Origin of the sequence: Alicyclobacillus sp. SO9 (assembly GCF_016406125.1) — a bacterium.
Taxonomy (GTDB): Bacteria; Bacillota; Bacilli; order Alicyclobacillales; family Alicyclobacillaceae; genus SO9.
In genome coordinates, this window is record NZ_CP066339.1 from 3402611 (window position 1) to 3517953 (window position 115343).

At 49.7% G+C, this 115343-nt stretch carries 104 protein-coding genes, 1 pseudogene, 1 riboswitch and 2 other annotated features (2 of these 108 running past the window's edge); of the genes and pseudogenes, 30 read left to right on the top strand and 75 right to left on the bottom strand.

Features of this window, described 5'->3' with window-relative positions:
• The 7 genes from GI364_RS15980 to tyrS form a co-directional block, all read right to left on the bottom strand.
• Positions 1–28, bottom strand: the beginning of a protein-coding gene (locus GI364_RS15980) for a YebC/PmpR family DNA-binding transcriptional regulator (RefSeq protein ID WP_198850239.1). The gene continues 707 nt to the left of window position 1, outside the view; the window shows 28 of its 735 coding nt (coding positions 1–28); its start codon is at positions 26–28; its stop codon lies beyond the left edge, outside the window.
• 106 nt (positions 29–134) lie between these two features.
• A complete protein-coding gene (locus tag GI364_RS15985) occupies positions 135–986 on the bottom strand; it encodes an NAD+ synthase (RefSeq protein ID WP_198854065.1) in 852 nt (283 codons plus the stop codon).
• Complete coding sequence (locus GI364_RS15990) at positions 983–1852, bottom strand: nitrilase-related carbon-nitrogen hydrolase (protein WP_233095829.1); 870 nt, start codon at positions 1850–1852, stop codon at positions 983–985. The genes GI364_RS15985 and GI364_RS15990 overlap by 4 nt, the downstream gene beginning before the upstream one ends.
• 144 nt (positions 1853–1996) lie before the next feature.
• On the bottom strand, positions 1997–3010 hold the full coding sequence (locus tag GI364_RS15995; protein ID WP_198850241.1) for a phosphotransferase: 1014 nt from the start codon (positions 3008–3010) through the stop codon (positions 1997–1999).
• Positions 2961–3992, bottom strand: coding sequence for a LysM peptidoglycan-binding domain-containing protein (locus tag GI364_RS16000; protein ID WP_198850242.1), 1032 nt, complete (start codon positions 3990–3992; stop codon positions 2961–2963). The genes GI364_RS15995 and GI364_RS16000 overlap by 50 nt, the downstream gene beginning before the upstream one ends.
• Before the next feature lie 120 nt (positions 3993–4112).
• Complete coding sequence (locus GI364_RS16005; protein ID WP_198850243.1) at positions 4113–4772, bottom strand: sporulation protein YunB; 660 nt, start codon at positions 4770–4772, stop codon at positions 4113–4115.
• Positions 4773–4841: 69 nt separating this feature from the next.
• On the bottom strand, positions 4842–6086 hold the full coding sequence (gene tyrS / locus GI364_RS16010; RefSeq protein WP_198850244.1) for a tyrosine--tRNA ligase: 1245 nt from the start codon (positions 6084–6086) through the stop codon (positions 4842–4844).
• Positions 6087–6173: 87 nt separating this feature from the next.
• Positions 6174–6468 (bottom strand) — a binding site (T-box leader).
• Positions 6469–6636: 168 nt separating this feature from the next.
• Between tyrS and GI364_RS16015 the strand changes: the two genes are divergently transcribed.
• Positions 6637–9522 (top strand): penicillin-binding protein 1A, encoded by a 2886-nt coding sequence (locus GI364_RS16015; RefSeq protein ID WP_198850245.1) that lies wholly within the window; start codon positions 6637–6639, stop codon positions 9520–9522.
• Positions 9523–9640: 118 nt separating this feature from the next.
• Here the strand turns inward: GI364_RS16015 and GI364_RS16020 are convergent, their stop codons facing one another.
• Positions 9641–12001, bottom strand: a complete 2361-nt coding sequence (locus GI364_RS16020; protein WP_198854066.1) for an endonuclease MutS2 — start codon at positions 11999–12001, stop codon at positions 9641–9643.
• 170 nt (positions 12002–12171) lie between these two features.
• On the opposite strand from GI364_RS16020, the gene GI364_RS16025 reads away from it, so the two are divergent.
• Entirely contained in the window at positions 12172–12525 is a 354-nt protein-coding gene (locus GI364_RS16025) for a phage holin family protein (protein ID WP_370541789.1), read from the top strand.
• A 148-nt stretch (positions 12526–12673) separates the two neighbouring features.
• On the opposite strand, the gene GI364_RS16030 is transcribed toward GI364_RS16025, so the two are convergent.
• The 6 genes from GI364_RS16030 to GI364_RS16055 all read right to left on the bottom strand — a co-directional run bounded on the left by GI364_RS16030 (position 12674) and on the right by GI364_RS16055 (position 20698).
• Positions 12674–13222 (bottom strand): CvpA family protein, encoded by a 549-nt coding sequence (locus tag GI364_RS16030; RefSeq protein WP_198850246.1) that lies wholly within the window; start codon positions 13220–13222, stop codon positions 12674–12676.
• A 34-nt stretch (positions 13223–13256) separates the two neighbouring features.
• Positions 13257–13529, bottom strand: a complete 273-nt coding sequence (locus GI364_RS16035) for a cell division protein ZapA (protein WP_198850247.1) — start codon at positions 13527–13529, stop codon at positions 13257–13259.
• A 243-nt stretch (positions 13530–13772) separates the two neighbouring features.
• Positions 13773–16223 (bottom strand): phenylalanine--tRNA ligase subunit beta, encoded by a 2451-nt coding sequence (pheT, locus tag GI364_RS16040; protein ID WP_198850248.1) that lies wholly within the window; start codon positions 16221–16223, stop codon positions 13773–13775.
• Between the two features lie 30 nt (positions 16224–16253).
• Positions 16254–17231: a phenylalanine--tRNA ligase subunit alpha gene (pheS, locus tag GI364_RS16045; RefSeq protein WP_233096180.1), complete on the bottom strand. Its 978-nt coding sequence runs from the start codon at positions 17229–17231 to the stop codon at positions 16254–16256.
• 177 nt (positions 17232–17408) lie between these two features.
• Positions 17409–17690: a binding site (T-box leader), on the bottom strand.
• Between the two features lie 176 nt (positions 17691–17866).
• Positions 17867–18847, bottom strand: a complete 981-nt coding sequence (locus tag GI364_RS16050; RefSeq protein WP_198850250.1) for an aldo/keto reductase — start codon at positions 18845–18847, stop codon at positions 17867–17869.
• 939 nt (positions 18848–19786) lie between these two features.
• Positions 19787–20698, bottom strand: a complete 912-nt coding sequence (locus tag GI364_RS16055; RefSeq protein WP_198850251.1) for a DMT family transporter — start codon at positions 20696–20698, stop codon at positions 19787–19789.
• 227 nt (positions 20699–20925) lie between these two features.
• Between GI364_RS16055 and GI364_RS16060 the strand changes: the two genes are divergently transcribed.
• On the top strand, positions 20926–22275 hold the full coding sequence (locus GI364_RS16060; protein ID WP_198850252.1) for an MFS transporter: 1350 nt from the start codon (positions 20926–20928) through the stop codon (positions 22273–22275).
• 114 nt (positions 22276–22389) lie between these two features.
• A complete protein-coding gene (locus GI364_RS16065) occupies positions 22390–23142 on the top strand; it encodes a PIG-L deacetylase family protein (protein ID WP_198850253.1) in 753 nt (250 codons plus the stop codon).
• Between the two features lie 33 nt (positions 23143–23175).
• On the opposite strand, the gene GI364_RS16070 is transcribed toward GI364_RS16065, so the two are convergent.
• The 10 genes and pseudogenes from GI364_RS16070 to GI364_RS16115 form a co-directional block, all read right to left on the bottom strand.
• Positions 23176–24498: a GH1 family beta-glucosidase gene (locus tag GI364_RS16070; RefSeq protein ID WP_198850254.1), complete on the bottom strand. Its 1323-nt coding sequence runs from the start codon at positions 24496–24498 to the stop codon at positions 23176–23178.
• A 48-nt stretch (positions 24499–24546) separates the two neighbouring features.
• The gene (locus tag GI364_RS16075) at positions 24547–25887 is read right to left on the bottom strand and encodes a 6-phospho-beta-glucosidase (protein WP_304503163.1); all 1341 of its coding nucleotides are present in this window, start codon (positions 25885–25887) and stop codon (positions 24547–24549) included.
• Positions 25888–25949: 62 nt separating this feature from the next.
• The gene (locus GI364_RS16080; protein ID WP_198850255.1) at positions 25950–26927 is read right to left on the bottom strand and encodes an N-acetylglucosamine kinase; all 978 of its coding nucleotides are present in this window, start codon (positions 26925–26927) and stop codon (positions 25950–25952) included.
• A 200-nt stretch (positions 26928–27127) separates the two neighbouring features.
• The gene (locus tag GI364_RS16085) at positions 27128–27517 is read right to left on the bottom strand and encodes a hypothetical protein (RefSeq protein WP_198850256.1); all 390 of its coding nucleotides are present in this window, start codon (positions 27515–27517) and stop codon (positions 27128–27130) included.
• A 335-nt stretch (positions 27518–27852) separates the two neighbouring features.
• On the bottom strand, positions 27853–28137 hold the full coding sequence (locus GI364_RS16090) for a ferredoxin family protein (RefSeq protein WP_233095830.1): 285 nt from the start codon (positions 28135–28137) through the stop codon (positions 27853–27855).
• Positions 28134–29435 carry an FAD-dependent oxidoreductase gene (locus tag GI364_RS16095; protein ID WP_198850258.1) on the bottom strand — a complete coding sequence of 434 codons (1302 nt, stop codon included), beginning with the start codon at positions 29433–29435 and terminating at the stop codon, positions 28134–28136. Before GI364_RS16095 ends, GI364_RS16090 begins: the two co-directional genes overlap by 4 nt.
• 30 nt (positions 29436–29465) lie before the next feature.
• Positions 29466–30542: an electron transfer flavoprotein subunit alpha/FixB family protein gene (locus GI364_RS16100; RefSeq protein WP_370541790.1), complete on the bottom strand. Its 1077-nt coding sequence runs from the start codon at positions 30540–30542 to the stop codon at positions 29466–29468.
• 3 nt (positions 30543–30545) lie between these two features.
• Complete coding sequence (locus GI364_RS16105) at positions 30546–31385, bottom strand: electron transfer flavoprotein subunit beta/FixA family protein (RefSeq protein ID WP_198850259.1); 840 nt, start codon at positions 31383–31385, stop codon at positions 30546–30548.
• 434 nt (positions 31386–31819) lie between these two features.
• Positions 31820–31984: pseudogene (locus GI364_RS25460) on the bottom strand (helix-turn-helix domain-containing protein); the annotation flags it as partial.
• Between the two features lie 217 nt (positions 31985–32201).
• Positions 32202–32435: a hypothetical protein gene (locus GI364_RS16115; RefSeq protein ID WP_198850261.1), complete on the bottom strand. Its 234-nt coding sequence runs from the start codon at positions 32433–32435 to the stop codon at positions 32202–32204.
• A gap of 399 nt (positions 32436–32834) precedes the next feature.
• Here GI364_RS16115 and GI364_RS16120 point away from each other — a divergent pair, with 399 nt between their 5' ends.
• Positions 32835–33899 carry a hypothetical protein gene (locus tag GI364_RS16120; RefSeq protein ID WP_198850262.1) on the top strand — a complete coding sequence of 355 codons (1065 nt, stop codon included), beginning with the start codon at positions 32835–32837 and terminating at the stop codon, positions 33897–33899.
• On the opposite strand, the gene GI364_RS16125 is transcribed toward GI364_RS16120, so the two are convergent.
• The 10 genes from GI364_RS16125 to GI364_RS16170 all read right to left on the bottom strand — a co-directional run bounded on the left by GI364_RS16125 (position 33859) and on the right by GI364_RS16170 (position 42686).
• On the bottom strand, positions 33859–34197 hold the full coding sequence (locus tag GI364_RS16125) for a hypothetical protein (RefSeq protein ID WP_198850263.1): 339 nt from the start codon (positions 34195–34197) through the stop codon (positions 33859–33861). The two genes, GI364_RS16120 and GI364_RS16125, sit on opposite strands and share 41 nt — an antisense overlap.
• 51 nt (positions 34198–34248) lie before the next feature.
• On the bottom strand, positions 34249–35226 hold the full coding sequence (locus GI364_RS16130) for a COX15/CtaA family protein (RefSeq protein WP_198850264.1): 978 nt from the start codon (positions 35224–35226) through the stop codon (positions 34249–34251).
• A 76-nt stretch (positions 35227–35302) separates the two neighbouring features.
• Positions 35303–36229 carry a heme o synthase gene (locus tag GI364_RS16135; protein ID WP_198850265.1) on the bottom strand — a complete coding sequence of 309 codons (927 nt, stop codon included), beginning with the start codon at positions 36227–36229 and terminating at the stop codon, positions 35303–35305.
• Between the two features lie 327 nt (positions 36230–36556).
• Positions 36557–36769 (bottom strand): hypothetical protein, encoded by a 213-nt coding sequence (locus GI364_RS16140; protein WP_198850266.1) that lies wholly within the window; start codon positions 36767–36769, stop codon positions 36557–36559.
• Between the two features lie 78 nt (positions 36770–36847).
• Positions 36848–37429 (bottom strand): cytochrome c oxidase subunit 3 family protein, encoded by a 582-nt coding sequence (locus tag GI364_RS16145; protein WP_198850267.1) that lies wholly within the window; start codon positions 37427–37429, stop codon positions 36848–36850.
• A 4-nt stretch (positions 37430–37433) separates the two neighbouring features.
• A complete protein-coding gene (locus GI364_RS16150) occupies positions 37434–39278 on the bottom strand; it encodes a cytochrome c oxidase subunit I (protein WP_198850268.1) in 1845 nt (614 codons plus the stop codon).
• A 55-nt stretch (positions 39279–39333) separates the two neighbouring features.
• Positions 39334–40140, bottom strand: a complete 807-nt coding sequence (locus GI364_RS16155; protein WP_198850269.1) for a cytochrome c oxidase subunit II — start codon at positions 40138–40140, stop codon at positions 39334–39336.
• 65 nt (positions 40141–40205) lie between these two features.
• Positions 40206–40856, bottom strand: a complete 651-nt coding sequence (locus GI364_RS16160) for a cupredoxin domain-containing protein (RefSeq protein WP_198850270.1) — start codon at positions 40854–40856, stop codon at positions 40206–40208.
• 17 nt (positions 40857–40873) lie between these two features.
• Positions 40874–41410: a sulfocyanin-like copper-binding protein gene (locus GI364_RS16165; protein WP_198850271.1), complete on the bottom strand. Its 537-nt coding sequence runs from the start codon at positions 41408–41410 to the stop codon at positions 40874–40876.
• A 649-nt stretch (positions 41411–42059) separates the two neighbouring features.
• Positions 42060–42686 carry a hypothetical protein gene (locus tag GI364_RS16170; protein WP_198850272.1) on the bottom strand — a complete coding sequence of 209 codons (627 nt, stop codon included), beginning with the start codon at positions 42684–42686 and terminating at the stop codon, positions 42060–42062.
• Between the two features lie 230 nt (positions 42687–42916).
• Between GI364_RS16170 and GI364_RS16175 the strand changes: the two genes are divergently transcribed.
• On the top strand, positions 42917–43069 hold the full coding sequence (locus GI364_RS16175) for a hypothetical protein (protein WP_198850273.1): 153 nt from the start codon (positions 42917–42919) through the stop codon (positions 43067–43069).
• Positions 43070–43148: 79 nt separating this feature from the next.
• Here the strand turns inward: GI364_RS16175 and GI364_RS16180 are convergent, their stop codons facing one another.
• Genes GI364_RS16180 through GI364_RS16195 form a run of 4 tightly spaced genes read right to left on the bottom strand, consistent with a single transcriptional unit; the run spans position 43149 to position 49327 of the window.
• Positions 43149–43523 carry a hypothetical protein gene (locus tag GI364_RS16180; protein WP_198850274.1) on the bottom strand — a complete coding sequence of 125 codons (375 nt, stop codon included), beginning with the start codon at positions 43521–43523 and terminating at the stop codon, positions 43149–43151.
• Between the two features lie 13 nt (positions 43524–43536).
• Positions 43537–46128 (bottom strand): penicillin acylase family protein, encoded by a 2592-nt coding sequence (locus tag GI364_RS16185; RefSeq protein ID WP_198850275.1) that lies wholly within the window; start codon positions 46126–46128, stop codon positions 43537–43539.
• A 3-nt stretch (positions 46129–46131) separates the two neighbouring features.
• The gene (locus GI364_RS16190) at positions 46132–46878 is read right to left on the bottom strand and encodes an NAD-dependent protein deacylase (protein WP_198850276.1); all 747 of its coding nucleotides are present in this window, start codon (positions 46876–46878) and stop codon (positions 46132–46134) included.
• Positions 46879–46891: 13 nt separating this feature from the next.
• Positions 46892–49327 carry a GNAT family N-acetyltransferase gene (locus GI364_RS16195; protein WP_198850277.1) on the bottom strand — a complete coding sequence of 812 codons (2436 nt, stop codon included), beginning with the start codon at positions 49325–49327 and terminating at the stop codon, positions 46892–46894.
• A gap of 103 nt (positions 49328–49430) precedes the next feature.
• Here GI364_RS16195 and GI364_RS16200 point away from each other — a divergent pair, with 103 nt between their 5' ends.
• Genes GI364_RS16200 through GI364_RS16215 form a run of 4 tightly spaced genes read left to right on the top strand, consistent with a single transcriptional unit; the run spans position 49431 to position 52501 of the window.
• On the top strand, positions 49431–49799 hold the full coding sequence (locus tag GI364_RS16200; protein ID WP_198850278.1) for a DUF2512 family protein: 369 nt from the start codon (positions 49431–49433) through the stop codon (positions 49797–49799).
• Positions 49800–49849: 50 nt separating this feature from the next.
• Complete coding sequence (locus tag GI364_RS16205; RefSeq protein WP_198850279.1) at positions 49850–50287, top strand: PDDEXK family nuclease; 438 nt, start codon at positions 49850–49852, stop codon at positions 50285–50287.
• Positions 50288–50323: 36 nt separating this feature from the next.
• On the top strand, positions 50324–51070 hold the full coding sequence (hemQ, locus tag GI364_RS16210; RefSeq protein ID WP_198850280.1) for a hydrogen peroxide-dependent heme synthase: 747 nt from the start codon (positions 50324–50326) through the stop codon (positions 51068–51070).
• 60 nt (positions 51071–51130) lie between these two features.
• Positions 51131–52501 carry an FAD-binding oxidoreductase gene (locus GI364_RS16215; protein ID WP_198850281.1) on the top strand — a complete coding sequence of 457 codons (1371 nt, stop codon included), beginning with the start codon at positions 51131–51133 and terminating at the stop codon, positions 52499–52501.
• A 14-nt stretch (positions 52502–52515) separates the two neighbouring features.
• Here the strand turns inward: GI364_RS16215 and GI364_RS16220 are convergent, their stop codons facing one another.
• From GI364_RS16220 to GI364_RS16280, 13 genes are all read right to left on the bottom strand, one after another.
• Positions 52516–53301 carry a carbon-nitrogen family hydrolase gene (locus tag GI364_RS16220; protein ID WP_198850282.1) on the bottom strand — a complete coding sequence of 262 codons (786 nt, stop codon included), beginning with the start codon at positions 53299–53301 and terminating at the stop codon, positions 52516–52518.
• Between the two features lie 110 nt (positions 53302–53411).
• Complete coding sequence (locus GI364_RS16225; protein WP_233095831.1) at positions 53412–54431, bottom strand: aminotransferase class I/II-fold pyridoxal phosphate-dependent enzyme; 1020 nt, start codon at positions 54429–54431, stop codon at positions 53412–53414.
• 211 nt (positions 54432–54642) lie between these two features.
• Positions 54643–55299 (bottom strand): protein disulfide oxidoreductase, encoded by a 657-nt coding sequence (locus tag GI364_RS16230; RefSeq protein ID WP_233095832.1) that lies wholly within the window; start codon positions 55297–55299, stop codon positions 54643–54645.
• Between the two features lie 42 nt (positions 55300–55341).
• A complete protein-coding gene (locus GI364_RS16235; RefSeq protein WP_198850283.1) occupies positions 55342–55725 on the bottom strand; it encodes a rhodanese-like domain-containing protein in 384 nt (127 codons plus the stop codon).
• Positions 55726–55947: 222 nt separating this feature from the next.
• Positions 55948–56121, bottom strand: a complete 174-nt coding sequence (locus tag GI364_RS16240; RefSeq protein WP_198850284.1) for a hypothetical protein — start codon at positions 56119–56121, stop codon at positions 55948–55950.
• A 197-nt stretch (positions 56122–56318) separates the two neighbouring features.
• On the bottom strand, positions 56319–59567 hold the full coding sequence (locus GI364_RS16245; protein WP_198850285.1) for an ATP-binding protein: 3249 nt from the start codon (positions 59565–59567) through the stop codon (positions 56319–56321).
• A gap of 71 nt (positions 59568–59638) precedes the next feature.
• Positions 59639–60424, bottom strand: coding sequence for a 3-hydroxybutyrate dehydrogenase (locus GI364_RS16250; RefSeq protein ID WP_198850286.1), 786 nt, complete (start codon positions 60422–60424; stop codon positions 59639–59641).
• A 25-nt stretch (positions 60425–60449) separates the two neighbouring features.
• Positions 60450–61667: an alpha/beta hydrolase gene (locus tag GI364_RS16255; RefSeq protein WP_198850287.1), complete on the bottom strand. Its 1218-nt coding sequence runs from the start codon at positions 61665–61667 to the stop codon at positions 60450–60452.
• Positions 61628–62626, bottom strand: coding sequence for a branched-chain amino acid ABC transporter permease (locus GI364_RS16260; RefSeq protein ID WP_198850288.1), 999 nt, complete (start codon positions 62624–62626; stop codon positions 61628–61630). The genes GI364_RS16255 and GI364_RS16260 overlap by 40 nt, the downstream gene beginning before the upstream one ends.
• Entirely contained in the window at positions 62623–63492 is an 870-nt protein-coding gene (locus GI364_RS16265) for a branched-chain amino acid ABC transporter permease (RefSeq protein WP_198850289.1), read from the bottom strand. Before GI364_RS16265 ends, GI364_RS16260 begins: the two co-directional genes overlap by 4 nt.
• A gap of 1 nt (position 63493) precedes the next feature.
• The gene (locus GI364_RS16270) at positions 63494–64216 is read right to left on the bottom strand and encodes an ABC transporter ATP-binding protein (RefSeq protein WP_198850290.1); all 723 of its coding nucleotides are present in this window, start codon (positions 64214–64216) and stop codon (positions 63494–63496) included.
• A complete protein-coding gene (locus GI364_RS16275; protein ID WP_198850291.1) occupies positions 64200–64961 on the bottom strand; it encodes an ABC transporter ATP-binding protein in 762 nt (253 codons plus the stop codon). Before GI364_RS16275 ends, GI364_RS16270 begins: the two co-directional genes overlap by 17 nt.
• Before the next feature lie 48 nt (positions 64962–65009).
• The gene (locus GI364_RS16280) at positions 65010–66218 is read right to left on the bottom strand and encodes a substrate-binding domain-containing protein (protein ID WP_198850292.1); all 1209 of its coding nucleotides are present in this window, start codon (positions 66216–66218) and stop codon (positions 65010–65012) included.
• Positions 66219–66448: 230 nt separating this feature from the next.
• Between GI364_RS16280 and moaA the strand changes: the two genes are divergently transcribed.
• Entirely contained in the window at positions 66449–67459 is a 1011-nt protein-coding gene (gene moaA, locus GI364_RS16285; protein WP_198850293.1) for a GTP 3',8-cyclase MoaA, read from the top strand.
• 185 nt (positions 67460–67644) lie between these two features.
• Here the strand turns inward: moaA and GI364_RS16290 are convergent, their stop codons facing one another.
• From GI364_RS16290 to GI364_RS16305, 4 genes are all read right to left on the bottom strand, one after another.
• Complete coding sequence (locus GI364_RS16290) at positions 67645–69399, bottom strand: MFS transporter (protein ID WP_198850294.1); 1755 nt, start codon at positions 69397–69399, stop codon at positions 67645–67647.
• Positions 69400–69421: 22 nt separating this feature from the next.
• Positions 69422–69862 (bottom strand): MerR family transcriptional regulator, encoded by a 441-nt coding sequence (locus GI364_RS16295; protein ID WP_198850295.1) that lies wholly within the window; start codon positions 69860–69862, stop codon positions 69422–69424.
• 196 nt (positions 69863–70058) lie between these two features.
• Positions 70059–70640 carry a hydrolase gene (locus GI364_RS16300; RefSeq protein ID WP_198850296.1) on the bottom strand — a complete coding sequence of 194 codons (582 nt, stop codon included), beginning with the start codon at positions 70638–70640 and terminating at the stop codon, positions 70059–70061.
• 109 nt (positions 70641–70749) lie between these two features.
• Positions 70750–73020 carry a Tex family protein gene (locus GI364_RS16305; protein ID WP_233095833.1) on the bottom strand — a complete coding sequence of 757 codons (2271 nt, stop codon included), beginning with the start codon at positions 73018–73020 and terminating at the stop codon, positions 70750–70752.
• A gap of 108 nt (positions 73021–73128) precedes the next feature.
• Between GI364_RS16305 and GI364_RS16310 the strand changes: the two genes are divergently transcribed.
• The 3 genes from GI364_RS16310 to GI364_RS16320 all read left to right on the top strand — a co-directional run bounded on the left by GI364_RS16310 (position 73129) and on the right by GI364_RS16320 (position 75331).
• Positions 73129–73359, top strand: a complete 231-nt coding sequence (locus tag GI364_RS16310; protein WP_198850297.1) for a hypothetical protein — start codon at positions 73129–73131, stop codon at positions 73357–73359.
• 57 nt (positions 73360–73416) lie between these two features.
• A complete protein-coding gene (locus GI364_RS16315; protein ID WP_233096182.1) occupies positions 73417–73839 on the top strand; it encodes a spore coat protein in 423 nt (140 codons plus the stop codon).
• A 241-nt stretch (positions 73840–74080) separates the two neighbouring features.
• On the top strand, positions 74081–75331 hold the full coding sequence (locus tag GI364_RS16320; protein ID WP_198850299.1) for an MFS transporter: 1251 nt from the start codon (positions 74081–74083) through the stop codon (positions 75329–75331).
• Between the two features lie 127 nt (positions 75332–75458).
• Here the strand turns inward: GI364_RS16320 and GI364_RS16325 are convergent, their stop codons facing one another.
• Positions 75459–77129: a phospholipase C gene (locus GI364_RS16325; protein ID WP_198850300.1), complete on the bottom strand. Its 1671-nt coding sequence runs from the start codon at positions 77127–77129 to the stop codon at positions 75459–75461.
• A gap of 379 nt (positions 77130–77508) precedes the next feature.
• Between GI364_RS16325 and GI364_RS16330 the strand changes: the two genes are divergently transcribed.
• Complete coding sequence (locus GI364_RS16330; RefSeq protein ID WP_198850301.1) at positions 77509–78996, top strand: amino acid permease; 1488 nt, start codon at positions 77509–77511, stop codon at positions 78994–78996.
• 91 nt (positions 78997–79087) lie between these two features.
• On the opposite strand, the gene sdaAB is transcribed toward GI364_RS16330, so the two are convergent.
• From sdaAB to GI364_RS16350, 4 genes are all read right to left on the bottom strand, one after another.
• Positions 79088–79777: an L-serine ammonia-lyase, iron-sulfur-dependent subunit beta gene (gene sdaAB, locus GI364_RS16335; protein ID WP_198850302.1), complete on the bottom strand. Its 690-nt coding sequence runs from the start codon at positions 79775–79777 to the stop codon at positions 79088–79090.
• A complete protein-coding gene (sdaAA, locus tag GI364_RS16340) occupies positions 79774–80685 on the bottom strand; it encodes an L-serine ammonia-lyase, iron-sulfur-dependent, subunit alpha (protein ID WP_198850303.1) in 912 nt (303 codons plus the stop codon). Before sdaAA ends, sdaAB begins: the two co-directional genes overlap by 4 nt.
• Before the next feature lie 289 nt (positions 80686–80974).
• Positions 80975–81079: riboswitch (glycine riboswitch) on the bottom strand.
• A gap of 158 nt (positions 81080–81237) precedes the next feature.
• Positions 81238–82596 (bottom strand): D-serine ammonia-lyase, encoded by a 1359-nt coding sequence (locus GI364_RS16345; RefSeq protein ID WP_304503164.1) that lies wholly within the window; start codon positions 82594–82596, stop codon positions 81238–81240.
• Between the two features lie 59 nt (positions 82597–82655).
• Positions 82656–82829, bottom strand: a complete 174-nt coding sequence (locus GI364_RS16350; protein ID WP_198850304.1) for a hypothetical protein — start codon at positions 82827–82829, stop codon at positions 82656–82658.
• Positions 82830–83231: 402 nt separating this feature from the next.
• Between GI364_RS16350 and GI364_RS16355 the strand changes: the two genes are divergently transcribed.
• A complete protein-coding gene (locus GI364_RS16355) occupies positions 83232–84002 on the top strand; it encodes a threonine/serine exporter family protein (protein ID WP_198854074.1) in 771 nt (256 codons plus the stop codon).
• Positions 84003–84034: 32 nt separating this feature from the next.
• Positions 84035–84463 (top strand): threonine/serine exporter family protein, encoded by a 429-nt coding sequence (locus tag GI364_RS16360; RefSeq protein WP_198850305.1) that lies wholly within the window; start codon positions 84035–84037, stop codon positions 84461–84463.
• Positions 84464–84475: 12 nt separating this feature from the next.
• Here the strand turns inward: GI364_RS16360 and GI364_RS16365 are convergent, their stop codons facing one another.
• From GI364_RS16365 to GI364_RS25465, 9 genes are all read right to left on the bottom strand, one after another.
• Complete coding sequence (locus GI364_RS16365; RefSeq protein ID WP_198850306.1) at positions 84476–85657, bottom strand: cytochrome P450; 1182 nt, start codon at positions 85655–85657, stop codon at positions 84476–84478.
• A 92-nt stretch (positions 85658–85749) separates the two neighbouring features.
• Positions 85750–88182, bottom strand: a complete 2433-nt coding sequence (locus tag GI364_RS16370; RefSeq protein WP_198850307.1) for an FtsX-like permease family protein — start codon at positions 88180–88182, stop codon at positions 85750–85752.
• 13 nt (positions 88183–88195) lie between these two features.
• The gene (locus GI364_RS16375) at positions 88196–88897 is read right to left on the bottom strand and encodes an ABC transporter ATP-binding protein (protein ID WP_198850308.1); all 702 of its coding nucleotides are present in this window, start codon (positions 88895–88897) and stop codon (positions 88196–88198) included.
• Positions 88894–90198, bottom strand: a complete 1305-nt coding sequence (locus tag GI364_RS16380; protein WP_198850309.1) for an ArsA family ATPase — start codon at positions 90196–90198, stop codon at positions 88894–88896. Before GI364_RS16380 ends, GI364_RS16375 begins: the two co-directional genes overlap by 4 nt.
• On the bottom strand, positions 90195–90746 hold the full coding sequence (locus GI364_RS16385) for a GbsR/MarR family transcriptional regulator (RefSeq protein ID WP_198850310.1): 552 nt from the start codon (positions 90744–90746) through the stop codon (positions 90195–90197). Before GI364_RS16385 ends, GI364_RS16380 begins: the two co-directional genes overlap by 4 nt.
• A gap of 299 nt (positions 90747–91045) precedes the next feature.
• Positions 91046–92755: a SagB family peptide dehydrogenase gene (locus GI364_RS16390; RefSeq protein WP_198850311.1), complete on the bottom strand. Its 1710-nt coding sequence runs from the start codon at positions 92753–92755 to the stop codon at positions 91046–91048.
• A 94-nt stretch (positions 92756–92849) separates the two neighbouring features.
• A complete protein-coding gene (locus GI364_RS16395) occupies positions 92850–94805 on the bottom strand; it encodes a TOMM precursor leader peptide-binding protein (RefSeq protein WP_198850312.1) in 1956 nt (651 codons plus the stop codon).
• Positions 94802–96919, bottom strand: coding sequence for a hypothetical protein (locus GI364_RS16400; protein ID WP_198850313.1), 2118 nt, complete (start codon positions 96917–96919; stop codon positions 94802–94804). The genes GI364_RS16395 and GI364_RS16400 overlap by 4 nt, the downstream gene beginning before the upstream one ends.
• A 231-nt stretch (positions 96920–97150) precedes the next feature.
• The gene (locus GI364_RS25465; protein ID WP_198850314.1) at positions 97151–97438 is read right to left on the bottom strand and encodes a heterocycloanthracin/sonorensin family bacteriocin; all 288 of its coding nucleotides are present in this window, start codon (positions 97436–97438) and stop codon (positions 97151–97153) included.
• 344 nt (positions 97439–97782) lie between these two features.
• Between GI364_RS25465 and GI364_RS16410 the strand changes: the two genes are divergently transcribed.
• The 10 genes from GI364_RS16410 (at position 97783) to GI364_RS16455 (ending at position 107350) form a co-directional block, all read left to right on the top strand.
• Complete coding sequence (locus GI364_RS16410) at positions 97783–99435, top strand: GspE/PulE family protein (RefSeq protein WP_198850315.1); 1653 nt, start codon at positions 97783–97785, stop codon at positions 99433–99435.
• A gap of 64 nt (positions 99436–99499) precedes the next feature.
• Positions 99500–100744 (top strand): type II secretion system F family protein, encoded by a 1245-nt coding sequence (locus GI364_RS16415; RefSeq protein ID WP_198850316.1) that lies wholly within the window; start codon positions 99500–99502, stop codon positions 100742–100744.
• Positions 100745–100826: 82 nt separating this feature from the next.
• Complete coding sequence (locus tag GI364_RS16420) at positions 100827–101402, top strand: type II secretion system protein GspG (protein ID WP_198850317.1); 576 nt, start codon at positions 100827–100829, stop codon at positions 101400–101402.
• Between the two features lie 33 nt (positions 101403–101435).
• Positions 101436–102395, top strand: coding sequence for a type IV pilus biogenesis protein PilM (pilM, locus tag GI364_RS16425; protein ID WP_198850318.1), 960 nt, complete (start codon positions 101436–101438; stop codon positions 102393–102395).
• Complete coding sequence (locus GI364_RS16430; RefSeq protein ID WP_198850319.1) at positions 102395–102904, top strand: hypothetical protein; 510 nt, start codon at positions 102395–102397, stop codon at positions 102902–102904. The genes pilM and GI364_RS16430 overlap by 1 nt, the downstream gene beginning before the upstream one ends.
• The gene (locus GI364_RS16435) at positions 102901–103404 is read left to right on the top strand and encodes a hypothetical protein (RefSeq protein ID WP_198850320.1); all 504 of its coding nucleotides are present in this window, start codon (positions 102901–102903) and stop codon (positions 103402–103404) included. Before GI364_RS16430 ends, GI364_RS16435 begins: the two co-directional genes overlap by 4 nt.
• A 4-nt stretch (positions 103405–103408) precedes the next feature.
• The gene (locus GI364_RS16440) at positions 103409–103843 is read left to right on the top strand and encodes a type IV pilus modification PilV family protein (RefSeq protein ID WP_198850321.1); all 435 of its coding nucleotides are present in this window, start codon (positions 103409–103411) and stop codon (positions 103841–103843) included.
• Complete coding sequence (locus GI364_RS16445; RefSeq protein ID WP_198850322.1) at positions 103774–104379, top strand: pilus assembly FimT family protein; 606 nt, start codon at positions 103774–103776, stop codon at positions 104377–104379. The genes GI364_RS16440 and GI364_RS16445 overlap by 70 nt, the downstream gene beginning before the upstream one ends.
• Positions 104379–106055, top strand: coding sequence for a hypothetical protein (locus GI364_RS16450; protein WP_198850323.1), 1677 nt, complete (start codon positions 104379–104381; stop codon positions 106053–106055). Before GI364_RS16445 ends, GI364_RS16450 begins: the two co-directional genes overlap by 1 nt.
• A 191-nt stretch (positions 106056–106246) precedes the next feature.
• Positions 106247–107350, top strand: coding sequence for a pyridoxal-phosphate-dependent aminotransferase family protein (locus GI364_RS16455; protein WP_198850324.1), 1104 nt, complete (start codon positions 106247–106249; stop codon positions 107348–107350).
• 242 nt (positions 107351–107592) lie between these two features.
• On the opposite strand, the gene GI364_RS16460 is transcribed toward GI364_RS16455, so the two are convergent.
• The 4 genes from GI364_RS16460 to GI364_RS16475 all read right to left on the bottom strand — a co-directional run bounded on the left by GI364_RS16460 (position 107593) and on the right by GI364_RS16475 (position 111411).
• Complete coding sequence (locus GI364_RS16460; RefSeq protein WP_198850325.1) at positions 107593–108561, bottom strand: sugar phosphate isomerase/epimerase family protein; 969 nt, start codon at positions 108559–108561, stop codon at positions 107593–107595.
• Positions 108562–108666: 105 nt separating this feature from the next.
• Positions 108667–109749, bottom strand: coding sequence for a Gfo/Idh/MocA family protein (locus tag GI364_RS16465; protein ID WP_198850326.1), 1083 nt, complete (start codon positions 109747–109749; stop codon positions 108667–108669).
• Positions 109739–110488, bottom strand: coding sequence for a ThuA domain-containing protein (locus GI364_RS16470; protein WP_198850327.1), 750 nt, complete (start codon positions 110486–110488; stop codon positions 109739–109741). Before GI364_RS16470 ends, GI364_RS16465 begins: the two co-directional genes overlap by 11 nt.
• A gap of 137 nt (positions 110489–110625) precedes the next feature.
• On the bottom strand, positions 110626–111411 hold the full coding sequence (locus GI364_RS16475) for an enoyl-CoA hydratase/isomerase family protein (protein ID WP_198850328.1): 786 nt from the start codon (positions 111409–111411) through the stop codon (positions 110626–110628).
• Positions 111412–111843: 432 nt separating this feature from the next.
• Here GI364_RS16475 and GI364_RS16480 point away from each other — a divergent pair, with 432 nt between their 5' ends.
• Positions 111844–112017, top strand: a complete 174-nt coding sequence (locus GI364_RS16480; RefSeq protein WP_198850329.1) for a hypothetical protein — start codon at positions 111844–111846, stop codon at positions 112015–112017.
• A gap of 133 nt (positions 112018–112150) precedes the next feature.
• Positions 112151–112648 carry a recombinase family protein gene (locus GI364_RS16485; RefSeq protein WP_198850330.1) on the top strand — a complete coding sequence of 166 codons (498 nt, stop codon included), beginning with the start codon at positions 112151–112153 and terminating at the stop codon, positions 112646–112648.
• A 110-nt stretch (positions 112649–112758) separates the two neighbouring features.
• On the opposite strand, the gene GI364_RS16490 is transcribed toward GI364_RS16485, so the two are convergent.
• Both GI364_RS16490 and GI364_RS16495 read right to left on the bottom strand, forming a co-directional pair.
• Complete coding sequence (locus GI364_RS16490) at positions 112759–113502, bottom strand: SDR family NAD(P)-dependent oxidoreductase (RefSeq protein ID WP_198850331.1); 744 nt, start codon at positions 113500–113502, stop codon at positions 112759–112761.
• A 78-nt stretch (positions 113503–113580) separates the two neighbouring features.
• Positions 113581–114462, bottom strand: a complete 882-nt coding sequence (locus GI364_RS16495; protein WP_198850332.1) for a SurA N-terminal domain-containing protein — start codon at positions 114460–114462, stop codon at positions 113581–113583.
• A gap of 392 nt (positions 114463–114854) precedes the next feature.
• On the opposite strand from GI364_RS16495, the gene GI364_RS16500 reads away from it, so the two are divergent.
• A protein-coding gene (locus tag GI364_RS16500; protein ID WP_198850333.1) for an FMN-binding protein crosses the window boundary here: on the top strand, positions 114855–115343 show its 5' portion. The gene runs 156 nt beyond the window's last position; 489 of the gene's 645 nt are visible here — the first part of the coding sequence; it begins with the start codon at positions 114855–114857; its stop codon lies beyond the right edge, outside the window.

A 115343-nucleotide genomic window follows, 5' to 3' on the forward strand; every position in this document is an offset into this window, starting at 1 on the left:
TATTATGCCACTTTGAATGCCCTGACAAAAGTCATCCTCCTCTCACAGAGTACTACCGTATGCTACCATACTTTTGTTTTGCATTACATGTACACAGACCCATCTCAAGACAGACGGTTCAGACCTAAGACGTCCTAGAGACCCCAGTCTCGAAGATAGCGGAAATCAATTCCGACCGTACGCGTTGAAACCTTTGCAATGACAGGAGGTTGACGCTTATATTGGTTCCGTCTGATGCGCGTGGTCAAGAGTTCCACAAGAGCAGCGTCGTAGCCTTCATCGACAAGCTTCCTGGCATCTTTTCTTAGGTCCACCAATTGAACGAGAATTTCGTCTGCTTCATCGTACCCAAACCCAAGCTCTCCTTCGTCGGTCTGACTCTCCCACAAATCAGCAGAAGGAGCCTTCTTTAAAATGCTGTCTGGAACACCCACGAACTCAGAAATCTGGCGAACCTGATGCTTGTATAAGTCTCCAATCGGATTTAAGGCGCTGGCCATATCTCCGAACTGTGTTCCGTAACCAAGAAGCAATTCCGTTTTGTTGCTTGTCCCAAGCACAAGCGCCCCGTAATAGGCGGATAAATCAAACAATGTGCTCATGCGCTCACGCGCCATGCGGTTCCCTCTGCGCAGCGGAACCGCTTCTTCCCCCAGAAGCCTGTCCAGTGTCTCAAAGTATGCGTCAACGGGCGTCGTGATGGGGACCACCAGATGATGGACAGCGAGATCGTCGACGACCGCTTGTGCATCCGCCAGACTTGACGGCGAACTGGTTTTGTACGGCAGCAGCACAGCGTGGACATTGTCCTTGCCCAGAGCTCTCACCGCCAAATACGCAACTAAAGCCGAATCAATCCCACCCGACAGGCCAAGAATCACTTTTCGAAAACCTGCCTTCTCCACTTCATCTCTGATAAACGCGGTTAGAACCCTCGTTGTGAGTTCGGGATTGACCTTCAGCTGTTTCGCGAATTCCTGTTTCATCTCCAAAACTCACCCTTCTCTATCGTTTGCAGCCGTCGAAGCTCCTTTTGAACCAAGTCCGGCCGCTCGTCTCGCAACAAAGGCACCGTATACCTTGCCCGACGCACATCATCCAAGTCGATGTCGGCAAACACCAGGCTTTCTTCCAATACGGGGGCTTCAGTAATGAGAACGCCGTCCGGGCCAACTACGGCAGAACCGCCGAAGAAGTTTAGTCCATCTTCGAAGCCCGTTCGATTCACAAATGCAATATGGACACCAAACATCTGCGCGTAGACCTCGAGCAGCCGTTTCCAAAACAGATGTGACCCGAAACTCTCCGAGTCCGATGCACTCCGCGACGGACTCGAAGCCATCAGCACCAGGAGTTGAGCGCCGCCGAGAGACAGCAAATAGGGACTGGTCACATGCCATGCATCCTCACATATCAGAATTCCTCCTGACCCTGCTTGTCCCGAAAACGTATTAAATTCGCTTCCTTTGGCGAAGTACCTGGATTCATCAAACAAGGTATAGGTAGCTAAGTAAACCTTGCGGTGAATTGATTTGATTTCTCCTTTAGAGGCATACACCGCACTTATGTAAAAGGAATGAGACGGCGTCTCTTCCACAAAACTGAATGCTATGTCAATGTCTTGGCTCTCGGCAACCAACGCGGAAATATCAGGATGCGAAAGAGAGCGGGCTACGTCAAGAACCAGGTCTTGCACATGATACCCGGTTAAACCCAACTCAGGAAAAAACACTACATCCGCGTTCTGTTTTCGTGCTTCTAAAATGTACTGCATGTGTTGATTCAAGTTTGCTTCAACGTCACCCAGTTTGGGTTTAATCTGGGCAAGCGCAAGCCTGCGTTTCTGTTTCAAAGTCCGTCCACTCCTCTGTATGCATCCATTACCAGTTGCACCCGATGGCTGCTGCCTCAAAGCAGCCACAAACAGCAATACAACATGATTTCGTCGAACGAATCCCATTCAGTATAAATTTGCTCTGTCACTGGGGCAAGTATCCTAACCGGAGACAACATTCTCTTCGGCCAGCAGCCTTAGCCGCAGCCTCTCTTTCGTTGCTGCCGTCCAAACTCTGTCTCGCCCTTGTTCAGGACACCCATACGCCACCCATTCTACAGTAGTTCGAATCAGCAAGTCAGGGAACCACAACAGTTCACTCATCCATACCCTCTGCTCTGGACCCATTGGAGCATTCCGGTTGTAGACAGCAAGGCTTTCGCGAAAGTCACCAGGTCGCAAATCACTAAAATGAAGCGAGTGATTGCACAGCTGCAAGAGGTCTAAAAAAGGCAGATCATACCCGGCTTGGTCCAAATCAATCAGGGAAATGTGCGGCTGTCCGTCGCCGCTGAACAGCAGATTATGAGGCGCTAAGTCACGATGACAAAAGGTTGACTTCCCTGTAAGGGGTTGCCGTGAGAGTCCTTCCAAGACGCGGCTCATACTGCGAAACACATGGATTTCCATCGCTCGCAGTTCCGGCAGCTTGTGAATTGCGACGTTCCATGCTTCGGTCATGGCCCTGTATTTTCTCACCAGACGACTTTCCAAACTTGCCGTGGCGAGCACAGACCGGATGTCTGAACTCACATATTGTCCCAGTTGATGCATTACTCCAACGGTGGCAAAGGCGGCAAGACGCTCCTGCCGGTTTTCCAATTGAACGTGGTGTCCTGCCAACCAAGGCTGTAAGTAACCTTTTTTCTCCCCGTTTTCAATGGTGGACAGATAGAGTCCTGTCCCGTTGGAGACAGGAGCGGCACAGGAAATGCCGCTCTCTCCAAGCAGTGCCTGAATTTTGTTCATCGCATGAAATCTCTGCTCTGTATCTCTGGCCCTTGCTTCCTTCCATATCCAGCGGCTGTCGTCGTCACAGACGATTCCGCTGACGGTCTTCATCGGAATGACCTTGACTGCAGTTAATCCGTAATGGCTTTCTAGCAACCGGAGCAGGGACTCTGTTTCAGTCATTGTCAGACTGGGGATGAGACTTCTTTGTCGACGAAAGGTCATAGTTTTTAACTTCCACGTCGGTGAAGTCAGTCATTCCCCATTCCGGAAAGCTCTCGCCGTCTCCATAAGGGTGGTATGCATCTGTGCCTGAAGCGTAACCGCGGTACCCCGGTTCGGCTGTGTAGCCGAATCCGTAGCCGGGTTGAGCATTGCCGTCGAGGTACGGGTTGTAGAAATGGTATCCATAATACGGATACTCAGCGCCCGGTTGCTGCGGTGTTCTCCACCAATACTCATCACCTCGCGGCGGCATATGTGTGTGCGGTCCGTAAGACCCAGGTTCCATACCATATTCGGAAGGCTGCGGCATACCTGGATAGCCGTCTGCTGTTTGAGGCGGATACACGCCGGGATACTGAGCACCAGGATATGCGTAAGGCGATGGATAACCTGTGACTCCTTGTTCCACAGTTGCACCATAGGGCCACGGACTGGGTGCAGGGTAACCGTGCGCGTGACCAGGCGCACCCGTACCGCCTTGGTGCTCCTGTGGATGCATGCCGGGATAGGGTATTGCCGGATGCGATCCCGCTTCATCAAATCCAAACGCCGGCACATACACAATGTCGCCGTCATCCAGAGTGCCGGGACTTTCCTTGGGGTTCAAGTGCTGTAACTGACTTGATGAAATACCGTATTTGTCTGCAATCTCTGTCCACGTTTCACCCGCTTTTACCACATGGGGCCACACAAACCCAAAATACGGAGGAACAGGTGAATCTGCCTGTCCGGTTCCTTTCTGAACATGGTGGTGACTTTGACCAGCCTTCGGTACGGGCATTTTTTGTACCGATTCCGGTTGTACCGGATTGTTGCTTGCATTCGATTTTGTCAGCTCCGGAATCATAATGACTGACCCAGGCTGTAGTTGATTCGGATCCCGTATTTGAGGATTCGCCGCAACCAGCAGATTGAGGCGAATTCCTGTCTTTTTGCTGATTGACCACATGGTGTCGCCGTCTTTTACAATGTACTTCTTCATGCGCCGACCTCCTATTCATCCAACTCGGCAGCATCCTTTTCAGACGCATCTGAAACAGTATATGCGCCTATGAAAAAAGTGCCTATCGGGTTGCGAGAAATGGGCGCACGGTGAACAGTGTCAGTGTGACGAAGACATTGTGAAGTAAGTGACTGGCGCGGTCAGATGAATGGTTACGGGTTTTCCTTGAAAGGGTTGTTGAACCTGCACCCGGGCCGTCAATTTTAAATAAACCACGTGAGTCGCTGCGTCCGGAGGAACAGGTCGGGTCACAACGTCCAAGGTAGAATGTACCCGGCCCGAGAGAGAGAGGCGGACAGGAACTTCTGCAGTAAAAGGGGACAGCCAGGAGGCACCCAGCAACTGCGCCAGCGGTACCTTCACTGTCTGCCGGGCAAGGTTTTTCAAGCGTGCATTGGCATTATCCTCGACCCTGTGTTGAAAATCCATCAGCTCTGTAAAGTCAAGTTGGGAGACACGGACATTTCCCTGTGCCCTGCCGGAGTCAATCAACTCACGGGCATCCGGCATGGTTGGCAATTGCTGTTCGACGGACTCGCTTAAGACCATTGTACCGACGTCACGGGCCGTACCGTCGGCCGCTTCCTTGACAACCGGTGACAACCGAACTTCCATAATCCACATCCAGGCCGCCGCGAGAGCCAATGTCATAAGGAAGATGCCAATCCAGCGCCACATACCGCGTTTTCTCGGTGCGACGGCAGTGTCCGACCGATTTCGTTTGCGCCCGGGACGCGCCTGAAAACCTCGCTGTACCATAAACAAGCCCCCCGAACATGTATACGCGTCGGGAGGCATCTGTTTGCATACTTTGTACTGCTTTTGTCTCTATCTTTTGATTCGGACAAATTTTCGTTTACCGACCTGAAGCACTGCATCTATGGGAAACTCAAGTTCAGCATTGGGGTCTGTCACTTTCTCTCCATTCATTTTCACTGCCCCCTGCACCACCATGCGTCTGGCCTCGCTTCGACTTGGCACAAGTTTGGCATCAACCAGTACACCTACAATCCACTGCGGCCCTTCTGCAACGGAAAGTTCCGGCATATCATCAGGCACAGCGCCTTGCTGAAACACAGTCTGCCAGCGCTCAACCGCTTCCGTTGCAGCAGACGCGTTATGAAAGCGAGTGACCAATTCCTGAGCTAGTTGCATTTTCAAGTCTCTGGGATGAATTGTACCCGCATCCAGTCCGGTCTTGATGACTTCCAGGTCCGGCAAAGCAATGTCGGAAACCAATTCGAAGTATTTCACCATAAGTTCATCCGGCATCGACATAACCTTCCCAAACATGGAATGAGGGTCTTCATCGACACCGATATAATTGCCAAGGCTCTTGGACATCTTCTGGACACCGTCCAGACCTTCCAGCAGGGGCATCATAATTGTCACCTGTTGGTCTTGACCGTACTCGCGCTGAAGTGTCCGTCCCATGAGCAAATTGAATTTCTGATCCGTTCCCCCCAGTTCGATGTCGCTCTTCAATGCCACAGAGTCATAGGCCTGCATTAATGGATAGAAAAACTCGTGAATGTGAATCGGTCTGTTCTCACGAAACCGTTTCGTGAAGTCTTCGCGTTCGAGCATCCGTGCTACAGTAAGAGTCGAAGCCAGTTTAATGACATCTTCAAAGTTCAGCGGTGCAAGCCACTCTGAATTAAACACAACTTTCGTCTGCTCAGGAAGCAGGACCTTAAAAATCTGCTTTACGTAGGTCTCTGCATTGGTCTTTACTTGCTCTGCAGTCAACTGCTTTCTCGTCTCCGCCTTATCGGTCGGATCGCCAATCCTCCCTGTAAAATCCCCAATTACAATATGCGCTACGTGGCCCAACTCCTGCATTTGGCGAATCTTGTGCAAAACCACCGTGTGCCCTAGGTGGATGTCGGGAGCCGTTGGGTCGAGGCCCAATTTGATGCGAAGCGGCTGTCCTGTCGTCACTGACTTGGTGAGCTTTTGTTCCAAATCTGTTTCAGGAACAATCTCAGCTGTTCCCCTGCGAATCGTTTCAAGTTGTCGCACAACTTGTGCCTTCACGGTCTCTGGGTCAACGTGTACAGTTTTCTGTTCCATCCCTCTACCTCCGGTTTCATACGTCACCTTAGATGCGAGATGCGCGTTTGAGACGCGCGTTTGCTCGTTAAAAAAACCCCATCCCTACAGAGGGACGAGGCATTATCTCGCGGTACCACCCAATTTGCCAAAGTCTTCTGCCAGCCTCTCAAACCCGTTTTTGCAAAGGCCACTTTTCACAATGCACCCATGGGACCGGGACCTGCAACACTGGTTCAGAATCATTTGACCGCTTTTACAGCTGATAACGGAGCTACCGGTGACGACTGATGCCGCCACACCTCCCAAGGCGTACTTTCAACAGCAGACCTGACCGGTTTGCACCACCACCGGCTCTCTGAACAGGTACTCTCCTGTCTAAAACCTTGCTCTTTGGCTATACGGTGTATATTTAACACACAAATTTGCGATATTGTAGCAATTAGGACAACGTGTTGTCAAACGGTCACTGGAAGACTCATCCTATTGACTCTATTTCTCCTATATAATCTTAACTTTGACCCGTATTTATACAACTACTATAATCAGGCTATTGGGAGGAGGAAGAAATATGGAGAAAAACCCGAAGCAACCGTCTCAAGACAAAAGTTCGGGTAAGCAAAAAAAGCAGCGTGCAAAAGCTGCCAAACGCGAACGAAGTCGCTGGAGATGGCTGTGGTTCGGTGTAAAGACTGCTGTCATTATTATCGGTGGAGGAATGGTTCTTGGCCTTGGCGCCGGTACCGGATATGCGGCAGCACTCCTCAAAGGATTACCTAAGATTTCTGCCAAGACCTTTGGGAATCTCAGTCAGCCGTCGATTGTGTATGATAGCAGCGGCCAAGTAATCGGTAAATTCGCAAAAGACGGAAATCGAGCTCCGCTGAAAAATTTAACTCAGGTGTCGCCGCATCTCGTGAATGCCTTCATTGCCGCAGAAGACCGCACTTTTTGGACAAATAAGGGTATTAATCCACAGGCAATGGCAAGAGCTTTTTTCCAAGACATCACGACGCACCATATTAAAAGCGGAGCCAGTACCATTACACAACAGGCTGTTAAACTGGCCGTATTTCCAAAGCAACAGCGCACCATCAAGAGAAAGGTGCAGGAAATTGCACTTGCCCTGAAGCTCAACAACATTCTGACAAAAAAAGAGATTATGACTGACTATATGAACTGGGTGTATATGGGACAACTCGGTCCGAACCCAGTTTACGGTGTACAGGCAGCATCTCAAATTCTGTTTCACAAAGACGTCAAGAACCTGAATCTGCCGGAAGCTACGATTATTGCAGCCATCCCTAACAACGCATCCTATTTTTCCCCATATATTTATACAAACAGTAAGGGATGGCAAATCGACCTGACACATGTGAAGCAGCGTCAGAAGTATATTCTAAATCAAATGCTGACACACAATCTGATTACAAAAAGCCAGTACGACAGTGCGCTGAGCTTTAACTTGAAGAAAGACATTCATTTGCCGCAAGCGCCTGTAAACCAGCAGTATCAGTATTTGATGCAGGACGAAATTCCGTACCTTGCAGCCAAAGACCTCGGTTATCCGAATACGAAGCAAGGTCTTACCGATACAAAAAATGCCTTGGCAACAGGCGGTTATCGCATTTACACGACCATTGATAAAAGTATCCAAGACCACGTCAAGAAAGTGCTTAGCGAGTCAAAGTGGTACACAGGCACTCTTAGATACTATACCTTCAAAAACAGTAAAGGGAAGACCATCAAGATTCCTAACCAATATCAGACGGGTGCCACAGTGATTGATAATAAGACGGGTGCCATCCTCGCCATCGGAGGGGGCAATCCTCACGAGAGTAAGAAACTTACAGATGATGTCGATCACTCTGACATAGCGAGGAGACCCGGTTCATCTATTAAGCCATTACTGGATTACGGCCCCGCCATCGACATGCACATCTTAACCGCTGCAAGTCCCATTAATGACGCGCCGTACCGCTATCCCAATCCCCCTTACACTCAGGTTCACGACGCTGAAAGTTTTTGGCACGGCATTGTGTCAGCGCGTACTGCCCTTGTTCAGTCTTACAATGTTCCTGCCATCAAAGTCCTCACTAAAGTAGGGGTGGCAAACGGAGACAAGTACTTAGCTAAAATGGGTATAGATGGTAAATCAAAAACCGTTGACGGCAATCCAACTTTCATCTCAAAGGCAGACAACAGCAAGTACAATGACCAGGTCTTGCCGTCTGCTATTGGCGGACTAACATACGGCCTCACAACGCAGCAAATGGCCAGTGCCTACACGGTCTTTACCAACCAGGGCGTGTGGAAACAGAGGTATATGATTGCCAAGATAACGGACAGTTCAGGGCACACCGTCTACAAGAACAAGCAAACGGTCAGACAGGTGTTTTCACCGCAAACAGCTTATATTTTGGACACCATCATGCGGGACGTGGTGCTTCATGGAACTGCAAAGTTGGTGGGTAACCACTTTGGCAGCACACCAGTCTATGGCAAGACCGGAACAACCAACAAACAACGAGACGGCTGGTTCGTTGGATTCACCCAAGACTATACTACAGCCTTGTGGACAGGTTATGACTATATCAGACCGATTCCAGGTAATGTATACAATCGCAAGTTCTACATCTGGAATGCCTTAATGGATCCGCTTGTGAAAAAAGAGCATCCAAAGACCATTCAGAACCCTGGCGGCATTGTTTCTGCAAACGTCTGCGAGTATTCCGGTAAACTGCCAAGTGCCGTGTGCAAAAAATTGCCTCACGCTGTCCACAGTGAGATTTTTATTAAGGGGACGCAACCGACAAAACCAGGCAACGTCGTGCAGCAAGTTGAATATACGGTCTACAAAGGGAAAAAGTACCTGGCTACTACCAATACACCGCCAGCTCAGGTGCAGACCGGTATTTTCATCAAACCCTGGTTCAAACCTGGCAGTACGCCAACCAAGACAAGTTATTTGTACATCCCGACCAAGCCGGACCCGAGAGGCGGAACCGTGCTGCAGCCGTTACCGTCAAACAAGCTTGTGAATCCGCCGGCGGCCCCGCAGAATCTGCAAAGCAATGTACAGCAAGGTCAAATTCAGATTCAGTGGAGTCCTGTAAAAGGAGCAGACAGCTACAGCGTCTACCGGGCGACTTCGGCCAACGGACCGTATTCGAAGGTCACGAGTTCACCCATTACGTCCACAACTTTCATCGACACATCGGTGCAACCTGGAACTCCGACAGTCTACTACGAAGTGTTTGCTATCCAGAACCGCCTGCGCTCCAAGCCTTCAGCACCGCTACAGGTCAATCTGCCTGGAAGCGGCGGACAAGGCGGCAACGGGGCAGGAGGCACACCCGGCAACAGCACGACTGGAGGGGGCGGAGGCGGAAGCAACCCGGGAACTCCGTCCGGGGGCGCATCGGGATCGCCGAAGAAGCCCGCAACCTCCGGTTAACGCCGCGGGCTTGACATGAAATGACATGAAGTAACGCAGGACAAGCAAAAGGAGTGCGATTGGCAGTTCTGTTCGCACTCCTTTTTTGCTGCACATTGTTTCCAACCAAAGTCACAGGCTACAGCGCCACATCAATGACTGTGGCACCGTCTCCGCCTTCGCCGGGTCCGCCCGAACTCCACGACGAAACCTGCTTTTGAGAAGACAGATGCTTACGAACACCGTCTCTCAGCACACCTGTGCCTTTTCCGTGAATAATCGTAACTCTGCCCATATGAGACACAACTGCATCATCCAGGTACTTATCAACTACGGGTATGGCTTCTTCTACTGACATTCCCCTGACGTCCAGTTGAAGGGGAATTGACCTTGCGAAAGTCCCTCGTGACACGCTGACTTTCGGTTGCGTTGATTTGGGTCTCTCAAGGACCTCAAGGTCGCTTGTCTTGACCTTCGTTTTTAGAGCACCTAATTGCACGACGACGTCCCTGCGGTTCGGAGAAATTTCCAAGACCTCCCCTTTCTGACCCACACTCAGGACACGAACGATTGCACCCGGTTCCAGCGCTCCTGTCTGTCCTGCTTGTCCTGTACGAGCCTTTGCACGGGGCAAGTCAGGCATAGCCTCTTCGAGCGCCTTGCGCATCTCTACCAACTGATGGTCTTTCAACTGCCCGTTCCGGTGTTCCTTTCTGAGCTCTGTAATGATGCGGTTCGCCTCAGTCTTGGCTCGGCTCAGTATCTCCTGTGCCTCTGTTGCAGCGTCTTGCAGTAAGACCCGTTCCTTGTCCTGTAGTTCCTGCCACCGATCCTGTGACTCCCTTAGCAGTTTGTCGGCTGTGGCTCTGTCCGCCTCAGCCTCCATTCTCGCTGTATCCGCCTCGCGATAAGCTGCCTCCATTTTCCTAATCAGGTCCTCTACGTGCACATCTCTTGTATTTAATTGGCCTCGTGCATCGTCAATAACAGACTCGGGAAGTCCCAATCGATGGGCTATAGCCAATGCATTAGAGCGCCCTGGTACACCCACGAGCAGCCGATAGGTCGGTCGAAGGGTCTCCACATCAAACTCGACACTTGCATTAACAGCGTGATTCGTCTGAAACGCATACGCCTTTAGTTCCGCATAATGTGTTGTAGCCATGACTGAACAGCCTCGTACGTGCAAGTCGTTTAAGATGGCAATCGCAAGGGCGGCTCCTTCAGCGGGATCGGTCCCCGCACCAAGTTCATCAAGGAGAACGAGACTGGTGTCAGAAACACGTTCAAGCATCGAAACAATGTTGCGCATATGCGAGGAAAAGGTCGACAGACTTTGCTCAATGCTTTGCTCATCGCCAATGTCTGCATAAACGGTGTCACACCAACCAATCAGACTTCCATTGGCAGCAGGTACGAAGCAACCGGCCATGGCCAAAAGCGTCAACAGTCCGATGGTCTTCAACGCAACCGTCTTTCCGCCTGTGTTGGGGCCTGTTACAACAACCATGCTGTAGCTCTCACCGATGGTAAGGTCGAGGGGCACTGCTTCGTCGCGATTGATTAACGGGTGCCTTGCACTTCGCAGTTTCCAAACTCGGTTTGTTGTTAAAACCGGCTTTTCACAGTGTTCCGCCTTAGCATATTGAGCTTTCGCAAACCATAAATCAAGCCGGGCCAACACTTCTGCGTTCGTTTCCAACTGGTCAGAAACGCCAGCGACCAGCGCGGATAACTGTTGCAGGATACGCTCGACTTCGCGCTCTTCCTCCAACAAAATTTCTTGTACGCGGTGGCTGATTTCAACGGCTGCCGCAGGCTCAATAAAGACGGTGGCACCGCTGGCAGAGTAATCGTGGATAATTCCGCGAATTTGATTCTTATGCTCTACTCGAACGGGCAAGCACAGACTGTTGCCGCGAACCGTAATGACAGGCTCTTGCAGCATTTTTTGGTGGCTTCTCAGCATTTGCTCCAGAGTTTGCCGTACCTTGGCCTCCGCTTGTCTTCGTTGACTACGAAGCTGGCGAAGTGTCGGACTGGCACCGTCGTGAACGGTGGCTTCATCGGAAATGGCTTTTCGAAGTTCTTGTTCCACTTGACGCGCATCATAAATCAAATCGGCCTGTTCCCGGAGAATCGGATACTCGATGGTCTCATCAACACTCAAGACTGCTTGTCGAACACGACGTCCTCCATATAAAAAGTTGGCTAACGCAAGAAGCGCTTGTGGGCTGAGAACACCGCCAATAGCCGCCTTGCGCAAAGAGGGCCGCACGTCCGAAATCCCCCCAAATGGAAGGGGACCCATGCGAAAAGTCTCTCGCAATGCCTCGTCTACCGCATCAAGCTCGCGTCTAGCATCAGAGAGTGCAGATAACGGTGCAATATCGGCTACCAGTTCCTTCCCCAAACTGGAAGCTGCATAGCGGCTGATTTGCGCTCTCACTTTGTTCAGTTCAAGTATTTTTATGGCGTGTGCGTGCCGGTCTTCCGCCATCACTCTACCACCTTCGTCTGCTGTGCTGTCGGCTTCTGCGTGTAATGCGTGTAATGCGTGTAAAAAGTTCGTTTCAGCAGCCGAGTTCAAAATCCCACTCATTGTAACACATTTGAATTCTCCGACCTGTACATAATAAGGGCAGCACATGCAGAAAGGAGGCCCTCATTATGTTCTTAGGTACCATTGTGAGATTTATTGTATCTGCCCTGGTTCTCATGTTCACCGGTTTTCTGGTTCCTGGGTTTACACTGCTCGGGTTTTGGAACGCACTGGTCGCTGCTGTGGTCATCGCACTGCTGGGCTGGGCCATTGAAGCCTTGTTTGGACGACACATGTCTCCCTACGGACGCGGTCTTATCGGATTCGTGTCAGGTGCTGTGGTGCTATATCTGAGCCAACTGTTCGTACCGGGAATGCGTGTCACGTTGGTAGGAGCCTTGCTTGCATCACTTGTCATCGGGATAATTGACTTGTTTGTTCCCACTGAATTTAGAAAGAGGGCGGAGCGAAGGGTTCACTAAGGCAGTTTTTCAGTTTCTTCTAGTTGGAACGGCTGTCGTGCTGTCATTACAAACAGAGCAGCCCTCTAGAAGGGCTTCTCTGTTTGTATATAGGTGACTTCTGCAGCCCTAGTGTGACTTTCGTGCAGGCCAAAGTGTCAATACACGGTTAACCTGAACTTGAACTTGAACTTGAACTCGAACTCGAACCTGAATGCGTTGTTTGATGCAAAATTTGATTGACCGTCTTGCCCTTCAGCCACTGTATGACAGCCGAATTGTGCACTTGGTATTGGACACTAGGCTGCTGAATGTAGCTGGCCAAAAGGGCCCCCACGTAGACGAATACAATGGCAAAGATAAGCCCCGCGACCAGACCCGCCAGTCGGTTCACGGTTGACAATACAGGGAGCTGAAACAAAGTATCAATTAGCCCTACACCGTAACGCAACAGTATAAAGGAAATAACGAATACCACTGCAAAAGCCGCTGCATTGTCGAAACTACCCAAAAACTGATTTAAAAACGCGTTGTTCTGCTTTGGAAAGAGATGCATCGTCTTGATTGCAGGTGCAATATACGGCTGCAGCCAGCGAGCAAGAAAATAAGCAAGAACAGCGCCAAACAGTCGCGTTATTTGACGGATCAAGCCGATACGATAGCCGTTCCAGCCTCCTAAGGCAACAATGATGACGATAATGAGATCAAGCAGATCCACACTCTTCACGCTCCCAATGTCCGTGAGCCGTACACTATTTGTTTGAATCAGTTTGCTCATCTAACAGCTGTAGAAGACTGTCGTATTGGATTTGCAGCCGGTACAATTCATCAGCAATGTTTACAGCAGTCAAAACTGCGGCACGTTTCTCATCCAATTGTGGATTGGCCTGCGCAATCTCAGTCATGAGTTCGTCCACCTTATTTGCTACAGTGCGCATTTGCTCGACAGATGCATCGCCTCTAAGGGTGTACTCTGTGCCCGCAATGGTGACACGGAGGCGATTGACGTCATCACGGCTAGCCATCACACAATTCTCCCTTCATGCCGCTCTCTTTGCGTAGAAACCTTCACATTTCTTCGGAAGCTTCACGTTCCGTCAAAAGCTTCCACTGCAGAGAGACTCACGCTTTGCATAATTCGTCTTTCTATACGAAACTCCTGCATAAAATCCTACAAACACGTGCATCGATTCTTCTATCGCAGTTCATGGGGTCCCGCAAAGCGGACACAGAGAAACTCGACACACTAACCTTTCATCTGTCTTCGCTTATGTTCTCAGATGTGCATGATACTCCCTGTTCCACACCTCGAGAACACTCTGCACGGCTTCATCCACTTCTTCGTCAGTCAATGTCCGGTCTTTGGCCCGAAAGACAAAGGCCATTGCAACGCTCTTCATGCCGTCAGGAACATGTTCACCCATGTAGACATCGAATACACGGTACGTCTCAAGTGTGTCTGGTAGAACTGCTTCCACGGCAGCACTGGCTGCAGAGAGGAGTTCACCGGCTTCCACCTCTTGTGCGACTACGACCGCTAGGTCTCGTCGTGAGGATGGAAACTTCGGCAACGGAGTAACATTCCAGTCCAGTGACACTTTCTCAACAACCACATCCAGTTGAAACTCTGCATAGAGCGCTGTTCCTAAATCAAAGGCACCAGCGGTCTCTGGATGGAGTTCCCCAAAACTGCCTACTACCATACCTTCGACCACAACCTCTGCGTTTCTGCCAGGATGAAACCAAGGCGACTGACCCCGCTGAAACGCTGCCACAGACAACAATCCCAGGTCTTCCAACCAAGCCTCTACAATCCCTTTGACGTCGAAGAAGTCATAGTGTTCCACCTTACCCTTACTGCTGTTTGCACCCTCTTTCTGACCAAACCATAAACCAGCCCATTGCATGGTTTCCGTCGGCTGCTCTCTCAACGGGAGCCTAAGAGGTCTATACACGCGCCCAATTTCAAAAATCCTGCCGCCCAGAACGTGGCGAGCCACATTATAGGCTGCAACCTCTGCCAATCCAGGAAGCATGTGTGTGCGCAGTACCGTACGTTCCTCGGAAATAGGACGGAGCAGCGGTATCATTCGTCGCAAATCAGAGTGTTCATCCAGCCGCAGTGCATCCATCTTGTCAGGGTGTGAGAAGGTGTATGTCAGTACCTCACTCATACCGCTGCCGGAGAGAAGCCGTTGCACACGTCTTCTCACTTGCTGCGCTTTGTTCCTCACACCCACGGTCGTCGCTCCTTGCACTAACGTTGAGACGATTTCATCGAGACCGTAAATGCGCCCAATTTCTTCAATTAAATCTGCTTCAATCCCAATGTCTTTGCGTCGGCTGGGAATGCTCACATGCCAACTTGTCGGTGTCGATCTTTGAACCTCAAAGCGAAGACGACGAAAAATCGATTCCATATCATCCGCAGAGATGGCTGTTCCCAAGAGTTGATTACAGCGGTCCACAGAGAACCCAACACTCACAGAGGCATTCTCACGGTCTGTATTCAGCTCACTCACAACCGATCCGACGGCTGCAGCTGTACCAAATTGCTCCAGCAGTTGCTGAGTCCTCAGCAATGCGCCCCGAACGGCCGCCGAATCGATTCCTTTTTCAAAACGCTGCTGTGCTTCCGAGTGAAGTCCGAGTCGTTGACCTGCCCGACGGACACTGGGAGCATTGAAGGCTGCAGATTCAATCACAATTTCTGTCGTACCATCAGTAATCTCCGAATTTTCGCCACCCATGACCCCTGCAACACCTATGGCTCTATCGGGATCGGAAATCACAATGGTGTCAGCCGTAAGTTCTCTGGTCATACCGTCCAGCGTCACAATCTGTTCATTTTCACGGGCTTGCCGGACAACGATGGTCTGATTGTGCACTTCATCGAGATCGAACGCATGAAGAGGTTGACCCCATTCCAACATGACGTAGTTGGTGACGTCAACAACGGTGCTGATAGGCCGAACACCCATTGCCAAGAGGCGCATTTGCATCCACAGCGGAGAAGACTTAGACGTATCCTCCAGGTGCATCGCCAACGCGTCGTAGCGACTGCAAAGAGCTGTAGTCAGTTCTACTGTCACAGGAGCAGGACCTGGTTTCTGCTCGACCTCCACATCTTCCTTAAACATGACACGACGTTCAAGAATGGCTGAGACTTCATAAGCGAGTCCGCGCAAAGACATACAGTCAGCACGATTTGGAGTCAAATCCAGTTCGAGAATCGTGTCATCGAGGCACAGCAGTTTCACAGCATCTGCTCCGATTTCAGCATCCTCGGGTAAAATGTAGAGCCCGGTGGTCTGTTCCTTTGGCAGCCATTTTATCTCAAGTCCAATTTCCTCGGCCGAACAAAGCATCCCCTCAGATGCAATACCGCGCAGCTTCGCCTTCTTGATTTTGCCCCCCGGGAGTTTCGCACCCACAAGAGCCGTCGGGACTCTTTGCCCCGCTGCCACATTCGGTGCACCGCACACGATGGTCAGCAGTTCTTCTTGGCCGACATCAACGCGGCACACATTCAACCGGTCCGCGTCCGGATGAGGGGCGCAGTCAACGACGAGGCCCACAACCAATCCCTTTATTTCGCTAACGCGCGGCTCTACGGCGTCCACCGCTATACCTGCATTCGTCAGTTTTTCGGCTAGTTCTTCAGGGGAGACCCCTTCCAGGTCTACGACCTCTTCCAGCCACTGGTAAGACAGACGCATTCTATATCCTCCTCACAGCCTGGTGTATTCTCATATTCTCGAAAATTGCCGCAGTAACCGCAAATCGTTCTGGTACAACTGGCGAATGTCTTCAATGCCGTACTTCAGCATTGCAATTCGTTCTGGTCCCATTCCAAACGCAAAGCCGCTGAAAATCTTGCTGTCATAACCGGCGCCGTCCAGGACGTTCGGATGCACCATTCCCGCCCCCAGGATTTCCAGCCAGCCGGTATGTTTACAGACACGACAGCCGCTGCCTCCGCAGTTGGTGCACCGGACATCTACCTCTGCACTGGGCTCCGTGAAAGGAAAATAGCTCGGACGCAGTCGCACCTGTTGGTCTTTCCCAAACACTGCTCTCGCAAATTGTTCAAGTGTACCTTTCAAATCGCTCATGCGGATGTTCTTATCCACGACCAGTCCCTCAATTTGGTTGAATACATGAGAATGTGTCGCGTCGTCTTCGTCACGACGGTACACACGCCCTGGCACAATCACTTTGATGGGAGCATTCGGCTGCATGCTTTCCATGGTCCGTACTTGCATTGGTGAAGTCTGGGTCCGAAGCAGCAGTTCCTCTGTCAAGTAAAACGTATCTTGCATGTCCCGCGCAGGGTGGTCCTTGGGAACATTCAGCATTTCAAAATTGTACGTGTCTGTCTCTATTTCAGGTCCTTCGGCAATGGTAAAACCCATTCCCAAAAACACATCTTCAATCTCTTGGACAATCCGCGTAAGGGGATGGAGGCTCCCGTGAAACGGTTTCTTCCCGGGCAGGCTGATATCAACGCGCTCCGCGTCGAGCCGCCTTTGCAAGGCGACTTGCTCCAACTCATTTTGTACTTGCTCAAGAGCTGTTTCCAATTCTGACTTGACTTGATTGACGCTTTGGCCGAGTACGGGCCGATCTTCCTTTGCTAATTTGCCCATCTGTTTTGAAATTTGACTCAACTGACCCTTTTTCCCTAAATACTGTACGCGCCAGTCATCCAGAGTCCTTAAATCCATTTTGCCCCTTACGGCTTGCTCTCGAATTTCATGTAATGCCTGAAGGGCTCCATCTTGAAGTGAGTGTAACTCACCTTGTAACGCCGCTACGTCCACAATTGATCCTCCTTCTGTTCTGTCAGGTGATGAGCGAGAAGCCATTGAATCTCAGCCATCCAAAATAAAAAGCAATTCGTCAAAAGGGACGAATTGCTCGCGGTACCACCCTCATTGGTTCAGACGCGACTTTGAATTTTAGTGCGGTCTGAACCCACTCAGCTCCAAGATAACGGCTTGGCATCCGGTCGAACCTACTCGCGTAAGACCATAGTGAGAACACTTCCGTTGTTCTCCTACATTGCTTTCAGTACGACAGCTCCAGGGTGAACTTCCCAAACTCGCTCCATAGTCAGCTTTCAGTCAAGGCTGACCTCTCTGTCATGGACGCTGCTTTGGTACTCTCCCTTTCTTCGCCATTCACTTTACACCGATTCCGTTACAAACCTGCTCCGTTACAACGTAATCCGTTGCAACCTGCTCCGTTGTTCCGTTGCTCCGTCGCATTCTATGCGAAAGTATACAGAATGCAGCGTCCATCTGCAAGCAGCGGCAGGCAGTGCCACTGACTGGCTCCTGATTTTGCGGCCAAACCGACCCTAGTATGGGCCGCGAATCTCGTCTTTGACCTTCTCGTTGTAAAAATCGTTAAGCTTTGCCTTCTCCGATTCAGAGAAGGAAACAACCTTGGTTGCGCCCAAATTATCCTCTACTTGCTGTAAATTCTTAAACCCCGGAATTGCACAAGTGACTTCCGGCACGTCAAGAATCCAACGCAGTGCGGCACGCGTCATTGTGTCGCGATTTGAGGAGATCCAATCCAGTTCCTGTGCCAGTTGCACTCCCGTTTCAAAGGGAAGGCCCGCAAACGTTTCGCCGACATTAAACGCTTGTCCATCCCGGTTAAAGTTGCGGTGGTCATCTTCTTCAAATTGGTGTTTCGCAGTAAATTTTCCGGTCAGAAGACCGCTGGCAAGAGGAACCCGTGCCAAGATACCTACTCTGCGCGCTGCAGCTTTGGGAAACAGTTCTTGCATGGGCTTTTGCCGGAAGATGTTGAATATCACCTGTAACGCCTGTACTCCCGGGTAACGCAACGCTGCCAGACCTTCATCAACTGTCTCAACACTGACGCCGTAAGCCCGGATTTTTCCTTCCTGCTGAAGAGCGTCCAAAACTTCAAATACTTCGCCTCTCTCAATCACCCACTTCGGAGGGCAGTGAATCTGGTACAAATCAATTTGCTCGCGCTGCAATCGCTGCAGACTTCCATCGCAGAATTTCCGCACTGCGTCTTTCGAGTATGTATCTTCGCTCTCAATATCTGCGCCACGGCAGAACTTGCTGGCAATATAGATGTCATCCCGTCCTCGTGTCGCCTGTGCAAGCAGTTCCTCAGCGTGCCCGTCACCATAGACATCCGCTGTATCGAAAAAGTTGACGCCTTCATCCATAGCGGCCGCTAATGCCCTTAACGACTCCTTGTCATTGACTGAGCCCCAGGCGCCGCCAATCGCCCATGTTCCAAAGCTGAGCTCACTGACCTTAATTCCAGTCCGGCCAAGGCTGCGATATTCCATATCTGTACACTCCTTTATCTCGTCGTATAGCTGCTTATAGTGTAACAGGTCAATTATCGGCTTACCATTAACTTAACACCATCTTAGCACTATCTTAGCGCCATACCGCCAAGCCCGACCCGCGGATGGGCCGGGAGATCAGCGGGATGGAAGGAAGAAACCAGCGGTAATTCCTAATAACCAACTGAGATTGAAGTTACACCCTAATGATGGAATGAATTTGTCAGACGCTACCACGGACAGAGTGGGTGCAGAGGCGGTGCAGGCGCCTGCGCCGTCGGTTAGTGATCCTTTTGCTCCCTATTACAACACCCGCCACATGATAGTGATCGATTCGATCACTATCACCAACAGGCCGTCTACAATAGAGATCCCGTTGCTCCCTAACACCCACCCTCCATTGTGCCTCCCCCCACATTAGTGCCCTTTTATGACACTAATGCCTCGGCCAAGGGGGCATTAGGGATCCTTGCGATCCCTATCGCACCCCCTCTCCGACAATAGGGATCTTTCGAGGCACTAATTGCCAGCCCAGCCACCGCAGGCAATGCGTTCGAACGAAAAAATGAGTGGTAAACTGCCATTAGTCAACTGAAATTGAAGTTACACCCTAATGATGGAATGAATTTGGCAGCCGCTGTGACGGACAAAGTGGGTGCAGAGTCGGTGCAGGCGCCTGCGCCGTCGGTTAGTGATCCTTTTGCTCCCTATTACAACACCCGCCACATGATAGTGATCGATTCGATCACTATCACCAACAGGCCGTCTACAATAGGGATCCCGTTGCTCCCTAACACCCACGCTCCATTGTGCCTCCCCCACATTAGTGTCCATTTATGACACTAATGCCTCGGCCAAGGGGGCATTAGGGATCCTTGCGATCCCTATCGCACCGCCTCTCCGCCAATAGGGATCTTTCGAGGCACTAACCACCCTAACCTAGGCCGAAATGTTCGGTTGTTGAGGGGGGGCCTTGTCGCGTGCCTGCTGGCGTCCGAGAAAAATTGCCAAGAGTATTAGAACGGCGCCGATATAAAAACTGAAACTCGGCCGAGTGCCGACCATTACGACTGACAAGACCACACCAAAGACGGGTTGCAGATACAAAAACAGCGCCGCCACAGAGACTTGAATCCGCTGAAGAACCAACATCCACAACAGATAGGCGGCACCTGTGGATATGATGGCTAGATAAAGCAGACTCATCCAGTCAGCACTTGTCATTTGCTGGGGGATTTTTGCGCCAGTGAAGAACCAGGCCGGGACGCTGACCAAAAAACCTGTTAGTAGCGTACCCGCTGCCCCGGCCGAAGCGGGTACGCGTTCAATCAGCCGTCGAGAAAAAGCGTTATAAAATCCATAAAATGACACAGCCATCAACAGCAGTAAATCTCCTGTAAGATACCCTGTTTTACCCGGACGCGGAAAATCAGCGATTGCCCAAGCGCCAAGAAAGGCAATGAAGAGAGCCAGTCGCCGTCTCCACGGCACTCTCTCATGCAACATCACCGCTGCAACAATCGCAGTAAACAACGGTTCCATTGAAATCGATATCGCTGCAAGAGCCGGTGTTGAAAGAGCCAGTCCTTTCGTTTCCAAGTATACGGGAACTGTAAAGCCCAGCCCCCCTAACAAAAATGCTAGACCCACTGAAGTCTTATCCCAGCGGTTGTCCTTTGGCAGACGAAGAAACGGAACTAGAATCAGAGCGCCTGTCCCCAGTCGAACCATGGTTAAAAACATTGGCGGAATGTGTTTCGTGGCAATCGCTGTTGCGGGAAAACTTCCTGACCAAATCAGATTCGCAATCAATACGGCAATGATTCCAAACGCTTGCGTCGAACGGATCATGTAATCCTCCTGCTGGCTGTTAGCTGCTGGCTGCGTGCTGAAGCTCTTTCCAAAGCACATTGACATTTATCTGAACTGAAAGGAATTTATCTGCATTGGCGCGAATATACGCCATTATATAAAAACTCACAGCATCGGATTTGCTCGTACCATCTAAGTCACATACATCTAAGTCACATACACCTCAAGTCACATAGATGTTACGAACACACCAAAGGAGACCGAGTATGAAAGAAACTGGAAAGATTATTTCTTACACCAGCGGTTCCATCCCTGCTAACCTGGTCAGTCTCGCGTTTGCTACATATGTGCAGTTCTATTATACAGATTACCTGCAAGGAAGCCCGGAATGGATTGGTGTTGCGGCAACCATACAGGCCATCTACGCAACACTGCTGTATCCGTTTTTAGGCTACTTGTCAGACCGCACAACTTCTCGTTGGGGCCGGCGTGTCCCCTTCATTGTGTATGGCGCGGTCCCTCTGGGAATTGCGTTTATGCTTGTTTGGCTGGCGCCCTTTAAACCAACACACGTTCTGCTATTCACAGGTTATTTCTTCGTTACTTCCATCCTGTACGATACACTGTTTAATTTGACGATGGTGAATTGGTCCGCGCTGTTTCCCGAACTCTTCAAGTCCTCCCAAAGACGTGCTTATGCATCCGCTTGGAAGCAGATGTTTGGTATTCTGGGTTTAATTGCAGGTCTGGCATTGCCTCGAATGATTTCATCTGCTATCGGCTGGCCCTTGATGGGGGTAGTCTTTGGAATCCTCAGCATCGCAACGCTTCTTACCACGTTTCCGAGCATGGAGTTAAAGCGGAGAAGAGAAGAACAGCGAAACGCGACGCAGGTCCAGCCTGCGGAAATCGCGCTGCCCGTAATGAAGGCGCTTAAATACACTCTGGTGAATCGCTCGTTCATTACTTTTGTCGGTATGCGGTTTTTCGTACAATTCGCGTTTACCATGCTGACGGCAGACCTTTCCTACTACGCCAAATACAACTTGCACTTGTCCGGTACACAGCAGTCGCTGATTTTACTGGGAACCTTAGCCGTCGCATTGCCCCTAGTCTACGTTTGGGGCTTCATTGTACCTCGCTTAGGGGCATTTACCACAACAATTATAGCTGTTTGTCTGTTTGCTCTGGCCCTCATACCGTTTATTTTTGCAACCACATTTTTAGGAGCTGTGTTAAGCGGACTTCTGCTCGGTGTCGGTCTGTCCGGAATTCTCATGCTGACGGACGTACTCATATCTGACGTTATTGATGAAGATGAATTGCACACAGGACGGCGAAGGGAGGGCATGTTTTACAGCATTCACGGCGTTATCGTCGGCTTGGGAACACCCTTGCAGGCTGCTGTGACGGCGTTTGTTCTGGTCATGACGGGATACAAGGCTGACAGTGTCCAATCTGCGTCAGCACTGTGGGGATTTCGACTGATGATTACCGCCATCCCGTTTGTGGCAATCGTCATGGGAATTGCCTTTTTTATTGGCTACCCGTTGCGAAAACAGCGCGTAAAGGCGGTGCAGGAAGAACTTAGCCAGTCCCAATCACTGCCAAGTTAGCTTGTTGCGACTCTTTTCAGACCAGCAGACCAGCGTTGCAAGAGACGTCACAGTGCTAAAATAATCAATGGTATTTAAACCACGTCTGATTCGACTAGAAAGGAAGTAGAAAAGATGAACCTGGATTCCTTGTCAGCGTTAATGCCAATTCCAAATTTGCTTGACGCTAAAAAAGTGCTGTGTATTCAACCTCACCCTGACGATATAGACGTTGCCTCGGGCGGAACCGTCGCTCGACTCGCTCTTCAGGGAGCGGACATTACCTACCTTACCGTAACAGATGGAAGTGCCGGCTCCACCACAGCAACGGACGAGAAGAAACTAGCTGCAACTCGGCGTGCAGAGCAGACTAGAGCAGGGGATATCCTCGGTGTGAAAAACTACATCTGGCTTGACTATCCGGACAAGGACTATATCCATCTAGACGCCTTGCAGTCCGACTTGATTTCCGCCATTCGCAGCCTGCAACCAGACACAGTCATCACCGTTGACCCGTGGTTGCCCTACGAGGCGCACCCTGCACATCGAAACGTCGGACTCGCCGCAGCAGCGGCTGTCCTGTTCAGCGGAATGGGGAACATTGACGCGCAGGCTCAAGCAGAACCTTATTCTGTTCAGGCCATTGCATTCGGATTTACCTCCAAGCCCAATACCATCATTGATGTGGCTGACGTCTGGGACAAAAAGGTAGCCGCTGTTCAAGCCCATTACAGTCAATTTCCGGAGACTATCTGGCCTTTTTATTCGCAGTACCTCTCGGCAAAAGCAAAACAGTACGGCAGTTCCGTTCAAACCAGTGAGGGAGAGGCATTAAAAGTGTTTACGCCCATGCACCTGCACTGTAACGTCGATGCGGCAGACATGTAAGCAGAGGTAAGGACACCGACCCGTCATCTCAAGTCATTTGAGATGACGGGTAGTAATAACATCCCTGTACCAGTTGGCACTGGCCTTAGGAAAACGTTCTTGTGTTTCGTAATCAACGTAGTAGAGTCCAAACCTCTTCGAATACCCTTTCGCCCACTCAAAATTATCCATCAGTGACCACACGAAATATCCACGGACATCTACTCCGTCTGCCCTTGCATGCAGAACCTCGGCCAAGTGGCTGCGAATATACGCAATGCGCTTTGGGTCGTCGATAACCCCGGCATTCAGATGATCCTCAAACGCGGCTCCGTTTTCCGTGATGTAAATTGGCAGCGGACCATAATCAGCTGCAACTCTGGTTATCACTTCATACAGACCTTTTGCATCAACTCCCCACCCCATGTCTGTGCGCTCATCGCCTGATTCAAACATCGCAAATCCGGTCAGGGGATTGTCAGGGTCATTCCGAACGAAAACAGAGTGGTAGTAATTAACACCAAGGAAGTCTATGGGAAGAGAAATGATGTCCGTGTCACCTTGACGGGTAACCTGATGGATGCCAAGTTGGTGAAGCAGGTCTGGATAATTGCCTCTTAAGACCGGATTCAAAAACCATCGGTTTAGAAGCACGTCTGCCTTCACAGCGGCACTCGTGTCATCCGCTGTCTGTGACGCGGGTCGAACTTGCGTCAGCACATTTGTCAAGCCGATTTTGGCGTTGTCCAGACCAGACTCGCGAAATGCCTGGACAGCCGTACCGTGCGCGAGCAGAAGATGATGGGAGGCTGCCAGCGCTGAACTGTAGTCCTGAACACCTGGAGCATGTTCTCCTGTAACGTGTCCGAGGACACTGCTGCACCAGGGTTCGTTCAGCGTAATGAACAGTTGCACACTCTCGCCGAGACGATGAAATACAGCATCAGCGTATTCCGCAAATCGGAAAGCAGTATCCCGGTTCATCCAGCCTCCATTATCCTGCAACTTCTGCGGCAGGTCCCAATGATACAACGTCACAACAGGACGAATACTGGCCTCCTGCAAACCTTCCAGAATACGCCTGTAGAAATCTACACCGTCCGTGTTAATGCGGCCTGATCCATTTGGAAATAAGCGGGGCCACGAAATTGAGAAACGGTATGCATCAAGGCCCAAGTCTTTCATCAAAGCGATGTCTGATTCATATCGGTGATAATGGTCACAGGCGACATCACCTGTATCCCCACGGTCTGTTGTGCCGGGCTGGTGACTAAAAACATCCCAAATCGAAGTGCCGCGCCCGCCCTCTTTGGCACCCCCTTCAATTTGATATGCCGCCGTAGCTGCCCCAAGCCAAAAGTCTGCTGGAATCTCCATCAACAACTTCCTCCCTCTCAGAAAACTGTTACAGTGAGTGGTTGCCTGTCATTGGAACTGTTGAAGCCATTGTCCGTGAGCGTCAAGAAGTGCCTGTAGCAGCTTCTTCGCGACAGCAAAGGACGGTACTAGCGGATGAATTGTAAGGGCGTTCAAAGCAGATGTCGTATCACCCGTTACTGCTGCTTGCACTGTCAAATCCTCATACGCCTTTACGACTTGTAACAGCCCGCGGATTGCCGGAGACACAGGTTGACTGAGCTGCACCGGATGCGCTCCACCCGAATCAATGACACAGTTTACCTCGACCGTCGAGTCGTCAGGTAAGAACGGAATGACCCCATTGTTTTGGACATTGACTGTCTGGATGTCACGCCGATTCTGGTGAATAGATGTCATCAAATTCACGGCCACCAATGAGTAGTAAGCCCCGCCCCGTTGTTCAAGCTCCTTGGGCTTCTCCGTCAAGTTTTCGTCTTGGTAACGCTCAAACAACTCTCGTTCAATTTTTTGGACCACTTGACCTCTTGTACCCGTACTCTCATAGTCTTTCTGCAATTCGACCAAAACTTCGTCTGCCATGTAGTAGTAACGCAAATAGCTGCAGGGTATTGCACCCAGGCTTTGAAGCAACTCTTGGTCCCATGCTAAATCAGGAATGTTCGCAACGTCACCGTCTGTTCCGGTAGAGAGCAGATTAAGTATGTCTTGTGTTCTGTCAACACCTTGCACCAACACTTTTGTGATCCAGTGCAAGTGATTAATTCCAATTGTTTCTGTATTTACTTCCTCTGGCTTTACATTCAGCATTTTTGCAATCTGCATCTGTGTATTAATGGGGAGATTACATAGTCCAATGCACTTCACATTCGTGTACTGTTGCACAGCCTGAGTAACAATGCCTGCCGGGTTGGTAAAGTTGAGTAAGAAGGCCTCCGGTGCAAGTTCTTCAATGTCTGCGCAGACATCGAGGATGACGGGGATCGTGCGAAGAGCATTGGAAAATCCTCCAGCTCCCGTTGTCTCCTGCCCAATGCAGCCATACCGGAGAGGAATTTGCTCGTCTATCACACGCGCTTGCAATTGGCCCACGCGCAGTTGTGTTGTAACAAAGTCTGCACCAAGGATGGCTTCTCGACGATTCAGAGTCGAAGAGATTTGAATTGGAACTCCCGCTGTTGCAACCATCCTTTGAGCAAGAGCCGTAACCGTCTCCAATTTTGATTTGCCTTCATCTACATCCACCAGTACAACTTCTTTAACAGGAAACTCGGAGTAGTTTTGAATCAAGCCGTCAATGAACTCGGGAGTGTAGGATGAACCGCCGCCGATTACTGCAACCTTGATTGATTGTCGAGACACGTCTTCACTCCTCTTCTTCATCTCCATAGTCACTCTTCTCCATCTCCATGGCCACTCTTGTCCTTGCGTGGTCTCCTTTAGTCCCAAGCCTAATGCTTATTGAGAATATCCGAAACCCTGTCCCAAGCTGGCGACAAGCCGTTCAAACCAACGCTGTCGCAGGCTGTCATTAGTGCCCCCATTACAGGAGAGAAAGTCGGAATGCGGAGGTCAGCGTTTGGAATGCTTTGTGTGACCACACTCTCCAATTTTGCCAACAAGTCTTTGTTCCGTCCGCTCTGCACTATCGATCCCGTTAGCACAACAGGCACGACCACCCCCGCCGGCCACCCGCCCAGCTTTCGAAAAACGGCGACGGCCGCGTTCCCCAACTCGAGACCCATATTTTGAAGAAGTGAGATGGACACAACGTCTCCCTGGTCAGCTGCGCTATGCACAATTTCCGCTAGACTGGCGGGAACCGTTTCCCACCCTTCATCAAGAGCCAATTGAATCAAGTCCATCATGTTGTCTTTCCCAAAGCTGAGTGGTAACAGTTCCGTAAGAAGGGATTTCTCCTCTCTGCCTTCAAAGGACCGAACAGCCGTATGAAACGCGCATCGGGCCAATGCTTCGCCGCCGGCACGGTCACCAAGGAGATAGCCGAATCCGCCGACTTGAATCTCGTTGCCAAATGCATTTCGACCCACAGCATTCGTTCCTGTACCGCACACAATGCCGATTCCATTGCCTTGGTCTGTACCCAAACGCAGACTGCTCCAAGCGTCGCTTGTCAGCCCCCAACGGGCGAATCCCAGATTCTGCAATGGATCTCTCAACAGGTCCATATCTTCCGGTCTGTCTGCGCCAGCCAGACTGTAGTGCACATATGTGACATCTCTCTCACTTTTACCGAGTTTCGCGAGAGCAGTCTGCAAAGCCAAGCCAACGTTAGTTACAGACTGTTGCACGCCGCAAACCTGATGATTGCCGCATCCAGCCGTTGCTTCCGACAAAATCGTGCAGCTGTCGTCACCAATTACAGCTTTGGTCTTGGTGCCCCCTCCATCTACCGCTCCGACTAACATGAAGTTGGCCTCCCCCGAATCCTTCCAAGCTTAAATCCTTCCAATCACCCTTCAATTTGCTTCCAGTATATCACGAGGCATGAAGAGGATTACACCAGGTTGAATATGTGTTTGAATACCTAAAAATTACAAAACGCCGAGTTGCTCACACACACTCGGCGTTTACCCGTTACTCCTATACCCTGTTTTCCTGCGTACCGCTACACAATCTCGACAAAACGTCCGCTCCGTACCTCAAACCCCTTTTCAGAGAACCATTTTTTAAGTTCTTCTATACGCCGGTTCCCCTTTTCAAGAACTTGTGTGTCGGTAATGTGAGGCTCAGTGTTCGTAGAGGTGTCTACCTCCTCTGTGTATTCATAAATCGTGTGTTCAAAATCACTCTGAGCAGTGACAAACAAGGTTAGGGTGACATAGTACACAAATGACAATTCCGTCGCTTGAACCGAATCAAATACATCTATCCGTACCGACGAAATTTCGGATCGCAACATGTCATCCAGAAAATACTCTAAGCAAGAGAATTCAACCTTGTTCCTTGTTCGCACCGCTCTCACATAGCGTTCCTTGTTAGAATGAATTTCCATCATGGCGACCCCTCCTGGTCCGCTTCGGTGCATGACACTTTGAATCTCAGCCCCATTATCAGACGGCCCATGAGGGAGCTGTGGTTCACCGAAAGAGTCAACGCGAAATTTCTGAGCTCGCTTCCGTGCTCGCTTCCGTGCTCGCTTCCGTGCTCGTACGGTCCGTTCCGAACTTCCTTACCCCAATTTACTTTTTTACTCTAGTTCATTTACTCTAGTTCAACTCTAGTCACTTACTCCAGTTCATTTACACTGTCTTGATTGCGAAAGCTTGATTGCGAAAGCTTGACTGCGAAAGCTCGACTGCGAAAGCTCGACTGCGAAAGCTCGACTGACGCTTACCCGAACTTGTAGGTAATCCCGTAGCCGCCTTTTGGATACACCCACTCAATGTTACCTGCAGAACAACCAATACGGCATGTTCCGCATTCAATGCAGTTTTCAAATGCCACACTTGTCATACTCTCGTCGTCATGCCACAAGTAGACATCTGCAGGGCAGAAATAGTTGCAGTCCTTCGTTTCACAGTTTGCACAGACATCCTGGTTGCGTATCACCAAATGGGATTTTTCATCCGCCTTGTAACGAATCGCGAATAAACGTTCTTCAATTGACTGGCTCATCCGTTCATCGCCCTCCATCCTTTCATGGCCAAGCGCATGAGTTCCATGTTTCCTCCTGTGGCTTGACGCACTTGCTTAAACACTGCCTTTTGCTTTTCTTTCTTAGGTACTCCATCCGACAGGAAGAAATCATACAGTGCGTTGTTGATAGATTGCGGAAGTTCGCCAAACATCATATCTGCCTTGTCGTCGCTCAGCAGTCCATGTACACCCTTGTATTTCTTCAAGTCCTTGTGAATGATGGACTCACGAACAGCCCTGGTGTATTCAGACAGAGTGTGCAGAGTGAAGTCTCCGCGTTGGTGCGCAAGAACCGCGGTGTCACCCGCCATCTTTCCGGATGTCATTGCCAAGTTGGTACCCTCGCGGTGTACCGCATTGACCATCTGACCGGCGTCGCCGACAATCATCCAACCGTCTCCTGCCACTTTGGGCATCGAGTTAAAGCCGCCTTCTGGAATTAAGTGGCCCGAGTATTCCTTTGCTTCTCCACCTTGAATAAGACGGCGAATCATAGGATGCTGTTTGATACCATCAAGTACTTCATAAGGCTTAATATGTTTCTTTTTCAAATCATTAACCATAACGCCGACACCCAAGGACAGCGTTTCATTGTTGGTGTACAAAAATCCAAGTCCGGCCATACCGTGGGTTTCACCGATTAACTCAATGGTTACACCCTCGCCTTTTTCCAAGTTGAACCTGTCTTCGATAGTCTGCCGAGGCAGAGCAATGACCTCTTTCACGGCAAGAGACACCTCGTCAGGCTGCCATTCTCTATGTGCGAGCAGGGATTTTGCCAACAAAGAATTGACCCCGTCTGCCAAAACAACAATGTTCGCGTACAAATCCCCGTCATCCCTGTCTGTGCGAACACCGACAACCTTGCCTTCTTCCCTCAACAATTCAGTTACAACAGTCTCATAGACCGGGACTGCTCCAGCCTTCACTGCCTTTCCAGCCAACCACGCATCGAATTTAACCCGCAGTCCGGTCCAACAGTTGGGTTCTTTGTACTGTTCATTGCGGTAGCCCATCTTGGCTACACTGTCTTTGCCCAAAAGCCACATATTCTGTTCAATAACGGCTCGCTCCAAAGGTGCTTCCTTCCAAAACTCAGGGATAATCTCATCCAGCGGTTTGCGGTACAACACACCGCCAAAAATGTTCTTGGCGCCAGGGAATTCTCCCCGTTCTATTAATGCCACCTTCAACCCCTGAGTGGCCATGGTATAGGCTGCGATGCTTCCAGCCGGACCTGCGCCAACAATTACTGCGTCAAATCTTTCCTCTGCCATTGTCAACCCACCTCTTTTGGCCTTGCATGTTTAGACCGGATTTGCTACCTGTTTTTGCTTGCGTTCCATCCAAGCAGCCTTTAAGGCAGGTATAACATCCATCCAATCGCCTACAATTCCATAGTTTGCGATTTTGAAAATGGGTGCCTCCGGGTCCTTATTAATAGCAATGATATAGTCTGAGTTCTGCATCCCGACCACATGCTGCACCGCTCCCGATATTCCTACCGCAATATAGAGTTTGGGACGCACCGTCGATCCCGTTTGCCCCACCTGATAAGCGTGATCGATCCAACCGGCATCCGTCGCTGCTCGCGTTGCTGCCACAGTACCGCCCAATTCCTTTGCCATGTCTGAAAGCACGTCAAAACCCTGCGGCCCGCCAATACCTCTGCCGCCAGCAACAATCACCTGAGCGTCTTCCAAATCAACTCTGTCTGTCGCTTCAATGAACTCAAGAACTTCTGTGTCAATGGACTCAGGTTTCAAGACTGGCTGAACCGGAATAATCTCGCCCTTGTGGTCTTTATCAAACGGCAGAGCTTCAAAGGTACCGGATCGAACTGTTGCCATCTGCGGCTTGAATTGCTTGCACAGAATGGTGGCCATCATCTTTTCCGAGAACGCTGGCCGGCTTGCGTGCAACAACCGCTCCTCGTCGACGTCAAGCATCGTTGAGTCAGCCGTCAGCCCTGTGGGCAGGTGAGTGGCAATCGCCCCTGCCAGGTCGCGACCCGTGTACGTTGCACCGTAGAGTACAATCTCCGGTTTGTATTCACGAATGACATTCAGACAAATACGACTGTACGGTCTTGTGCGATAGTTTTTTAATTCCGGCGAATCACACAGATACGCGATGTCCGCACCATAGCCAATGGCTTCTTCGGCAATGTGTCTCACATTGTGACCGATGACCAGAGCCATCAACGGGGCATCGAGTTTCTCTGCCATGCGTTTGGACTCTCCCAGCAATTGCCACGAAACACTCTTAGCTGTTCCGTCTCTCTGCTCCACCACAACCATAATGCCGCGGTATTTTGACCAGTCGATGTCGCCTTCCGGCTGTAATCCAATCATTTTTTTCTTACGCTTTTTGGTTTCTGCCACTTTCTACACTTCCAATCCCCAACCGAGTTTTGTCGGCAGTTCTGTCTCATACAGACGGTCCAGCAGTGTTTCGACAGCTGCCTGGGAAGTTTCTGCCTCAATCATTTCCGTCTCCACCTGTTTCGTCTCAGGAACCCACGTTTTTCCAACGATGGTAGGAGAACCGCTCAGTCCAATTTTTGTACGGTCGAGATCTTCGAAGTCATTTGTCGTCCAGACAATTGGAGAGTAGCGAACACCTTTTAAAATTCCAGGAAGACTTGACCGACGCGGTTTGTTCAACTCAGCTAAAGCCGTGATGAGAACTGGCATTTTAGCCTTGACACGTTCTACCCCGTCTTCCAAGTGTCGATGAACGACAATCTCCTTGGTTTTCGGATCTGCACTCTCCACTTTTTGCACATAGGTCAGTTGGTCCCAATCAAGACGGCAGGCGATTCCAGGCCCAACTTGACCGGTATCTCCATCAAGCGTCTGCTTTCCGGCAAAAATTAAATCTACAGGGCCCCACTCGTCTTCGGCTTTCTGTATTGCCATGGCAAGCACATACGACGTTGCCAGCGTATCCGCGCCAGCAAATGCTCTGTCACTGACCAGAACACCTTCGTCTGCCCCCATCGAAACACACTGCTGAAGTGCCTTGTCCGCGGAAGGCGGGCCCATGCTTATGACAGTAACGCGTGCTCCCAATTCTTCCTTCAGTCGCAGAGCTTCCTCCAAGCCATGCAAATCATAGTAATTTACAATTGCTGGGACTCCTTGCCGTATCAGGGTATTTGTATTGGGATCAATTCGTATTTCGCGGCTGTCAGGAACCTGCTTAATACAAACGACAATATGCACTCGGTCTCACCCCTTCAGTTCAATAGTGAAATGTAAAAATTCTATGACTCGTTACAGACTCACTGTACATCCCTTGCTAACCTATCGGCAGAGCATGACATACTGTATTTTTTTATAATTCGAACTAGTCCGTATGTACTATCTCTGTACAGTTTGAGCTAGTCCAATTTTTCCCTGCGTGCAAAAAATATAAGGTCCTCCACTCCCTTCCGGCACTCTGATTGGTGAACAGAATTTAGGTGTTTCAGCTTTCCTTGCCCACTTCAACCAAAACAGATGCTGATAATAGGATTGAACGGGGGAATGGTGCGGCAGACGGAGTGGAACACTGGAGTGGGGCACTAATGAGGTATGTTGAAGCTAAAGGGAAATGGACCCGCCGAAACCAGCGGGTCCTACAGGCTTCGGAGAAACGTGTTAATGCGTCTGCGACGCCTGCTCCGACGCCGTTCTTTTAAACCTTCGAGTCCATACTTTTCATAACGGTGCTTATAGTCGTAAAACTGTCTTCGTGAAATGCCGTGTTCACGGCACGCTTCGCTTACATTGCCCAAAATTTCTGCCAATTCGAGAATGGAAAGCCGTTCATAGGCTACCAATTCTTCTCGGGTTACGTCATCTCGACTTCTTCGACAAGCCACAATAGGTACCTTTCGGTCCATGTCGAGTACCTCAAGAAACTTGCAGTAGAAGCAAAACTCCATATCCACATACCCGCGTACGGGGCACTCAACATGCCCCTTATACGCACGATGAACCTGCAAGGGATGCTTACGCCGTTTTTCCCGCAGCGGTTCGCGCAAGTCTTCATCAGTATCAGACAATGCCATCACCTGCATCGTTTTCACCTACCGTCGTGCTCACCATGGCATCCACATCGAATTCACCAATGTCTGGTCCCTGCTTTGCGTGCGCGATAAACTCCCTGCGGAGCTTGTCGACGTTGCCTGAGCGCAAGCGAACCATTGGACAGTGTGGCATGGAGCAAATAATGGTGTTTTCGTACCTTCTTCCCCAGACGCAATCAAGACCCTCTTGGCATAAGCTCATGGTGATCACCTCGGCATAGTTTGACTCTAGTGACGTCGCGCCACCGAATACGCTCGCCGCGCCGTCTGAGAGTTACAAAAATTCCTCAATCTTGTACAACCCGCGTACCTGCGCGGATTCGTGTAGGTAAGCTGTTTTCGTTTTCACGAATAGCGTAACTTTTGGCGACGGGAAAGTGCAGACCCAAAATTATCAATCAAGTTTAGTCCATTTGAACTAGTGAAATATACAAATAAGACCGCCTGAATCTGTGGAGTGTACGAATAGAGAAACCAGACGCTTGCTTTACAGTCACATTTTTGACACACTTTAGACAGAGGTTAAAACGGTGCCGCGAAAACACTTCGTCCTGCGGCATTTTGAAAGTAACTTGTTACCGGCGCATAAGGGGGGGTTCCATTGACTTCGAGTCAAACGCAAGCCGTTCTGCACAACTACTACGGAACGCTCTTAGATATTGTATTAATTGTCGCATTTCTCGTCGCATTAAAGCTTGCGATGGTATATTTTATGGCCATTATGTCCAGATGGGTTGACGAAAATGCAGCCAGCAGTGCAGCGCAGGCCAAGGCAGCAAAAGCGGCCCGTGTCAAAGAGCCTTTGAGTCGCACAATTCTCTGGTATGGTCTTGGAGTTGCTTGGCTCGTCAACGGCATCTTGCAGATGCGAGCAAATATCGTCATCGCATCCAAGTCATCACTGTTACATCAGCCTGCGTTTTATGCTCAGCCGCCCTGGGTCCATCACTTACTCCAGATGACTATCGATGCGTTTGCGGCACACCCCATTCGCAACAACATTTGGTCAGTGTTTATCCAGTTAATCATTGGGTCTGCAATCCTCGTCGGAAAAGATAAAATCTGGGGAAAGGGCGGTCTCTGGCTGTCGATATTGTGGTCCGTCTTTATTTGGGCCTTTGGCGAGGGCTTCGGCAGATTGTTTTCCGGCTCTCCGTCATACTTACACGGAAGTCCCGGCGCTGCTGTGTTCTTTGTCTTCGCAGCCGTGATTTTGCTCTTTTCCCCTGATGGTTGGGAAGGACGACTTCCGGCCGTCAATCGAAGAATGATCCTCGCCTACTGGTTCATCGGCGGACTGTGGCAACTGGTTCCCGTGGCCGGGCACTGGACAAAGCCTGCCATTGCAGGTCTGCTTCAATACTCGCTTCACGGACCGCGCACACACGCTCTGGATCCTTCCACACTGTTCTGGTCTCAGCAACTTGCCGGGTCAGGCGTCATTTGGAATGCAGTGTTTGCGTTCGTTCCGATACTTTTGGCGGTAATTGGATGGAAACGGAGGACAACTTGGCTGGGTGTAGTACTCACACTGTGGACATTATTCGTCTGGTGGATTGGACAGTCGTTGTCAGCACCAGAACAAACCGGCATTGATCTCAACGCCGGCATCGCTCTGGCTTTGGTTACGGTTTCGTCGTGGCTGTGGACTGCTTCTCGTCGCTGATGCGGCGAGTTGCAATCAATCCCAGGATTCCTGAAACAAACAGGAAACTACCGGAAAGCTCCCATAGAATTAAAGCAAAGACCGCTCCGACCACAGCCGCTAAAAAAACAATCCACACGCCGATGCGCAGCGACAGGGAAATCAGCAGAACCCCGATGAGAGCCAATACAGCTGTGCCAAGGGTTCCGAGAGCCGACCCATAAATTTTTGTTCCATGAAATCCCGTGTGTTGGATCCAGGCCGTTACCGCTGCGAAGCCAACACCGATAAGCCCCACAATAATTGAAGCTACCCTCACCCCAATTCCTCCTTTAGCTGTTCATGTTAGACACGTAGAAAATACGGATTGCTAGTAACTCATCGCCTGTTGCTTCGCTCGTGCCCTTGCTTGCCTTGGCAACAGCTGCAAGCCCATGTACGCAAGCGACGTGAACAGGAACGTCATGATGGACACGTGTATTAAAAACCCGCTTAACTGCAATGGACTGGATAAACTGTAGTGTGTATATACGACGAATGCACCCGAGAAGATTTGCAGAACTGTAAACGTAAGCAAATAGACCGACCCTTTGTACAAATCAGGACGTTGTCCCTTTAGACGGTAGGCTTTCACCACCACCGTCAATACGAATACGAACAAGCCAAAGGCCACGGTTCGATGTGCGTAATCCAAGAAAAGCGTGAGTCCGCCGGCAGTTTCGGTAGGGAACGGCCAACCTCGAAATGAGGCTCCAACTCCCTGACTTGAGACAAAGGCACCGAGATAAATCGCGCAGTACAGGTATACGAACAAAAACAGTACCCAGCTTCTCATTGACTTTTCAGCTCGGTCTTGAACACCTTCCAGGTCGAGCAGATGCTCGCTCTTCGTCGGATTACTGTACTTCCAAATGGAGACCGTTAACAGAAATACCCCGGAGAACGCCAGCAGTGAGAAGCCAAAGTGAAACGCGATGACCCACGGGGGATTCACGAAAAAGACTGCCATGGCGCCTAGAGCGGCTTGTACAACCACAAAACCAGCCGAAATCCACACGAGCAGCCTCGCTTTCATTTCCTGCCGATATTTCATCAGCACCCACACCACCAAGAACACAAGCAGGACTGTAACGATGCCTACAATGGCCCGGTGACCAAATTCAATCAGAGTGTGAATACCCCATTTGTGCGGAATCAAATCGCCGTTGCATAACGGCCAGTCATTCCCACAACCAAAGGTCGATCCCGTTTCCGTGTCGATAAATCCAACGATGTTGACAATAAAAAGCCCGACCGTTGTGATAACGGCCAAGGCCTTTAATCCTGCAGAACTTGTTGCTCTTGACATATCCAGTGCCTCCAAATCCGGGTCCTTTCAGGACAGCAATGAAATTGAACCCAGACTTAAGATGTCATTTCTCTCGTCAGTGATGCAGGTTCAATACCATTAGTACAAAGAGGGTCGGCAAGTACGCCAGGGAATATAAAAAAGTGCGTCTAGCCCAGCGCGTGTCCCCATTACTCTCCCGCAAGGACTTCCAAGTAAAGACCAGAAAAGCACCACCCAGTAATACTGCCACGGTAAAGTACACCCAGCCGACTGTTCCCGTCATAAATAACAGCAGAGAGGAAGCAAGCAGCAGGATTGTGTACACAAAGCTCTGCCGTTTTGTCGAGACGGGACCATTTACCACGGGCATCATTGGAATGTGAGCTCTCTCATAATCCTCACATTTGTAGAGTGCCAAGGCCCAAAAATGAGGAGGTGTCCATAAGAAGATAATGAGAAACATAAGTACTGCGGCAAAACTGACATGACCTGTGATTGCAGTCCAACCGACGATTGGCGGGAATGCTCCAGCTCCTCCGCCAATCACGATATTTTGGGGAGTTGAGCGCTTTAACCACATAGTATAAATCACAACGTAGTAGATAAAGCCTGCAAACGTGAGTGCTGCCGTCAACCAATTAACAAACAGGCCTAACAGTAATGTCGCTGCTACCTGTAAGCCAATCCCGAACCAAAAGGCTCCTGTACTCGATACCCTGCCAGAGGGAATGGGTCTTCCTTGTGTCCGTTTCATGACCACGTCGATGTCTCTATCGTACCACATATTCAGCGCGGCTGCTCCACCAGTAGAAAGAGCTAATCCCAAAACCGCAAGCAGTGTGACTCGAAAACCCGGTATCCTTCCCTGGGCCACAACCATCGCACAGTACTCTGTAAACAACAGCAAAACCATGATGCGGGGCTTTGTTAGTTCGAAGTAACTCTTGACTGTCACTTCAGCTCGCTGAAGGAACGATAGTTCCTGGCTCACTGCGCCCTCGTTCATGCCGGCCAACGACATGGAAACACCCCTTTCATTCAATGCTTAGTATAGTGAAGCCATCACATTCTATTACAAACCGCTTAGGTTTACAGTCTGCCTAAGTTATGACTCAAAAGGTCAATAGGATCATACCATATTTCTCAGGGAATAAACCTTCTATCACAAACGCATTTAACAACCAATTTCAGGAATCTGAACTTCTGTCGAGGCGGAAAACATCTCCGGAAGAGGAACAGGCTCCAACGCTTCTGTCCTCTCCCGAATATGTCTGTTCATTTCGGTGCAACTACCTGTTCTGTATCTATTTTCTTTGAAGTCAACCAATTCGTGTCTGTTGCTGTCCGGCTACTGATTCAAAGTCGTAGGATTTGAACTGGACGTATTCCCCTGTATCTGTTCGTTTTTCATTTTATCCATCTTTGTTGCCCAACGGGTTAAGACCACAACAAGTGTTACCATCATGACGGTCTGCCAGATCCACCAGAAGATATACCACCACATCGGCGTACCCTCTGTACTCGGAATGAGATAGGGCAACGTTGGCCAAAAGGGCTCCATTAGTCAAACCTCCTCTCGCAGCGTGTACACACAACCTACTAGGGTTGACAGGTTTGTGTTGCACGTCAACTCCTGTACTTAAATCAGATACATGAGGATATACATCGCAATCCAGGCAATCACTATAAAACGCCAGATTGCTGCAGTCGACTGAATTGCCCAGCGATGATTAATGGTCAGGCCCAAACGCTTGACGCGCATCACTACAGAAATGAGGGCAATCAGGGCAACAAACATGTAGAAATCGCTGATGCCGACGACCGCAAGATACGTTTCACCAAAGTGACTTACCGGATTCATCGAGTGATTGAACAACTGCCAGCCTGACAAGACGAGTCCAACCCACCCAAACAACATCGTGTATCCTTCGTGGCGTGCTACAGCCTGCAGGTCGCCGCGCTTGCCTGCCGACGTCGCTCCACCGATCCATAATCCACTGATAATCAGGGCGATTGTGGCAAGCGCACCCAGAACTTGATTTGCATCAGGGGACACGAAGAATCCAACCATGATGTACCTTAAGTCCACAAGCATCACAAAAGGGACAGCCATACTGAGCATCCAAAGGGATAGGCCGCCGTACAGCTTTTTGGCTTCAAGCGGCTCAAAGTCTTGCTCCACAGTAGCCCTTCCGTCCGGCACTCCTTGATATCCGTTCACAGTATCACCCCTCCTCACCATAGTCATAGAAGCCTGAAGTGACTACCGGGATTTCCTTGAAGTTTTCGCCGACTGCAGGTTGAGGCGTAGTCCATTCCAAGGTCTTCGATTTCCACGGATTGTTTTCGGCAATGGGGCCTTTAATCCAAACCCAGATAATATAGCCGATGTTGTAAAGGAACCCGAAGCCTAGCAAGAACGCAAAGATGGAAACCTCAAAGTTCATGGGCTGCAAATAGTGGGGATATACCGGAACCCATCTGTTCATTCCTCTTAGTCCAAGCAAGAAAAATTGAGAGAATGTGGCGTTAAAAGCAAGGAATATCCAGAAAGCACCGAACAGCCCCCACTTATCGTTGTACATACGGCCAGAGAATTTCGGCAAATAGTAGTACAGAGCCGCGAATGTGGAGAAAATCATGCCGCCAATAATGGTGTAATGGAAGTGTCCGACAACGAAGAACGTGTCATGAACCTGCATATTAACCATCGGGTCGGCGAGAAACACTCCGGTCAGTCCGCCAATCAGGAAGTTAAACATGCTCATTAACACCAACACAGCAGGCGTGTTGAGTTTCAAACGAGACTTCCACAGTGTTCCAATCACAACCATGTAGGCAAATCCAGTTGGAATTGAAATCATCTCAGTGAAGAAGGATATAGGCAGAATCGACGCATTCTGCATCGTTGGAAACAGATGGTGAGCCCATACGAAGCCGCTAAGCAGCATGACGAACACCAGTCCAATAATTCCCCATTGCCGAGCAAAAAGTGATTTACCAGAAAGCACCGGCATGATTTCCTGCCAAATGGCCAGCGCAGGCAGTACAACAATGTACACTTCCGGATGACCAAACAGCCAGAACATTTGCAAATAGGTCATCGGACTTCCGATTGATGTAAAGAATGGCAAGGGGCCAATCTTATTTAGTAGACCGAGTATAAACGTCAGCATAATCTCAGGAACCCACAAGAGGTTGAGCAAGCTGACGGCTAGCATACCCCAAGCAAACATCGGCAGACGATTCCACGTTAGTCCGGGGGCACGTTTGAAGATAATTGTCGCGGTCAAGTTTAGCGCAACAATGATTGTCGAGCACAACAGGATAAACACACCGAGATAATAGAAAATAATCCCGTTCCCAGTAGATGCTGCAAGCGGTTCATATCCCCGCCAACCTGTTGACCACTCGCCGAGAATTGGGCTGAGGGCGACAGTCATGATACCGGCTGTAACAAACCACACACTCATTCCCGAAAGTCTTGGAAAGGCACTTTTGTTTGTACCTACCATCATTGGAACCAAGTAGTTGCCCAGACCTCCGACCATAGCTACGGTTCCAACGGAAAACATCATGACGGTTCCATGAACACCAACGGTAGATAAGTACTGTTGGGGATACTGAAACAGCCACATGTGATCGCTCATCAACTGCAACCGCATTAACATGGCAGCTGTACCTGCAATCAGAAAGCCTATACCCGAGGATACAAGGTACTGAATGCCGACCACTTTGTGATCAAGGCTGAACTCAAAATACTTGCGCCACCCAATTGCCTTGGGATAAGGCACTGGATAACCGAAGGACGGTTTAAGTAAACCTTCCCAGGTACCAGTCCCGAGCGTCCATCCCGCAATAGCCGCGGCCCACGCGAACACGACGGATACGTCGGTGACAAACTCAAACGGTTTGTTTTTATTAGGGTGCAAAATGACTACAAGTGTGTTCACTACGATAAACCCGATGGTTGCCCACAACGCGCCCCGGATGACTGGCGGCATTCTTCGATGACGACCCAGTTGGGTCTGGACTTGCGTTTGCGGGTCAACGACAGGAGTTGTACTCATCACATTTCCTCCTTTGACTGTAGACTGTACTTCACTCACGCTTTAGAGCAGTGAATCAGGAGCCCTGCAGCTTCTTCTCCTGTTGTACCCAAGCACTAAAGTTGGACGGAGAAACGACCTTGACGCTGCTTTCCATAAACGGATGGCCAGGCCCGCAAACTTCGGCGCACTGAACTCGGAGCATCGGGTTGTTTGCCGTAGAGTTAATTTTCGTGGGAGTGATGTACTCGTAACGTGTTTCCCCTGGAATCACGTCGGTTTTCATACCGAACGCTGGAATCCAAAAGCTATGAATGACGTCAACTTGATAATCATAGCTGTGGTTAAAGTCAAAGGAGCGAAGAACAAATTTTACCGGACGGTTTTTGGGAAGCACCAGAATGTCTTCACCATTCTTGTCCACTGCTTGACTAATTCCGTATTGGGGGTAACTAAACTTCCATTCCCATTGCCGCGCTGTAACGTCAATCACGAGCGCCTTGGGATTCTTATTGGTATGAACCGCATCGTTGAAATAGGTTTGCGCTGCCGATGCGGTCGGGTGAATAAACAGCATTAGGTTGATAATCAAGGACAACGTGATCCACGTCGTGACATAAGCCTTGTTGAATTTAAAACGTCCAGTCTGGTTTGGCTGGCCTTTGCGGTACCTAAACGGTATTATCGCGTAAAACAGCATTAGCACGACAAACACAAAGATAGGTGCCACTGTCAGGAAAATAAACTCCGCAGCACGCTGACCGTCCGCTGCTTGGCTCGATGCCACGTAGTAATAAAAGTGAGAACCCAACACGTAGGCCGCCCATTCAGCAAGGGCGCTCAGAACTACCCACCAAAGAAAAAAACTTATGCGGTGTCGCATCTCGTGTCTTACCCCCTTGTATCAGTCATCGTTATGGGAATACCAATGTCACAGTTAAAGCAGTGTTAAGCTTTCAGGATGTTGATTTCACCTTTCATGCCTGCTTCATAGTGACGGAAGCCTTGTACGAAACAGCCGTACAGCCATTTCCCCGGCTTATTAGGCACTGTAAAATCCATTTGAATGGTTCCGCCTGGATCGAGCGTTGGACTAAAATTACCATTGCCAGGAGCAGTAATCAGCCACGGATGCGGCTTTACCAAACTGGTGACGTGGGCTTTATTGGCTGCCAGGTTATCGACAGAGTCCGCCTTCGAAATGGTGACATCCACACCATCCCAGAAGTCTTCTTTAAATTGCGTTTTCACCGGACCGAAGGGACTCGGAATTGTGTCAAAGCCGCGTCCAATCATCATTTCATGGAAACGATTTGGGCTGGTGTTGTGCAGGAGAATACTGACTCTATCTCCAACCTTCCACGTCATCCGATTCGGGACATAGTAGTAGTCTCCCTGATATACATGAATGAGTCCTTGTTCAACCGGAGGCTGCCCACCAATGGACTGAGCAGCGCGAGCAATTACGCCGCGACCAAACAATCCGACAGCGCCTGCAACGGCCAAACCGCTGACGCCTAAGACAAATTGTCTGCGGCTCCAATCAGTTTGCTCATCTCCGTTCGGAGGCTCAATTCCTAAGTTATCGTAATCCGCCATCCTTCTAACCCTCCTCATCATTTAATCTGGACAGACGGTGATCCTCCAGGTGTCACTTTAAATACATCCCAATCCCCAGTTCCATGCTGTGTGTTGTTAGGGAATTGCGGGAATCTGTTCAGCAAGTTCATCATTCGATACGTGCCAACCTTGTCTGCAGTAAATGTGAACTTGAGAGAATGACCGGGATATGCACCTGCACCCGGGTTAGCGACAATTGCCTTAATCGAATCACCAGCGTTCTTAAACGCCAGTTGGTGGCTCTTTGGCGTGTATATGCCGATGTCCTCCGGTATCCCGCCATCATTGATAAACTTGACATGAACCGTGTATCCAACGGGAATGTTGATTTGCATTTGTCCGTTGGCATAGCCGTTAAAGTTCTGGCGCTCGTTGTTACGAGTCGATCCACCCTTGATGGTCAAATTTACAGTCTTGGTCGCCGTGTCTACTTTCATCCATTTTGGATGTGCATTTGTAGTTGCGTTCCCGCACCCCGTCAACAGCAAGCCCGCACCTATGGCAACCGCAAGCGTTTTTCTCATGTGAAACATTTCCAAATTACCCTCCTTCCATCTCTCGCGGTCCAAATCAGTTGATGCTTTTCCGAATTTCCGATAGAACCCCCCCTCTCAACGGTTCGCAGGACAGGATAGCTCTATAGTTTGACAATCTAATTGTCTAATAGGGTCCTGAGATGAACCGCCGAACACGAAGAAAGCGCCATCAGGCCAGGTCATGAAGTTACGCCTACTCTCCCAATGAACTCGCTTTAAAAATGTTAACTGCGTCTATTATAGTCACTTTTTTGACACAATTACAAGCATATTTCCTGTTGACTTTGTGTTAGCACATGCTAACAAACAGTGCCATATGTATACTTTCTGCTACAGACAGAGCTGCCAGCCGATTGGGGTCATGGACCCCAAGGCTATAGAGAGTATAGTATAGTCACCTTCTAGACACAAATTTGACACTTTCATATCTTGTCAATCTCTAATTTTAACCCGAAGTATTGTTCGCGTTTACAGCAACCGCTTCGGAAGCATCCCCGCTGCAAGACTCCTGTGAGATTGACAAGGTTCTTAAAGGGACAGAGAATTGAATGTGATACGTATGCGTGAAAAATAAAAGAGAGCTCGACTTCACAGTGAGCTCCATTTAGTAGTATCGGGTTGAGTGTAAAAACTGCAGGAGATTGAATTACGAACCGCTGCTCAGGGCAGCTAGTTGGGGCGGCGTTTGCCCCGGTTTGCACTGCGCCAGCGAGTTCCCATGGGACAGTGTGTCAATGTGCAGGACACCCCCTGGCAGTTTCGCATAGGGTACTGTGCCCGGCACAATGTCAGGTCCGCCGTAAGTCTTGGGGTTGATTTTGTTGCTCGCCAATCCCCGCAGAAATTTGGCGCTGTAGCCAACTGGTTTAGACGAAAATGGATGCATAAATGCGGTTACATTGTTTCTCGTCCCCAGGTGCTCTTGCAGCCCCTTCTCATCAGCTTGGCTTGCAGCTTTCAGCGCGGCTGGAACATTCATGGCTGTCAGCACATCGCCAGAACGAGCGCGGTTGACAAAGAGGCCCTGAGGAAGTTTTTTCATCGGAATCTCTTGGTAACTCTTGTCCGAATACTCAATCCTCAGTTTATACTGGTGATTTCCTGGCTGATAAACTCCCTGGAAACCAACTATCACATCCTCCTGAATCCCTTGACCAAGGGAACCTGCCAATGGAATGAGCATCGCGACGATGAGCAACACAACGGCTGCTACAATTACGAACTTCATTGACTGAAAGAACGAAGTCTTGCTTTTTGACCCTCTGTTTGCCATCGAGTACATCACCTTATGTTGTTCTGTCGTGCATCTATCATAGCAGAGATGGTCACAATACAGACAAATGTCCACTAGATTTTCTTACAAACACACACTTTGATCGAGCATTCATTTTCGACATTCTGCACCACACCAAGATTTCTTGCCTGAGCTTGCCTGAGTATGTCCAATAATTTTGGGAAAAGTATATCACGAAGGCAGAGGGAGAGATGAAAGGAGTTCAACCCATGAAAGAAAAGAAACTGCGCGATAGGAACAAAGGAGCCAATACTCAAGATTTTTCTAAAGAAAATTTTATTGAAGTAGAAAGTCCAGATGACTTTCGCTACGAGGGAAAACAGACGACGAAGAACTCCGAGAACGCCAACAAACGCTCGTAACCTCCTCAAGCAGGCTGTTCGCTGCGCTGAGTATGCAGCGGACACCCTGCTTGTGTCAGTGCAAAATCACGCAGAGCCCTTATCTTGCGGCTGGTCGCCAAGACCTCAAAGCCGCACCAAGCCATACACCCACCGTCGCAAGCAGAAAGCCAAGGAGTATGGTGACACCGAGTACGACCATTCCGCTGTTCCCGAGTCCCGCAATTCCGGCCACCACATCAGCCGTTTTTATGACCGGTTCATGCACAGCCCGCAGAGCTAAGGGCAGACCCCAGCCGATAACACCCACGGCCCAAGATCCGAGCCACGTGGAAAAGCCTGGACGGCCCCACAAGCCGATGACAAGTCCGACTACGAACGTAAAATACCATTGTCCAAATTGATTTCCAAGCCACACAACTGCAATCGCAGCCACGAGCAGCAAACCCCACAACATGAAAGCTGTCTTTCGCACGCTGTTATACCTCCTATGAATGCAAAGTCCAGGTAACTAGCTGTCCCGGGACCTTGGCCTCGTTCACGTATATCGGCAAATACTTCCCATCCCACCAAGTTTGAACGAAGTTCTCATACCACGGAGAGACAGGATTTTCAGACTGACCTCCCGGGTAAACACCTTCACTCACTCCGCTCCAGTCTACAATCATACGCCAACTTGGCCCTGCAGTAGAAACCATTCCTCCATCTGCCGCATCAACTGTCCAGTCATCTCCACCGCTTGCCCTCGGACCATAACTGAGCGAGTCAATCATCGCCAATGACTCAAACTTACGAAAGTGAACTTTCCCCCACTGCCATCTCTGCGGATTGGCTCCAAGCTGCTTGCTTAAGGTCGATACAGCATTTTTAAATGCTTTACGCATCACTTCAGCTGCTGTTCGATGCGTGCCATTCGGCAGGTCAAACGAAGCATTTGACCCATCCTGTAACGTCCAAGCTTCCAAGTCCTCATCCAAAGACTGTTGATTCACACTCAGCCTTAATCTTGGGTCGGTCTGTACTGGAACGTGTTTGGCCTTCCACCATGGCTCAAACGTATCGTTCAGGTAGGTTGTCCAAAACTGCCACCAAATCAATGCCCCTTGAGAGTTTGCCGTCATGTTCTCGTTCCAGTTTTTTAGAATTTGCTGTGCCTGCTTTTGCGCAGACGTAAGCGAAGTTCCAGAAAGAGCTGACTCCAACTTAGGCACAATCTCTGAAGCCAAATAATCGGTCGTATTGTTCTGCAACTGCTCAAAACTCTTGACTGTAAGTTTAGACTTTGTAGTCAACGTCTTGTAAATCTCGTCTGCTCTGTATCCTGTACTGAAAAAATTCATTGTAGTCCCAATATAGTAGGGATAAGTATTGCCCACTTCGCGTTGATTGGCGCTGAATACAATATGACTGGGAGGGTCATATACTTGCGGTACATCCTTATACGGAATTGTGCCGACGATATCCGATGCACCCGTGCCCGACATAGGCAACCATGGCTGTCCTGATTTTACTTGGGGGTAGTATCCGGCCGAGATCATTCCAATATTGCCCTTTTTATCAGCATAAACAAAATTCTGTGACGGTGCGTGCCAGTCCTTGAGTGCAGCCTTGAACTGGGCGAAATTCGTTGCTTTGACCACATTCAGGAGCGCATTCAAATCTGGTGAGGGCAAATCACCCATCCAGTCAACTGATAGTGTTTGCCCCGATTGTGTCATGATTGGACCGTGTACCGTCAACTTTACATCCAACTTGACACTTTTGCGCCCCTTCACAGGTATAGTATACGATGCGTGCTCCATCTTGCGCCATTTACCGTTCCAGAAATAAGAGTTTGGGTGTAATTTTGACGTCTTCTCACGGTAATAAAAGGTGGCTTGGTTTTGAACATTGGTCAAGCTCCAAGCGATACTTCGATTTCTTCCAATTAGTATGACAGGAATACCAGGAATGCTCACGCCGGAAAATGTGTACGATGGGGATTGTCCCGAAATCTGGTACCAAATTGCAGGCAGCGTTTGTGACAGATGCGGATCTCCCGCCATCATGGCAGAGCCAGATGCGGTTTTCGTTCCATCTACTGCCCAGTTGTTGCTATTGGAACCATGATGAATCGCAGCTGCAGGCAGCTGATTTATCGTCTGAATGAGTTGCTTGACTGCTTTAGCCTGTGCGTTCTGATTGGCTCGAGACCCCGAACCTCGCCCGCCATTTCTGGCAGCAGATATAAGCACAGCGGCGTCTGATGTTCCGGCTTGAGTTGCAGTGGATGAAGACACTACAGATGAAGGCAGGGATTCCTTCACCATAGGAGCAGGACTGTCCACATGGTAGGGTCCCACATCATACGGGTGTTGAACGTCTTTTGGCAAGACAGGAAACCAATTCATGGTCTTTTTGGCGCCAAGGGATTCTTCCAAAAGAGCGTATTCCAGCGGGCCAGTAGTGAAATCAAGCGTTTGCGTCATATCCCCCTGGATGACCAGAGAATCTACAGGCTTCCAGAGTTTGGGCTGGTAACCAAGCATTTTAAACATGACCGGAAGTTTTCCTTGGTTCTCATCCGACTTTATGACATCGTTGACACCAGCAGCATAAGCCAGTAAGGCTTTCTTCGCGGGACTGTCCGAGGACATTTGCTGCCATTCTGCCTTGGCGGTTCGGATGAGGCCCAACTGTAACTCAAACTTGTCTGAGGGCAGCGCTTTTGGACCGATGACTTGTGAAAGTCTCCCCTCGCCTTGACGACGCATCAGATCCATCTGAAACAAGCGAAACTTTGCGTGAAGGTAACCTGTGGCAAGAAACAAATCGTGATTGGTCTGCGCCTGTATATAGGCCCTCCCTGACTTGTCAAAACGAATCTTGACAGGCTTGTTTAAACCCTTGATAGCGATGGTCTCGGTTTTGGGTGGATTTGCATTGCCGGCTGAAGTCCAGATGCCGGTTCCAGGATTCAACACGGCGGCTACAGCCGGGATTGGTCCTGCGCCTTTTGCCCCGAGCAACAGCAGCCCGGCAGAAATTACGACAGCCAAACCTGTATTTATCCCACGCCACATACCTTTTCTCTGTCTCATAGTTCACATCCCCATAATTTTCTCCATGGTTTCTCCCACTTTACCCCGGATGACTAGGTCGGCTTCTGAATCGTAGTAAGTAGGTGCGAGATTAATAATGACGGCCTTTGAATCTTTACTTCGGTGGTTCGGCAGGTCGGCCACCGGGTTTACAGAAAGGGAAGTTCCAAGAATGAGGAGCAAATCACAATGGCGGACTGCATCATAAGCCTCGATATAGTGGTGAATTGACTGCTCGAATAACACCATATCAGGGTACAAAATGGAATCACACAGTTCACCTTTGACGCTCATCCAGCTGCAACGCGGAATCTCCTGTCCAATCACATCTTCCATATGGTACCGTTCACGGCAACGTGGACAGTACGCCCGGCGGATATTTCCATGTAACTCATATACGTCTGTACTCCCTGCAATCTGATGGAGTCCGTCTACATTTTGTGTGAAAATTTGAACATTTTTATGTGATTTTTCAAGGCTTGCAAGCAACCTGTGACCTGCGTTGGGCCTTGCGGACAGATACTCATCGGTCCAAAAAATGTCCCGAAAAAACTGCCAAAACTCTCGCGGGAACATTTTCAGGTACCCCTCCGACATCGAGGTCATTAATGTCTCGTCGCGCCAGAGACCGTCTTCGGAGCGAAAATCTAAAATACCTGACTCAGTGCTCATGCCGGCACCGGTCAGAACCACAATCCGACTGCTCTTCGCAAGCCAGTGTTTCAATTGCAGAATCTGCTCTGACGCCAAGGTCTCTTCCTCCTTATTCTTGTATGCACTGAATCTGCACCGTTCCTGCAGTCAATCCGTTAAGCGAGGCCGTGAGATTTGTCAGCTCGATGTGCTGAATTTCGGGTACTTCTTCAGCTAATCTGGACAACCTTAAAAGAACATCCCGGAGTTCAGTTTGTGCCGTTTCCGTGACGTCGTCTCCAATGCACACCTGGGCTACCATATCGACCGCATCCACATCTGTCAGCGGGATAATTCGTGTAACTGAGGTAAAACCAACGTTTCCAACCGACTGAAATGGAGCTTGCTCCCAATTCTTCACCACTTTATTGCTGACCGATTTCAACTCCATAATGAGTCCAAACAACGGGTCAGCTTGGACCTTTATACCAACGGACAAGCCAGCATTCCGGGGAGTGGAAGGCTCTGGCTGTTGAAACGCAATCCCCATAAGTTCCAGAACCTGAGAGCAAGCAGCGTCAGAAATCCACTTTCCGTTCTTGTCGCGTACAGCCCGAATCAGGTCTCGCGCTGCATCCGGATTGGCATTCTCTAAATCTGGCACATGTCCTTGGTCACGGTTGCGAAATTCTGCGTAGTACATGACCTTCGTCAATGCATGGACGGCCTGTTCCGGAAATGGGTAGACGGGTATTTTCTGAGCACCGGCCTTCACGTAGCGAACCGTATAATCTCCCCGCGTCAGAAAATTGGCAAGTACCGGTTTTGGCTGATAGCTTGGGTCCCCTGCTGTCTGATGTTCCTCGGCTACTTCTGTAATCGCCTCTGCAATGGCATTGACCACGGCCTGTTCATCGACCACCCCAATCGGCGTAAACAAGACAATGACTGCATCCACCGTGTCATCCTTCAATACTTGAGGAAGCACGTCACGGTATCCCTGTGCTAACGCTTCGTAGCCCAGGTTGATGACAGGGGACACGAATTCCAAGCCGTCTCTCTGCAGCGTGTCCACAGTGGTCACCGCTCCCCCTGCGGTATTCGTAACAAGGGCAACCCGCCGACCGCGAGGCAACACATTTTCACTGAGCAAGGCCGCAGCGTCAAACATCTCCTGCAGTGTGTTAGCCCGAATGACGCCAGCTTGACGAAAAAGAGCATCTACAACGGGCTCCGCCGGTTCCGGAAAGGAGGCACGAGTATTGGAAATGGACAATCCCGCTTCCGTTCTCGCGCTCTTCACAACAAGAATCGGCTTGTTTCTGGCAATTCTTCGGCAAATTCTGGAGAATTTAAGAGGATTGCCGAAAGACTCCAGGTACAGCAGAATCATTTTTATATCGGGATCGTCCTCCCAGTATTGCAACATGTCGTTGCCGGATACATCCGCCTTGTTGCCAAGGCTGACGAAATTCGATACTCCCATCCCCATTTTTTCTGCATAATCCAAAATGGCGATGCCAAGTGCGCCCGAGTGGCTCGCGATAGCCGCCGGCCCCGGAGGCAACAGGACAGGCGCAAAACTTGCGTTCAGTGAAACATCCGGATTCGAATTTGCCAGTCCCAGGCAATTCGGTCCAATTAACCTACAACCGCTTTCACGTAAAGACTCAACGAGTTGGCGTTGCATCAGTTCCCCTGCTTCGTCCCGCTCTCCAAAGCCTGCGGATATGACAATAACACTGCGCACATTCGCCTCAATACATTCTTGTGCCACGCTCAAAACTTGCGTTGCTGGAACCGAAATAATGGCCAAGTCGATTTGCTCGGGGATGTCTCTGACCTGTTTGTATGAACGGACAGACGATACGGAATGTGTCAATGGATTTACCGGATAAACCGTACCTGTATACCCGCCGTACAAAATTCGTTTTAACAAAATTCGCCCGAGCCGGTTGGGATCCCTTGAGGCACCAATGACGGCAACTGTCTGCGGATGGAAAAAACTATGAAGCGATGCTGCTGTCGCCAGTTTTTCGCGGACCTCTTGCAGTACTCTTGTTCGCTCAGTTTCGACAAGAGGCAGTACAAGGTGCACTGCATCAGGCTCATTGTCGCTGGTTAATTCGTATCCACTTGACTTAAAAACATGAAGCATCTGATAATTCTCACGCAAGACAGTTGCCTCAAACGATTTAAATCCATTCCTCCAAGCATTCTGAGCCAAATGCTCCAATAAGAGAGACCCTACACCCTTGCCTTGCAGTTTGTCGTCAACCAAAAAAGCGACTTCAGCCATGGTATCAGCAGTCCGAATATAATTCCCCATGGCAATTACTCTGTCACCAGATACACACAAGAGCGACATGCCGTTTCTGCCGCCGTCTGCAATCATGTTCAAAATAAAATCGTCGCTCACATCACGCATTAAGTGAAAGAAGCGCAAGTACAAGCTGTCCGTTGACACGGTCTCAAACAGCTTTCGTATAGCTGTAACGTCACGGTTATCTCTCGTTGCCTGACGAAATTGTGCCACACGCCCGTCCCGCAAAATAATCCGAGCCATAGTTGTTCGGCCACCACCCGTTCATATGGTTGGTTTTTACTTCTTGCCTGTCCCCTCAATATCCTGCACTAAACTGGGAAAACTTCAAAGCGGAGGGATGACGATGTATAGATCACATGTCTGGCGTATCTCAACGATAAACCTGCTGATAAAACTTATCCTCTTTACCGCCGTTCTGTACGTGGAACAAGTCCTGTTCCCCGGCCTCTACCAAAGCATCTGGCCTGTGATTGTAACAGCCATCGTACTGAGCGGGGTTGGCGTTACCGCGGACTTAATTCTGGTTCCGCCGTTCGGGAATCTTCCCGCGCTGGCCATGGGGTGGTTCGGAATGACTTTCATTATCTGGTTCGTGGGGCTGTGGTATTCCAGCGCTGCAATCAGCCTTGTGACAGCTTGGTTCATGAGTACTGGGCTGGCACCTATAGAGTATATTTTACATCGATACATACTTGACTCTCTCGTCAGGTAGGGGCACGATGTGTAGTGAATGCTGGGAATGAACAAAAGGTGTGCGTGGTAATGATCCGAGGAACGCAAGGGAAAACAGAACGGTGGCTGTTCTCGTTTGTTCAAAAGGTCTTTCCAAATGCAGAGAGCGGCCGCATCATGTGTCTTAAGAACCGGGTACTGGAACTGGACATTTATGTCGCAGACCTGCCCTTGTGCATTGAGTACGACGGGCTTCACCACCGGAAACGCGTGAAGAAAGACGAAAACAAGAACTATTTATTGCGGGAAGAAGGCATTCCCCTGATACGCATCCGGGAACACGGGTTACCCTCTATCAAAGCTTTTGGGTCGTCCACTATCGTCCACTATCCGTTTCAGCCCGGTGACCTGCATCGATGCCTGTTGGACCTTCGCTCAGAGATTCTGACACGGTATGCTCTAAACGGTGAACAACAAGCCGAGTTACAGGCTTGGGGCGAAGACAGCGGTAACACCACCATACTATAAGCCGAATACAGCACGCGAAAAGGAGCGAAAATTTTTATGGCACAAGCACCGCAAACCCTTGACGGCTGGTTTGTACTGCACGACTTTCGCAAAATTGACTGGGCACGCTGGAAAAACTGCAGTGTCACAGAACAAAATCAAATGTTGGATGAATTTCAAACCGTGTTAAGCGAGTTCACGTCTGTGAACGAGAATCACTCCGGAACCTTTGGTGTTTTTGCCATTGCCGGACATAAAGCAGACTTATTGCTCCTACATATGAGACCCACGGTTGAAGAGTTAGAGCAAGTCAAGACAAAACTCAACAAGACGGCCATTGCGGACTATCTGACAACGCCGTATTCTTACGTTTCGGTAGTGGAATTAGGCGGGTACTTGGCAAAACCCGGCGTCAATCCTGATACAGATCCGTACCTCCAGGGGCGTCTAAAGCCCGCAATGCCGGACTTCTCACAGATTTGTTTTTATCCCATGAGCAAAAAGCGCGACGGGTCTGACAACTGGTATACCCTGTCTGAATCAGAACGTGTCGATCTCATGCGCAGCCACGGCGGGATTGGCCGCAGCTATGCTGACCGTATCAAACAGATTGTCACAGGTTCGATGGGCCTGGATGATTGGGAGTGGGGTGTGACGCTGTTTTCTGACGATCCTCTCCAATTCAAGAAAATTGTATACGAGATGCGGTTTGACGAAGCCAGCGCACGCTTTGGAGAATTTGGTCCCTTTTACGTCGGCTATAAAATCAGCGACCACGGACTCCGACAGTTGTTTACAGTCTAATCGGGTTCTGTGCAGGACAGTGCTTAACACCGGTAAATCTGCGGCATTGGGGGAATTGAATTGAACTGGATTGGTGATTTAACGGCACTTCTCGGAACGAGCAAGGTCACAGACAACGAGACGGTTTTGCAACACCACAGCCACGACGAATCGTACCATCAGGCTGTGCTTCCGGATGTGGTCGTGTTCCCGGAAAGCACAGATGACATTGTCCAGGTGTTGCAGTTTGCCAATTATCACAGAATTCCAGTCGTTCCCTTCGGTGCCGGCAGTTCGCTCGAGGGTCACACTGTGCCAGTGCAACACGGAATCAGTGTGGACTTAACAAATATGCATCAGATTCTCGAAATTCGCCCCAATGACTTTCTGGCCTGCGTAGAGCCAGGTGTGACCCGCAAGCAACTCAATGAGCAGTTGCGTCGCTTTGGTCTATTCTTCCCTGTCGATCCCGGTGCCGACGCAACCATCGGCGGCATGGCCGCCACTGGTGCCAGCGGTACAACTACGGTCCGGTACGGTGCCATGCGTGACAACGTGCGCTCGCTCACAGTGGTGCTGGCAGACGGGCGTGTGATTGAAACGGGATCGCTGGCAAGTAAATCATCGTCCGGGTACAACCTGACCCACTTGTTCGTCGGGTCTGAGGGCACATTAGGTGTCATTTCAAAAATATGGCTGAGACTTTATGGCCTTCCTCAGAAAGAAGTCGCTGCGAGAGCTCAGTTTCACTCTGTTGCAGAATGCGTCAATGCCAGTGTAGCCCTTATCAGTGCCGGCATACCAGCGGCCCGCCTGGAACTGGTGTCACCTCGGATTATGAACGCAATCAACCAATACAGTCATACGAGTTACGACGAAGTTCCTACACTGTTTATTGCATTTCACGGAAACGAAGGCAGTATTGACACGGATGTGGCACTGGCACAGGAGATTCTGACAGACGAGGGATGCATCACTGTTGACTTTGAATCAGAGACAGACGCAAGAAACACCTTATGGAGCGCACGCCACACGGCAGCCCCGGCCTTTATGCATCAACACCCTGGGAAAGGACACATGACGACAGACGTCTGTGTGCCATTGTCGAAATTGCCGGCGGCCATCTCGTTTGCAGAGCAAATGATGGCAGAGTACAACGTTGAAGGCGGTATCGTCGGTCACGTCGGAGACGGAAATTTCCACGTCAGCATGGCCGTCAACCCACAGGACAGTGAACAACTGAAGCGTGCCGAGGCGTTCAACGAAGCACTGGTAAAGCACGCTCTGGAAGCTGGAGGTACCTGCACAGGCGAACACGGGGTTGGACTTGGGAAAAAGAAGTACCAAAGTTTGGAACATGGGGATGCACTGGATGTGATGCGCTCCATCAAGTTTGCACTCGATAAGCTCGGAATCATGAACCCTGGAAAACTGGTGGACACCGACAAATAAGGGTGAGGCACATACTACAGTAGGTCGTACAACTGCGGTCTCCTATCTCGCAAAGACGGGACCCTTTCCCGAACCTCGTCTGCTAATTTCAGGTCAATATCAGCAAGAAGAATTTGGGCATCAGCTCCGGCCTCGGCCACAATGTCCCCCCAAGGGTCAATCACTTTCGAACCGCCAATAAACCTGTCATTTTGATTTTCACCGGACATGTTGACAGCCGCTACATACATTTGGTTTTCTATGGCCCTTGCCTGCAGCAAAGCATTCCAGTGTTGTTGCCGTTGCATTGGCCACTCAGCTGGTACAAACAGTATCTTTGCTCCTTTTTCAACAGTGCTGCGAGCTAACTCCGGAAAACGCAGGTCGTAGCAGATGACCGTAGCACCTTTTGTGGATGCCAAATCGAACGAGGATAAACTGTCGCCTGCAAGCAAATACTTGTCTTCCTCCATGAGACCAATCAGGTGTATTTTTCTATAAGTATGTACTAGCTCCCCGTCCGAATTAAATGTCACTGCAGTGTTGGAAATCCCTTCAGAATATCGAATCGGCAACGAACCGCCCACGATCCACATGTTCAAATCCCTTGCGAGTCCGGACAGCAGTGTGACAGTATGTCCGTTGAACGTTTCCGCGTGTTCTTCCAGTCTCTCGAAATCATAGCCGCAAGTCCACATTTCCGGAAGCACAGCGACATCTGCTCCGTTTCCGTTCGCTTCGCGAATCATCTGCTCTGCAGTTTTTCGATTGCCCGCTTTGTCTCCCTGCAACACATTCATTTGACACAGTGCAAGTTTCACAAAAATCCCCCCTTCAGCCATACCTCGCAAACGAAGCCCGTACACTCAAATTGGAGTCAAACACTGTGGACCTAAAGTGCTGCGAACAAGGTCACAACGGAACCCAAGTCCTACATCGATAACGATTTTAGGGCTGCCCCCACTACTTGCCTCTGCTCTGATGTACCCACAGTAACACGGATACAGCGGCTCAGAGGGTCAGTTCCAGGGGAACGAATGAAAATGCCCTTCTCAAACAACTGTTGTACCAGCGCCTGGGCTCGTTCAGTCGACCCGACGTCAATTGCCACAAAGTTGGTGGAAGATTCAATCGGCGTATACCCAAGCTCTTCAGCCAACTGGTAGTACTCTTGTTTACCCCTGGCAGTGTCTTGCAACACGTAGCTTGTGAAAGTATTGTCCGTCAATGCTGCCAAGGCTCCTGCCTGAGCCATCCGATTGACTCCGAAATGCAGTCTTACCTTGTGCATTGTTTGGATTACATCCGGGTGTGCAATCACGTACCCAATTCTTGCACCGGCCATGCCATACAATTTTGAAAACGTCCGAAATCGAATTAACCTTTCGTCGTTGTAGTCACTTTGCAGGTGAATATCTTCGGATGCAAACTCAATGTAAGCCTCGTCTAATAGAAACAGACAATCAGACGGCAGACTATGCAAGAATTGATGTAAATCAGATGCGCTGTAATGAGTACCTGTCGGATTATCAGGATTAGCTAAATAAACCATTTTTGCTCTCAGGTCGCGGGCTGCTTGTGCTAGTGCCTCCAAATCGTTTCGATAGTTGTGATAAGGGACCAAGGCTTTGTAGCCGCCGAACCCATCGACATGATAAAGGAAGGTAGGATAAGCTCCATCTGAAGCCACCACCGCCTGCCCCGGCTCCAAAAATACTCTAACAATCAAACCTAACAGTTCGTCTATACCACCAGCCACAAGCATCGAATCCATTGGAAAACCGAGTTGACGGTTTAGTTGCTGCCTCAATTCATAGCTCTCCGGGTCTCCGTACCACATGACGTCTTCCACTGCCTCTCGCATTGCATAAGCAGCTTTGGGAGAAACACCATATGCGCTTTCATTTGCACCAAGCCTTACATTCACCCGTACGCCGGTTCGGCGTTCCAAGGTTTCCGGAGCCGTAAAGGGCACGCTTGAAGGAAGTTGTGAAATTAATTCGGTGAATTTTGGATGTAGAATGAGATCTCCTCCTTTCTTTCATTTCATTATACATAGAAGTTTTAACTGAAAAAAGACGAACTCGATGGACGAGTTCGCCGTTAAAAGGGGATTGGTTTCTTACGCCGACTCAGACTTTCAACTGAATGTCCAAGTCGTTTTATGAACTGGCAACCACCTCCATGATTTTTTCCAATAACATATTCTCCGGTGCCGCTCCTTCAAGCGAATTGGCCTCAGAGTTATTGATAATGGTTTTTGGAACGCCATAGACATTAAACTCACTTGCCCAATCTGGGAACTCCTGTGCCTCCACCATGTTTGCGTGAACCATACCTGATTCAAAAGCAAATTGGTGAGCAAGGTGAACCGCAGCCGGACAGTAGGGGCACGTCGGCGTAACAAATACGGACAAGTCCAAAGCAGACGTCAAGCCCGACAATTGCTTCTTTGTCTCCTCCTGTAATCCAGAATCACCTCTAGACAACATTAGGATGTCCTCGAGCAGCGTTGCAAACTCGTATCCGCTCGGTGCACCGTAGAACCAGACACCATAATCCTTTTTCGAATCATCGGAAATCATGGCAGCAGGAACTTTGTTCACACCCATCTCCTTGACCTTGTCCTCGTCAGCATAAAGGTTGTATACCTCGAGGGTGAGAAGGTCTGATAGGGCTGTCAGTTCTTCATATAACTGACGAACCTCTTGACAAGTCTGGCATTCTAAACTGGATTCTACATACTGGATAACAACAGGGTTTTTCAACTCTTCAAAGCGTTCCTTAATGGCCTTCTGGTTGCTTTCAGAAATCAACATGTCAATCCCTCCCGCTCATTTGCATAGAACAACGGAGTGCACTTATTTCTTAACAGGACCACTCCAACGGCTCATGCCGCCGGACAGGTTATAAATAGCTTCCATCCCAGCTTTTTTGGCAATCTGTGCAGCTTTCATGCTGCGGTTTCCACTGCGGCACACGAACACAATTTCTTTATCCTTAGGAAGATCAGCGAGACGATTTCGTAAACTTCCGAGGGGAATGTTTTTCGCTTTCGAGATGTGCCCCCCTGAGAATTCAAAGGGTTCACGTACATCCACCACATGTAGTGATTGCGGCTTCTGTTTGAGCTTTGACTGAAGTTCTCCAGGTTGAATCGTCTGAATACCCCCGGCTCCTCTGCGACTCCACAGAAACCAACCTACCACTAAAACCACTAGAACAACCCAAATCCACGTCTGCAAAGTATATCCTCCTCAGTACCATTTATTCTTCCATACGTAGATGGCTTCTTGATACAATACAAATATCCTGACTCCATTTATATACCCCTATGGGTATGTTGTCAAGGGAGTACATGGCAAATAATCACAGACAAAATCCCGCGTTTGAACACGGGATTACGTGCTTCTTCGCTGGCGATGTCCCGCCATTTTCCTGAGCATCACCATACAGCAACTGAAACGTCAGCAAATGCCGCCAAACGGAGAGTCAATTCTAAGCTGCCGTCCAAACCAGGTCTTTGGATAGTCAATCGTGACGCTCTCCATCATATACGCAAAGTGTTTGGCAAACACAAATTTGATTCCGTCAACTTCCTGTACTACATCTTCATCTGAGATGGTCTCATCCAGAGCCATACCATATTGAGGTCCGCCTCACCCTGCCGAAAGGTACAGACGCAACTGTGCTGCTTGTTCCTCTTCGAGGACTGAACGCAAATAGTCATTTGCAGCAGGTGTTACTTGAATCATTCCTCTTCCCCCCAGCCTCTCTGTCATACCCGAGCGGGTATATTCAGTTCCAACTTTAGGGGGCCGTCTTCAATTTGTCAATATCACACGAGTTGTTGAAAAACCTCTGTTGTGGCAGGCATGGGCTCCACTCCCAACTCTCGTCGCAGGACTTGTTCACATTTGTGGTATGTCTGAATAATCATAGAGCGGTTAAACATTGCTCCGTGAATTTTCATCATAAGTATGTACGCGTCTTCCCACACGAGTTCAGATTTAACTATTCTTTCACAGATTGCTAAAGCCTCCTCATACTCTTGGTCCGCGTAACAGAGATTGGCGTATTCCATCGACCTCTGAATAAACTCCAAGCGAAGCTCTGTCCGCTCCTCTTCGCACCATAGTTCGTACTTTGCTTCAGGCAGGTATTCTCCTTGGTACAGAGCCATGAGCGACTTTAGTATGACTTTCTTGCTTTTTTTGCTGTCAGCGGAGTCGACTGACGCCGCCATGCTTTTAAAATTGTCTTTGTCGACCTGGAGTATAGCCTGCTTGGTAAGCGCATACATGGACCCTCTGCGAGCGATAAAAACACTCGGTCCCCGCCCTGGCTTATCCGGCTCGAGAACCGTTGATAAGGCGTGCAACGCAACCTTAAAGTCCCGCTCTGCGGCGTCAGGAGAGAGGTCTCCCCACAGTTGCTCACAGACCTCTTCTCGGTGCACATAAACTCCTCGATGTGTGAGCAAGAACAGAAATAATTGCCGAGCTTTCTCGCGCGGCCACTGGCCATGAGCAATCTCTGCAAACCCGCGCCACACACGCAGTCCTCCCAAAGTTTGCACACGAAGCGTATAGCCTGGGTGATAATCCAGTTCAGCACTGTCCAGATTGTCAAGCAATTGTACTGCTCGCCTCTGCTCCATACCATGCACACGGTGAGCACGAAGCAGCGGTACGAAAGACTGCACGTCACGTAAACCGCAATAAGTCGGTCTCTCCAGCAGAAATCCCCAGTGGCGGCGCTCTGTTTCGCACAGGACTTTGGCCACATCCTCATGGCACCTGCGGTTGTCCACGCGATGCAAAGCCAGTGCGCGCCAAATGCGTGCTGCCGTTTCCAAGAACGCGTCTGTGCAATGCTGAAATTGTGCAATACTGACGGTCAATTGCTCGGCGGCAGTGTCCATATCTCCGTTGATAACAGCTGCTTGGCCAAACCCAAGTCTGACAAGGCTGGCCATCCATATATCGCCCGCGTGTTCTGCAATCCTGATGCCTTCATTGGCATAGGATTTTGCCAAGACATACTGCTTTCGATATCCGTGTGCCAAACACAGCCCTAAGAAGGCCTCAGATTTACCGCGGGGTATTTCCATGTCATCCATTTGCGATACGGCCTGTTGATAAAGGTTGAGCGCTCTGTCACCCAACGGGTCTGCCAGGTGTTCGGCGTGTCCCAATCTAATGAACCCGACTGCACTGACAAACGGAGAATGAAGTGACTGTCCCAATCCGTGTCCGAATTCTGCTTGACGTTGCGCCTCGTCAATCTCGCCCCGCATGACGTACATTAAGGACAAGAGCAGTGTGCCTTCTCGATGTGCCAAAGCGGAACGCTCATCGGCACCGTCAATTTGCACCCTTGACCTCATGAGCGTAATAACTTCCGATATTTTTCCCGTTCTTAACAGCATTCTGGCGTCCATGTTATTGGTTGAAAGTGCAACATCGGTACTTTCCCGCAACACAGCAGCAATCCGATTGGCTCTGCCGACAGACGCAGAGTTAATACTGTTTTCCAAAGCCAGTTGAAGTACTGTGAGCCGCAGCACGCGGTTCTTGCGCGGAACCAGTTGCCGTGCCGCAAGAATATGCGGATGTGCATGGGCTGGTTGAATGGTGTCGAGATACAGACGTGCGCGTCCAATTTCCACTTGGATTTGAATCCATTTATCATCACGTATAAGCGCTTGTTCCTCGGACATCTGATACAATTCCAAAGCATCTGAAAATTGATTGACATGGCGAAACATCTCAGCTTTGGCATGAAGCAAAGCAGGCGACGATTCTAAGACAGAGAGATGAACGCGGTCGAGCCAACTCCGTACTGTTGAAATCTGGCCCCGATGAAGATAACGGTGAATATACGGCGCCAAAGCATTTCCAGCATGCTCTTTATTGGACAAGAAAAACAGGTACGACACTGCACGAGATTCTTCACCTCGTTGCAAGTGCCACAGAATGGCTGTCTCAACCAACTTTTCCTGCTGAGAGGGGCTCAGGCTTGCCAGCAAATAGTCTCGGACAAGAGGATGCAGTTCATAGCTGATACCGTCTTCCGAAAGATTGATGTGCCCCCTTTTCTCCAATTCAGACAGGACCAGTTCGCTGTCAAGTCTGTGCAGTGCCTGATTGCATAAATCCGGATGTAACATGGGGAACAAACTGGTATTGCGCAAGAACTCCTGCTGGAGAGTTGTGACGCCCTCGAGGAAGAGTCGACCAATCCGTTCTGTAAGTGAAGCCGTGCCGGACAGAGCGGCACGCAACCGGTGATATGAACCATGCTGCATCCAGTCACGTAACAGCATGGACAGTACCATAGCCATACCCCCGGTCCTCTTCATAACTTCACGGATTTCTGTGCGCTGAAGATACCGTTGATTGGCGTTTTCCAACGGCTGGTTTTCTTCTAACGACTGGCCCTTAGCAGCCAACAGAGTTCCTTCGTGAAACAAAAATCCGATTTCATCTTCCGTAAAAGCCAATTCACGGCTTTGAATCCACAATGCGTCATCAGCTAAAGTGAGGCTCTCCACAAAGGGGAGGCACGGACTAGTCCGTGTAACTATAACCATGTGTATTGACGGAGGCAAGCGTCGGTGCAAACAGTCGAACCATGCCATTACCGCCTGGTCATCATCCAGCAGATGAAAATTGTCAACCACCCAAACCTCGTCTTGAAGCAGCGGCGCATTCTGGACAGCGTTCCCAGCCGATTCAGCGGAGTGAATCCAGGTAAACGTTGAATGCGCTTGGGCAATAATTTCATCTCTTTGTGCAGCATCAACGTAGGGCTTTAGTACTGTGCTGCAGAAACGTTCGACAAAACAGACGCTGTCCTTATCCTGCTCACGAACTGTAAACCATCTTGCTGGCAACCGACTCTGCGTCAGATACGCACGTACGGCCGTGGTCTTACCGTAGCCTGCACCAGCTTTGACAACAGTAGTAAAGACAGAAGGGATGTCAGACAAAAGACTCATCAGCCGTGGACGCGGCACCTCGATGCCGCGCAATCTGGAGAAGGCGGACATGCGCGCACCTTGCCACTCGCCTTGTATTCCCATTATTAACCTCCCCCCGATTGCTTCTTTTTCGTGGTCACAAGCTGTGGTCAACTGTTCCGTTTAACTTGTCCTCATTGTGCGGTATAGCCCCCGTCTATCACAACAGCTTGGCCGGTAATACTGCGTCCCTGATTTGATGCGAGAAAAACAGCGTAGTCTGCAATTTCCTTTGGCTCCAACAGCCGTCGTTGAGGAACCAATGGGTAGATGACCTCCTCAAGCACGTTCTCCAGAGGAATTCCTCTGTTATCGGCTAAATCCTGGAGCTGGTTTCGAACCAGAGGCGTATCCACGTATCCCGGACACAAAGCATTTACCGTAATCCCCGAATCGGCTCCTTCGAGAGCCGCTACCTTTGTCAACCCAATCATCCCGTGTTTAGCAGAATTGTAAGCCGCTTTGCCAGCAAAGCCGACGAGGCCGTTGATGGACGCAATGTTGATAATTCGCCCATATCCCTTTTCCTTCATTTTTGCAAAAGCAAGTTTCGTGGAAATGAACGGGCCAACCAGCATTAGATTGATGATCTGCTGAAACTTTTCGGTCGGAAACTCCTCGATGTTCGACACGTATTGCATTCCGGCGTTGTTGACAAGAATATCAACTGCTCCAAACCGACGCTCGCACTCTTCGAAAAGACCTGTGATATCCTTTTCAGCACTCGCGTCCGCCGGGAATGACGCGGCGGTTCCCCCGGCCGACACGATTTCCCTTGCTGCCGCTGCTGCTGCATCTTCCCTGATGTCTGATATCATGACTTTCGCGCCCGCTAATGCAAATGCCTTCCCAATTTCGTAGCCGATACCGCTGGCCGCTCCCGTGATGACTGCGCTCTTTCCCTGTAACAACTCTGCCATGATTCCATCTCCCTTTAAATCTATTTCACGAATGGCTTGTCACTGAAAGCAGTTTATCCGGATGCAATGCAAATTCGCTGATTTTCGTAAATTTCCCGGACTCAGGCGGCTGTACACTTCGTTCCACCCATGCTTCAAGATGCCCGAGGGCCGCTTCAAAGTATGGCTGTACAGGCTGCTGCCCTTCCCAGTTGCTTTTCAACATACCATCCACGTGGTTGCCGCCGTCAATTTCATAGAGGCGGTGGTTCTTACCGAATCCTTGCATTTTCACGTGTTCTGCATAGGCTGCAGCATTGTGACGGAAAGGAACAAGACAATCCCAGTTCCCTGCCACGGACAGTAAGGGCTTGGTCACCCTCCCGCTGTTCTCAAGCGCCTGCAGGCGAGCGCTAGTGACCTCACTGCGACTGTACCAAGGGTAATCTGCCAGGGGCGACGGGTCGCGCAGCCAATCGTTTGACCAGTCATCGTTAAACGCCGGCCACTCAGGATCGAGAGACCGGCCGTACAGCCAGAGCGACACCACCCAATACATCATGAAATACGTGTCCCAAAACGGTTCGGAAGAGGGGTGTAGTCCTGCTTCCAAGAGTTTATCCAATGCCTTGCTTTGTTCATGAGTCGTTGTATCTCCACGCCAGTTCTTATAGAGGGGATACTGCCCCACAAACACCGGCAGCGTCGTCATTAGGTGGCGCGATTCAGGGTGCCAGAAGACGCCTTCCCATTCCACTGCACCATCTAACAGATGAGGATATTTTTCGAGAATGATCCGCGTCACATAGCCTCCATTGCTGAGCCCCGCCATATATGTACGCGAAGGTTCGCAGCCGTATTGGCGAGTGGCCTGTTCGAAGGCGTATTCGATAAGCGACTTGTAGACAGGACCCCATTCCTCCATTGTCCTGTTTGTGTCCCTCAGTACCAAACCCGGTGTGGCCTTATCGCAGGCTGCAAACGCATAACCTTTTTGAAGCGCAAGATCTGACAGCAACAGGTCCAGAGAAAATTCCGTTCTGACTGCCGGCACGCCTCCAATTAGAAGTTTGCCGTTCCACCGAGAGGCATGAGGCAGGCGCAATACGGCTCTCGCTCCTGCCACTTCACCATGCCAAAACACCCCCGGCACAGGAACAGAGATGGTCGGACGAGCATAGACAAGTGCCTCCGCGTCGGGATACACACCCAGCCCTTGTGAAGTTAGATCTGCTGCTTGCGTAAGGGTGATCGATTCTTCCATGTAAAACGTCCTCCCAACCGATGTAGACCTCCGAGCAATCCGTTTGGCATAAACCGTACAACCACAATGTACAGAATGCCGAAGAGAATGGGATAGTTCTCGAGCAGAGGAATTTGCGTGCCAAAATTGGACAACCAGGACTGAGACAGTACCAGCACGGCTGCACCAATCATACCTCCGCTCAGAGTGCCGACTCCCCCAATCATAACCATTAACAAGACCATTAAGCTTATATTTGCTACGCTGTAAACAGACGTTGAGACAAATGCTTGCGATAGTGCAAAGACAGCCCCCGCCAAAGAAGCCAGCACGCCGGAAACAATGAACGCCAGCGTCTTGAACCAAACTACGGAGTGCCCCAAACCGACGGCCCGTTGCTCATTTTCGCGTACGGCCCGAAGTACGTCACCAATCGGCGATTGAACAAACCGCCTGAGAAACCAAAACGACACTGCCAACAAAACGAGGCACATGTAGTAAATCTGTAAGTCTCCATTCAACCACTGGGGCGGGGTCACTGTCATGCCGTCATTTGCATTCGTAAGATGTCGCAGCGCCTGCGATCCCGCTAAGACTGCAAACACTTCTCCCACAGCCAACGTGATCATCGCAAAGTAAGCATCTCTGACACGGAGGGAGAGAAACGCCACAAACAAACCCAGCACCACAGCGGTTCCTACCACTGCGCCGGTGCCAATCACCAAGCTGAATGAGGTACCGTGCATTTGGTTCAGGCAGATAGACACGGCGTAAGCGCCGGTTCCAAAAAACATTGCGTGCCCAAAGGAAACAATCCCAGTATAACCAATCAGCAAGTCATAGGACATCGCGAACACTGCGAACGCAAAGACTGTATCCAATAGTGTAGTTGCACCCCCTGTTCCGAACAGCAAGGGGTACAACGCGACGCAAAGCATCAGTACAATCCGAAACACGCGTGCAAGCGGGAGTCTTGTCACAGCACGCCCCCCTTTTCTCCGAACAATCCCTCGGGACGGACAACAAGCACTGCGGCCATCACCACAACACCGGCCAAAACTGCCAGAGCGGGCGCAAAGTAACTCGTAACGGCAGTTGCCAAGCCGACAAACACACTCCCCACCACAGAGCCGTTGAGACTGCCCAGTCCTCCAAGTACGACAATGATAAAGGCGTTTAGTTGCATGCTCATTCCAGCTTCAGGCGAAATGGAACCAAAATACGGCCCTGCCAGAACGCCTGCAAGTCCAGCCAACGCTGCCCCGAAGGTAAACACTGTCGTAAAAATGGTGTGGATTGGAATTCCACGGGCCTGAACCAATTCCGAATTCTGAACACCCGCTCGAACAATCATGCCTAAACGGCTTTTTCGCAGCAGTATTTGCAACAAAATGTAGACCGCTATACCAGCGAAAATTGTCAGTACTTGAAACTCAATCAGAGCAAAATGCCCGAACAGCCACGAATGGGTCAGGACCCTGGGAGCGGATGAGTTCACCGGATTGCGTCCAAATGGCAACTTGATAAGCTCTGTCAGCACCATCAACACACCCATTGTCATCAACAGTTGTTGCGTCTGTGCACCGTAAAGACGATGCAGCAACAGACGCTCCGTGAGCCATCCCAATGCTGCCCCTGTCAAGACGCCGCCAGCCATCGCCAATAGAAAACTGCCTGTTGCCTCATATAAAAACGAGGCAATGTAGGCGCCCCAGATATAAAAAGCACCGTGAGCAAAATTAATCACCCGAAGCAATCCAAAAATCAAGCTTAAACCTGCGGCCATCAGAAAAAACAGTGCACTATTGGCCAGGCCGTTCATGACCAGCGTTAACACGACATCCACTTTAATCCTCCTCCACAGCGACGCGTATCCCGAGAGCTCGTTGCTGCAACTCCTTGTCCTCCCTTAACTCATGCACAGGTCCCTTTGCAATAGACTTTCCATCATCAAGTACAACGTAGTACGTGCCGGTTTGCTCTGCCAGGTATAAGTTTTGTTCGACCAGTAATACCGTTACAGAACGACCCAGTTCCTGAATAACTGTGACAAGCTTCTCAACAAACAAGGGAGACAGGCCCTTGGTCGGCTCATCAATCAACAAAACCTTAGGCCGTGCCATCAACACGGAAGCGATGGCCAGCATTTGCCGCTGCCCCCCGCTGAGTGTACCGCCTAACCTGTTGTAAGCCTGTCTTAAGTCAGGGAACAGAGCCAGGACATACTCGAGACCATCTCGAGGCAGTGGTCCACGTCCTGCCGCAAGCCGAAGATTCTCTTCGACCGTCAAATTGCTGAAGATGTTATTGTCTTCCGGCACATAGGCAACACCCGCTTTCTGAACTCGATGCGGCGGAAGCTGACCAAGTGGTCTGCCAAACAATTGAACAGAACCCGATTTAATCGGAATAAATCCCATTAAAGTACGCAGAGTCGTCGTTTTCCCTGCTCCGTTTCGTCCAAGCAGAACTGTGACCGACCCGACAGGCACCTGAAAGGACACATCTCGCAGAATGCTGAATTGACCGATATCTGCGGAGAGTGAATCAACACTAAGTGCGATTTCCATGGTATCCCCCCAAATATGCTTCCTCCACTTTCGGATTGTGCATCACTTCCTCCGGCTTGCCTGTGGCCAGCACTGAGCCTTGATGGAGCACTGCAACAGTGTCAGATAACCGCATAACCACATCCAATTTGTGTTCAACCAAGACAATCGTGTATTTGCGCGATTGCCTCAGTTCTGTCACTAAAGCAAGAATGACTTTTGTTTCTTCCATGCTCATACCCGCGGTAGGTTCATCTAACAGCAGGATTTCAGGCTTTAGCGCCAAAAGCATGGCCATTTCCAGCTTTCGCTTATCACCGTGGGCTAGCTCTGCTGCCCTTGTCCCGCCCAATTGAGAGAGACCCACTCGCGTGAGCAATGTATCCGCTTCTGCGGCTATGCTTCTGTCCCTTCGTTGCAACATTTGGCGAATGTGGACGCGGCGCCGGGCCTGTACAGCAACCACGACGTTTTCCAGGGCGGACAGTCCGGGAAACAAATTCGTTCGTTGAAATGAACGTCCTATTCCCATTCGCGCACGCGCGTCAAATCCGGCCTTCGTGATGTCTCTTTCGTTGTATCGTATGCATCCGTTCCAAATCGGCAGTTCGCCGCTCATGACGCTTATTAAAGTTGTCTTTCCGGCACCGTTTGGGCCAATAATGGACACCAATTCGCCTTTGGCAAAGGAAAGCGACACATTATCGAGGACCAACATAGATTGATATCCCGCCGAGACTTCGTCCACTTCAAAAACTGGTACCATACCGTTCCCCTCCTGCTTGCCCAGAGCCATTTCGGGCAGTCCCCCGTGCTACTTGTTTAGCACCGGGGGCACAGTCTGTTTGGCGGAAATCACTTTGGTCAGGACTGGCACGGGATAATCCACACCAGCCTTGTGCCTCAGAACTACGCCGTATTGATTTTGCAGGGCTTGGTGGTCCGACTTCCGGTAGGTGTAGGTGCCTTTTGGTCCCTGGAAGGACATGCCGGCCATAGCAGCACTCAGCGTGTTGCCGTTCGTAACCCCCTTGGTCTTCTTCAGCCCGTCGACGATGGATATCGCTGCAGCCATACCATCGGGATCGAATAAGTCAGGCACTGTATGAAACTCCGATTTATCATGACTGACCAGATAGTCGTTGACTTTGTTGTGCGGCAGCGTGTAGTAGTATGTGGTGAATCCGCGCATCCCTTCAAACCCCTGAAACAACGCTTTAATTGCCGCGATATTGGGAATGCCCGTGACCACAGTGATGCCTTGCTTAGCAAGTTTCATATTGGCGATACTTTTCCATGGCCCCGGCGCTCCAGCCCAGGTGACAAACAAATACTTCGGGTGCTTCTGGATGATCTTCTCCAACTGCGGTGTAAAATCGGTTGCTTTTGGACTGGCATATACATCGAGAACGTCTTTCATACCCACGTTCACGGCCAACGATTTGAATGCTTTTACCGAATCCCAGCCAAACGCGTAATTTGGGGCGAGCTGTGCAACAGTGGCAGAGTGATTGGGAATAGACAATACCGCAGCTTTGGCCTCCATGTAGGAGTTAGGGGATATTTTAAACACGTATTTATTGTAGTTTTTGCCTGTAATAGAGTCCGCGACAGCCGGTCCTGCCACATAAACCGTTTTATACTTTTGAGCAAGCGGCTCCATCGCAATGGCACTAGCGCTGTTCACTCCGCCGGTCAGTACATCAACCTTCTTGTTTTGCAACAGTCCCTTTGCATCTGTGACCGCCTGTTTGGGGTCCGTTGCGTCGTCTTTCCAGATAACCTGAATCTTTCTGCCGTCCACCTTGTTGGTTCCATTCGTCGCATATTCCAAGCCAATTTTGAAACCGCGCTGCCACTCCTTGCCGTATGCAGCAAGGGCACCGCTAAGCGCTGTTACAGCTCCAATCTGAATCGGTGTTTGCCCGCCGGATTCAGTTGCCTTTGTTGTTCCACAACCGCCAAGAGCGATGCCTGGGGTCGCAAGGACAGCAACCATCGAAATGAACCTGTACTTCTTCACAAAAGCCCCCCCTTTAATTGCTTGCTTTGGTACTTTGCACTGGACTGCGTGTTGTTCCCGAAATTTTCTGTCATATGTGTTCACGCATCCTCTGTAAGCGGATTCGAAGGTGTGAGGTCAAACTATCATGACAGAGTTACACGAGAGTTACATGTAAACGCCCAGGTGTGTATAATAGTAGTTACATATTTGAGGACTCTGCCCCAATCTTGTAAAGGGGATGTTGATAAATGGCGTTAACAGACAGCTTTCAGCGACCTCTTCGTGATTTGCGCATTTCAGTTACCGACAGATGCAATTTTCGGTGCGTGTACTGTATGCCTAAGGAACTGTTCGGTCCGGACTTTGCCTTTTTACCACACAAGGATTTGCTGACCTTTGAAGAAATTTCCCGGCTTGTCCGGGTCTTTGTTCGAGGCGGGGTCAAGAAGGTGCGGCTCACGGGCGGCGAACCTCTGCTTCGGAGGGATATCGAAAAGTTGGTGGCTCAGATTGCCGAGATTGACGGTGTTGAGGACATTGCCATGACGACAAACGGATCGTTGTTAACCCGTGAACGAGCACAAGTATTAAAAAATGCGGGTCTTCAGCGGGTCACAGTCAGTCTCGATTCACTCAAAGACGACGTCTTCATGAAAATGAACGACGTTCATTTTCCAGTGAGTAAGGTGCTCAAGGCCATCGATGCAGCTGCAGAAGCCGGGTTGACTCCGGTTAAAGTGAACATGGTTGTGAAACGCGGATTGAACGATGAAGACATTGTGGAAATGGCACAACAGTTTCGAGGCACAGGCCACATTCTTCGCTTCATTGAATATATGGATGTTGGGAACAGCAACGGCTGGAGAATGGATGACGTTGTTTCAGCAAAAGATATTCTGAACAGTATCCACGAGGTCTGGCCGCTGGAAACCGTTCCCCCGCGTCACGCGGGAGAGGTAGCGACACGCTATCGCTATCAGGACGGCAAAGGAGAAATCGGAGTGGTGTCATCTGTAACGAGGCCATTTTGCGGCGCTTGCAATCGCTCGCGTCTCTCTGCCAAGGGACGCTTATATACCTGCCTGTTTGCCTCAGACGGCTTCGATTTCAGGGAACTGCTGCGGTCTGGAAAATCTGATGAAGAAGTATTTGGAGCCCTGTCGGAATTGTGGGGCTTGCGGTCGGACAGGTATTCAGAGTTACGGTCTGACGAAACACGCAGACGCAATAAGATAGAAATGTCTCAAATTGGCGGTTGATCATTCAAAAAGCAGCACAGGTAAGAATCCGTTTCAACCACAATCAAGAACAATAAGCAGCCTCGTGCCACCTGTTGGTGATACGAGGCTGCTTTCATTTTAGTAACAACCATATCAGAACGCAGAGATTCGCAACGCAGATATAAGGGTCTCTATCGACAACAATACAGGAAGTGCGTTACTCGTTATTCCCCCGCGTTGGACGCATACGTCTTGGTGGACGCAGAACCAGTGTCCTCGGCAGTTTGCGAGTCTGGATTTTCTTCCTTGTGAATGTAGTGTTTTCCTCGAAGCAGAGATGCTATGGCTGCAATCACAGACATTCCGACAGACATAGTAAATGTGAGTCTCAACCCGTGCATAAACGGGCCGCCAATGAGATGCGGGAAGAATACCTTTCCGACAATATATTGAGCCTGATGGACAGGTAAGTGGGATAGGACCTGGGGACCCAACAGATTCTGCAATGGATTATACCCGAGCAACGCTGCGAATAAAGACTCCGTAGGAGGAAGAGCAGCAACGTGCTGTGCTGCAACCTGCGGGATACCGTGCTGCGTGAGTCCTGACAACATGGCCTGCGGGAGTTTTTGAGCAAGGCCGGCAATCATGATGGAAAAAAACACACCCAAGCTCAGCATCATCCCGGCGTTCATAAACGTTGAACGCATTCCTGAAGCAACTCCTCGATATCTTGCCGGAACTGCGTTCATAATGGCAGCACTGTTCGGGGAGGCAAACAATCCCATACCCGCACCTATGATGAACAGATACAGCCAGAACAACCAGCGGTTGAAATCAAGCGGCACTGTGTTGAGCAGGTAGAAACCCACCGCACTGACAACCATTCCGGTTGTTGCGAAGACGCGCGCTCCAAATTTGTCCGACAAATAACCACTGATGGGACCGGCGATGAAAAATCCAATCATTTGCGGAATCGTATACAGCCCTGCAATCAATGGCGTATCTGCATATGACACACCGTGAAGGGGTAAATAGACACCCTGCAACCAAATAATTAACATAAACTGCAACCCGCCCCGAGCCAAGGCTGCCAGAATGCCGCTGATGTTCCCGGCCAGAAACGGGCGAATTGTAAACAGCGATAAGTCAAACAGCGGCTGACGGACACGCTTTTCCACCAGACCGAAGACAAGCAACATGATGATTCCGCCAATAATTCCCGTCAGTACAAAGGGATTGGACCAGCCCATTGTATGTGTACCATAAGGCATGATTCCATAAGTGAGCCCTAACATAATACCCAACAGCCCAACCGCAAGTGTGATGTTTCCCCAGATGTCCAGACGCTGGTTCTTGGCGCGTTGAGAAACTTCCTGAAGGGCAATATACGCCCATATCGTCCCAGCTATGCCCACGGGTACATTTACTAGAAACACCCAGCGCCAGTGGCCTGTGAAAGCCAACAGACCGCCGAGCAGCAGTCCAATGACGCTACCTCCGATAGCTGCCACTTGATTGAGGCCCAAAGCCATTCCTCGTTGATTTTCAGGAAAAGCATCGGTAAGAATAGCAGCGCTGTTCGCAAACAAAAATCCTCCGCCAATACCCTGGATAATTCTAAAGATAATCAGCTCAATTTCTCCGGCTGTGCCCTTACTCCATGTTAACGATGCTAACACAGAACCAATCGTAAAAATTAAAAATCCAAGATTATAGAGACGCACCCTGCCAAACATGTCGGAAAGCCGTCCAAACGTCACCAATAGCACCGTTGTGGCTACGTTAAAACCGAGCAGCACCCACAACAGTAAACTGGCCTGGCCGCCTTTCAAAGGATTCACTTTTAGTCCGTTAAAGATAATGGGCAGAGCAATAATAAGAATACTTTGGTTGATAGTGGCCATCAGCACACCCAACGTAGTATTAGAAAGTGCAATCCATTTGTAACCCGGATGATCGCCCGTTCTTGCTAACATGCTGATTCCCACGCCCCTGTTGTCAGTCTTGTTTGGTTCGAGTTTCGTTATACAAATCTCGTGTTTTCTCTAATCTTTCCCGGACTGAACTCTTAATGCTGTTCAGTTTATCGACTTTTTCATCGATGTGTCCGGCCAACTCGCTTAAGAGTTCCATGTAGCGTTCCAATACAGCGAGTTCAGCCTCTCGCCCCAGATTCCCGTGCTTAAACGTGTCGCGAAGTTGGTCCAGGGACCCCTCCACTTCGAGAATTCTCTTAATCTCTTTGAGACTGTATCCCAACGTCTCCTTTAATTGTAGAATTTGCCGAATCCGGGCCACTGCGCCCTCATCGTACATACGATGACCGCCCTCGGTGCGCCCCACTTGCGGCAAAAGTCCCACTTCTTCGTAATAGTGAAGGGTTCGCGGCGTAATGCCGAATTCATGTGCGACCATCTCCACCGTATAATCCTTCCCCATGCCGCTCGTCAACTCCTCAACTCGTCAACTCCTCAACTCGTCAACTCCTCAAAAGTAAAGGACCGCATTCTCACTCGCTCTTCAACTACAGCTTACGTTAACGTATGGTTTGCCCATACGGACTCTGCAAGTATTTCCTCCAAGTTGGTCCTTGAAATCTAGCAGACAAGCTGTATGCAACCGCAACTGAAAAAGGCTATTCGGATAAAGCTTGAAGGACTTCCTCAGTGGTGCGAATCCGGCCCATTCGAGGGAACGTGTATTTCAACGGGTGCTCATGTTGCGGCTTCGATAAGGCTGTCATCGCGTCCTCAACGAAAATCTGGTTGTAACCGTGCTGGTATGCTTCCCGTGCCGTAGTCTCAACACCAATGTCCGTTGCAATCCCGCACAGAATAATGGTATCAATGCCCCGCCGACGAAGCTGCAAGTCGAGATCAGTACCGTAGAAAGCGCCCCACTGGTGCTTTGTGACACAGTGGTCAGTCGGTGCCGGACCCAGTTCCGAAACAATTTTACTCCAATCTTCCGGCCGCTTCGCAGTAGAAGGCGAAGTCTCAGCGTCTGTCACTGGGTGAAGCATGTCTTTACCATCCTTCGTATCGACATTTACTAGTGTCACAAAGAGACCGGCATTGCGACTGCTGTCTACTAATCTTTGCACCTGGGTGAGTACTTGAGTCGCTGAGTAGGGTTCACAAGGCAAGCCGACAATTCCGTTTTGCATATCAATCACGACCAGAGCAGTCTGGTTTACATCGAAGTTCAATTCCTTCACTTTCAAATCCACCTTTTCTGTTGATTGTGTTTGATGATCAATACTGGCATCTGATGATCAAAATTTAGTGTAACGAAATAAAAAACTTACGTCAACGTTAGATTTGTTCTTACTGTTGTTTCAGGCTCAGTCCAATTCGTCCCTTATTGACATCCACGTCAATCACGCGAACTCTCAACGTGTCTCCGACCGCAACAATCTCCATCGGGTGCTTTACATATCGGTCTGCCATCTGTGAAATATGTACTAGTCCATCGTTTTTTACTCCAATGTCCACAAAGGCTCCAAAATCCACCACATTTCGTACTGTACCCATCAATTCCATACCTGGTTTCAAGTCTTCTATCTTCAACACATCTTTACGCAAAACAGGAGAAGCAGCATCCTCCCTTGGATCTCGCCCCGGCTTTTCGAGAGCCGCCAGGATATCCCGCATGGTAGGCTCACCGACTCCCAGTCGCGCAGACAAGTCTTCGAGTGGAATCGACTTCAACTGCTCTAAGGCCTGCCTCCTTTGCTCCGGGTGAGAAAACAAACTCTCAAGGTTCATACTACTTAACAACTGCTTCGCAATTGAATAGGATTCCGGATGAATCGGAGTTGCATCCAGCGGCTCAATTCCGTTGTGAATTCTCAGAAAACCTGCGCTCTGCTCCAATGTTCTCTCGCCCAGCCGCGCAACCTGTTTCAGAGACTGACGTGAAGGGAATGCACCATTCTCTTCCCTATATTTGACGATATTGCGTGCTACCGTCTGATTTAACCCGGCAACATACGACAACAGACTGGGTGAAGCTGTATTGACATCAACGCCAACCTGATTTACCACAGACTCCACAACGGCGCCCAAATGATAGTCCAGTTTCTTGCTTGCTATATCGTGCTGATATTGGCCGACACCAATTGATTTCGGGTCAATCTTCACAAGTTCTGCCAGCGGGTCTTGCAGCCTGCGGGCAATGGAAATTGCACTGCGCTCCGATACATCCAGCTTTGGAAACTCTGTCCCGGCCAACTTCGACGCTGAATACACACTCGCACCAGCCTCAGACACCATCACGTATGCAATATTGTGACTTCCATCTTGGTACTCCTTCAGACATTCTGCTATAAACGCTTCAGTCTCGCGTGAGGCTGTTCCGTTGCCAATAGCAATCAGCGAAATGCTGTAGTCTGCCAGCATCTTTAGTACGGTATGCTTGGATTCTGCGATTCGATTTTGCGGCGGTGTCGGATAAATCACCTGCGTTTGAAGTAACTTTCCCGTTGCGTCTACGACTGCCAACTTGCATCCAGTCCGATACGCAGGGTCTACCCCAAGCACTCGACCGTAAAGGGGAGGTTGCAGCAACAAGTTGCGGAGATTTTCAGCAAAAATAAAGAGAGCATGATGTTCTGCGCGTTCCGTCAATTCTGACCGTATTTCTCTGGCAATGGCTGGCGCAAGCAGCCTTTTATAGGCATCGATGACCGCTTCCTTGAGGAGACTCGCCACGTTGTCTTGCCGCAGCACACGAGTCAAGTTTGCCCCTTGAAGCAAGGGCTTTATGTGCCGGGCCGTAAAGTAGTCCATCACAATGGACTCTTGTACATCGACGGATACTTTCAGATAGTCCTCACGCTCCCCGCGGTTTATCGCTAAAACCCGGTGCGGCATAACATGCTGCAAAGGTTCACTAAAGTCATAATACATTTCATATACACTGTTGGCCTTGGCGTCTGTGGCAACACTGCGCAATCTACCCTGTTTCATCGACTCATTGCGAAGCCACTTCCGTGTTGCAGCGTCGTCTGCGACTTGTTCCGCAAAGATATCGGCTGCACCCTCAAGAGCAGTTTCAGACGATTCGACTTCCTGTGTGACAAATTGTTCAGCATAGGTCCTTGCCTCATCTTTTGACCTCATCATGTTCGAAGCGGATTTCAACCACGTCAACAAAGGCTCTAATCCGCGTGCCTTGGCTTTCGCAGCACGAGTCTGCCGTTTTGGACGATAAGGGCGGTAAATGTCCTCCACTTCAGTCAAAGTCGATGCATTAGTGACGCTTCGGGTCAACTTTGCAGCCATATTCTCATCGTCCATGGCTCCGTGTTCATACAGCAATCGAAGGACATCTGTCTTTCTTACATACAGAGCTTCGATGCCATGATATTTTTCTTCGATGTCCCGAAGTTGGTTCTCGTCCAACTCTTTGGTCATTTCTTTCCGGTACCTAGCTATGAACGGAATCGTATTGCCATCGTTCAACAGTTGTAATGCCTGTCTCACCCGGGGTGTTTCCAAGCCAAGCTCACCCGCAACAACTGCAGCAAAGTCGGGCTCAGGGATGGACGTGTTCCTCACTTCTGTCGTTTCTGCTTTACTTTCTTCCAAAGCCACTCAAAATGTCTCCTTTTGTACTATTTGCAGCCACAATCAGCATAGTTTTTTTCATTTTGGTTACCTTTTCCTATGAACGGATATTAACCAGTTACAGGGGGCGTTTCAATGCAGTCACACATGCAACAACTCAGTCACAAGGAATTGGGCTACATGGCCGATTCCTTAACAAATGAAAGCATCCTTATTAAAGAATGCCTGACGCTGGCGCAACAAACCCAAATTCCTGCCGTTCATCAACTTGGCACCGAATTAGCCGAGCGGCACATGCAGCATTATACACATCTTATCAGCGTCCTGGAGCAACACCAGCAAATGGCGCCAACACAGCCGCAATAGTCACAGTCTGCATGAAAACTGGTTTGGCTGCAAATAAGCAGAGGAGGAGTCTCATTGATGAACACAGAATCACAGCTGATGCAAGACAAGGACTTACTAAACAGCATCTTGACCCTTGAGAAGCATATGGCGGACGAATACGCCATCGCTGTAACAGAGTCGAACTGTCAAACTGTGCGGCAGATGTTCACAAGTCTACTCGATGATACGTTGCAAACACAGAACGATGTGTTTCACGCCATGTCACAGCAAGGATGGTACCAGAGCCCGGCAAAGGCTCTAAAGCAAGAGGTAGACAAGCACATCCAGACCTATCGTCAAACACAGCAACAGTTGGCCCAACTCGTGCAGCAATACCGTTCAGCCGCCATGCCGCAAAACACTCCCATGACAACACCCTACGGAACGGCATCTGCCCAGTCTAATTTGCCAAACCGGCACTTCCAACACTCGACTGGAATGCACATGAATGGGCACTAACTGCTTGCGCACCGTTTTCCAACAATCTTTTTAGACAGAACCTCAGAAACTTCAAACGAAACCACAAGGTGGCTTGAGCCTGCCTGCAGCAGGGCAGAAATCGTCTCGAGTCACCTGTTTCATATCCTCTTTTGTGAGAATACTCGTTTCAATTGTGAATTTATCAATCAAAAAAATATTGGAAATAACAACATTATTTTGGCATACTATCAATTAGATTGACTATTAGGGGACATTGTGAATGTGGAAATTGCTAAAAAGGAACCCAAGCTTCTTATTATATTGGGTTTCTCTCCTAGGTATGGAATTCGGTGAGTGGACTCGAAACATGGTGTTAGTCTATGCAGTCTACACGCTCTCCCATGGCTCCGCCTCCGCCGTATCCATTGTCTTACTTTCCGAATTTCTTCCAATGTTGTTTGGTCCGTTTATCGGGGTTCTAGCAGACAGACTGCCTCGAAAACCGACATTCGTATTGTCAATTTGTATACAGGGAGTCCTGCTTTTTGGAATCGGACTGACTCTGCATCTCCACCAACTGTGGCTCGTGTATGCCGGAGCACTGCTCAGTGCAGTGGCAACAGTGGCTAGCCGGACCGCCGGCGCTGGTTACATCCTGCAATTCGTTCCCATGGACGAAAGAAAAGATGCGACTGCTTTACAACAAGTTGTCATTAGTTCCATGATGTTGCTTGGACCACCGTTGGGAACAGCAATTTATATGGCTGTACAGGGACAGGGTGCGCTCGCCGTAGCCGGGGGACTCTTTCTGTTGGCTGTGATTTTGAACATATGGGTGAAAGCACAAAAAACCCCTGTTTCAGACGCTGAATCTCACAGTTTTTGGTATGACCTCCGCACTGGACTCAAATACGCGAGAAACCACTGGGTCATGCGATTTATTCTGTCAACGGGGGTATTGGTGGGGTGCAGTGCTGGAATTCTAAATGTACTTGAAATTTTTCTAGTAACGAAGTTTCTTCATCTTCCAAAAACGTGGCTATCCGTTCTATTGTTTGTTCAAGGAGGCGGCATGTTATCTGTCACTCCATTACTGAACCGACTCACGGTGCCAATGAAAAGACTGTTGCCATGGAGTCTCATCTGGTGCGGCATCGGAATGGGACTCATGATAAGTGTGCGCTTGTGGATGGTGACTCTCCTCGGTTATTTGGTCTTTAGCGTCGGGAATGTCGCAATTAATTTGGCCGTGGGCACATTGATGAAGACAGAAGTCGAAGAATCATATCAAGGGCGTATGTCTTCCCTCTTTACGACGGCCTATGGTGTGACGACTGGTGTTTTCATGGTTCTCACTGGCAGATTACAGCCAATTTTAGGCGTTCGATTCTTAATTGCTGCAGGAAGCTGTATCATCTTAATCAGCGGAGCCTTGCTGCTAGGGTTTACCATTCGCTATTTAAAACACAGTGACAGCAACCTGAATCTGCCACAAAACAGTGTTGGCAGAGATGTGGACCCCCTTCCCTAGTTGCATCCCCTTACAACAGGTATCAGAATCCAGCGAACAAGGCAGGCTGTCCGCCTTTATGGACAGCCTGCCTTTGTGTTCGAGCAAATCCCAGTAAATCACAATCTACCGTTCAGTTAGTTCTCAGTTAGTTCCGAGAATAGTCACCGTATGTCAGCGTATAACCGCCATGCGTCTTGGGGCCATGGTTGCTGCGGTTGTCTGTCTCATTCTCCTCAGTGAAAAATGTCGGTTCCCCTGTTGTCGGATTCAGGAACAACCTCGGTGCCCGCGGTCCCCGCTTGAAGTTGAACATATTGTCAATCGAGCCTGCCACCGCATCGTACGATCCGTTGCCAATGCGCCCAAGCTTCCAGTTGTTTTCAATAAACTTCAGAATCGACGACTGATCCGTTACGTTATTAGCAATGAAGTTTTGCCTAGCGTAGGGCGAAATCACCATTAACGGAAGTCTTGGACCATGTCCTGCGCGGTCCTGATAGTTTTTCAATGTTACCTTTCCTGCATTACCTTTGCCAAAGAGTGTGTCCGCCATTGGGTCCTGCGATCCGTTGATAACGGGACTCATTTGATGGTCGTACCAGCCGTCCGAGTCGTCGTAGGATAAAATCACAGCTGTGCTGTTCCAGTCAGGTGTCTTCTCCAGCCGGTTAATGGTATTGACGATAAAGTGCTGTTCGTCTAGAGGATCCGAGTAGCCAGCGTGTCCATCTTGATACATGGGCGCTTTCAAGAAGCTTACTGCCGGCATATTACCGTGATTGACCGCTTGCCAGAAGTTGGTCATGCTGTACTGATGATTGGCTTGGTCTGTCTTTCCAATCATGCCGACAGAACTTGGCGGCAAGTGTTTGGGATTTGCCGTGGACTTATAGTACTGAAACGGCTCGTGATGGGGGCTGTAATCCGGATAGGATGTTCCAGCAATGTTTTTATGAGTGGCACTAGGATTGGCAAATCCGCCTTCGAACCATCCCCACGTGACACCCTTGGCATTCAGTAAATTACCGACGTTCTTACCGGTCATTTTGACGGTTGTCCCGTTCGAGGAGAAGTTATCATAGTAGGGGTTTACATCCCCATACAGCGTATTGTTTGTGTTTAAAGCATTTTTGATAATAACACCGCTGCTGTTTGGCTGCAGTTGCTTACCTCCATCAACCTTTGGAGCACTGTAAGCGACGGCACCGTGCGTCTGACCCGAAATCAAATTCAGAGCGCCAGGTGTAGACGGCCCGAAGGTTGTGCCGTAGGAGTTGTCGCTCATGGCAAAGTGCTGGGCATAGTTCCATAACGCGGTCACAGTATTGCCGTCATAGTAGTCCATGACTGTACTCTTGGGTTGATTTGGAATCGGCCAACCCCCTTCGCCTGTGCTTTGAACAAACTTGTCCATTTTGCCGCCGTCGAAGGCATTCTGCTCCGCAGTATAACCGTGATTCATGTCATCAGTAATCGGTTGAGAGCGGCTTAACCGCTGCGGGTTAGCGGCATTCAGATTGTGACTTAGCAGGGTCGGATGAGAGATGTAGTTATTGGGAATCGGAGTCCCAGGAAGAGCATGAAATTGAGGTACACCCTTGGGGTTCTTTGCGTATGGATAAGTACCGAAGTAGTGGTCAAACGACACGTTTTCATTAAAAATCACCACAACGTGTTTAATCGGCGTGGTTGTCTGCGCATGGCGGAAAAAGTGGTCGTGACTGTTCGCAAAAGCCGGAACAGAAGTAGCCAGAATGGTACTCAAAGCAACTACGCCACTGCCTACAGCAACTAACGTCTTCTTTTGGCTTCCCAAATTAGTTCCTCCTTGTATTCTTCGTATTTAGATAAGTTCTTCAATTCAAAATCTACTATCGTCTATTTAATCTCTCGTATAGATACTCTAAAAATTCGATTGAGATATTGTTAAGTTTTTGTGAACATGTACTGCCCCACCTCATCTGTACCACCGACATATAACGGGAACAAACACCTGCCATTCACGAGGTCCATGACAGCCATCACCGTGCTGCCAGCCAGCAAATGTGACAAATCCTTGAATGGCGCATAGGTTCGAAACCACTTACATTTTAATTCCAGTACGATTCCTCTTGTCACACAGAAAATAAGTTGGTAGAGTACATATCGTTGAACATTTCGCTTTACCAATTTAACGAGATAAAGGGGAAGGCATCATGAAGAAAGGGAGCTTAGGTGTTTCGATTCTAACAGCCCTTGTGATTGGAAATATGGTAGGGTCCGGTATATTCATGATACCTGCCACACTGGCAAAGGATGCAAGCCCTGCCGGAGCACTCTGGGCATGGGGTCTGACCGGCTTTGGCGTTCTCATGCTGGCCCTCGTCTTCGGCACACTATCCCTGCGTAAACCGGAGATGACAGGCGGTCCGCAAATCTACGCAAAGGCGCTGGTTCGAGAAGGAACCGAGCGTTCCAAATTGCTTGGTTACTCCGTCTCTTGGGGATACTGGGTCGCTAACTGGGCGGGAAACGTTGCTATTATTACAACTTTTACAGGATATTTAACAACTTTTTTGCCTGTTTTGACAGACGAAAAACTGTTGTTTCAGTTCGGTTCATTCCGTATCACAATCGGTAATCTGCTGACCTTTGTTGTGGCAAGCCTGCTGTTGTGGCTGGTGCACACGATGATTCTCAAAGGAATAGAAGGTGCCGGGAGAATCAATCTTCTTGCTACAGCCGCTAAAGTGATTGGATTTGTGTTCTTTATTGTCATTACACTGTTTGTCTTTCAGAAATCCAATTTGCTTCCCATGGAACAACAGCGCGTAGCCCACGGTGTTGCACTTGGATTAATGGGACAGATTAATCACGGCGCAATGGCTACCTTATGGCCCTTCATTGGAGTTGAATCGGCCATGGTCTTTTCATCCCGCGCGAAGCGGCGTGCCGATGTGAAAATTGCGACCATTCTTGGTCTGCTGATTACAATTGTCATCTATATTTCCATCACTCTATTGGTAATGGGGGCTCTTCCGCAACACCAGCTCATGAACGATACCAAGCCATTAGTAGATGCATTGAACGCTGCGGTCGGTCCCGTTGGTCGTTATCCCATGGCTGCTTTGGGGCTGGTGAGCTTGTTGGGCGCCACCATTGGTTGGATCCTGCTCAGTGCTGAGGTTGCATACCAGGCGTCCAGGCAAGGACTGTTCCCCCGAGTGTTCGGACGGGAAAACAAAAACGGAGCACAGTCCACATCCTTGGTTATCACCAATGTTATGGCTCAGGTTTTCTTACTGTCCACGCTTTCTCAGTCCATTGCAGCAGCATTCAACTTTGTCATCTTTATAGCAACTCTGTCCTATCTCTTCCCGTACGCCGTTGCTGCACTGTACCAACTGAAGCTGACTGTCAAAGGAGAGACTTACGAGGGAGAGAAGAAGGCTCGAATCATAGACGGTAGTATTGCCTTCCTTGGATTTGCCTATGCCGTCTGGGTCATCAAAGCAGGCACGTCCGACCTGAGGACATTTCTGTTCGGAGTCGCATTGTTGGCTGCAGGCCTCATCTTTTACCCGGCGGTACGAAAATCCCGTCCCGTGCCTACCAACGAGTCTGCACCACAGACACAGCCGTCTGCCGGAACTATTGCCAAAGCGCCTCAAGAAGCCGAGTTCAATCCAATTCAGACACACTAAATACAGCAGGCAAGTCCCAAGACAAGACACGTAAAAGGCTGCCCTTGAACCATCTCGCGATGTTCAAGGGCAGCCTCTCTAATCAGACTGATTACTGAGCGTCGTTCGATTGCTCTTCCGGTTGAATAAAGCACAGGTCTTGCAACTCTTCAACATTTCCCGCCAATTGTTCGGTCAAATGAAACCCGACTTTGCCGTCTATCTCGCAGACGGTGATAGCATTCCCACCCTGGCTCCAGCGTTCAAGACTCAAACGAGCAATATTATAACCGAGTGAATTAATGATATAGAAGACCTTGGCCAAAAAGCCTTGTGTATCGCTGTGGTATAAAATCAAGGTAGGACGCTCACCTGTAAACTTCACCGGGATCTCATTGATTTCCTGGACTTCAACCTTACCCCCGCCAAGCGAGCTCGCAATGATCCGCAAAGTCCTGTTTGCACCCTGGATGAGAATAGAAACACTGTTTGGATGAAAGAATCCAAAATTGCGCTTCTCAAAACTGAAGTCCACGCCAGCGGCTGTCGCTTGTTCGTCCGCCTGCGAAATTCTTGGATCATCCGTCGCGTAACCAAGGACACCGGCAAGTAAAGCCAAGTCAGTACCGTGCCCTTGATACGTTTCTGCAAAAGAACCCATGAGGTAAAAGACGACTTTCTTTGGTTCTTCCTTTAATATGGTCCGTGCGAGATTTCCGATTCGGACCGCGCCAGCAGTATGTGAACTGGACGGTCCTACCATAATTGGACCGATGATTTCAAACGCACTGTTGTACCTCATTGTCGCTCACGCTCCCGGCAGGGTTTTTCAGCAGTGTTCCCAAACACTTGTTCGCGCATAGCCTTTCCTGCAGGGGTAGCTGCAAGACCTCCGAGCCCAGTCTCTCGCAGACTGCTGGGCATTTCGTTGCCAATCTCATACATGGCACGGATGACCTGGTCCGGCGGTATGACACTTTTCACACCGGCCAGCGCCATATCTGCAGCCGCAAGAGCGGTTACGGCATGGAGCCCGTTGCGAATGATGCAGGGAATTTCCACTAAACCGCCAACGGGATCGCACACCAAACCCATGGAATTCTTCAACGTGAGTCCAACTGCATGACCGACCTGTTCAGGAGTTCCCCCTCCCAATTCTACCAAAGCGCCTGCTGCCATCGCCGTAGCAGAGCCAATTTCAGCCTGACAGCCCCCTGCTGCACCGGAGATGGACGCCGAGTTGGCAATCACGAGACCCAGGGCAGCCGCTGTCAGCAATGAGAACACTACTTCATCCCGGTTGTATCTGCCCGTCTCGAGTACATGGAGAAGAACACCAGGGAGTACGCCCGCCGAGCCAGCCGTTGGAGTGGCAACGATTCTGCCCATTCCCGCATTGACTTCATTGACCGACAAGGCGTATGCCATGGCTTTCAACGCGGAACCGGAAAGATAGCTTTTACCCGTCTGCAAATACTGATTGACGAGATAGGCGTCGCCTCCAGACAATCCTGTCTTAGAATGGACGGGCTGCTCAACACCTTTTCGAGCTGCTTCCTCCATAATGTCGAACTGTCGGCTCATGTTAGACAGAATCTCTTCCTCTGAAACTCCCGTGTGTTCCTTTTCAGTCTCAAGCATCAATTTGGCAATTGTGACCTCTTTTTCATTAGCCAATGCTATTAATTCATGTAAGCGCTTAAACGCCATTCTGACCACCTTCTTCAGTGTAAGTTTCAAACCCCGTGTACAGACACGAGAGTACCCGGTCTCAACTGCATTTGTTCCGTAGTTGCAGGTTACACGGAACCAATCAAAAAAGACAGTGCCAGCAAAGAATAAACCCTCACCAGACTCTGTCTTCGTACCTGAAAGCTTCCTTGAACAGCCTTCCTTGATTGGCCTGTCTTGACCAGCCGACTGAAACGCATGTTTTACGTTTCATCAAGTTGCTTCATCAAGTTGCTTCTTCGGTAGCCTCACGGCTTTTCCAGAGATGCATCCTTCGACGCTATGGATACCTGAGAGATTCCGTTCCAGCTGAGGAAGCTTACACGTTGCCCCATCGGTAGTATGTGCCCATACACTCTCGCGCCGAGTTCATTTGCACTATCTTAGATTCACATAATAAATCACTTTGTATGTCCCACTTCAAGCACACCTTATTAACTACACGTTATTTCACATTTCAAGCATTGTCAATGCTGAATTTTTACCCTCACACTGCCGAAAATTCAGCATTTGCAAACACCGAAAATCACATCAGTTGCGCAGCATTTGACCTCGGTTGTAATCGTCTCTCATGACGTCGCGAGGAACCATGCTCCCACCCGTAGCCCAGACAAGGTGAGTGCTTGAGTGGAGGACCGACTGGAGTTGACGGAAGCGACTGTCACCAAAGTCCGGTTTACCGCTCCGGTGCAGCACTACAGGTCCGAACAGGCCGGCTGCCGCCGAAGGCTCAACCGCAATTTGTTCGCTGTCTTGCAGAAGACTGAGAAGCTGGTAAAGTCTCTCGTCGGAAACGGTGTAAATTCCGTCAATCAAGTGGTCCATGACTCTCCCGACAAAGCGTGACGGCCTGCCAACAGCAAGTCCATCAGCAGCAGTATGATTATCCAGCCCGAAATCCTGCACCGAAACTGCATCGTGTTGTCCCGTCATTAGCCCTAACAGCATAGAGGGAGAATGCGTGGGTTCAACAAAGTAAATATGAACACTGTCTCCGTACAGAAGTTTCAATCCAAATGCAATGCCCCCAGGGCCGCCCCCCACGCCGCACGGCAAATAAACCACGAGAGGATGATGTGGGCCTATGGAAACCTGCAGTCTCTCTAGTTGACCTTGCAACCGAGATGCAGCAACAGCATAGCCTAAAAACAAGTCCCGTGAATGGTCATCATCGACAAAGAATATATTGTCACTCGCTTGCGCTTCCCTCCGGCCTGCCTGAACAGCCTGCGTATAGTCAGAAGAGTGCTCTACAACCTCAACTCCCAGGCTTCGGAGTTTGTCCTTTTTCCACTGCTTTGCCTCCGTAGACATATGTACAGAAACCTGAAATCCCAGCTTGGCACCCATGATTCCAATACTAAGCCCAAGATTTCCGGTTGACCCTACGACAATGCGGTATTGAGAGAAATGCTTCCGAAACGATGGATTTGCCAACACTGAGTAGTCGGTATGTGCCTCCAACATGTCAGCAGCAAAGGCCAACCTCTCGGCAATCTTTAATACTTCGTAGATGCCTCCTCTGGCCTTAATTGATCCCGAAATTTTAAGCTCACTATCAAGCTTTAACAGCATTGGGCCCACGATGTCGGTGTCGAACTCCCGCTGCATTCCTTCCTGCATTTCACAAATAGCTCTCAGTGGAGACTCAATCAAACCTCCGTCCACTATTGTTTCTGGGAATGCGCGCTGGATGTAAGGAGCAAAGCGGAGGAGGCGTTGCTCTGCATCAACAACCTCCGCTCGCGAAACCGAGAGGGACGGCAACACCTGTGCCGCCGGCAGCCATCGCGGGTTCAGCCAAAGTACCTCTTGGCTGCTCTGAATGAAGTCCAACAGCGGATGTTCGCGCTTCCACTCCGCCACTGTTTTCCCCGCAATATAGACCACGCTGCCGCCCCTTCTTCCTCTTCAAGAATCCCTCCGCCACAGGAGACTGTGCTCCTGCTCTAGCCTTCAATAATATCAGCACGCGACGACTTGAAACGGGGCACTACCTTAATTGGATAGCCCCGCTCTTCAAGCTCCCGCGAATATGAACTGCTTGTCTCCTTATCCATCTGAGCACTTGCCATCCAACCTGCATCTTCTTGATACCACCATACAATAAAGGATTGTTCCATTGTTAGAATCCTCTCTTCGTCAAAGAAATTTGTTGTGTGAAATCGGAAAGTACGGACCCAGTTGAGTTGGGCCTCCCAATCCCTTGCTGTATTTTCTCACTTATCTGAAAATATAGCGCGTAAATGTTACATTCGTATTAAGTAAATGTGTCCATTGCATTAAGATTTTAAACAGTAGCATAGTAAAAATTCGTCACAATCACGAAACATCCTCCATAATGAAGGAAATCGGGCAAAAATTTAGTATCGGTTTTATCGATGAAGTAGAATATGCGATATATCCCTGTTTCGGTTCCTGACTTGATTTGTAGAGTTGTCCGCTTACCTGCAGATGGAGCGGACGTCGTATGGAAGAGCCCGCGGCATGGCGCAGCAGGGAAATGGACGCTGAAAGGACTGTCTATGAACGCGAACACAAACTCAGCTGAGCAATCGGCATATCGCCAATCCATTATCAAACTTTGTTTGCTCACAGGCAAAATCATGTTGCAAAACGGGGCCGAAACCTATCGTGTCGAGGACACAATGACACGGGTGGCTGAGACCTGCGGTCTACGTACCCACAGCTATGTTACACCGACGGCGATTATCTTCTCCATCGACACTTTCGATTCCACCAAACTGGTTCGAATTACGGAGCGGTCTGTAGACCTTCGCAAAGTCGTCGAGGTTAACGGGATTTCGAGAGATTTCTGCAGTGGAAAAATTGACGTTGCGGACGCCCTCAAGAGTCTTGAGCAGGTGGACGCTTCACATCATAAATATCCTGTGTGGCTGCAAATATCTGCTGCAGCCTTGGCCAGCGCCTGTTTCCTCATCATGTTTAACGGCAAGCTAACGGATTCCCTCCCCGCCCTTGTCTCCGGAGGCATCGGATTTACTGTTTTCCTTTTCACACACCGTATTCTCCGCATTCGGTTTTTTGCAGAGTTTTTCGCTGCTGTGGCAATCGGGATTGTATCCATTTCATTTGTCTCTCTTGGCTTTGGAAGCTCACTGGACAAAATTATTATTGGATCGGTGATGCCCCTTGTTCCCGGGCTGCAGATCACAAATGCCGTTCGGGACCTGATGGCTGGACACCTTGTAGCAGGAACATCGAAAGGAATTGAAGCGCTTCTCACAGCATTTGCCGTTGGCGGAGGAATTGCTATTTCGCTTTCGATTTTGTAGAAAAATTCACGTAAGACTGGAGGTTCTGATTCATGGTGCAACAACTTCTCGTCAGTTTCATCGCTGCGGCTGCGTTCGGAATGATGTTTAACGTACCGCGTCACTTGCTGCCAGAATGCGGCGTCGTCGGCATGATGGGCTGGTTTGTGTATATTGTCCTCGGGCGCCTTGGGATTTCCAACATTCCAGCAACCCTAGTTGCTGCTTTTGTTGTCACAATCTTAAGCCAGTGGTTTGCCAGATTATTCAAAACGCCGATCATTGTCTTCAGCGTCGCCGGGATTATACCGCTGGTCCCCGGAGGCGTGGCTTATGATGCAATGCGCTACTTTGTCCAGAACAATTACGCGGTAGCGGTCCAAATGGCCGCAAAAGCGTTGATGATGTCCGGAGCCATTGCAATGGGTCTGATTCTATCGGAAGTCGTTTATCAACTTATTAAACGCCGACAGTTTCAATAACAGCTCACGTCATCATTTGACCGCAAGGGGCAAACTTGTGACTCCGTGCACAATAAACCCTCGAGTCGGTTCTAGAGCTGCATCGTCCACGCGCTTGATTTCACTGAATCTTTGCAACAACGCTTCAAGGGCCGTCTTTGCCTCAAGGCGTGCTAAGGGTGCCCCCAGGCAAAAGTGGATACCGTGACCAAAAGCGATATGTTGGTTCGGGTGCCGCATTATGTTGAATTTATCCGCGTGTAGAAATTTCTCTTCATCGCGGTTTGCCGATCCAATCCAAGCAATAACACGTTCTCCTTTGGGAATTCTCTGCTCGCCTAAGTTGACATCCTCTTTGGTCATTCTGAACATAGCCTGAATCGGAGACCGGTAGCGCAGAACTTCTTCAATGGCTGAAGCCATCAAGTCGGGATTGGCCCTCAATTTTTCAAATTCCTCCGGATACTCCAAGAATGTCCGAACAGCATTCGTAATGAGGTTCGTAGTGGTTTCATTGCCAGCGACCAACAAGAGCCAACACAAGGCAAGAATGTCTTCTTCAGTGAGCTGTTGGTGGTCTTCTTCGGCCTGAATCAATGCAGAAACGAGGTCGTCTTTGGGGTGTTCTCTGCGGTCGGCGATGACTTCCCGAAAATATGCGTTCATCTCTTGGTGGCTTCTTTGTGAATCTCCTCCATCGCCGCCAATCATCTGGTCAGCGGACGCCACAACGTCATCCGACCAATGCTTGAATTTGCTTCTATCTTCTGCTGGAATCCCCAGCATTTCTGCAATGACGATGACGGGTAGCGGATAAGACACTTCCTTGACTAAATCCAGACGCCCGTTCATCACGGCACCATCGATAAGCTCATTGGCAATTGCTTTAATCCGTGGTTCCAACGCAGTCACCTGTCGCGGAGTGAATGCCCGGTTTACCAAAGAACGCAGGCGCGTGTGCCGAGGCGGGTCTGTCGTAATTAAACTGGACCCTGTACGCGCTTGGTCGGAGGGCGTCTGTGGGACAGGATTTGGCTGGCCGTATTGGGACGAGAAGCGAGTGTAGTCAGACAGAACCATGCGTACTTCCTCGTAGCGAAATACTGACCACAGCTGCAACTCTTCGGCATACAAGACGGATTGTGAGGTTCGTAGATGTGTGTACACTGGATAAGGATTTCGTCGGACTTCGGGAGAAAACAAACTCTTTAACATCGTCACCTCTCCTTTTAACGGAGGAATATGACCTAACACAACCACATTCCTCCGGTCACTTCAACTCCTCATACCAGCGTAGCAGAACAGCGCTATTCTCGCATCTTCGTTGCATCAGCCAAATTCATTTTTGTGACCCGTCTCAACGCAGGCCATTGCGCAAACAACAACACGAGCAGTATTCCGACAACAGCAAGCACAATGGTGCGCGGATACAGCCAAAACGGCATGCTGAACAAATCGCTTGTATACTGGGCAAGATACAACTTTAGGGTTAGCAGGGACAATGGAAATCCGATGACAAGGCCGAGGAGGCCAATCAATCCATTTCCTGCAGTAATGAGACCGATAATGCTGCTGTTTTTGTATCCCAGTGCGCGCATCGTTGCCAACTCGCGTTGCCGTTCGAGAATGTTGAGGGATGCGGTATTAAACAAGATTGATGCTGCGAGAATCACAGCAAAGACCAGCATTGCACCGAGCATGACGTACATCAGACCCATCAGTTGGTGAATCTGTGTACGAAACGCTGCTTGGTCTTGGACGCGCACCACACCTGAAAGATTACCTAAGTCAGAGTGTATGGCGGACCGTTTTGCAGTAGACGTCGTAACTAATGCCGTTGTCACCTGGCCACTCATATGAAAATCACGCTGCGCCTCAACTAACGGAACGGTGATGGCATTTCCAAGTAATGAAAACCCGAAGCTGCCCACCTTGAATGTTGCGACAGGGCCGTGCGGCAGCACTTGAATCTTCATTTCATCCCCAATTTTCAATCCCAGCTTTTTGGCAATCGACTTGGTTACAACCGCTGCCCCCGATTGAGGTTTCAGTACGCTTCCTTTTACATCGTGCAACTGCAACAGATTGGAATTCTTTGGAACGCCCTCCACGGCAGTGTCATAGGTTTTCCCTGTAGCCTCATTGGACACTTGTACAGGCAGTGTTAACATTGTTTCAATCTGTTCAACACCTTTCATTTGCGAAAGGGTACTGTGAAGTTTTGTCTGTTGTTGAGGAACATAGAAGTCGGCCCGCAAGTCATAGCGCTGAGATTGATTGACGGATACGTTTAATCCCCTTGTCATCGAGTCTTCCAAGCCCCCGGTTGTGACCACCAGGACCAAAGCAGCCATGACGCCAATTGCTGTACCAAGGGTTCGGCCAGGATGGCGAAGGAGATCACGAATTGAAAGCCTCCACCAAAGGGGACCACGCATCCGGTGCTTTCTCGGCTGACCAATCCTGCGCTGCGACGTGAACGCACGCATAGCTTCTGCCGGGTGCAGCCGCGAGGCGCTGAGAGCAGGTACGAGTCCGGCGACAAACGGAGCGATGAGACCAAGCATGACACCGACGAGCAACACATTCCAATGGGGCTCGGTGAAAACAAAAGGAATGTGCAGTTGTGACGCATAGGCCTTTGTCATGGCATCCCCCATCCAAACGCCTGCACCAGTTCCTGTCAGAACTCCAATACCGCCAATCACAAGCGAATAGGCTAGATAATGAAACAGCACTTGCCTGCGGCGAATACCGATTGCCATCATCGTCCCAATCAGGGGCCGTTCCTGCGAAACCATTCTATTCATGAGTGCGGCTACGATGAAAGCTGCAACTGTGAGAAAGAACAGTGGAAAGGCCTCTGCCATTTGTTTAAATCCATTCAAATCCATCTGCAACAGTTGAATGTCCACTTGCTTATTTCTCGGTGTAACAGACAAAATATGACTTGATTGCAGCACAGACTTCACTTGTTTCAATACGGCTTCTTTGTTGGCACCGGGAGACAATGTGTACAAGAGCCTGTTCCCGTCTGTCGCGGTCGCTGCCAGTTTCAAATTGGCCGCGCTTGCACTCTGTCCGTGAAGGGACTGCAATCCTTCTTGCCCAATTTGAGTCAGAGTTTGTCTAGGAACAAAAAAGACACCAAAACTTGCAGGGGATGGGAAAACATCCTGGCGATTTCGTGCCACCCACAAATAGTTGGCGCTGACTGCCACACCGGAAACCGTCACCGATTTGTCTCCGGCGGGGGTCTGAATCTTAAGCGCGTCCCCGGGAACTAAATGGTGATAGTCCGCAAAATGGCGCTCCACAAGGATTTGACCGGTTGTGTCGGGGTAGTGCCCTTTTACAATGACAACCTGATTGAGCTTTGGTTGATGAGCAAGGGGGATACCAATGAGCCGTCCGTCCACTTTCAACAACCCGCCAGTCTTATCTCTTGTCGTTGTCCCCGGTACCGTTACAGGTAATGACATAATCAACTGATTTGCAGCCTTGTCCACCCCAGCTATATGCACAACTTGGTGTACTTGTTGCTTCGAGACTTGCGCCGCTGCAACCGTTTCATCAGCAAGGTGAGTCTTTGTCTGTGTCGCTGAATAACTGTGCTGAAGGTTCTTGTACGCAAGATAGGATGCATCAAATAAGGCCGTTCCCAAAAGTACTACTACGATAACTGCAAACACCTGCCATTTTTGCCGTAACAAGTCTCGTACAAGTTTTTTGTTCAGCATTGACGTCACCCCCTTACCATGTGAGTTGTGAAGCTGGCACAGCTTTCGTTTGGACTGTATCTTCAATGACATGGCCGTCTTTGAGTCGAACGACCCGATTGGCCATCGCTGCCAAGGCGCTGTTGTGCGTTACAATGACAACGGTTTTGCCTTCCTCATGGGACAAATCTCCCAAGAGCGCCAGAACGGACTTGCCTGTTTCGTAGTCCAACGCACCTGTCGGTTCATCGCACAGCAACAACGGAGGATTCTTGACTAGTGCTCTAGCAATCGCAACACGTTGCTGTTGTCCGCCGCTCATCTGGCTAGGAAAATGATGGAGAATCTCAGTCAACCCCATTTTCTCAAGGACCTTTGCCACGTTCAGTGAACTCCGGCTCAGACTCGCTGCCAACTCAACGTTTTCATAGGCCGTTAGACTGGGAATCAAGTTGTAGAACTGAAAAATGAAACCCACTTTGTCTCTGCGGTATTCGGACAACCCCTTGGTTGACAGAGCCGTTATATCCGTTCCCGTAACCGTAACTGTCCCTTGGGACGGGCTGTCCAACCCGCCAATCAGATTCAACAGTGTAGATTTTCCTGAGCCGCTCGGGCCCAAAATCACCACGAGTTCCCCCTTGTGAAATGTCATGCTGGCAGATTGTAATGCGTGCGTTTTTACGCCGTGGCCGTACATCTTCCCTACGTTTTGTAGTTCGACAAGAGCAGTCATGTTCGTTTCCGCCTCTCTTTTGCATTTGCTCTTACAAGCTGTTCCCGTTTGTCCACCATGGTCTTCTTGTCTCTGTCCTTACCATCGCCGTTCGCTATGTTGCTTTCATTGCCGGAGAATTCGGTCTCACTAAAAAACACGACCAAGACCCCCGCCTTGAAGCTGGCCTTTTGAACTGAACAAGCAACGAGAGAATCCGGTAAAGTAACTACTCGCCGCCAGCCGTCGACCGTAATTATCAAGTCTCCCTCACGGCGTTGCAGTTTCACATGCGAAGGGTTTACTTGGCCCAGATGAACCGATAACACCGTTTGCCCGTCCGCCTCAAGGTACTTAAACGGCTGTCTCGCTTGCAGAAAGTCAGCAGGATTAGAGGTGCCGTACAGCTCATCGGCTGTACTCAGAAGCCTAGGAACTCCGATGACTTCTGATTCCTGAAAAGACATCTTGAGAATCGGCAAGCCTGCAAAAGATTCCTCTGCCTGTTGCAGCACGGAAGACTGGATTTTGCCCCAGGTTTCAAAGTAGCCGTTCAGTGCTTCCTCAGGAAAAATGCGGTTTACTACAACTGCGTCTACAGCCATTCCAAACAGATTCATGTAACTCAGAGCCCGCCTTGTTTCCTCCAAGACAATGGTTTCCGGTATCATCACAAGGCGCACAGCGGTTCGATTGACATCAAAAAGGAGATTACGCAGATTCTTTAGACGTGCAGCGAGATCGTATAGTTTGTTGTAGACTTCCTGTTCCGGGACTGGAACCTTGAGGTACTTCCCCTGCAACGGACGCATTAATGAAGCAATCCGCCGGTCCCATTTCACTAGTCCCCCCAGTACGCCGTCCATCATGTCGGGAAAGCTTAAATAGCGGAGGCTGCTGGCGGTCGGGGCCATGTCTGCTACAATCAGGTCATAGTCACCGCTTTCTGCAAGGTCGTAGAGTCGAGTCAGCACCAGCAGTTCTTCCAGACCGGGAAATACCGCCAATTCTTCTGCTGACTGCCCGTTCACGCCCAGATATCGAAAGAAACGATTGATATATTGCTGCAACACTCCCCAGTTTCTGGACAGTTCAGCTTGGGGATCAATCTCCATGGCCTTGAGATTTGGGCTTTCTTGCACGCTTGTGACAGAAGAACCTAGCGTCACTTGTAATACGTCACCCAAGTTGTGTGCTCTGTCCAGACTGACAACAAGCGTGTTTTGGCCCGCCTGTGCTGCTGCAGAAGCGGTGGCGGCTGCAACCGTAGTTTTGCCAACCCCGCCTTTTCCTGAAATGATGAGCACTCGGGTTTGAGTCATTCTTCCACCTCGATTTCAATAGTTTCAGCCGCCTTGGATACGGATTGCTGCCCTTCGCCTATGAACTGTTCCAACCATGTGGTGATTAAGTCAGAAAAGCCCTCGAGAATCTCAATCCTTTGCAACAGTTCCCTGCGTTTGTCGTCCGAAGGCCAGTCACCGCCTGCCTGTGACGACTCCAAAGCTTGTTTAGCTGTGAGATTCGCCTCTCTCATATACTTCAACTCATGAGAGAAGAACAGTTGAAATAGCTCTCTCAGAACCTCATTCACGTTCATTCGCGGCATAAAATAGTCTCGTCTGTCCCCTTTTATCCACGACCTGCGAACGACTCTGTAGTGCTCAAGTGTTCTCATAGCCACACTCACGGTACTCTTTGCTGCACCCGCTGCACGACTCAAGTCGCCGAGTGTCATCGGTTCCGGAGCCAGCACAAGGTAACCATACAATCGTCCCAGCAGTGGATTGACGTTATAGAGCGCCGCTGCACTTCCAAAAAACTCTGCATACCGCTCTTGTACCTCTGCGAACGTTTGTCCGTCTGTCATCTTCTACCCTCCCCGCGAGTCGCATTGAACGCAACCGTATTTTCCCCTGGAGCTTATGTTCTAATCGTTCGGTTCATTCCGAACGTTATAATTGATATAAATGTAGGCTTCCACTAGCTCTTTGTCAAGTGGAAATCAGGACTCTCAACGTTTCATCGCATTGTTGCCTGTTACGGTGAATGATGGTCTCTCTAGATGAGGAACGAGGGGGAAGCGTATTGGTAGTGGGCTAAAGCATACAGGCGATCTACTCATGAGGAACTACAACTGCGGGCACAGATGCAATCCACGCAACAGCCTCACGGGCGCTTGACGGAGTGTTGTAAGCAAAGTGATGCTTCAAGCCGGGCAACAGGGCGATAATATCCGACAGGAATCTGTATGAGCGTTGTCTTGTTGATAGCAGAGCTGTTGTAAATTTCGTCACACAGAGCTTCGTCGTAGTCGAGCAGAGGATGCCCGTTCATCCCTAAAGCCGAAGCAGTCAATAAGAGCTTCTGGAGTACAATCCCGGCCTCCATATGCTGGATTCTGTGGCCTCTGTAGCCATATTGCCGTTTCAAGTGATGGACGTCCCCGAGAATATGAAAGCACAGGGGCACCTGATGCAGGTTGACATTGTGCATGGACATCCCCTGTTGTAAACGCACCCGATAATCTCCCTCATTGCACAGATGCAGTGTTCGCGAAGACCGGTCATAAACATATGCACCGTCTTCTATACCTGACACACCGTGCAAGCACACGCCCATCACAAAACGCGAAGCTGCCACTTCCCTGATTCCCTCTGCCATCCCGGCATCTCCATGCGCCGTGATATCACTGTGGTAGTCCACTGTGCTCGTTGCTTCGTGCAACAGAGTTGCAACGTCGTTGATGGAGACCTGCCCGAACCAAAAATCCGCCCCCGGCGAGTATCTCTGTTTGCAAGCCCTGTAAAAGTCATAATTCAGACCCGGCTCGCTAGGCAGTTTTACCTGTTGTACCTGTTTCCCCTGGGCCGGCGCTTGTTGTCCTGGGTTGCATTCCATTTGTGCTGACGGAGAATCCGCTTTTTCGAGCTCAAATCTTGCAGGCTCTGCATCTGACGGATAGAAATCTTCTGTCGAATGATACATAGCTGCGCGATTCAAGTCCACAATGTTTGGATACGCTTTGATTCGTCGTGATTTTATATAATAGGAAGGATTTACTCGGGCTAATAATTTGTACAGACCAGTCGCAGACACGGGAGGACTCTGTGGCTTTTGCCTCGTTAAGGCAGTGCCGTCCGATTTATGCACAAGAGAAATCACTGCATACACCGTCTCTGTCTCCTCCGACAATCCAAGAAGATGATTTATGGCGGCGTCAAGAAACTGAAACTGTACAATCGACCTGAAATTCAGTCTCTGTGCAGAGGAAATCACTTGACCCACTACGGCGCCTGCATCAATCCCCTGAAGCCGGTAAGAGAAATCGTGATATTTGAAAAAATTCTTCCAAAACATAGTTGATACAAACAGTGCGACCGTTACATTTGAAAAATCTACCCGTCCCCCCAGCGCTTGCTGCAGATAATTGTCAAAGTCTCCTGTGCGCAAAAGGGACAGCGTGTGCCGCTCCACATCGTAGTGGTAGACGCCCCGCTTGTCTTCATCCATGTTCAGGTACACGTATAATTCGCTTGGATACAAGCCGCCTCCTGAGGGTGCAAACCTTCGCAGTGTCTGTACCAAATCAATCGCGGACTCATTGTCTTGCACGGGTACGTAAGTTTGCGCAATCGCGGTTAGACCGTAACTGTACCAAAGAAGCGTGCCAAGGTCATCGAAAATGCCCGGCTGTGAAGGGCGGGCGAAACCAGATTGGTTTGCTATGCCCGGCCAGGCCTGCGGCAACGTCAGTTGCTCAGTGCCGCTGTAAATCTTAAAGGGGAGCGGGGCATCGTCCCAATCCACCTTCACATCGGCCGCTCGTACTGATTCCACATCAAAGTGCAAATTGTAAACAAATTGATGGAGGTTCATCCTCAGTCTCACGCTCCTTCACAGTGCTGGCACAAACGGTGCTTTCATCATACAAAACACTTACACAAGAATCCGGTCGAGGGGCATCCCAGACTCAAGGAAATGGATGGGGATACGGGTTTAAATCTGCTTTCGTCAACGGCCTGTTTCTGTATCCCAGCTTCACGGGAACACTGAAAACACGCTGCAAGCCTTCGAGACGCACCAAGTGATTGCCGAATGTCATGGGCAACATACCCGGTATCAGCACCTTCACGCAGTGTAAGTCGTTTTGCTCTATTTCAGGTGATGTCTGATTGACGACAACAACGTCCAAATTCAGTTCGCGAAACCCGTTCAACAAGTCACCCAAGTCCTCCGCCAAGTCTTCATGAACCCGGTTCACTGGAAAGGCTTCCGCAAAGGTTTGTTTGCGGGCGGCACTGTTTAAAAGAAAGGACAGTCTTTCCTCAGCCTCCGGCAATCCGTACAACATGGAATGCTCATCCATTTCCCGAACTAGACTTGAATCGGATAGCATTTCCAAGTAGGCTCCTTTGTGATGTTCCAACTTATCATCAAACCGCAGGAGCATGCCGGCAATCTCGTGCACAGCACCCTTCACAGCCTTCAGTGCATCAGGGTGCGATCCCGCTGCACACATGAGATTCAGTCCCCTCCCGCGCCGGTTCTTAGCCACAGCAAAAACACTCGGAATCCCGTTCTCCATCGTTGCGTTAAAGAAATACACGTCGTATCCTACAACTGCTCGTAAACGCTTTAGCATTAAGTCAAGTTCCACGTCCTCCACTGACTCGATGTCAATTGGCGGCAACGGCAGTCGCGCGTACCAAGTCATAAGGAACGCATCCCGTTCCACCACCTCAAGAATGCCATGGAAGACTGCCTCCACAAGAGAACCGCCAATCGCACAACCATTCGAGGTTTCATAGACAAAACCCGGATTGTAACCGAGACTGTAGTAAGCCAACAATTTTGGGACAAGCAGCGGTTTTTCCTGTGTCATCGAGTAGCCCCAGACCCATTCCATCGGCGTGTCTGGTGACAGTTGCTGAAATGGGAATCCAGGTGATTGGTAGCGCTCGGAGTCATGCAGGCCGACGGATGCAGGGTCAAGGGCGTTCTCTCCCAAGCGAGCGTAGGTATCTGTTACAAAGCCAGTTTTTCCGCGCGGCTCAATCCCACAATATCGCTCCAGTCCTTCGAGAATGGCTGTAAGTTCGGCCTCTTTGTATCGCTGTGACCGCCCCGACGCGCCTTCATCTCCTACAAATAGCGGGAGATTTACTCCTACCGCAGCATAAGGTGCAATCAAGTCCTGTACCCTGCTGTTCAGCAGTCCACTGTGGGCGTCCAGGTAGCTGTCAGCCAATCCCCTTTTCAACGCCCCAAGGCTTTTTGTTCGGTATGTGTCAACGCTTAATTTCGGTGTTGGTTCCAAGGCAATTCGTGCTTGCTCTGGCGCGTCTACAGGTAGTCCTCCGCATACGGAACACTTGGGGTCCGGCAAGAACTTATGGGTGGAAGTTGCCAAGCTGTTAAGCTGGACAACGGTCATGTCATGTACTTCCCCGCCCTCAGGATATAACAGGAAATGTTGGATTTTATTATAGAGAAGGTAGGACATGTGCAAGGCTGCAGTCCCTGAGAGCCACGCATCGCGTCTTCCGCTTTGCTGTTCGTCAGCCATAAGGTAGGATTTGAGTTGCCATAGTTCTACCCTGTCTGCATCCGCCATGATTCGCCTTGTATCGGCACACTGCGAACACCCGGCAGCGCCTGGCACCACCAAGGGGCCAACCACACCTTCGCCAAGCACCGCAAAGCCTCTCAGCCACGGTATACCGTTCTCTCGAAATGAAATTTCGGCGTCGAAATCAAGTCCTGGATTCCATGAATCGCTGACAACTACGGCCACATCAATGTCTCCCTGAGGACGCTCTGGCACTGCATCAAGGTGTGTGAATGCGTAGTTTGCGGAAGCCCCGATGAGTAGTGACAATTGTCGAGCCATCACGCCTGTTCCAACAATCATAATGTGTGTTGTCACTGTGCTCCCTCCCCGCGCAATACCACGCCGTATACAGCAGGAAGCACATCTCGCAAAAAGGGTTCTATTGCAGCGTCGAGTAACTCCAGTTGCATTCCCTGCTTCGCAACCTGAGCAACTGCCTGTTCAAGCCGCTCCTTTGTCGGAAACTCCGAACCCGGTTTGACAATGACATCGCTCCTGTCCGTCTGCGACCCGGCCCGCAAACGTGCTTCCACTATTGAAGAAGAAATCTCCACTACCTGGTTGCTCGTACACAACAGTGCTTCGTCTCCAATGACATGCCGCAGCAACAGGTGCTGCAGTCCAATCCGGAGCGCGTCTGTCAGATCGATACCGACTGTGCCGACGGCCTTCGCACCAAGGTGTAGCCACACAACTGGAAATCCAAGCAAATCTTCTTCTAAAGCCACCTGCGGTTCACATTGAAGGGTGTGGAGAACCTGAAGATAGAAATTACACACTTCATCTTCTATGCTAGTGATGTTAACGCGGACCATCGGAGCCTGCGTGCGAATCGGCCGCGTCCATGTACGCACGCTCAACTCAGTACGCACGCTCAACTCATGGGTCAAAGTTTTATGCAACGCTCTCCACAGTGCCTCACTTGTCTCTCCTCCGGTACCGATTCCAACGAAGCTGCCATCCCCCGACACTTGGGCTAAGGCGGAAGCCGCATAAGCTTCAATCCCGGCGAATCCTGCCTTCTGTCTCGCATCTTCGTGCGTTAAACCCGCACAAATTCGTTCCTGCAGAAGCTTTGCAGGCCCTGGAGACAAAGCCGAAATGGGTTGCACTCGACACAAAGACAAGGGCAACTGAGTGAGGTCGCCCTCATCCCAAACATGAAAAATACCCGCCCTATCTTCTGTCAGCTCCCCGAAATAATGGAGCAGTTGGGCCCTCTGTACCGCTGGTATCGCATTTTTAAAAGCCGTTGCTACGTCTTGGACACGTCTTACTTCTGCAGGGTCGGAGACTGACGCAAGCGTTGAAGGGATATACGAATGCCAACCGCCCTCGAGAGATATTAAATTAAGGTGGTAGAAGCGATAGTGCGGCCCATGGGCATGTGTTACTCCAGTTAATGCCTTGAATGCCTCAAATACGAGGACGTTAAACAGGATTGGATAGGCCAGCGCAGAGACGGTCCCAGACAAGTGGTCCAGAGAAGCCAGTGGACCAGTGGATTCGGCCGCTGCGTCTTTTTCCTGGAGCGTGTGATGTAACTCACTGCCGGATTTGTGAATTCTCCTCCACATTGCCAACCAAGTACCCGCACTGGTTTGCGCAGTGGTCTGCGGCCCGCAAAATCCTTCCTTACCAGCTAAAACAACGGGCAAAAAGACAAGGCTGTTGTTTCTGCAGACCCCTTCAACGGCTTGCAATCGCTCAAGTTCTGTTTCATCCGTGGATTCAGCTACAAATAAGACTGCTGTAAAATTTGGCACTATCTTACCCCAAGCGATGGTCGAAGACATCTCGGCGGGCGAGAAACCGTCCGTGGTACTTTCGGCAGCGTTCGTCATGGCCTCGTCGTGCGTGAGAACAGAGAGTTTTGCTTCACTGTCTCTTTGCCTCGCAGAAACCTGAACCTGCTGTAATCGCTTCATACAGTGCTCTTCATCACCTGTGACCAATACGGTCAGGTCCACCAATCCTGACTCAAATACAGCGGTCGCAAGGGGTTCCAGCATGCGACAGGAACCAACGGCAAGGACCTTCGCGCACCGATATTGTTGAAAGCCGTATGCCCCTGAACCTTGGATGTTTTGCAAAAATGCAATTTGGGCTGCATATTTCTCTACAATACTGTCACTTAAATCGTGTTCCATATCTTCATTCACATCTCGAGCGAATCCGTTGTGATACAACGTGGACGCAATTTCATAGACCCGTTGTGCATGAGCATCCGGCAACCCGTCCGTAATTTCCTCCAAACTGTTTTCCCCGTTTAAAAGCGGGAGCAGCCGCTCCAGCCATGGTTCGATAGAGCGCCCCTTCATACGAAATGAACCAATGTTGTTACGAACGTACACTGTCCCGTCGAGCCCCGGCAAAACAAACGTGTCGTCATTCACGATTAAACGCCGGGTTGGCTCAATTCTATCCACAAGCCATTCCTCCTGAAGCAAATCGTCTAAATACTCCGGCTCCATCATCCAAGTACCTTTTGTATCATATCGACGGGAAAGATATTTTGTTCCAAAGAGAAAAACCCCGTCTCTAAGACAGGGTTCGTCTGGCAACGTACAGTCGTCAACTTGCCAGTTACAACGATGCGGTCGGTGCAATGATGGGGCCGCGAAGCAAGGGGTTGAACCCGCTCTTCTCTAACCTCTGCGTTACCAGGGAAAACAGCCGCCGCAGCGATAACAACCGCCACAACGGAAGCAGCCGCCGCAGCGATAACATCCTCCACAGCGGAAGCAACCGCCGCAGCGTGCACAGCCACCGCAGCCACCGCAGCCGCCGCAGCCCCCGCAACCACAGCCCCCGCAACCGCCGCAACCACAGCCGCCGCATTGTGTGAGAACTGTGTCATACTCTCCTGTTTCGTCTGTCTTCTGAACTTTACTTGCTTCAAAGTCGCCAACGTCCAGCTTCTTTAGTTCGTCCTTGTAATTATCCATTGCTATTCACCTCCTGTTGTGTGGAATCAACACACACAGCAGCTCGTGCAGGACGACTACAATTTCTGTCCCCCAGCTCCTGGATGTTCTATAACTATGGAGAGCCGAATTCGTTGGTAAAGGCCTGTATCTCGCGCAAACACCCAATTTTCAGTCTAAACTCCAACTATTTGGTCCCCAGTAGCTGTACCCTCATGGCTTATGCGCCTAAAAATTTACGGTTTATTCAACAAAAGAATTGATGATTTGACAGGATTTTCACTTTCGATGAAGTAATAGTCCTAGTAGAGTACACAACACAGACAGAGAGACCTCGAGACGACAGTTGGAAATAGGGTGAAAGTGTGGCTAGAAAGAGAATTGGGGACCTGCTGACAGAGTCAAACATTATCAGTGAGACTCAATTGCAGGAGGCTCTATCACAAAAGGGCACAAACGAGAAGGTCGGAGAACTGTTGATTCGGCTGGGGTATGTTACGGAACAACAGTTGATTGAGGTTTTGGAGTTTCAACTCGGTATCCCGCATGTCAATCTATATCGCTTCGACATCGACCCTTCGGTCGCGAAACTCATCCCAGAGTCTTTAGCGCGGCGCTATCAAGCGTTGGCGATTCGAAAGAATAAAAACCGGCTTTATGTAGCCATGTCCGATCCCCTTGATTTCTACGCCATTGACGACATTAAAATGTCTACAGGTTTCACTGTGGAGACTGTCATTGCCAGTGCCAGCGAACTGACGAACTTGATTGATCAGACGTACGGTCTCAGTGAACCAATGGATGAATTGGAATCTCTGTTACCGCAGGACGAAGGATTGGAAACTCAGGTGACAGATGAGGACTCCCCCGTTGCCCGACTGATGACACAGCTCATAGAACACGGACTCAAGACGCAAGCAAGTGATATCCACATTGAACCCCGTGCTGGAGAAGTTCTCATCCGATACCGTATTGACGGATTTCTGCGGACGGAACAACGGTTACCCAAGCACATGCAAAATATGCTAACGGCTCGAGTCAAAATCTTGGCAAACCTGGATATTGCAGAGCGTCGCCTCCCCCAGGACGGCCGATTTCAGATGGATATTAACGTTAGACACGTTGATTTGCGCGTTTCCACAATGCCAACCGTACACGGCGAAAAGTGTGTTCTGCGCCTGTTTGATATGACCAACGCCATTCTCGCAATTCCAGACCTTAAGCTCTCTCCTCACAACCAGAAACTATTTGAAGAGATGATTCGTTCACCCTATGGCATTATTCTGCTTACGGGGCCAACCGGCAGCGGTAAAACCACAACACTCTACGCAGGACTGTCGGAGTTGATGAGTGACGAACACAATATTGTAACAATTGAAGATCCCGTTGAATTCGAACTGGACGGAGTCAATCAGGTCCAAGTGAACCCCGCTATCGGCCTCACTTTCGCACGAGGGTTGCGTTCATTGTTGCGGCAAGACCCAGACATTGTCATGGTTGGTGAGATTCGTGATGCAGAAACCGCAGAAATAGCCATTCGAACAGCCTTAACCGGCCACTTGGTCTTTAGTACGCTCCATACCACCGATGCAGTGGGCAGCCTGAATCGACTTATTGACATGGGCATCGAACCGTTTCTAGTCGCCTCCGCGATTGTGGGGGTTGTCGCCCAGCGACTTGTGCGCCGCATCTGCGACAAATGCGGCAATCCTTATGAACCAACCGAGGCGGAGTGGAACTGGCTCCACCGGTACGGCGTCAGTGAAGGCAATTTCAAGCGCGGGAAGGGCTGCGGTTACTGCAATCATACAGGCTATGCCGGCAGAATGGCAGTCCAGGAAATAGTCCAACTTGACGATGAGTTGCAGCATCTCGTTTTGGAAAAGCGATCGTCGGCAGACTATCTGAGGTCCGCCATCAAGCAAGGTATGAAAACGATGCTCGAAGACGGAATTCGCAAAGCGGCACTTGGACAGACCACGATATCTGAAGTCATGCGAGTGACTTTAGGAGATTAGTAGACTTACTAAACGGTTGTAGCTGCGGGCGACAGGTTGAATTTTGGAACAAAGGGTGAGGCGCATGCAGTATTCGTATCGAGCCATCGCGGCAGGAGGAAAACCAACAAAAGGTGTTGTGACAGCAGGAACCCGCCAAGAAGCGCTTCTGCAACTACGCGAGCTTGGCATGACCACAACGGAACTGACCGAAGGCAAAATCCTGACAGGCACCCGTAATTGGCTGTCTTTTCTCACCCAGACCGAAATTCACCTAGGCGGAAACCACGTTAAATCCGGGGACTTTGCGGCCTTCTGCAGGCAGTTTGCTACACTCATCCGTGCTGGTGTTCAAATTGTGGATGCTGTCAAACTCCTAGCAAGCCAAACGGAGAGTAAATCTCTTCGAAAAGCACTGGAGGAAGTCAACCTTGACATTCAAAAGGGCAACTTTTTGTCCAGTGCAATCACGAAACACAAGCGAGTCTTCCCAGAAATGTTCGTCAACATGGTGAAAGCAGGCGAAGCATCCGGGAATTTAGATGAAATTATGGACAGAGTCGCAAATTTTTTCGAGGAGCAACACTACTCTGGTGAAAAAATAAAATCTGCCATGACCTATCCTATTACTGTAGGACTCATGTCCATCGCTGTTGTCATATTTCTCATGGTTCGTATCGTTCCTACGTTCGTGAATGTATTTAAGGGAATGAACATCTCACTGCCCCTGCCCACGCGCATTGTCATTGGCGCATCTCACCTGCTTGTTCATTCTTGGTATTTGATTGTTCTGGCTCTCATTGGTCTCTATGTTTTCTATAGATGGGCACTTCGATACAAGCAAGTTGTGTATTACCGTGATTTGGTGCAGTTGCGGATACCGGTCTTTGGAAAATTGGCACAGAAATCGTCTATTGCCCAGGTAATGAGAACACTAGCTACCTTGTATAAGAGCGCTGTACCAATCCTGGATGCCCTTCAATTGACGGCGTCCGCAGCAGGTAATGAAGTCGTGGCGACTCGTCTGAGAGAAGCCATAACGAGTCTCAAAAACGGAAATCGTCTGTCCGACCCGCTTCGTCAGCACTGGGTGTTCCCTCCTCTCGTGACACATATGGTTCGAATCGGTGAGGAAACAGGGAACCTGGAACTGATGCTGAGTAAAGTAGCCGATTTTTACGAAGCGGAAGCTCAGGCTCTCGTCGATCGCTTGAAGACACTGATTGAGCCGTTGATGATTGTCTTTCTGGCACTCATTGTTGGTGTCATTGTCAGTTCGGTAATCGTGCCTATCTTCACAATCTATCAGCATGTGAGTCAGATAGGCTAGATTATACAGGCAGCAAGCATAAGAGGACCGATATGGGCCCGTGCACGTTGCCGCACATTTATTGGGTGAGGGGAATGATGATATGAATCTCGAAGAGAACAAAGTCAGAGATGAGGAGCTTGAAGGCCAAGTGCTTCAACAAGTTTCGGACAAGCCTTCCTTGTTTGTAAGGCTCAAGACATCCATCGTGTCAGGCACTAGCAAAGGTGTCACTTTAATTGAACTGTTAGCCGTCATTGCTATCCTAGCCGTTATTGCAGCAGTTGCCATTCCTGTTGTCGAAAACTCGATCAACAATTCTAAAATCAGCACCACCAAGCAGAACCTGCAGATTCTCAGCAGTGCGCTGCAAAGATACTATGCCGCAAACAATAGCTACCCGCAAGCAAGCAAATGGATTGATGCGAGTACAGGCAGTGTGGGCAGCGCTACGTTAGCACAAGACTTGCAGCCGTACATCCAGGGGATTCCGCAAGACGGTTGGGGTGAAGACTTCCAATACGAATCAACAACGTCTGGGAGTGGATCCAGCAGCGTCAGCGGCTTCGCAATAGCAACTCCCGACTCTGTGGCGGGTACTGCGAATAGCAAAAAGGCATATTACGTTGCCAGCGGCCCCAACAGCACCGGGAGTCCACAGAGCGGCAATGCACCGTAAGTGTAAATATCACCAACGTTCGGAGGCCAATGTATGCCATTCAAACTCACACGCAGTAAAGCAGTTGCTGGATTGGAATGTACAAACCACGGCCTCCGAATGGCCGTGGTGAAACCGAAGCGTGCGGTTTTTGTGCGCTCCCAAGAAATTTACGCTGACTCCCCAGATTGGTACCACGGAGAAGGTTTGGATAACATGACGGAAGCGCTCAAGCAGGCGGTCCGGCATCAGCGACTGTACGGTGCGGGAGCCGTCATTACTCTCCCCAACGATCAGTGGCTGCTGCGTTACATGACATTTCCTGTCATGCCGAAGGAACAATTGCGCCAAGCCATCGAACTGGAATTGAACGTATCCATTCACTTGCCGTTTGAAGATGCTGTCTTTGACGTGGCAAGTGTGCAGACGCTTACAGACCAGACAGTCGAAGGTGAACAGACAGTGGCAATGATTGCAACGTCCAGAGATTTGGTGGAGAGACTCGCTGGAATGGCGGAAAACGCGGGGCTTGTCCCAAGGGCAATCGAAGTGCTGCCGCTCTCTGTCGGACGTTTACTCCAGCAAACCGAGGCCATCACGGCCACCCTGAGCTACGCTGTGCTATACCTGGATGGAACTGATGTCACGATTTCTATCTTTGTGGGCTCAAGTTTATACTTTCACAGACAATTAGGTGACTTACTGTCGGAGGTTGAGGAGTCTGCTCATGTCCATCTGAGTGTAAGGGACCTTGCTGTGGAAATAAATCGCGTTGTTGATTTCTTCCAACACACCCTGTCCAGCGGTGCTCGGCACGTGGCAGACTTGTTTCTCCACATTGGCATTACAGATTCCATGAGTGACGATGCCAATCCATTGGAAACACAGTTGGCCGAAGAACTACCGCAGTTGAACGTGCACAAGGTAGATATTGAAGGAGTTCGTCGACGCAGGGGATTATTCCCGCCCTTTTATCCGGCTGTTGGCATGGCTCTGAAGGGGGCTCGCGGCTAATGGATATTAACCTGCTGCCCCAAAGCTACAGGACACAGTCATCTCGACTGCCTGTTTATCTAGGCGGGGGGCTTCTCGCATTGGCTCTCTTGTTCGGAGCAGTGGATGTGTGGAACGCTGTCCAGATAACAGGTCTGTCGCACCAACGCCAGACGGATAAGACAGCCTACGCAGAAGCAATGAAACAGGACGCCGCTTTGCGTACAAAGATGCACAGCACATCGTCTGCTCAAGCGACGCCAGGTCATTCTGTAAACCTACAGATGATTGTATCAGACTTAATGAAAGCTGCCGGCAATGTGGTGTTACATCACATCATTTTTAAGCAACCTGACACCATCAGCGGTACAGGAACCGCGGCTTCTTTGGACGCGCTGGCGTCCTATGAGGCAAAGCTGTCTGGCAATAAAGCCATTAGTAGTGTATGGGTTACTGATGTCACGAAAGTTGCAGGGGGAAAGTATTCGTTTGATATGACTGTACAGGCCTCAAATGGAGGTGCGTCGTGAATAGCGCAAAAAAACGAAATTTGACACTCGCATTGCTGGCGCTGGTGACACTTGCGGGTGCAGGCATCTACATCTTTACCGGAAATAAAACACAGTCGCTGCGAAACCAGCAACAAGCACTGACATCAAAACTAAGTTCCGAACGGGTGGTTCTTGCACAGGATGAAAAAAACTACAAGGCACAGCAAAATACAGCAACTTCCAGTCCTATGCTTCATGCATCCTCTGAGCCAGCGTTGTTTCGGAGCATGACACAGTTGGCTGGACAAGCAAACGTGTCCATTCAATCCATGTCAATCAGTAAAGCAGGAAAAGGTACCTCGCAAAACGCGTCCGCCACCCTAAGAGTACACGGGACAACCAGTGAACTCCTGAGTTTTGTCGCAGTTTTGCAAGACTCACCCGGTACCTTATCTATTACGGCGCTGGATTTACAGACCGCAAAAGGTCCCACTACGATGGCGCTTCAAATCACGCTGCCTGTCGGGAGGCATTCATAGTCCTATGTTGAATGGTCCGCGATTTCTGAAACACGATGGAGGTTTGACACTAATTGAAGTTCTGGCCGCCATTGTCATCTTAGGGGTTGCCTTAAGCGGCATTGCGAAACTGTTTGCAATGACCGCAGAACAAAACCGATTTGGTGAAGAACAGCAGTGGGCCTCAAGTATTGCGCAGTCAGAAATCGCCAAGATGGGAACATCCGGTGTCACTGCCTTTCTCAATCAACAGCAGCCGGATGTGGTCAAAAATGGGACAACTTTTCACACGGTCATTCATCAAGTGCAACCTTTACCAGCCTGGGCACGAACGTCTGGACTTCAGAGTTCAAATGGTCCGAATTTAGTTGATGTGGAGGTGGATGTCTCATGGGCAACCTCGTTTCACGGTGTAAAGAAAAATCATCAAGTCACCTACACGCAGTTGTTCAGTCAATAAGACGTCTCGCCACTGAAGATGCTGGTGTCACGCTGTTGGAACTGATTGTGGCCATGGTTCTGTCTGTATCCGTACTTACGACAATTGGGCTCGTATTCAGTGCAGAAACGACGTCTTGGAATGCAGCAGTCTCCAAGGAGCAATTGCAATCTGACATCGATACCGTTAACGCAACCTTAACCATCGCGTTCCAGAATATGAACCAAGCACAAGTTGCTTCAGATGAAAAAGAAGTCATCGGCTCCGGCCCAGACGGAACCCAGTGGGATATTCAGGTCCATGGGCAAGATATCACAGTAGTTCAGGCCCCATCCACCGGTGCGAAAAAGACGAAGACCTTCCACTTCGTAAATGTATCTTTGTCGAACTCATCATTTGTACCTGAAGGAAATACACCTGCTGGCGGCGGACAAACTGGGGCGACTACCGCCACCAATCTTGTCGGGGTTAAGCTGATAGCGACCGTAACGCAGGCCCATGAGCAGCATAACAGTCAAGAACTGGACGTGAAATATGCCGTAGGGAGTGGTTTTTGATGGACTTAAACTCAGAACGAGGCGCGTCCCTCATCCTGGTCTCCGTACTCATTGTTATCATCTTGATTGCCTCATCCGCCCTGATGATGACCACCCAGCAATCGGTGACTATTTCGCGTCTAGCAGTCCACCGCAACCAGTCGCTCATGAATGCCCGTGACGGAGTACAACTCGCAGAGCAACACGCTCAGCAGTTGTGGCCCGCGGACACGCAGTCCTTTGTTTCGTCTATGAATACATACCTCAGCAACTTGAATCAAAACGGCGCTCCATTTACAGCATCTGTAAGCCAGAACCCGAATGCGACGCCTACCGGTTCTACATTCACTCTCAAAGTCACGGGCCATGACAAGCCCTATCAAAAAACCTTACAGGTTACGATGAATACCACCAAGGCCCAGATAGAAAACAGCGTATTTCAATATGTTGCTTACTCTAAAAAATCGTTGTATGAGTTTGGAAATCCTTCAATTACTGGGAAAACCCTGGTTCAGAGAAGTATTATTCAATGGGATAGCCCGCCACCGTTATTTGGGCTATGGCCAGATGTTTATAATTGGGAATCCAACTACCACGCTGAGAACGATTTTCACGGCAAGCTGACCCAGTACTTGTCGAATCTTCTCCACATCCACAGTTTCCATAACATTCTAGGTGGCGAACACAGTTGGGGCTACGGACATGAACCTTTTGGAGGTCCGTTTGGCTTCCTTCAGGGGGCTTTTTCCGGGTCTTTCTTCGGTTCCGCTCCAAGCACGAATTCAAGGCATTTTAAGGACCTGTTGCCCTCTCCATTTCAGAGTACTGTCATGCAAAAAAATGAGACTGTCATTGAACAATCAGCCAAACATGCTGCATCGAAAGACTATCAAACCGGCATTATCGATGAGTCAAACCCGCTTCCAACCACTGGTGGATACATATACAATAACGACTTCCCTGCGGGATGGGGACCAGCAACCTTCTACCTAAAGTCCAATCAGACGGTGAATGGGCCGTTGTATGTTAATGGATCACTCATCATTGCACCAGGAGCCGCACTAACTGTAAATGGATCGCTTTATATTAACGGAAACCTTGTGGTAAACGGTGTTCTTCAGTCTTCGAGTCAAAGCCGCGCCCAGATCCAAAAGGTCTTTGTGTCGGGATTCAGTTTAATCAGTCCAAGTCAGACACTAAACACCCCGCTTGTACTTGTGAGCGAAGGCGATATTGTCGTAATGCCTGCACCCAAATTGGTGTATGGGAAGAAGCCTGTAAACAACACAGGAACGACACTCCATGCATTTTTCGTAAGCGGTGGAGACATCTTTGTTTCGAACGGCTTTGCCTCTAAAGACGGTTTTGATAATTTCGGCCAAGTTAACGCGGCCTCGCTGACACTGGACGGCGGTCTGGCTGCAGAGGGAAACATTTACTTGATTGATAATTCAAGTATCTTTCCGTTTGGAAACTCTGATGGCGATGCGTCCGAAGGAGATGGTCATCACCAGGGTGATACCGGCAACGGAGGCGGCGACTCCGGTTCACAGACTACGGGAAGTGCAGCGCTGAGCCTGGTCTACGACCCGACTTTCCTGCAAAACGTAGTGATACCTGGATTGCCAACCTTAAGCGGGTTGAGCCAATCCGCTTCAAGCATTCACTTTACTTCGCCTACCACAGGCACACCTTGATAACGAGACGCCAGCGAGCCCATCTAAACACACCCATGCCTCCACTGCAGTAAACTACTTGTACATATTGTACATAATACAGTTTGTGCCGTGCCTGCTAGTTGAAAGATTCCGACATCATACAGCGAACCTTTGGTTTCTACATGATTTGATGGTATAATTACACATTATTTTGATAATAGGAGGCCGCTATGCACATACAGTCTCAAAACCGCTTGTTGCTAGGCCCAGGTCCAAGCAGTGTATCCCCAGAAGTGCTAAAGGCGATGTCTACGCCCTTAGTCGGGCACTTGGACCCTTATTTTCTCGAAGTCATGTCAGATATGCAGAATATGCTGCGGCAAACATTTCAAACGAAGAATGAGTTGACTTTGGCCATGTCTGGAACAGGAAGCGCCGGCATGGAGACTGTGTTCGTAAACCTGGTGGAGCCGGGCGATAAGGTGCTGATTGGGATTTGCGGCGTTTTTGGAGAGCGCATGAAAGATGTTGCGCAGCGGTGCGGCGCAGACGTACTGACTGTAGAAGCACAGTGGGGAACTGCAATCCAACCAGAGCAGGTTGAGCAGGTCCTAAAATCGACCTCCAGTATTAAAGCAGTTGCCTTGGTCCACGCGGAGACTTCAACGGGTGTTCGCCAACCGCTGCAGGAGATCAGTCGCATTGTTCACAACTACGGAGCTCTGTTTATCGTGGATACTGTCACGTCCCTAGGCGGAATTCCAGTAGAAGTCGACAAGATGCAGATTGACGCATGTTACAGCGGTACACAAAAGTGCTTGTCAGCACCTCCAGGACTCTCGCCAGTAACCCTCAGCAGCGCCGCGCTGAACGTCGTTAAGACGCGAAAGCAAAAGGTACAAAGTTGGTACTTAGATTTGAACATGATTGCAAACTACTGGGGTGAAGAACGCTTCTATCATCACACCGCCCCAATTTCCATGATATTTTCCCTTCATGAAGCTTTGCGGCTGCTGCTTGATGAAGGACTCGAAAACTCCTTTGCGCGACACGCCAGAAACGGACAGCTGCTCCAGTCGGAATTGGAAGCCATGGGGCTGACTCTGTTTGCACAAGAAGGATATAGACTTCCTGAGCTAACATCTGTTGTTTTTCCCGAAGAATACAAGGAAGGGGAGCTCAGGAGGAGGCTGCTACATGAGTATGGAATCGAAGTTGGGGGCGGGTTAGGGCCCTTAAAGGACAAGGCCTGGCGCATTGGACTGATGGGACACTCCTCCACACTTTCCAATGTGACACTGCTGGTCCAGGCCATGAAAAATTTACTCCATTAGAACGAGTCGTGTATGGGCAAAACGCCGGGAGTACGTTGCAGAACAGTGCCACTGACAACTTCACACTTAAATGTATTGTAAATCGAAGAGGCACCAACTACTGGTGCCTCTTCACGGTATCTGCTGTTGCTTCGTGTGAACTACACGCACGACCTCACGGCCGTTCCAGCCAAGTCTACAAGGGATGTGAGCGAAATGCTCACACGGTCAACAGGTCGCTCACAGACGCGATAACCTAAAACTCACGTCCACCACATCTCACCAATCCGTTGCCGAATCATGGTCTGCTGCAAGAAAGCGACAGCCTTGTTGAATCCTTCTTCAACGGACATGAGACTGTCTTCATGTTCAATGCTGACAACACCGTCATAACCAACCAATTGCAGAGTGCTCAGAATTTCCTTCCATGTTTCTTCCCCGTGACCGTAGCCCACCGTTCGGAAGATCCAGCTTCGATGAAGTTCTTCGGTATACGGTTTCGTATCCAGCACGCCGTTATCAGCCATGTTACGGGCATCGAAACCCGTGTCTTTTGCGTGTACATGGAACAAGGCCCCCGCTTTTGCAAGTGCCTTGATACCCGCAATGGGGTTCATTTGCTGCCAGAACAGGTGACTCGGGTCAAAGTTTATGCCAATATGTTCCCCTGCTCCCTCATGGAGGCGCAGACAGCTCTCTGTATTGTATACGACAAAACCAGGGTGAGGTTCTATTGCAGCTCGAACGCCGTGTGCCTTCACAAATTCGTTCTGGCGTGACCAGTAGGGCAACACCTTTTCTTCCCACTGCCACTTTAGAACTTCTGCGTACTCATTGGGCCACGGACAGGTAACCCAGGATGGGTGAAGCGACTCATCTGATTCACCGGGACAGCCAGAAAACGTGTTGACTGTAGAGACGCCTAGTTCTTCCGCAAGGTGGACAGCTTCTACAAAGTCAGCGTGATCGCGCCCGGACACCTCATCATTGGGATGTAACGGATTCCCGTGAACTGATAAGGCACTAATTTCGAGCCCTCTCGATGCGACTTCCTCACGAAATTTGCGTAAAGCTGCCTTATCATTTAGCAGCTGTGAAGGGTCGCAGTGAGCCTTTCCAGGATGCCCGCCACAACCAATTTCTACTGCTTCAAGACCGCTGCCAGCCACTTTGTCCAACATTTGCGTAAAAGATAAGTTGCCAAACAACACTGCAAATACACCAAGCTTCATGAGCAATACTCCTTTGCTGATTTGTTTGAAGCCACACCACAGGGCGCTCTCTGCGGCCTGCACTTGGAGACACTTGAAATGGTCTGCACCAAAAACTGAGGCGAGTTACAGTGGTACGGGTTCGCCTTTGCTTGCTGATTCATAGACAGCTTCAAGAATTTTTGTAACCACCAAAGCCTGCTCTGGTTTCACAATAGGTTGTGTTTCGTTTCGGATGCAATCAATAAAATGCGCTGCCTCTACGTCTGCAGCTTGTTCTGATACTGCCGAACCAAGAAGCGCAGAGGGTACATTCAAATCCGGAGTCTCAGTATAGAGCCTGCCGTGCTTTTCACCGTTGATGCGCAACCCGTCCACCATATCTGCCCCAGCCTTCGTTCCATGCAGAATTGTTCTGGCTTCACCTGTCATGAGTGTATTAAGTGCCCAACTGGATTCAAGAACGACGCTTGCCCCATTTTGAAAGGTAATCAAGGCAAAAGCTGCGTCTTCAACGGAATACTTTTCCGGGTCCCATGGTCCCCACTGATTGGCAGAACTTCCTTGCGTTCCTAAATAGTCATAGGTCACCCCCAAAACAGTTTTGGGCTCATAGTTATCCATCATCCACAACGTTAAATCCAAGGCATGGGTTCCCACATCAATCAAAGGTCCGCCGCCTTGCAACTCCCTGGAGAGAAAATTCCCCCACGTCGGAACCATTCTGCGGCGAACGGCAATGGCCTTTGCCGCATAAATGTGACCTAGGTCACCCGCCTCACAGGCTGCCTTCAAATAGCGGGAGTCTTTACGAAAACGGTTTTGGTAGCCAACCGTTAGAATTTTCCCTGTTTCGTGTGCTGCCTGCAACATGCTCGCTGCTTCTTCTGAGTTCATGGCCATCGGTTTTTCGCACATCACATGCTTTCCTGCATGCAAGGCTGCAATGGAGACCGTCGCATGCAGAAAGTTTGCAGTCAACACGTAGACCGCATCGATGTTGTCCATCGCCATGACATCGCGGTAGTCTGTCACTACCCTCGCATCGGCAGTACCGAACTCAGCAGCAGCTTTGCGGGCATTGGTCTCCACAACGTCGCAGAATGCGGCCACCTCGACCCCTTCGAGCTTAGCCAAAGCTGGCAAGTGCTTGCCAAATGCAATCCCGCCGCAACCCACAATAGCGACCTGGATTCGTCTATCCGTCATTTTTTTCCTCCTTCCGAACTGTTCTATGACGCAACGGATAATTCCCATATAACGGCTTTTTAAGATTTGACGCAGCCGCCCACTTAACTGCATTTCGGATAACTGTTTTTATCTGTTCCTGGTAATACGTAGGATACGTCTCATGACCTGGCTGGAAATAAAATACTTTTCCGTTCCCTCTATAGAAAACGGACCCGCTTCGGAATACCTCTCCACCTTCGAATGAACCTATGAACACCAGTTCATCAGGTGCTGGTACATCGAAGTGTTCTCCGTACATTTCCTCACGGGGCAGGTCGATAAATTCACCGACACCGGCCGCAACGGGGTGTGATGGATTCACTACCCAGAGTAACTCATGTTCGCCGATTTGACGCCACTTCAAGTTACACGATGTGCCCATAAGCCGCTTAAACACCTTTGAAAAATGACCTGAATGAAGTACAACCAGTCCCATCCCGGCCCACACTCTTTGCACAACTTTTTCAACAATGTCATCGCTTACCTCATCATGCGCGATATGACCCCACCAAATCAGTACGTCTGTATCTTCTAACACTTCATCTGTCAGGCCGTGATAAGGCTCATCCAACGTGGCCGTGTGAACGAGAAAACCAGCATCTCGCAGAGGTGCGGCGAGGGCAGCATGAATACCATCAGGATAAATCCTCTTGACTTCTTCGTCTTCTCTCTCGTGTCGAAACTCATTCCAGACTGTGACGCGAATCTCAGATGTCATGTGTAAACCTCCACTATTGAAAGTATTTGTACAATACCTCGGTACAACCAGTTGCTTCATTTATGCTTTAGCGCTGTTGTCAAACACCGTCTGTAATTTGGGTCAAAGGCATGGCTGTCACAGATCCAACCTGTTTCCTATGACTTCCAGAACTCTGCCCGCCGCTTCTCGCGGAAGGCTGCGACGCCTTCCCGAAATTCGTCACTTTGCCCCGCCTGTCCCTGAAACTTCGCCTCATTCTCAAGGGCTTGCGGTACACTTGATTCAAGATTTTTCGTCATTAACTGCTTTGTCATTGCAAAGGCGTTGACAGGACCTGAAGCCAAATATTCCGCAAATTGGTGAACTGAATTTCGAAAATCATCCGTTGCATAAACTTGATTTACAATACCCATTTGCTTTGCTTCCTCGGCTGAAATCTTGTCACTGGTCCAAGTTAACTCTACAGCCTTCCCCAACCCAATCAACCGTGGTAGAAAGTAGCTTACCCCAGAATCCGGAACGAGCCCAATTTTATTAAAGGCCACGGTAAATTGAGCGTCGGCAGATGCCAATCGCAGGTCACAGGCCAACGCCAAACCGAGGCCAGCACCAGCAGCCATACCGTTTACGGCGGCAATCAAGGGAACACGAAGCGATATCATCTTGGCAATTAGAGCGTTATACCTGTCTCGGACAATATCGGTCAGGGAGAGGTGTTCCAGAGACCCGATATCACTTCCCAAGTCCTGCCCCGAGCAAAAGCCCCGCCCTGTTCCTGTAAGCACAATTGCACGGACACCCGTGTCCAGGTCGGCTTGTTTCAAAGCGTGGTAGAGTTCATTTCCCATCTCTTCATTGATTGCATTCATAACTTCTGGTCGATTAAGAGCGATTTCAAGGACTCCATTACTCAAGTTTTTCGTAATCGTCTTGAGTTCCATGCACGACACCTCCAATGATTAATGCCTCATTGATGACAACCATAGCATTTGAGCTGTACGAGACCGTACTTTGTGAACAACTGTCATGACTCTATGTACAATACTACACCTTGTCTTCTCGTTTTACTTTTCTTATTTCTCTGTAGATTGAAGGATACAAATTTTACGCGGAAGCCATATTTTAGTCACCATTGTGTCATGTTGCTGTCATATTTGCTCGCTATAATGACCCTAATACTTAGTTTGGGAGGGATGACAGATCACGCTGCGTCTTACCTGAAAACACTGGAAAACGTATAACCGAGTGTATCTCCTTACAAAACGTTAAAATCTTCAGTAAAATTAAATGTTTTTGTTGAAACAAACGGCGTGCGCATAGTATAATATCGCTTAACTAGTTAATGGATATAACGGTTGGGAGGTAGATAGTTCTTGAAACGCAATACGTTGTTTCGTCAGAAGACATTTAAAGGCGGCCGTATAGAAGATCTGTATTTCATGGTGAAGTACCTGAAGAACAAACATCCGGAAAATGAGCACATGTTGTCTGTTTTAGAGAGCTATATAAAATCTGCATTTCAGTACGAGGAAATCAGCCATAGTTAAATGTGTTTTCGGTGCAGAAACTGCACCGAAAACACTGTTTTAGAGCCGTAGCGATTTGAATGACAAAATGGGAAATTGCAAAAACCAACTCTTTGGTAGATAATCATGCTGAGGTAGATCAGACAAAAGAACGGTGATTGAACTGAGATTTGAGAACGTGATGAGGCTGGACAATTTAACACTCGATTTGGACACAGACACATACAAGCTTGTACAGGATGCTTTAAAGGAAATCACGCCCAGTGAACTCGTATCGTTTGCTCTCGAATACGCTCTCCGACCAGGCCATCTAGACGGCCTTGTGATAAAGCATCTTGAAGAGATTAAAAAGCGCTCTAATGCTGCGCGTGCGGTAAAACAGGCAAAGAAGCAGCAACATCGATATGTTGGCGGTAATCCTCCGTTTGGTTTTATCCACATTTCCAGAAATCATTTGGAGATTGAACCCTCTCAGGCGCAGACTGTACGGCGTGCTCTGCAGCTGCAGGATGAAGGCCATGCTTTGAAGGAAATTACAGAGCTCTTAAATGCTGAAGGCCACGTTACAAGGCAAGGAAAGTCCTTTTACCCCGCCACAGTGCGCAGAATTCTTCTGAATCGCGAGTTCTACTCGGCTAACGGAATAGAGTAACGTACACCGTTAGTGCAAAGCCCTCACCAAAGGTGAGAGCTTATTTATCGTTTCATGGACTGGCCAACATCGTGCATAGCACCTACCACCTACATATAGCGGCGCCCACGCTACGGCATCGTCGTACCTCCGTCCACGAACGTATTGCTCCCCGTAACAAAACGGCTGTCGTCGCTGACATAAAACGCGATGGCCCTGGCAACGTCAGCCGGATTCGCGATTCTCTTCAGCGCTGTCATCTGTGCCATTCTGTCTTTGAATTCCTGTGGCTGATTGGCTGTCCTATCCGTCTCAACCAGTCCCGGTGACACAATGTTGGCGGTAATCCCATATTGACCAAATTCCTTCGCGATATATTGACCAAAAGTAATCAGCCCAGCTTTGGCTGTCCCATGCGCAATAAAGGGAACTTGCGGGGTTTTGGCCAAGCCTGTAGCTACATAAACAATCCGTCCGTACCGCTTCTCGACCATGTGCGGCAGCACAGCCTGGGTCATCTGAAATGCAGCTTTTAATTCATCATTCAGCTTTTGTGAAAACTCCTGCCAATTTAGTTCCAAGAATGGTTTTCGAATGAAACTCATAGCAGCATTGTTTACCAACCCATCAATCCGCCCATAAGCATGTATGGCCTCGTCAACCAGTTGTTGAACCTGTTCTTCATCTCTGACGTCGGCCCGGACCGCAAGCGCTTGCCCGCCGCCTTTTTCAATGTCTGAAACCACCTGGTTTGCTGCCTCTTCATTGGAAAAGTAGTTCACAAGGACCGATGCTCCCCGGCTCGCCAGAAGTTTGGCCGTTTGTGCTCCAATTCCCTTGCTCGCACCTGTGATTAAAACAACCTTTCCTCGCATTGGATTCAGCCTCACCTTCGCATTGATTTCACCTCCATTGTAACACTCCAGTCTTACATCACGATGGCAGGCCCAGCACTACGATGCTGAATTCTTTGTGCTATTGCTTGACGACGTAGAACTTGCACCAGCAGAGCTGCTGTTACTTGCCGAAGCGGAACCCGTACCGGTGGCATTGGTACTGTTTGCTGAAGGCGCCAATCCTGTCACATTCCCTGTACCAACTGTACTTGTCCCGGAATACTGACTATTGAGGCTCTTGTATTTTGAATCTAGGATTGAGAGGCCGTCACTCTTCGCTAACTGTGAAAATAAAACGCTCTGCGGGATGGCTTTTGATTGCTTTACCGCCGTCACCACTTGACTTTTCACTTTGCTAAGGGGCTGCGGTTTCGACTGTCCAGTTGTTGTAAACTGCGACTTATTGGCGTTGTAATAACTTTGAATTTCGCTGTTTGTCACCTTTACGTTTCGTTCCGCCAGTTTCTGTTCAAGGACTTGAAGTTTTAAAGCGGCCGTCAATTGATTTAACTGTATATGATTTTGTTGAAGAAACGATGTTAGTTCTGACGTGGTTGATATTCCGTACTGGGCTTCCATGCCGCTGAGAGCGCTTTGCACTTCTGCTTTCGTTGCCGTCAAGTGATACTTCTTTGCACCATCCTTGATAAGTTGATTATCAATCATTTGTTGCAGGGTCTGCGTTCCCCCAGTAGATTCCAACTTATTGGCCAGCTCTGCCTGCGTAATCGTTGTACTTCCCACTTTTGCAATAACGTGATTGCCAGTGCGCGACAGAAACGCTGTTGTCCCCCATGCTGCTCCTACAACAACCGCCCCTCCGACGGCTGCAGCGACCGCTGACCAAAGGGGAATTTGCCGCACCAGTGGGTGCTTTTCTGCAGCGCGTGATTGCTTTGCCTCTGACCCATCGGTGGTCTTATCCTGCCGTGATTTCAATAGTGGTAATCTCCTTCATGCTAAAATAGTAAAATACCGAATTTGTTCAATTTATACATTACTTAAAGAACGTCACATAATGATGGAATCAATGTGGTGATTGTATGGAGAAAATGTGGTGAGGCAAATGATTCCCAAATACCATAAAATCTCCACAAACTCTTTATATCTCCTAAACATTCGTTGGTTAGACTAGATTTCAAAGCTTAGAACAACTGCAGAGAGTGTTTTCTTTGTAAGAGTCTGCAATAAGCAGCCAATTATTTGACATCAGATTGATATTCGGCTGATAACGTTTAATATGTACGTCTATTCGGAGCAGAACACCGGGTTACACAGATATTTCGGGTCAGTCTTATCTTGACTTTCAATAAGCATAAGGAGGTTTGCCAATGGCAGGAAAGATGAGTCCAAAGTTCGTCACATTGTGCTCTCTGGCTGTCGGTGCAATCTATTCAACGGGTTACTCTATTACAACAAACCATAATACAGCCGCTGCGGCACCAACTGTTCACGCGCATGCCAGTGCACCGTCGGCGACATCCGGAGGGCAGACCAACGGATCGCAATCATCAGGCGGAAATTCCTCTGCCTCATCGAATACTGGAAGCAAAAAATCCAGTACCGGCACTTCCAACTCGTCAAATTCAGGGTCTCAAGCGGGTACCCAATCGTCGAACACCAACAAATCCGGTGGACAGAAGTCATCTTCACACGGAACAAAGAGTGCCAACAAGAAAACCAATACGACAGCCCCTTACTTGGATGGTACATACAATGGGTCCGCATCAAATCGGATTGGAACAGTCGCAGTAGCCGTGTCCATCAAAGCCGGTAAAATAGCAAATGTACAAATTACCCAGTGTGACACACACTATCCA

Coding starts and splice junctions, on each gene's coding strand:
- GI364_RS15985 (WP_198854065.1), bottom strand. CDS start 986: ATGAAACAGGAATTCGCGAAACAGCTGAAGGTCAATCCCGAACTCACA.
- GI364_RS15995 (WP_198850241.1), bottom strand. CDS start 3,010: ATGACCTTTCGTCGACAAAGAAGTCTCATCCCCAGTCTGACAATGACT.
- GI364_RS16000 (WP_198850242.1), bottom strand. CDS start 3,992: ATGAAGAAGTACATTGTAAAAGACGGCGACACCATGTGGTCAATCAGC.
- GI364_RS16005 (WP_198850243.1), bottom strand. CDS start 4,772: ATGGTACAGCGAGGTTTTCAGGCGCGTCCCGGGCGCAAACGAAATCGG.
- tyrS (WP_198850244.1), bottom strand. CDS start 6,086: ATGGAACAGAAAACTGTACACGTTGACCCAGAGACCGTGAAGGCACAA.
- GI364_RS16015 (WP_198850245.1), top strand. CDS start 6,637: ATGGAGAAAAACCCGAAGCAACCGTCTCAAGACAAAAGTTCGGGTAAG.
- GI364_RS16020 (WP_198854066.1), bottom strand. CDS start 12,001: ATGGCGGAAGACCGGCACGCACACGCCATAAAAATACTTGAACTGAAC.
- GI364_RS16025 (WP_370541789.1), top strand. CDS start 12,172: ATGTTCTTAGGTACCATTGTGAGATTTATTGTATCTGCCCTGGTTCTC.
- GI364_RS16035 (WP_198850247.1), bottom strand. CDS start 13,529: ATGGCTAGCCGTGATGACGTCAATCGCCTCCGTGTCACCATTGCGGGC.
- pheT (WP_198850248.1), bottom strand. CDS start 16,223: ATGCGTCTGTCTTACCAGTGGCTGGAAGAGGTCGTAGACCTGGAAGGG.
- pheS (WP_233096180.1), bottom strand. CDS start 17,231: ATGGATTTAAGGACTCTGGATGACTGGCGCGTACAGTATTTAGGGAAA.
- GI364_RS16050 (WP_198850250.1), bottom strand. CDS start 18,847: ATGGAATATCGCAGCCTTGGCCGGACTGGAATTAAGGTCAGTGAGCTC.
- GI364_RS16055 (WP_198850251.1), bottom strand. CDS start 20,698: ATGATCCGTTCGACGCAAGCGTTTGGAATCATTGCCGTATTGATTGCG.
- GI364_RS16060 (WP_198850252.1), top strand. CDS start 20,926: ATGAAAGAAACTGGAAAGATTATTTCTTACACCAGCGGTTCCATCCCT.
- GI364_RS16065 (WP_198850253.1), top strand. CDS start 22,390: ATGAACCTGGATTCCTTGTCAGCGTTAATGCCAATTCCAAATTTGCTT.
- GI364_RS16070 (WP_198850254.1), bottom strand. CDS start 24,498: ATGGAGATTCCAGCAGACTTTTGGCTTGGGGCAGCTACGGCGGCATAT.
- GI364_RS16075 (WP_304503163.1), bottom strand. CDS start 25,887: ATGGAGATGAAGAAGAGGAGTGAAGACGTGTCTCGACAATCAATCAAG.
- GI364_RS16080 (WP_198850255.1), bottom strand. CDS start 26,927: ATGTTAGTCGGAGCGGTAGATGGAGGGGGCACCAAGACCAAAGCTGTA.
- GI364_RS16085 (WP_198850256.1), bottom strand. CDS start 27,517: ATGATGGAAATTCATTCTAACAAGGAACGCTATGTGAGAGCGGTGCGA.
- GI364_RS16090 (WP_233095830.1), bottom strand. CDS start 28,137: ATGAGCCAGTCAATTGAAGAACGTTTATTCGCGATTCGTTACAAGGCG.
- GI364_RS16095 (WP_198850258.1), bottom strand. CDS start 29,435: ATGGCAGAGGAAAGATTTGACGCAGTAATTGTTGGCGCAGGTCCGGCT.
- GI364_RS16115 (WP_198850261.1), bottom strand. CDS start 32,435: ATGAGCTTATGCCAAGAGGGTCTTGATTGCGTCTGGGGAAGAAGGTAC.
- GI364_RS16130 (WP_198850264.1), bottom strand. CDS start 35,226: ATGTCAAGAGCAACAAGTTCTGCAGGATTAAAGGCCTTGGCCGTTATC.
- GI364_RS16135 (WP_198850265.1), bottom strand. CDS start 36,229: ATGTCGTTGGCCGGCATGAACGAGGGCGCAGTGAGCCAGGAACTATCG.
- GI364_RS16140 (WP_198850266.1), bottom strand. CDS start 36,769: ATGGAGCCCTTTTGGCCAACGTTGCCCTATCTCATTCCGAGTACAGAG.
- GI364_RS16150 (WP_198850268.1), bottom strand. CDS start 39,278: ATGAGTACAACTCCTGTCGTTGACCCGCAAACGCAAGTCCAGACCCAA.
- GI364_RS16155 (WP_198850269.1), bottom strand. CDS start 40,140: ATGCGACACCGCATAAGTTTTTTTCTTTGGTGGGTAGTTCTGAGCGCC.
- GI364_RS16160 (WP_198850270.1), bottom strand. CDS start 40,856: ATGGCGGATTACGATAACTTAGGAATTGAGCCTCCGAACGGAGATGAG.
- GI364_RS16165 (WP_198850271.1), bottom strand. CDS start 41,410: ATGTTTCACATGAGAAAAACGCTTGCGGTTGCCATAGGTGCGGGCTTG.
- GI364_RS16170 (WP_198850272.1), bottom strand. CDS start 42,686: ATGGCAAACAGAGGGTCAAAAAGCAAGACTTCGTTCTTTCAGTCAATG.
- GI364_RS16175 (WP_198850273.1), top strand. CDS start 42,917: ATGAAAGAAAAGAAACTGCGCGATAGGAACAAAGGAGCCAATACTCAA.
- GI364_RS16185 (WP_198850275.1), bottom strand. CDS start 46,128: ATGAGACAGAGAAAAGGTATGTGGCGTGGGATAAATACAGGTTTGGCT.
- GI364_RS16195 (WP_198850277.1), bottom strand. CDS start 49,327: ATGGCTCGGATTATTTTGCGGGACGGGCGTGTGGCACAATTTCGTCAG.
- GI364_RS16200 (WP_198850278.1), top strand. CDS start 49,431: ATGTATAGATCACATGTCTGGCGTATCTCAACGATAAACCTGCTGATA.
- GI364_RS16205 (WP_198850279.1), top strand. CDS start 49,850: ATGATCCGAGGAACGCAAGGGAAAACAGAACGGTGGCTGTTCTCGTTT.
- hemQ (WP_198850280.1), top strand. CDS start 50,324: ATGGCACAAGCACCGCAAACCCTTGACGGCTGGTTTGTACTGCACGAC.
- GI364_RS16230 (WP_233095832.1), bottom strand. CDS start 55,299: ATGTTGATTTCTGAAAGCAACCAGAAGGCCATTAAGGAACGCTTTGAA.
- GI364_RS16240 (WP_198850284.1), bottom strand. CDS start 56,121: ATGGCTCTGGATGAGACCATCTCAGATGAAGATGTAGTACAGGAAGTT.
- GI364_RS16245 (WP_198850285.1), bottom strand. CDS start 59,567: ATGGGAATACAAGGCGAGTGGCAAGGTGCGCGCATGTCCGCCTTCTCC.
- GI364_RS16250 (WP_198850286.1), bottom strand. CDS start 60,424: ATGGCAGAGTTGTTACAGGGAAAGAGCGCAGTCATCACGGGAGCGGCC.
- GI364_RS16255 (WP_198850287.1), bottom strand. CDS start 61,667: ATGGAAGAATCGATCACCCTTACGCAAGCAGCAGATCTAACTTCACAA.
- GI364_RS16270 (WP_198850290.1), bottom strand. CDS start 64,216: ATGGAAATCGCACTTAGTGTTGATTCACTCTCCGCAGATATCGGTCAA.
- GI364_RS16275 (WP_198850291.1), bottom strand. CDS start 64,961: ATGGTACCAGTTTTTGAAGTGGACGAAGTCTCGGCGGGATATCAATCT.
- moaA (WP_198850293.1), top strand. CDS start 66,449: ATGGCGTTAACAGACAGCTTTCAGCGACCTCTTCGTGATTTGCGCATT.
- GI364_RS16290 (WP_198850294.1), bottom strand. CDS start 69,399: ATGTTAGCAAGAACGGGCGATCATCCGGGTTACAAATGGATTGCACTT.
- GI364_RS16295 (WP_198850295.1), bottom strand. CDS start 69,862: ATGGGGAAGGATTATACGGTGGAGATGGTCGCACATGAATTCGGCATT.
- GI364_RS16310 (WP_198850297.1), top strand. CDS start 73,129: ATGCAGTCACACATGCAACAACTCAGTCACAAGGAATTGGGCTACATG.
- GI364_RS16315 (WP_233096182.1), top strand. CDS start 73,417: ATGAACACAGAATCACAGCTGATGCAAGACAAGGACTTACTAAACAGC.
- GI364_RS16320 (WP_198850299.1), top strand. CDS start 74,081: ATGTGGAAATTGCTAAAAAGGAACCCAAGCTTCTTATTATATTGGGTT.
- GI364_RS16330 (WP_198850301.1), top strand. CDS start 77,509: ATGAAGAAAGGGAGCTTAGGTGTTTCGATTCTAACAGCCCTTGTGATT.
- sdaAB (WP_198850302.1), bottom strand. CDS start 79,777: ATGAGGTACAACAGTGCGTTTGAAATCATCGGTCCAATTATGGTAGGA.
- sdaAA (WP_198850303.1), bottom strand. CDS start 80,685: ATGGCGTTTAAGCGCTTACATGAATTAATAGCATTGGCTAATGAAAAA.
- GI364_RS16350 (WP_198850304.1), bottom strand. CDS start 82,829: ATGGAACAATCCTTTATTGTATGGTGGTATCAAGAAGATGCAGGTTGG.
- GI364_RS16355 (WP_198854074.1), top strand. CDS start 83,232: ATGAACGCGAACACAAACTCAGCTGAGCAATCGGCATATCGCCAATCC.
- GI364_RS16360 (WP_198850305.1), top strand. CDS start 84,035: ATGGTGCAACAACTTCTCGTCAGTTTCATCGCTGCGGCTGCGTTCGGA.
- GI364_RS16365 (WP_198850306.1), bottom strand. CDS start 85,657: ATGTTAAAGAGTTTGTTTTCTCCCGAAGTCCGACGAAATCCTTATCCA.
- GI364_RS16370 (WP_198850307.1), bottom strand. CDS start 88,182: ATGCTGAACAAAAAACTTGTACGAGACTTGTTACGGCAAAAATGGCAG.
- GI364_RS16375 (WP_198850308.1), bottom strand. CDS start 88,897: ATGACTGCTCTTGTCGAACTACAAAACGTAGGGAAGATGTACGGCCAC.
- GI364_RS16380 (WP_198850309.1), bottom strand. CDS start 90,198: ATGACTCAAACCCGAGTGCTCATCATTTCAGGAAAAGGCGGGGTTGGC.
- GI364_RS16385 (WP_198850310.1), bottom strand. CDS start 90,746: ATGACAGACGGACAAACGTTCGCAGAGGTACAAGAGCGGTATGCAGAG.
- GI364_RS16390 (WP_198850311.1), bottom strand. CDS start 92,755: ATGAACCTCCATCAATTTGTTTACAATTTGCACTTTGATGTGGAATCA.
- GI364_RS25465 (WP_198850314.1), bottom strand. CDS start 97,438: ATGGATAATTACAAGGACGAACTAAAGAAGCTGGACGTTGGCGACTTT.
- GI364_RS16415 (WP_198850316.1), top strand. CDS start 99,500: ATGCAGTATTCGTATCGAGCCATCGCGGCAGGAGGAAAACCAACAAAA.
- GI364_RS16420 (WP_198850317.1), top strand. CDS start 100,827: ATGAATCTCGAAGAGAACAAAGTCAGAGATGAGGAGCTTGAAGGCCAA.
- pilM (WP_198850318.1), top strand. CDS start 101,436: ATGCCATTCAAACTCACACGCAGTAAAGCAGTTGCTGGATTGGAATGT.
- GI364_RS16430 (WP_198850319.1), top strand. CDS start 102,395: ATGGATATTAACCTGCTGCCCCAAAGCTACAGGACACAGTCATCTCGA.
- GI364_RS16440 (WP_198850321.1), top strand. CDS start 103,409: ATGTTGAATGGTCCGCGATTTCTGAAACACGATGGAGGTTTGACACTA.
- GI364_RS16445 (WP_198850322.1), top strand. CDS start 103,774: ATGGGCAACCTCGTTTCACGGTGTAAAGAAAAATCATCAAGTCACCTA.
- GI364_RS16450 (WP_198850323.1), top strand. CDS start 104,379: ATGGACTTAAACTCAGAACGAGGCGCGTCCCTCATCCTGGTCTCCGTA.
- GI364_RS16455 (WP_198850324.1), top strand. CDS start 106,247: ATGCACATACAGTCTCAAAACCGCTTGTTGCTAGGCCCAGGTCCAAGC.
- GI364_RS16460 (WP_198850325.1), bottom strand. CDS start 108,561: ATGAAGCTTGGTGTATTTGCAGTGTTGTTTGGCAACTTATCTTTTACG.
- GI364_RS16465 (WP_198850326.1), bottom strand. CDS start 109,749: ATGACGGATAGACGAATCCAGGTCGCTATTGTGGGTTGCGGCGGGATT.
- GI364_RS16470 (WP_198850327.1), bottom strand. CDS start 110,488: ATGACATCTGAGATTCGCGTCACAGTCTGGAATGAGTTTCGACACGAG.
- GI364_RS16475 (WP_198850328.1), bottom strand. CDS start 111,411: ATGGAACTCAAGACGATTACGAAAAACTTGAGTAATGGAGTCCTTGAA.
- GI364_RS16490 (WP_198850331.1), bottom strand. CDS start 113,502: ATGCGAGGAAAGGTTGTTTTAATCACAGGTGCGAGCAAGGGAATTGGA.